The sequence below is a fragment of the Pseudomonas gebzensis genome, assembly GCF_034427815.1.
In the GTDB taxonomy this organism is placed as follows: Bacteria; Pseudomonadota; Gammaproteobacteria; order Pseudomonadales; family Pseudomonadaceae; genus Aquipseudomonas.
The window spans coordinates 170,849-286,191 of the sequence record NZ_JAXQNS010000005.1 but is presented as its reverse complement, the minus strand read 5'-3'; the positions used below and the strand labels follow the sequence as shown (position 1 = coordinate 286,191).

At 64.5% G+C, this 115,343-nt stretch carries 90 protein-coding genes and 2 pseudogenes (1 of these 92 cut by a window edge); 37 read left to right on the top strand and 55 right to left on the bottom strand.

Annotation, left to right across the window (positions count from 1 at the left end; genetic code table 11):
* The 8 genes from SJI00_RS12125 to SJI00_RS12090 all read right to left on the bottom strand — a co-directional run.
* A protein-coding gene (locus tag SJI00_RS12125) for a chemotaxis protein CheW (RefSeq protein ID WP_322461948.1) crosses the window boundary here: on the bottom strand, positions 1–525 show its 5' portion. 141 nt of this gene lie to the left of the window's left edge; only the first 525 of its 666 coding nucleotides appear in the window; it begins with the start codon at positions 523–525; the stop codon falls past the left edge of the window.
* Positions 522–1,817 carry a protein-glutamate O-methyltransferase CheR gene (locus SJI00_RS12120; RefSeq protein ID WP_322461947.1) on the bottom strand — a complete coding sequence of 432 codons (1,296 nt, stop codon included), beginning with the start codon at positions 1,815–1,817 and terminating at the stop codon, positions 522–524. The genes SJI00_RS12125 and SJI00_RS12120 overlap by 4 nt, the downstream gene beginning before the upstream one ends.
* The gene (locus tag SJI00_RS12115) at positions 1,814–2,332 is read right to left on the bottom strand and encodes a chemotaxis protein CheW (protein WP_322461946.1); all 519 of its coding nucleotides are present in this window, start codon (positions 2,330–2,332) and stop codon (positions 1,814–1,816) included. The genes SJI00_RS12120 and SJI00_RS12115 overlap by 4 nt, the downstream gene beginning before the upstream one ends.
* A gap of 6 nt (positions 2,333–2,338) precedes the next feature.
* Complete coding sequence (locus SJI00_RS12110) at positions 2,339–3,961, bottom strand: methyl-accepting chemotaxis protein (RefSeq protein WP_322461945.1); 1,623 nt, start codon at positions 3,959–3,961, stop codon at positions 2,339–2,341.
* A 120-nt stretch (positions 3,962–4,081) separates the two neighbouring features.
* Complete coding sequence (locus SJI00_RS12105) at positions 4,082–4,909, bottom strand: tellurite resistance TerB family protein (RefSeq protein ID WP_322461944.1); 828 nt, start codon at positions 4,907–4,909, stop codon at positions 4,082–4,084.
* A gap of 672 nt (positions 4,910–5,581) precedes the next feature.
* Complete coding sequence (locus SJI00_RS12100) at positions 5,582–6,688, bottom strand: NADH:flavin oxidoreductase/NADH oxidase (RefSeq protein ID WP_322461943.1); 1,107 nt, start codon at positions 6,686–6,688, stop codon at positions 5,582–5,584.
* 702 nt (positions 6,689–7,390) lie between these two features.
* The gene (recJ, locus tag SJI00_RS12095) at positions 7,391–9,100 is read right to left on the bottom strand and encodes a single-stranded-DNA-specific exonuclease RecJ (protein WP_322461942.1); all 1,710 of its coding nucleotides are present in this window, start codon (positions 9,098–9,100) and stop codon (positions 7,391–7,393) included.
* A gap of 30 nt (positions 9,101–9,130) precedes the next feature.
* Complete coding sequence (locus SJI00_RS12090; protein WP_322461941.1) at positions 9,131–9,673, bottom strand: YaeQ family protein; 543 nt, start codon at positions 9,671–9,673, stop codon at positions 9,131–9,133.
* A 139-nt stretch (positions 9,674–9,812) separates the two neighbouring features.
* Here SJI00_RS12090 and SJI00_RS12085 point away from each other — a divergent pair, with 139 nt between their 5' ends.
* Positions 9,813–11,024 (top strand): CaiB/BaiF CoA transferase family protein, encoded by a 1,212-nt coding sequence (locus SJI00_RS12085; RefSeq protein ID WP_416221023.1) that lies wholly within the window; start codon positions 9,813–9,815, stop codon positions 11,022–11,024.
* Positions 11,025–11,187: 163 nt separating this feature from the next.
* On the opposite strand, the gene SJI00_RS12080 is transcribed toward SJI00_RS12085, so the two are convergent.
* The 12 genes from SJI00_RS12080 to ffh all read right to left on the bottom strand — a co-directional run bounded on the left by SJI00_RS12080 (position 11,188) and on the right by ffh (position 21,068).
* The gene (locus SJI00_RS12080; protein WP_322461939.1) at positions 11,188–11,469 is read right to left on the bottom strand and encodes a DUF3509 domain-containing protein; all 282 of its coding nucleotides are present in this window, start codon (positions 11,467–11,469) and stop codon (positions 11,188–11,190) included.
* A 76-nt stretch (positions 11,470–11,545) separates the two neighbouring features.
* On the bottom strand, positions 11,546–11,956 hold the full coding sequence (locus SJI00_RS12075) for a DNA-binding transcriptional response regulator (protein ID WP_322461938.1): 411 nt from the start codon (positions 11,954–11,956) through the stop codon (positions 11,546–11,548).
* Positions 11,957–12,121: 165 nt separating this feature from the next.
* Positions 12,122–13,531, bottom strand: coding sequence for a threonine synthase (gene thrC, locus SJI00_RS12070; protein ID WP_322461937.1), 1,410 nt, complete (start codon positions 13,529–13,531; stop codon positions 12,122–12,124).
* Between the two features lie 168 nt (positions 13,532–13,699).
* Positions 13,700–15,004: a homoserine dehydrogenase gene (locus tag SJI00_RS12065; RefSeq protein WP_322461936.1), complete on the bottom strand. Its 1,305-nt coding sequence runs from the start codon at positions 15,002–15,004 to the stop codon at positions 13,700–13,702.
* An 85-nt stretch (positions 15,005–15,089) separates the two neighbouring features.
* Positions 15,090–15,869 (bottom strand): DsbC family protein, encoded by a 780-nt coding sequence (locus SJI00_RS12060; protein ID WP_322461935.1) that lies wholly within the window; start codon positions 15,867–15,869, stop codon positions 15,090–15,092.
* Between the two features lie 153 nt (positions 15,870–16,022).
* Positions 16,023–16,919: a site-specific tyrosine recombinase XerD gene (xerD, locus tag SJI00_RS12055; RefSeq protein ID WP_322461934.1), complete on the bottom strand. Its 897-nt coding sequence runs from the start codon at positions 16,917–16,919 to the stop codon at positions 16,023–16,025.
* 102 nt (positions 16,920–17,021) lie between these two features.
* Complete coding sequence (locus SJI00_RS12050; RefSeq protein ID WP_312934349.1) at positions 17,022–17,429, bottom strand: acyl-CoA thioesterase; 408 nt, start codon at positions 17,427–17,429, stop codon at positions 17,022–17,024.
* Positions 17,430–17,517: 88 nt separating this feature from the next.
* Entirely contained in the window at positions 17,518–17,868 is a 351-nt protein-coding gene (gene rplS, locus SJI00_RS12045) for a 50S ribosomal protein L19 (protein ID WP_003252148.1), read from the bottom strand.
* 42 nt (positions 17,869–17,910) lie between these two features.
* A complete protein-coding gene (gene trmD, locus SJI00_RS12040; protein ID WP_322461933.1) occupies positions 17,911–18,663 on the bottom strand; it encodes a tRNA (guanosine(37)-N1)-methyltransferase TrmD in 753 nt (250 codons plus the stop codon).
* Between the two features lie 3 nt (positions 18,664–18,666).
* The gene (gene rimM / locus SJI00_RS12035) at positions 18,667–19,203 is read right to left on the bottom strand and encodes a ribosome maturation factor RimM (RefSeq protein WP_322461932.1); all 537 of its coding nucleotides are present in this window, start codon (positions 19,201–19,203) and stop codon (positions 18,667–18,669) included.
* Positions 19,204–19,208: 5 nt separating this feature from the next.
* Positions 19,209–19,460 (bottom strand): 30S ribosomal protein S16, encoded by a 252-nt coding sequence (gene rpsP / locus SJI00_RS12030; protein WP_312934352.1) that lies wholly within the window; start codon positions 19,458–19,460, stop codon positions 19,209–19,211.
* 231 nt (positions 19,461–19,691) lie between these two features.
* Positions 19,692–21,068 carry a signal recognition particle protein gene (ffh, locus tag SJI00_RS12025; RefSeq protein WP_322461931.1) on the bottom strand — a complete coding sequence of 459 codons (1,377 nt, stop codon included), beginning with the start codon at positions 21,066–21,068 and terminating at the stop codon, positions 19,692–19,694.
* A gap of 272 nt (positions 21,069–21,340) precedes the next feature.
* Here ffh and SJI00_RS12020 point away from each other — a divergent pair, with 272 nt between their 5' ends.
* Together SJI00_RS12020 and SJI00_RS12015 are read left to right on the top strand one after the other, a co-directional pair.
* Positions 21,341–22,150, top strand: a complete 810-nt coding sequence (locus tag SJI00_RS12020; RefSeq protein WP_322461930.1) for a cytochrome C assembly family protein — start codon at positions 21,341–21,343, stop codon at positions 22,148–22,150.
* A 9-nt stretch (positions 22,151–22,159) separates the two neighbouring features.
* Positions 22,160–23,356: a transporter associated domain-containing protein gene (locus tag SJI00_RS12015; RefSeq protein ID WP_322461929.1), complete on the top strand. Its 1,197-nt coding sequence runs from the start codon at positions 22,160–22,162 to the stop codon at positions 23,354–23,356.
* A gap of 18 nt (positions 23,357–23,374) precedes the next feature.
* On the opposite strand, the gene SJI00_RS12010 is transcribed toward SJI00_RS12015, so the two are convergent.
* The 6 genes from SJI00_RS12010 to SJI00_RS11985 form a co-directional block, all read right to left on the bottom strand.
* Positions 23,375–23,968, bottom strand: coding sequence for a hypothetical protein (locus tag SJI00_RS12010; RefSeq protein ID WP_322461928.1), 594 nt, complete (start codon positions 23,966–23,968; stop codon positions 23,375–23,377).
* Between the two features lie 124 nt (positions 23,969–24,092).
* Positions 24,093–25,274, bottom strand: a complete 1,182-nt coding sequence (gene purT / locus SJI00_RS12005) for a formate-dependent phosphoribosylglycinamide formyltransferase (protein WP_322461927.1) — start codon at positions 25,272–25,274, stop codon at positions 24,093–24,095.
* Between the two features lie 68 nt (positions 25,275–25,342).
* Entirely contained in the window at positions 25,343–25,810 is a 468-nt protein-coding gene (locus SJI00_RS12000) for a VUT family protein (protein WP_322461926.1), read from the bottom strand.
* Positions 25,811–25,954: 144 nt separating this feature from the next.
* Entirely contained in the window at positions 25,955–26,149 is a 195-nt protein-coding gene (locus SJI00_RS11995; protein WP_322461925.1) for a DUF1289 domain-containing protein, read from the bottom strand.
* Positions 26,142–26,666 (bottom strand): gamma carbonic anhydrase family protein, encoded by a 525-nt coding sequence (locus tag SJI00_RS11990; protein ID WP_322461924.1) that lies wholly within the window; start codon positions 26,664–26,666, stop codon positions 26,142–26,144. The genes SJI00_RS11995 and SJI00_RS11990 overlap by 8 nt, the downstream gene beginning before the upstream one ends.
* Before the next feature lie 278 nt (positions 26,667–26,944).
* Positions 26,945–27,544, bottom strand: coding sequence for a CoA pyrophosphatase (locus tag SJI00_RS11985; protein WP_322461923.1), 600 nt, complete (start codon positions 27,542–27,544; stop codon positions 26,945–26,947).
* 160 nt (positions 27,545–27,704) lie between these two features.
* Here SJI00_RS11985 and SJI00_RS11980 point away from each other — a divergent pair, with 160 nt between their 5' ends.
* From SJI00_RS11980 to SJI00_RS11955, 6 genes are all read left to right on the top strand, one after another.
* The gene (locus tag SJI00_RS11980; RefSeq protein WP_322461922.1) at positions 27,705–28,271 is read left to right on the top strand and encodes an NUDIX hydrolase; all 567 of its coding nucleotides are present in this window, start codon (positions 27,705–27,707) and stop codon (positions 28,269–28,271) included.
* 111 nt (positions 28,272–28,382) lie between these two features.
* Positions 28,383–28,832: a L,D-transpeptidase family protein gene (locus SJI00_RS11975; RefSeq protein WP_416221029.1), complete on the top strand. Its 450-nt coding sequence runs from the start codon at positions 28,383–28,385 to the stop codon at positions 28,830–28,832.
* Between the two features lie 157 nt (positions 28,833–28,989).
* On the top strand, positions 28,990–30,699 hold the full coding sequence (locus tag SJI00_RS11970) for a ShlB/FhaC/HecB family hemolysin secretion/activation protein (RefSeq protein WP_322461920.1): 1,710 nt from the start codon (positions 28,990–28,992) through the stop codon (positions 30,697–30,699).
* A 33-nt stretch (positions 30,700–30,732) separates the two neighbouring features.
* On the top strand, positions 30,733–35,268 hold the full coding sequence (locus tag SJI00_RS11965; RefSeq protein WP_322461919.1) for a hemagglutinin repeat-containing protein: 4,536 nt from the start codon (positions 30,733–30,735) through the stop codon (positions 35,266–35,268).
* 141 nt (positions 35,269–35,409) lie between these two features.
* Positions 35,410–37,482 carry a PhoX family protein gene (locus SJI00_RS11960; protein WP_322461918.1) on the top strand — a complete coding sequence of 691 codons (2,073 nt, stop codon included), beginning with the start codon at positions 35,410–35,412 and terminating at the stop codon, positions 37,480–37,482.
* 170 nt (positions 37,483–37,652) lie between these two features.
* On the top strand, positions 37,653–39,776 hold the full coding sequence (locus SJI00_RS11955; RefSeq protein WP_322461917.1) for an HET-C-related protein: 2,124 nt from the start codon (positions 37,653–37,655) through the stop codon (positions 39,774–39,776).
* A 39-nt stretch (positions 39,777–39,815) separates the two neighbouring features.
* On the opposite strand, the gene SJI00_RS11950 is transcribed toward SJI00_RS11955, so the two are convergent.
* Positions 39,816–40,127: a YqfO family protein gene (locus tag SJI00_RS11950; protein WP_322461916.1), complete on the bottom strand. Its 312-nt coding sequence runs from the start codon at positions 40,125–40,127 to the stop codon at positions 39,816–39,818.
* 3 nt (positions 40,128–40,130) lie between these two features.
* Positions 40,131–44,030, bottom strand: a complete 3,900-nt coding sequence (gene purL, locus SJI00_RS11945; RefSeq protein WP_322461915.1) for a phosphoribosylformylglycinamidine synthase — start codon at positions 44,028–44,030, stop codon at positions 40,131–40,133.
* Between the two features lie 235 nt (positions 44,031–44,265).
* Between purL and mltF the strand changes: the two genes are divergently transcribed.
* The gene (gene mltF, locus SJI00_RS11940; protein ID WP_322461914.1) at positions 44,266–45,723 is read left to right on the top strand and encodes a membrane-bound lytic murein transglycosylase MltF; all 1,458 of its coding nucleotides are present in this window, start codon (positions 44,266–44,268) and stop codon (positions 45,721–45,723) included.
* A gap of 329 nt (positions 45,724–46,052) precedes the next feature.
* Here the strand turns inward: mltF and tadA are convergent, their stop codons facing one another.
* The 3 genes from tadA to SJI00_RS11925 form a co-directional block, all read right to left on the bottom strand.
* Entirely contained in the window at positions 46,053–46,532 is a 480-nt protein-coding gene (tadA, locus tag SJI00_RS11935) for a tRNA adenosine(34) deaminase TadA (protein ID WP_322461913.1), read from the bottom strand.
* Positions 46,532–47,914 carry a multicopper oxidase family protein gene (locus SJI00_RS11930; RefSeq protein WP_322461912.1) on the bottom strand — a complete coding sequence of 461 codons (1,383 nt, stop codon included), beginning with the start codon at positions 47,912–47,914 and terminating at the stop codon, positions 46,532–46,534. The genes tadA and SJI00_RS11930 overlap by 1 nt, the downstream gene beginning before the upstream one ends.
* A gap of 154 nt (positions 47,915–48,068) precedes the next feature.
* Complete coding sequence (locus SJI00_RS11925; protein ID WP_322461911.1) at positions 48,069–48,674, bottom strand: class I SAM-dependent methyltransferase; 606 nt, start codon at positions 48,672–48,674, stop codon at positions 48,069–48,071.
* 394 nt (positions 48,675–49,068) lie between these two features.
* Here SJI00_RS11925 and SJI00_RS11920 point away from each other — a divergent pair, with 394 nt between their 5' ends.
* Both SJI00_RS11920 and SJI00_RS11915 read left to right on the top strand, forming a co-directional pair.
* Entirely contained in the window at positions 49,069–54,780 is a 5,712-nt protein-coding gene (locus SJI00_RS11920; RefSeq protein WP_322461910.1) for a beta strand repeat-containing protein, read from the top strand.
* Positions 54,781–54,858: 78 nt separating this feature from the next.
* The gene (locus SJI00_RS11915) at positions 54,859–56,691 is read left to right on the top strand and encodes an O-linked N-acetylglucosamine transferase, SPINDLY family protein (protein ID WP_322461909.1); all 1,833 of its coding nucleotides are present in this window, start codon (positions 54,859–54,861) and stop codon (positions 56,689–56,691) included.
* 63 nt (positions 56,692–56,754) lie between these two features.
* On the opposite strand, the gene SJI00_RS11910 is transcribed toward SJI00_RS11915, so the two are convergent.
* Positions 56,755–57,624, bottom strand: coding sequence for an isocitrate lyase/PEP mutase family protein (locus SJI00_RS11910; protein ID WP_322461908.1), 870 nt, complete (start codon positions 57,622–57,624; stop codon positions 56,755–56,757).
* A 363-nt stretch (positions 57,625–57,987) separates the two neighbouring features.
* Here SJI00_RS11910 and SJI00_RS11905 point away from each other — a divergent pair, with 363 nt between their 5' ends.
* A complete protein-coding gene (locus SJI00_RS11905) occupies positions 57,988–59,439 on the top strand; it encodes an MDR family MFS transporter (protein WP_322461907.1) in 1,452 nt (483 codons plus the stop codon).
* 65 nt (positions 59,440–59,504) lie between these two features.
* Here the strand turns inward: SJI00_RS11905 and SJI00_RS11900 are convergent, their stop codons facing one another.
* Complete coding sequence (locus SJI00_RS11900) at positions 59,505–60,140, bottom strand: TetR family transcriptional regulator (RefSeq protein WP_322461906.1); 636 nt, start codon at positions 60,138–60,140, stop codon at positions 59,505–59,507.
* A 254-nt stretch (positions 60,141–60,394) separates the two neighbouring features.
* Here SJI00_RS11900 and SJI00_RS11895 point away from each other — a divergent pair, with 254 nt between their 5' ends.
* The 5 genes and pseudogenes from SJI00_RS11895 (at position 60,395) to SJI00_RS11875 (ending at position 68,488) form a co-directional block, all read left to right on the top strand.
* The gene (locus tag SJI00_RS11895) at positions 60,395–61,549 is read left to right on the top strand and encodes an efflux RND transporter periplasmic adaptor subunit (protein WP_322461905.1); all 1,155 of its coding nucleotides are present in this window, start codon (positions 60,395–60,397) and stop codon (positions 61,547–61,549) included.
* 3 nt (positions 61,550–61,552) lie between these two features.
* Positions 61,553–64,717 (top strand): multidrug efflux RND transporter permease subunit TtgB, encoded by a 3,165-nt coding sequence (gene ttgB / locus SJI00_RS11890; RefSeq protein ID WP_322461904.1) that lies wholly within the window; start codon positions 61,553–61,555, stop codon positions 64,715–64,717.
* Positions 64,714–66,153, top strand: coding sequence for an AdeC/AdeK/OprM family multidrug efflux complex outer membrane factor (gene adeC, locus SJI00_RS11885; RefSeq protein WP_322461903.1), 1,440 nt, complete (start codon positions 64,714–64,716; stop codon positions 66,151–66,153). Before ttgB ends, adeC begins: the two co-directional genes overlap by 4 nt.
* Before the next feature lie 395 nt (positions 66,154–66,548).
* Positions 66,549–67,800 (top strand): annotated as a pseudogene (locus SJI00_RS11880) (OprD family porin).
* 184 nt (positions 67,801–67,984) lie between these two features.
* Positions 67,985–68,488 carry an Mpo1 family 2-hydroxy fatty acid dioxygenase gene (locus SJI00_RS11875; RefSeq protein ID WP_322461902.1) on the top strand — a complete coding sequence of 168 codons (504 nt, stop codon included), beginning with the start codon at positions 67,985–67,987 and terminating at the stop codon, positions 68,486–68,488.
* A gap of 300 nt (positions 68,489–68,788) precedes the next feature.
* On the opposite strand, the gene pcaC is transcribed toward SJI00_RS11875, so the two are convergent.
* From pcaC to pcaR, 9 genes are all read right to left on the bottom strand, one after another.
* On the bottom strand, positions 68,789–69,178 hold the full coding sequence (gene pcaC, locus SJI00_RS11870) for a 4-carboxymuconolactone decarboxylase (protein WP_322461901.1): 390 nt from the start codon (positions 69,176–69,178) through the stop codon (positions 68,789–68,791).
* A gap of 10 nt (positions 69,179–69,188) precedes the next feature.
* Entirely contained in the window at positions 69,189–69,980 is a 792-nt protein-coding gene (pcaD, locus tag SJI00_RS11865; protein ID WP_322461900.1) for a 3-oxoadipate enol-lactonase, read from the bottom strand.
* Positions 69,981–69,991: 11 nt separating this feature from the next.
* Positions 69,992–71,356 carry a 3-carboxy-cis,cis-muconate cycloisomerase gene (locus SJI00_RS11860; RefSeq protein ID WP_322461899.1) on the bottom strand — a complete coding sequence of 455 codons (1,365 nt, stop codon included), beginning with the start codon at positions 71,354–71,356 and terminating at the stop codon, positions 69,992–69,994.
* Positions 71,357–71,365: 9 nt separating this feature from the next.
* Positions 71,366–72,655: an MFS family transporter gene (locus SJI00_RS11855; protein ID WP_322461898.1), complete on the bottom strand. Its 1,290-nt coding sequence runs from the start codon at positions 72,653–72,655 to the stop codon at positions 71,366–71,368.
* A gap of 109 nt (positions 72,656–72,764) precedes the next feature.
* On the bottom strand, positions 72,765–73,970 hold the full coding sequence (pcaF, locus tag SJI00_RS11850) for a 3-oxoadipyl-CoA thiolase (RefSeq protein ID WP_322461897.1): 1,206 nt from the start codon (positions 73,968–73,970) through the stop codon (positions 72,765–72,767).
* The gene (locus SJI00_RS11845) at positions 73,967–74,746 is read right to left on the bottom strand and encodes a CoA-transferase subunit beta (protein ID WP_322461896.1); all 780 of its coding nucleotides are present in this window, start codon (positions 74,744–74,746) and stop codon (positions 73,967–73,969) included. Before SJI00_RS11845 ends, pcaF begins: the two co-directional genes overlap by 4 nt.
* The gene (locus SJI00_RS11840; RefSeq protein WP_322461895.1) at positions 74,743–75,603 is read right to left on the bottom strand and encodes a CoA transferase subunit A; all 861 of its coding nucleotides are present in this window, start codon (positions 75,601–75,603) and stop codon (positions 74,743–74,745) included. Before SJI00_RS11840 ends, SJI00_RS11845 begins: the two co-directional genes overlap by 4 nt.
* A 165-nt stretch (positions 75,604–75,768) precedes the next feature.
* A complete protein-coding gene (pcaK, locus tag SJI00_RS11835; protein WP_322461894.1) occupies positions 75,769–77,127 on the bottom strand; it encodes a 4-hydroxybenzoate transporter PcaK in 1,359 nt (452 codons plus the stop codon).
* Positions 77,128–77,430: 303 nt separating this feature from the next.
* The gene (gene pcaR / locus SJI00_RS11830) at positions 77,431–78,300 is read right to left on the bottom strand and encodes a pca regulon transcriptional regulator PcaR (protein ID WP_322461893.1); all 870 of its coding nucleotides are present in this window, start codon (positions 78,298–78,300) and stop codon (positions 77,431–77,433) included.
* Between the two features lie 579 nt (positions 78,301–78,879).
* On the opposite strand from pcaR, the gene SJI00_RS11825 reads away from it, so the two are divergent.
* From SJI00_RS11825 to gpgF, 7 genes and pseudogenes are all read left to right on the top strand, one after another.
* Positions 78,880–79,092 carry a hypothetical protein gene (locus SJI00_RS11825; RefSeq protein ID WP_322462054.1) on the top strand — a complete coding sequence of 71 codons (213 nt, stop codon included), beginning with the start codon at positions 78,880–78,882 and terminating at the stop codon, positions 79,090–79,092.
* 408 nt (positions 79,093–79,500) lie between these two features.
* Entirely contained in the window at positions 79,501–80,973 is a 1,473-nt protein-coding gene (locus SJI00_RS11820; RefSeq protein ID WP_322461892.1) for an inorganic phosphate transporter, read from the top strand.
* Positions 80,974–81,186: 213 nt separating this feature from the next.
* Positions 81,187–82,206: pseudogene (locus SJI00_RS22580) on the top strand (HAMP domain-containing protein); the annotation flags it as partial.
* A 93-nt stretch (positions 82,207–82,299) separates the two neighbouring features.
* Positions 82,300–83,064 (top strand): methyl-accepting chemotaxis protein, encoded by a 765-nt coding sequence (locus SJI00_RS22575; protein WP_416221028.1) that lies wholly within the window; start codon positions 82,300–82,302, stop codon positions 83,062–83,064.
* A 196-nt stretch (positions 83,065–83,260) separates the two neighbouring features.
* On the top strand, positions 83,261–84,382 hold the full coding sequence (gpgS, locus tag SJI00_RS11810) for an N-acetylglucosaminyl phosphatidylglycerol synthase (protein ID WP_322462053.1): 1,122 nt from the start codon (positions 83,261–83,263) through the stop codon (positions 84,380–84,382).
* Positions 84,375–85,139 (top strand): N-acetylglucosaminyl phosphatidylglycerol deacetylase, encoded by a 765-nt coding sequence (gene gpgD, locus SJI00_RS11805; protein WP_322461890.1) that lies wholly within the window; start codon positions 84,375–84,377, stop codon positions 85,137–85,139. Before gpgS ends, gpgD begins: the two co-directional genes overlap by 8 nt.
* Positions 85,136–86,128 (top strand): glucosaminyl phosphatidylglycerol flippase, encoded by a 993-nt coding sequence (gene gpgF, locus SJI00_RS11800; RefSeq protein WP_322461889.1) that lies wholly within the window; start codon positions 85,136–85,138, stop codon positions 86,126–86,128. The genes gpgD and gpgF overlap by 4 nt, the downstream gene beginning before the upstream one ends.
* Before the next feature lie 3 nt (positions 86,129–86,131).
* Here gpgF and purU read toward each other — a convergent pair whose 3' ends face one another.
* Positions 86,132–86,983 carry a formyltetrahydrofolate deformylase gene (gene purU, locus SJI00_RS11795; protein ID WP_322461888.1) on the bottom strand — a complete coding sequence of 284 codons (852 nt, stop codon included), beginning with the start codon at positions 86,981–86,983 and terminating at the stop codon, positions 86,132–86,134.
* Positions 86,984–87,270: 287 nt separating this feature from the next.
* Between purU and mvaT the strand changes: the two genes are divergently transcribed.
* The gene (mvaT, locus tag SJI00_RS11790) at positions 87,271–87,648 is read left to right on the top strand and encodes a histone-like nucleoid-structuring protein MvaT (RefSeq protein WP_322461887.1); all 378 of its coding nucleotides are present in this window, start codon (positions 87,271–87,273) and stop codon (positions 87,646–87,648) included.
* 88 nt (positions 87,649–87,736) lie between these two features.
* Here mvaT and sbcB read toward each other — a convergent pair whose 3' ends face one another.
* From sbcB to SJI00_RS11775, 3 genes are all read right to left on the bottom strand, one after another.
* The gene (sbcB, locus tag SJI00_RS11785; protein WP_322461886.1) at positions 87,737–89,167 is read right to left on the bottom strand and encodes an exodeoxyribonuclease I; all 1,431 of its coding nucleotides are present in this window, start codon (positions 89,165–89,167) and stop codon (positions 87,737–87,739) included.
* Between the two features lie 66 nt (positions 89,168–89,233).
* Complete coding sequence (locus SJI00_RS11780) at positions 89,234–89,593, bottom strand: PilZ domain-containing protein (protein ID WP_322461885.1); 360 nt, start codon at positions 89,591–89,593, stop codon at positions 89,234–89,236.
* Between the two features lie 137 nt (positions 89,594–89,730).
* Positions 89,731–90,117, bottom strand: a complete 387-nt coding sequence (locus SJI00_RS11775; RefSeq protein WP_322461884.1) for a tetratricopeptide repeat protein — start codon at positions 90,115–90,117, stop codon at positions 89,731–89,733.
* Between the two features lie 171 nt (positions 90,118–90,288).
* On the opposite strand from SJI00_RS11775, the gene pyk reads away from it, so the two are divergent.
* Positions 90,289–91,740: a pyruvate kinase gene (gene pyk, locus SJI00_RS11770; RefSeq protein WP_322461883.1), complete on the top strand. Its 1,452-nt coding sequence runs from the start codon at positions 90,289–90,291 to the stop codon at positions 91,738–91,740.
* 162 nt (positions 91,741–91,902) lie between these two features.
* Here pyk and SJI00_RS11765 read toward each other — a convergent pair whose 3' ends face one another.
* Positions 91,903–92,835: an iron-sulfur-binding ferredoxin reductase gene (locus tag SJI00_RS11765; protein WP_322461882.1), complete on the bottom strand. Its 933-nt coding sequence runs from the start codon at positions 92,833–92,835 to the stop codon at positions 91,903–91,905.
* A gap of 231 nt (positions 92,836–93,066) precedes the next feature.
* Between SJI00_RS11765 and SJI00_RS11760 the strand changes: the two genes are divergently transcribed.
* From SJI00_RS11760 to SJI00_RS11740, 5 genes are all read left to right on the top strand, one after another.
* Entirely contained in the window at positions 93,067–94,590 is a 1,524-nt protein-coding gene (locus SJI00_RS11760; RefSeq protein ID WP_322461881.1) for a fumarate hydratase, read from the top strand.
* Positions 94,591–95,368: 778 nt separating this feature from the next.
* Positions 95,369–97,282, top strand: a complete 1,914-nt coding sequence (locus SJI00_RS11755) for a hypothetical protein (protein ID WP_322461880.1) — start codon at positions 95,369–95,371, stop codon at positions 97,280–97,282.
* 38 nt (positions 97,283–97,320) lie between these two features.
* Entirely contained in the window at positions 97,321–98,304 is a 984-nt protein-coding gene (locus SJI00_RS11750) for a hypothetical protein (protein WP_322461879.1), read from the top strand.
* Between the two features lie 68 nt (positions 98,305–98,372).
* Complete coding sequence (locus SJI00_RS11745) at positions 98,373–101,186, top strand: RHS repeat domain-containing protein (protein WP_322461878.1); 2,814 nt, start codon at positions 98,373–98,375, stop codon at positions 101,184–101,186.
* Positions 101,183–103,663 (top strand): RHS repeat domain-containing protein, encoded by a 2,481-nt coding sequence (locus tag SJI00_RS11740; protein ID WP_322461877.1) that lies wholly within the window; start codon positions 101,183–101,185, stop codon positions 103,661–103,663. Before SJI00_RS11745 ends, SJI00_RS11740 begins: the two co-directional genes overlap by 4 nt.
* 2 nt (positions 103,664–103,665) lie before the next feature.
* On the opposite strand, the gene SJI00_RS11735 is transcribed toward SJI00_RS11740, so the two are convergent.
* On the bottom strand, positions 103,666–104,544 hold the full coding sequence (locus SJI00_RS11735; protein ID WP_322461876.1) for a carbon-nitrogen hydrolase family protein: 879 nt from the start codon (positions 104,542–104,544) through the stop codon (positions 103,666–103,668).
* Complete coding sequence (locus SJI00_RS11730; protein WP_322461875.1) at positions 104,541–105,131, bottom strand: GNAT family N-acetyltransferase; 591 nt, start codon at positions 105,129–105,131, stop codon at positions 104,541–104,543. Before SJI00_RS11730 ends, SJI00_RS11735 begins: the two co-directional genes overlap by 4 nt.
* A gap of 115 nt (positions 105,132–105,246) precedes the next feature.
* Here SJI00_RS11730 and SJI00_RS11725 point away from each other — a divergent pair, with 115 nt between their 5' ends.
* On the top strand, positions 105,247–105,645 hold the full coding sequence (locus SJI00_RS11725) for a nuclear transport factor 2 family protein (protein ID WP_322461874.1): 399 nt from the start codon (positions 105,247–105,249) through the stop codon (positions 105,643–105,645).
* A 77-nt stretch (positions 105,646–105,722) separates the two neighbouring features.
* On the opposite strand, the gene SJI00_RS11720 is transcribed toward SJI00_RS11725, so the two are convergent.
* Complete coding sequence (locus SJI00_RS11720) at positions 105,723–106,880, bottom strand: phospholipase D-like domain-containing protein (RefSeq protein WP_322461873.1); 1,158 nt, start codon at positions 106,878–106,880, stop codon at positions 105,723–105,725.
* A 1-nt stretch (position 106,881) separates the two neighbouring features.
* Complete coding sequence (locus SJI00_RS11715; protein ID WP_322461872.1) at positions 106,882–107,463, bottom strand: YceI family protein; 582 nt, start codon at positions 107,461–107,463, stop codon at positions 106,882–106,884.
* A 311-nt stretch (positions 107,464–107,774) separates the two neighbouring features.
* Here SJI00_RS11715 and olsB point away from each other — a divergent pair, with 311 nt between their 5' ends.
* A complete protein-coding gene (gene olsB, locus SJI00_RS11710; RefSeq protein WP_322461871.1) occupies positions 107,775–108,530 on the top strand; it encodes an L-ornithine N(alpha)-acyltransferase in 756 nt (251 codons plus the stop codon).
* On the top strand, positions 108,530–109,318 hold the full coding sequence (locus tag SJI00_RS11705; RefSeq protein WP_322461870.1) for a lysophospholipid acyltransferase family protein: 789 nt from the start codon (positions 108,530–108,532) through the stop codon (positions 109,316–109,318). The genes olsB and SJI00_RS11705 overlap by 1 nt, the downstream gene beginning before the upstream one ends.
* 493 nt (positions 109,319–109,811) lie before the next feature.
* Here the strand turns inward: SJI00_RS11705 and SJI00_RS11700 are convergent, their stop codons facing one another.
* Complete coding sequence (locus SJI00_RS11700) at positions 109,812–110,417, bottom strand: acyl carrier protein phosphodiesterase (RefSeq protein WP_322461869.1); 606 nt, start codon at positions 110,415–110,417, stop codon at positions 109,812–109,814.
* 145 nt (positions 110,418–110,562) lie between these two features.
* Here SJI00_RS11700 and SJI00_RS11695 point away from each other — a divergent pair, with 145 nt between their 5' ends.
* Together SJI00_RS11695 and SJI00_RS11690 are read left to right on the top strand one after the other, a co-directional pair.
* On the top strand, positions 110,563–110,865 hold the full coding sequence (locus SJI00_RS11695; RefSeq protein ID WP_312934993.1) for an ArsR/SmtB family transcription factor: 303 nt from the start codon (positions 110,563–110,565) through the stop codon (positions 110,863–110,865).
* A gap of 45 nt (positions 110,866–110,910) precedes the next feature.
* Entirely contained in the window at positions 110,911–111,963 is a 1,053-nt protein-coding gene (locus SJI00_RS11690) for an alkene reductase (RefSeq protein ID WP_322461868.1), read from the top strand.
* Positions 111,964–112,345: 382 nt separating this feature from the next.
* On the opposite strand, the gene SJI00_RS11685 is transcribed toward SJI00_RS11690, so the two are convergent.
* From SJI00_RS11685 to SJI00_RS11675, 3 genes are all read right to left on the bottom strand, one after another.
* Positions 112,346–113,173: an ATPase gene (locus SJI00_RS11685; protein WP_322461867.1), complete on the bottom strand. Its 828-nt coding sequence runs from the start codon at positions 113,171–113,173 to the stop codon at positions 112,346–112,348.
* A 179-nt stretch (positions 113,174–113,352) separates the two neighbouring features.
* Complete coding sequence (locus SJI00_RS11680) at positions 113,353–114,336, bottom strand: NAD-dependent epimerase/dehydratase family protein (protein WP_322461866.1); 984 nt, start codon at positions 114,334–114,336, stop codon at positions 113,353–113,355.
* A gap of 49 nt (positions 114,337–114,385) precedes the next feature.
* On the bottom strand, positions 114,386–115,276 hold the full coding sequence (locus tag SJI00_RS11675; protein WP_322461865.1) for a LysR family transcriptional regulator ArgP: 891 nt from the start codon (positions 115,274–115,276) through the stop codon (positions 114,386–114,388).
* Positions 115,277–115,343: the final 67 nt, after the last annotated feature.

The following is a 115,343-nucleotide window of genomic DNA, read 5'->3' as shown; positions in this document are numbered from 1 at the left end:
GATACCGTCCACCTCATCGACCGCCAGCACCACCGGGCCGCCGTCGGCGGCAACGATCAGCATGCGCGGCACACTGCGGGTCGCGCGCTCCGGGGCCGGGCCCGGCGTCAGGCCGAGCAGTTGCGCCAGCGACAGACACGGCACCAGCGCGCCGCGCACGTTGACCACCCCTTGCAATGCCCGCGCACGCTGGTGCGGCAAGGCATGCACACGCTGGACCGGGGCGATTTGCGCCAGGCACACCGTGGCCAGCGCCATCCACTCCTCGCCCAGGCGCAGCAGCAACAGCGAGCGGCCGGTGCTGTCTTCGCCGGTCGCCAAGGCCTCGGGCGGGTCGTCGCTCATCAGTGCGTAGCGGTCGAGCAAGCGCGTTGCGGCCGCGGCGTAGACCTCGCAGTTGCGGCAGTGAATGTGCGGAACGAGCAACGGGCATTGCTTGTTGCCGTGCACGCCGATGCGGTTCCAGCAATCGTCGATTGGCGCGTCGGTGTCGCTCAGCACGCTCAGGGAATCGGTGTCGCTCATCGTTCAGCCTCCCGCGTGGCCCGCGCGGCGCGTTGCTGCAGGCGCCGGGCACCCGTCTCATCGCCCTGGGCGGCGAGCAGCGCGGCCAGGTGCATCAGTGCCTCAAGGTGCTGAGGGTCAAGGTACAGCGCCTTGCGGTAGTGGCCCTGGGCCTGCTGGGCCTGGCCTTCGGTGTCGCTGAGCAGGCCCAGCCAGTAATACACCTGGGCCTTGGGGGCGAACTGGCGCAGGTAGCGCTCGCAGCTGGCACGTGCGCTGCGGCTGTCACCGGCATTGGCCTGCTGAGCGATCTGCGCCAGCAGTTGGCCTTCGGTCTCGGGCGCGGCGCCACGTGCCGGCGGGCTCGGCGCAAGCGTCGGGCGCAGGCTGCCCTGCACACGTGGCGCTGTCGCGAACGGGCTCGGGGCGGCGGGCGCAGGTGGCGTTGCCGCAAAAGGGGCCGCAGGCGCAGGTGGCTTGGCCAGCGCCGCGCGCGGTGTGGGCGGCACCCGCGCTGGCGGTTCATGGCGCACGTAGGCGAACGACTGCGCAATGCCCACCGGGCGCATGCCCAGGCGCGCCAGCAGGCTGCCTTCGGCCGGGCCGATGAACAGCACGCCACTGGGTTGCATCAGGCGTTTGAGCACCTCGAACACGCGTTGTTGGGTGGGCAGGTCGAAGTAGATCAGCAGGTTGCGACAGAAAACGAAATCGTACTGCCCGTCACGCGCCTGCAGCGCCGGGTCCAACACGTTACCGACCTGCAACGTGACCTGCGCACGCACGCGCGGATGCAGGTGGTGGCCCTCCTCGCCTTCACTGAAATGCCGCTCGCGAAACGCCACATCGGTACCACGGAACGAGTTACGGCCATACAGCGCCTGCTCGGCCTTGGCGATCGACAACGGGCTGATGTCCATCGCATCGATGCTGAAGCTGCTGGGCGCAAGGCCGCTGTCGAGCAGGGCCATGGCGATCGAATAGGGCTCTTCGCCGGTCGAGCACGGCAGGCTGAGCAGGCGCAGCGGGCGGCTCGGGCCGTGCGCGGCGATGCACTTGCGGGCCAGGGTCACCAGGGCTGCGAACGAGTCCGGGTAGCGGAAGAACCAGGTCTCCGGAACGATCACCGCCTCGATCAGCGCCTGTTGCTCGACCGCCGACTGCTGCAGGTGCAGCCAATAGTCGTCCAGGTCACGCGCCTGTATCGCCAGGCAACGCTGCTGCAATGCGCGCTCGACCATGCCGGCCCCGACCGATTCGACATCGAGCCCGATGCGCACCTGCAAGAAGCGGAAGAAGCGATTGTCGCTCATGCCAGCACCTCGCTGTCGCCCAGCGGGAACAGCAACTGGCGCACGGCCTCGGGCAGCAGGTCAGCGACCTGGATACGCTGCACCAGGCCGCGCTCGTCTTGGCGCACCGGGCCCAGGTAGGCCGCATCGGGGTTGTCCAGGCCATAGGGCTGAAAGTCTTCGGCATGGCAGCGCAAGGTCTCGCTGGCCTGTTCGAGGATCAGCCCCAGTTGCAGGTCACGTCCGTCGCGCGGCCGGTAATGCACCCGCACCAGACGCGTGCTGGTGCGCTGCTGCGAGGGCGCACCGAAGGTCAGTTGCGCCAGGTCGATGACCGGGATCAGCACGCCGCGATGGGCGAACACCCCCGCAACCCAGTCCGGCGCCTGGGCAATGGGCTTGAGCGGGCGATGGTGCAGCACTTCGATCACTTCACGCACATCCAGGGCAAAGCGTTCGGCCTTGAGCCGAAACAGCAGGTACAACGTGCCCTTGCCTGGGCGCTGCGGCGCCACGCGATCACTCGAGTCGCTCATGGCCGGTCAGACTTTGAACCGCGAAACGCCGCCGCGCAGGCCTGCCGCGACCTGGCTCAGTTCGTCGATGGCGAAGCTGGCCTGGCGCAGGGATTCCACGGTCTGGGTGCTGGCATCGCTGAGCTGGGCCAGCGCCTGGTTGATCTGCTCGGCGCCGGTGGCCTGGGCCTGCATGCCCTCATTGACCATCAGCACGCGCGGGGCCAGGGCCTGCACCTGCTGGATGATCTGCGTGAGCTGCTCGCCGACCTGGGTCACCTCGAACATGCCGCGGCGCACTTCTTCGGAAAACTTGTCCATGCCCATGACACCGGCCGACACCGCCGACTGGATTTCACGCACCATCTGCTCGATGTCGTAGGTGGCCACGGCTGTCTGGTCCGCCAGGCGGCGCACTTCGGTGGCGACCACGGCAAAGCCGCGGCCATATTCACCGGCTTTCTCGGCTTCGATGGCGGCGTTGAGCGAGAGCAGGTTGGTCTGGTCGGCCACCTTGACGATGGTCACCACCACCTGATTGATGTTGCCGGCCTTCTCATTGAGGATGCCCAGCTTGGCGTTGACCAGCTCGGCGGCGCCCATCACCTGGTGCATGGTGTCTTCCATGCGCGCCACGCCTTGCTGACCGGCACCGGCCAGGCTCGACGCCTGGTCGGCGGCACTGGTGACTTCGCTCATGGTACGCACCAGATCGCGCGAGGTAGCGGCGATTTCACGCGAGGTGGCGCCGATCTCGGTGGTGGTGGCGGCGGTTTCCGTGGCGGTGGCCTGCTGCTGCTTGGAGGTGGCGGCGATCTCGGTCACCGAGGTGGTCACCTGCACCGATGAACGCTGGGCCTGGGACACCAGGCTGGCGAGCGACTCGGCCATTTCGTTGAAGCCGGTCTCGATGGCGCCGAATTCGTCACGCCGCGCCAGGTCCAGGCGCATGCTCAGATCGCCCGAACGCAGGCGGTCGAGCGCCATGACGATTTTCTGCATGGGGTCGAAGATCGCGCGCATCAGCAGCAAGCCGCAAATGCCCGCAGCGATGATCGCCAGCCCCAGCGACACGATCATGCTGACCTTGGCCGTGGCCACGGCCGCGACGATGTCGCTGGAGGCGTCATTGGCACGGTCACGGTTGCGTTCGATGACATCGTTGAGGTGTTTGCGGCCTTCGGCCCAGGCCGGGGTCAGGACTTCGATGATCAGCCGCTCGGCCTCGGGGTAGTTCTGCTCACGGTAAGCCTGGAGCACCTGCCCGATCAGCTCCACATAGCGCTGCTGCATGACCACGAAGGCGTCGAAACTGGCGCGGTCTTCAGGGGTGCGGATGGTCTGCTGGTAGCTGCTCATCGACTGATGCAGGCGCTCGTCGAAGGCCTTGAACATCTCGCCATCGGCGGTGGTGACCTCACGGTGGCGCGACAGCCCGACCAGCTGCTGGGTGCTGACGTAACTGTCGACCCAGGCGCTGCGGATCATCGAGCTGTAGTACACCCCGGGAATGCTGTCGGAGCCGACCGCCTCTTCGCTGGACTCGATGGCCACCAGCTTGGAATAGGCCGCCACGATCATCAGCAGCATGATGGCGATGATCACGGCGAAACTCGCCAGAATCCGTTGGCGCATGGTCCAGTTCTTCACGTTCAGCCCTCAGGGGTCCACTACAAGCGGGGGAAAATCGCACGAGTATAGCCTAGGCTTCCTACGCAATTGCGGGAGAAGTTCCGGTAGCGAAGGCGTCCTTGCCTACATCAATAGCATTTAGCCAGCTTGCTGAGCGCCCGCGAGCCGTGCCTGAGACTCCAGCTCCTGGCGCAGGCCCGGGTCCAGGCTCAGTTGCCGGGCCAGCTCGTCCAGGTAGGCACGCTCCATGAAGTTCTCCTCATCGACCATCATCAGGCTGGCCAGGAACATTTCGGCGGCCATTTCCGGCGTCTTGGCGGCTTGCGCCACCTCGGTCGGATCCAGCGGTTTGGCCAGTTCGGCTTGCAGCCACTGGCGCAGTTCGGGGTCACTGTCCAGGCGGCTGAGCTCACCCTCGATCAAGGCGCGTTCGCGCTCATCGACATGGCCATCGGCCTTGGCGGCAGCGACCAGCGCCTGCAGCACGGCTTGGCAGTGTTGTTCGGCCTGGTCAGCGGGTACGCGGTCGAGGGTTTGCGGCTCGCGGGACAGGTTGGTGATGGGGTTGGCTGAGTGGGAAGCAAAGGCGGCGTTGGCAGAACTCGTCGAATCGGCTTGAGGGGCCTGGTTGGGGTTGGCCTGATAGGCCTGGTTGGCTTGATTGGCTTGATTGGCGTTGGCCTGATTGGCCTGCCAAGCACCATAAGCCTTGTAGGCCAGCATGCCGAGCGCGGCCAGACCGCCGTAGCTGACGGCCTTGCCGCCCGCCTTGCGGGTTCGCTTGTTGCCCAGAAGCGCGCCCAGCGCCCCCGCGCCCAAGGCTCCGCTGCCCATGCCGGACAACAGGCCACCCAGGCCGGAACCGGAACCGGAACCCGATGAGGCACCCGGTGTTTTGCCGGCGTGCTGCTTAAGCAGGTCTTGGCCGGATTTGAGCAATTGGTCGAGCAAGCCGCGGGTGTTCATGCCGGTGTCTCCGAGAACAGGGAATGGGGTACCCAACGTGAGACTGGCCCGTGCCGACGGCGGTTCAGAGGTGGGCGGCGAGCGGTCGAGGGATTTGAGACGGGATGTTACTCGGCGTTGCGCGTGGTGGCGGTGGCGCGCGCATAGGCAGGGATATCGATGTGGCAGCCTTGGGTCGGCTGCGCCGCCCATCGCGAGCAAGCTCGCGCCTACAAGTGGCCTGACTTCAGCCGCGAGGGGCCGCTTGATGGAGCATGTAGGAGCGAGCTTGCTCGCGGTGGCTGCGCAGCAGCCCGGCGACAGCAACCCGCTCGTTCAGGCGGTACGGCGAGCAGGTCGTGGGCGGCGGTGCCGCCCATTGCGAGCAAACTCGCCCCTACAAGGGTTGCGTGTGTCTGCCAGCGTGAGGGTTTGGCGAGCACAGCGGGGTAGGAGCGGCTGTTGCCGCGATGGCCGGCGCAGCCGGCCCAACGCTGCCACCTGATACACCACCACTGCCGCGGCCCGAGCCAGGCCAGCTGAGCCGCCCATCACGACCCTCCGGGGCGCCCGATCGGCCGCTTCCACGAGTGCGTACCCATTTCAAACGTTACACGCCGCTGTTGGCGCGACCGGCCCGCCAGCCCGCTTCAGCGCGGTGAGCGGTGAAGCCACCCTGCGCTGCGCACCGTCTCAGTCACGCAAATCGGATTCATGAATCGGGCTAGCCCGGCTGGTCGCACGTTGATACTGCGCGGGCCAGGTCGCCTGATGCCCGCCCAGGTCATCATCGGCATGCAGTGGCCAGTACGGGTCGCGCAGCAACTCGCGGGCGAGGAATATCAAGTCCGCCTGGCCGGTACGCAGGATGTGTTCGGCTTGGGCGGGTTCGGTGATCATGCCCACGGTACCGGTGGCCATTTCAGACTCCTTGCGCACGCGCTCGGCGAAACGCGTCTGGTAGCCAGGCCCCGTCGGGATCTCGGCATTGGCCGAGGTGCCGCCCGAAGACACATCGATGAGATCGACACCCATGGCCCGCAGACGTCGCGCCAGCTCCACGGTCTCGTCCGGATTCCAACCGTCTTCCACCCAATCGGTGGCCGACACGCGCACGAACAGTGGCAGCTCGGCAGGCCACACATCGCGCACCGCCTGAGTCACCTCGAGGGTCAAGCGGATGCGGTTCTCAAAGCAGCTGCCGTAACCGTCGCGACGCTGATTGCTCAGGGGCGAGAGGAACTGATGCAGCAGGTAGCCGTGGGCGGCGTGCACCTCTACCACCTTGAAACCTGCCGTCAGCGCACGGCGAGCGGCGTCCGTGAAGGCCTGGATGATGTCGGCGATGTCCTGTTCGGACAGCTCGCGCGGTGCGCTGTGTTCGGGATCGAACGCGATGGGCGAAGGCCCGACCGGCTGCCAGCCGCCCTCCCCTTCGGCCACGCTGCCATGCTTGCCGACCCAGGGTCGGTGGGTGCTGGCCTTGCGACCGGCATGGGCCAGCTGGATACCGGGCACGACGCCCTGGGCGGTGATGAAGCGGGTGATACGCTGCAGCGGCGCAATCTGCTCGTCACACCACAGGCCAAGATCGCCGGCGGTGATGCGGCCATCGGCCGTCACTGCCGTCGCTTCGCTGATGACCAACCCGGCGCCGCCCACCGCGCGGCTGCCCAGGTGCACCAGATGCCAGTCGTTGGCCAGGCCATCGGCCGCAGAGTACTGGCACATGGGGGATACGGCGATGCGATTGGGCAGGGTCAACTGACGCAGGGTGTAGGGCTCTAGCAGCAGGCTCATGGAAAGACCTCCCAGGACTCCAAGGGTAATGCGGCCCGGACACTCATGTGCAGCCTGGATCCGGTACCACTTCTCTGAGACTAGACCAGTTTGCCCAGGGCAATGGTTCCCACTGATTCGCCGGGCGAGCCCTGAGCGGTGCGGTTTTCAGGTCGCAACCGGCCAGCCCTGCAAGCGGACAGTGGCTAGGGAAACGCCCTTGCCTCGATTCGCCCAGCGTCCCGACCGGCCCCGCAGGCCTGACTGCACCTGGCGCTGGGCCGGGCCGAATACCGGCTGGGGCGACGCTTGCTGCCCAGGGTAGTCTCACGTGCTCAACGGCCCAGCAGGCCTGACTGCACCTGGCGCTGGGCCGGGCCGAATACCGGCTGGGGCGACGCCTGCTGCCCGGGGTTAGTTTCACGTGCTCAACGGCCCAGCAGGCCTGACTGCACCTGGCGCTGGGCCGGGCCGAATACCGGCTGGGGCGACGCACGCCGCCGGGATAATTTCACGTGGCATAAGGCCCAGCAGGCCTGACTCCACCTGGCACATGGCGGGGCTGATCACTGCCTGGGGCAACGCCCGCGGCTGGGGTTATTTCACCGGTTCAAAGGTTCGACGGGTTTTAACGCACCTGGCACTGCGCGCGGCTTGAGAGGAGTTGAGACGATGCCCGCCTGACGCCACCCAGCGCGCAGTCCACCCGGCCGCACAGCGCCCTCAGCGAGGCTCGATATGGGCAATCAACAATTGCACGCTTTCATTGCCACGGAACTCGTTGACGTCGAGCTTGTAGGCCAGCTCCACCCATTGCACGGTCGGATTGGGCCAGATGTCGCGATCCACACCGAAGGCGATACCGTCCAGGCGCACGGCGCCACATTCGCTTTTCAGCACCACCTTCAGATGACGCTCACCGACGATGCGCTGCTCCACCAGCTGGAACACGCCGTGGAACAGCGGCTCGGGAAAGTGCTGGCCCCATGGCCCGGCATTGCGCAGGGCGCGGGCCAGTTCCAGGTGAAACTCTTCAACCGCCAGGCTGCCATCGGACAGCAGCCGCCCGGTGAGGTCTTCTTCGACCAGCTGCCGGCGCACTTCGTCGTCAAACGCCTGGGAAAACGCCGAAAAATGCTCGGCAGGCAGGGTTAGACCCGCTGCCATGGCATGCCCGCCGAACTTGCTGATCAGATCAGGGTGGCGGGCCGCAACGGCGTCCAGTGCATCGCGAATGTGAAAGCCCTGGACCGAACGCGCCGAGCCTTTGAGCAACCCGTCACCGGCGTCGGCAAAGGCGATGGTGGGCCGGTGATAGCGCTCTTTCAGGCGCGAGGCGAGGATACCGATGACGCCTTGGTGCCAGTCGGCGTCGAACAGGCACAGGCCGTAGGGCAAGGTCTCGACGGCAATGTCCTTGAGCTGGGCCAGGGCCTCGCGCTGCATGCCTTGCTCGATGCTCTTGCGATCCTGGTTGAGCCCGTCCAGTTGCTGGGCCATGTCGAGCGCCGTGGCTGCGTCTTCGCAGAGCAGGCATTCGATGCCCAGGCTCATGTCGTCCAGACGCCCAGCGGCGTTCAAACGCGGGCCCAGGATAAAGCCCAGGTCGGTGGAGGTCAGCCGGCTGTGGTCACGACGCGCCACGTCCAGGATGGCCTTGAGCCCCGGTCGCGCGCGCCCGGCCCTGATCCGCTCCAGGCCCTGGTGGACAAGGATGCGGTTGTTGGCATCGAGCGGCACCACGTCAGCCACGCTGCCCAGGGCCACCAGATCGAGCAGTTCGCCGATGTTCGGCTGCGGCTGGTGGGCGTAGCGGCCAAGGCTGCGCAGGCGCGCGCGCAAGGCCATGAGCACGTAGAAGATCACGCCGACGCCAGCCAGCGCCTTGCTGGGAAACTCGCAGCCCGGCTGGTTCGGGTTGACGATGGCATCGGCGTCGGGCAACTGCTGGCCTGGCAAGTGATGGTCGGTGACCAGCACCTTGAGCCCCGCGGCCTTGGCCGCCGCCACGCCTTCGACGCTGGAAATGCCGTTATCGACCGTGATCAGCAACTGCGGCTGACGCTGCAGCGCCACTGCAACGATCTCCGGGGTGAGCCCATAGCCATATTCGAAGCGGTTGGGCACCAGGTAATCGACGTGCGCCGCACCCAGCAGGCGCAACCCCAGCACCCCCACGGTGCTGGCCGTGGCGCCGTCGGCGTCGAAGTCACCGACGATGAGCAGGCGCTGGCCCTGGTCGATGGCCTCGACCAGCAGTTCGACCGCAGCGTCGATACCCTTGAGCTGCTGATAGGGCAGCAGCCGTGCCAGGCTCTTGTCCAGTTCGGCTTCACTCTGAACGCCACGGGCGGCATACAAGCGGGTCAGCAAGGGTGGCAGGTTGCCCAGCACAGGCAACGGCGAAGGCAGTGCTCGAGGTTCGATACGCATGGGGTCTTCGGTAATCAGGTGAAAGTCAGGTCAGCCGCGCTCACCGAGCAGCCATTGCAGTTGCACTTCGTGCTGGCCGCGGTCATCGGTGACGAACACCGTGCCCTCGCTGATCATCACGTCCCACTTGATGGTGCGCGGCATGTCCTTGGACAGCACGTCCAGCACCTCTTGCGGCACGGCAGCGATGTTGAGGTTCTTCAGCGACTTCACCGCGCCGACCACCTTGGTCTCCCAGACGCGCAGGCTGCCGTAGGCCAGCAAGCTGGTGCGTTCGGTCCGCCGTGAACACCAGGTGAGACGGTCGGCATCGGGCTGGCCGACTTCGATCCAGTGCAGGATGCGGTCATCCAGGCTCTTTTCCCACAATGCCGCTTCATCCACGTCTGACAGGCCACGGCCAAACGACAACTGCTCGTTGTACCAAAGCGCGTAGGCCAGCAGACGAACGGTCATGCGCTCCTCGGTTTCCGAAGGGTGGCGGGCGATGGTCTGACGCACGCTTTCGTAAACGCTGCGGTCGAGGTCGGTCAGGTTCAGTTCGAATTTGTAGGTGGTGGACGGCTGGGCCATAGGAAGGGCTTCGTGCTCGGTGTCGAAAAAGTCCGCCAGTCTAACCGATCCGAACCCTCAACGGCGGCCCGCTGACCCAGGGGCAGGCGGTATCGGGTCGCTGCCGCCTGTGATAGAACCCCCGCTCTGCCCCGCTGCCATGGAACGTCGCATGTCTACGCCCAGCAAACCGCTCGCCGGCCTCAAAGTCATCGAACTCGGCACCTTGATCGCCGGCCCTTTCGCCTCACGCATCTGCGCCGAGTTCGGCGCCGAGGTGATCAAGGTCGAATCCCCGGATGGCGGTGATCCGCTGCGCAAATGGCGAAAGCTCTATGAAGGCACCTCGCTATGGTGGTTCGTGCAAGCACGCAACAAACAGTCGCTGACCCTCAACCTCAAGCACGAAGCCGGCCGCGACGTGCTCAAGCGCCTGCTCGGCGAGGCCGACATCCTGATCGAGAACTTCCGCCCCGGCGTGCTGGAAAAGCTCGGCCTGGGCTGGGACGTGCTGCATGCGCTCAACCCGCGACTGGTGATGGTGCGCCTGTCGGGCTTTGGCCAGACCGGGCCGATGAAAGATCAGCCGGGATTTGGCGCGGTGGGCGAATCCATGGGCGGGCTGCGCTACATCACCGGCTTCGCCGATCGCCCGCCGGTGCGCACGGGCATCTCCATCGGCGACTCGATTGCCGCATTGTGGGGCGTGATCGGTGCGCTTATGGCCTTGCGCCATCGCGAGGTCAACGGCGGTGGCGGACAAGTGGTCGACGTGGCGCTGTACGAAGCAATCTTCGCCATGATGGAAAGCATGGTCCCGGAATTCGACGTGTTTGGTTTCATCCGCGAGCGCACCGGCAACATCATGCCGGGCATCACCCCCTCATGTATCCACACCAGCGCCGATGGCCGGCACGTGCAGATCGGCGCCAATGGTGATGCCATCTTCAAGCGGCTGATGCACGCGCTGGGCCGCCCCGACCTTGCCGAAGACCCGGCACTGGCCAGCAACGACGGCCGCGATCTGCGCCGCGACGAGCTGTATGGGGTCATCGACCGTTGGGTCAATGGTTTGTCGCTGGACGAGGTGATGCGCGCGCTGACGGCTGCCCAGGTGCCGGCCAGCCGTATCTATTCAGCCGAAGACATGTTCAGCGATCCGCAATTTCTGGCCCGCGACATGCTGTTGCAGGCCACCCTTCCCGACGGCAAGCCGTTCAAGATGCCTGGCATCGTGCCCAAACTGTCGGAAACACCGGGCGGCACGGAGTGGGTGGGGCCGGCGCTGGGCGAACACACCGATGCGGTGCTGGCGGCCTTGGGCTACGACGCGGCGGCGATTGCCCAGTTGCGACGCGCTGGCGCCATCTGAGGGCGGCGAGCAGCCCCTCGGAAATCGCAGGCAAAAGAAACCCCGGTCGCTGGGGTAACCGACCGGGGTTGAAGTCAAAGCCAACCTTGGGCTTTGCGTGGCCGTCCTGTCGGTACCGGAGCAAAGCAACGACCGACGACCATTGACTGATCTGACGGCAACCTCAGGCGAAGGTTCCCTGCGCCACCTTGCACTGTTGCGACGCGGCGATCACGCAGGGCTGCAAACGCCCTTCGGCGATCTGCAGGTCGCGGTGCAAGCCATCGACCAGGTCGACCAGCAGGCGGTGGTCCTGCAATTGATAGTGGCTGACCGCGCGGCTGAGGACTTCACCGCCGTGGCTATCGAGAACGGTGAGCAGGCGCTGGCCACCGGCGTCTTCTTCGTCGAGCCGGGTGTGATAAGGGGTCAAGGCATCGTTGAGCAGTCTGCAGATTCGTTCCATCCGGCGTACTCGCTTGTTCTGTTGGATACAGACGTACTGACCTGCAAGCGAAGCGGAAAGTTCTGTACCCCGCAGCCTAAGCGGGTTGCTGCGCCAACGGACGCGTGATCCCGTTGAGCCGCCGCAGCGCCTGGCTGAGCGCTGGCGCGGACAGCGGCCAAGTCAGCTCATCCAGGACCCATAACCCACGTTCGCGGGCCAGACGGGCAAAATCCGGGCGCTTGGCCTGCGGCTTGCCGACAAACAGCAACGCCGGAGTCGCAGGCGCAAGGCGCAGTCGCTCAAGCAGCACTTTGCCGGAGCGAGCGGGCATGGCCTGATCGAGAATCAGCAGGTCGGCGGGGCTGGGAGCTTGCAGCGACAGCGGTGCAGTGAGCAGGTCGTTGACCAGCCGCACGCGAAAGATGCCCTGCGCATTGCAAGCCTGGTGCAAGGTGATCTGGTGAAACGGGTGCTGCTGATGAATGAGAACGGTGAGCCGGTTCATGAGTCGCTCCGCGACGCCGCACGCGCGGCCGGAAAAGCCCGTCACTTTAAGAAGCGTTCTGCGCTAGATATATAGGAAATTGCTTATTCGGTCGTGAAGCATTTCCTGAGTCCGGCGCACTAAAAAGCCCGTCGGGTGACGGGCTTCTCATTGGACGCTGCAGGCTTACAGCGGCTTGCCGCGATTGCCGTGCTGGCTGACGAAGGCCTGCACCGCCTTGAGGTCATTGGCCAGTACCGTGCAACGCTCTTCACGGCTGAACAGATCGCTCAAGTGCGCGGGCAGTTCCAGCGCTCTGGCCACGCCCGCCTGCTCTACCGCCTCGGGGAATTTCACCGGGTGCGCCGTGCCCAGCACCACCATCGGCGTGCTCAGGCTACGGCGGCAGTCGCGCGCAGCGCGCACGCCGATGGCGGTATGCGGGTCGAGCACCTCGCCGGTGCTGGCAAACACCTCGGCGATGGTCTCGCAGGTCTGCTCGTCGGTCACCGCCAGCGAGTCGAACAGCTTGCGCGCTTCGGTCCAGCGGTCCTCGTCGACGCTGAAGCCGCCGCCTTGCTTGAAGGTGCTCATCAGCTCGGCGATCGCCGCGCCATTTCGACCGTGCAGGTCGAACAGCAAGCGCTCGAAGTTCGACGACACCATGATGTCCATGGACGGCGAGAGCGTGGCGTGCAGGGTGTCCTTCACATATTGATTGCCGCTCATGAAGCGGTGCAGGATGTCGTTGCGGTTGGTGGCGACCACCAGTTGGCTGATCGGCAAGCCCATGTTGCGCGCCAGGTACCCGGCAAAAATGTCACCGAAGTTGCCGGTCGGCACCGAGAACGCCACCGAACGCGCCGGGCCGCCGAGCTGCAAGGCGGCATGGAAGTAGTAGACGATCTGGGCCATGATCCGCGCCCAGTTGATCGAGTTCACGGCCACCAGGCGTGTGCCCTTGAGGAACGACTGATCGGCGAAGCTGGCCTTGACCATCTCCTGGCAGTCGTCGAAGTTGCCCTCGATGGCAATGTTGTGAATGTTTTCGCCAAGGATGGTGGTCATCTGCCGGCGCTGCACTTCCGACACGCGCTGGTGCGGGTGCAGGATGAAGATGTCGACGTTGTCGCAACGGCGGCAGCCTTCGATGGCGGCAGAACCGGTGTCACCACTGGTGGCGCCGACGATCACTACACGCTCGTTGCGCTTGGCCAGCACATGGTCGAGCAGGCGCCCCAGCAATTGCAGGGCGAAGTCCTTGAACGCCAAGGTCGGGCCGTGGAACAGCTCCATCACCCACTCGTTGCCCTCGAGCTGGCGCAGTGGCGCCACGGCCGAGTGCGCAAAGGCGCCGTAGGTTTCTTCCAGGATCTTCTTGAAGTCGGCATCGGCGATGCTGCCCTCGACGAACGGACGCATCACTCGGAAGGCCAGCTCGTGGTACGGCAGACCGGCCCATGAGGCGATTTCTTCCTGGGTGAAGCGTGGCAGGTTTTCCGGCACGTACAGGCCGCCGTCGCTGGCCAGGCCAGTGAGCAGTACGTCTTCGAAATTCAGGGCGGGGGCCTGGCCACGGGTACTGATATAACGCATGGGGGCAAACCTCTGGTGTGAGCGGCAGACCTTGAGCTGCGCGGCGAGAAGACGCGCATTGGCGTCGTTCTTGCGCGCGGCGTCTGGGCACTGGCGCAAATATGTTCTGTTTGAAGCCTCGATAGCGCCTGGCGCCGACCTGGCCGCAGGCGGATCGAGGCATGCCAGTTAATTCAGTTGTTCGACGCGAATGCGCACCACTTTGCCCACCACGTCCTGCAGGTCCTCAAGGGCGACGATGGCGTCGTTGATGCCCTGCTCGATCACCCGGTGGGTGAGCAGGATCATCGGCACCAGGCCGTCTTGCTCCTCGGCTTCCTTCTGCATGATCGATTCGATGTTGATGCCGCGCTCGGACAGAATGCTTGCCACCTGGGCCAGCACGCCTGGATGATCCTTGGCCTGGATGCGCAGGTAATAGGCGCTTTCACAGGCTTCGATCGGCAGGATCGGGTGGGCTGACAGCGAATCGGGCTGGAAGGCCAGGTGCGGCACGCGGTTTTCCGGATCAGAGGTCATCGCGCGGACCACATCGACCAGATCAGCCACCACCGAGGACGCCGTCGGCTCCATGCCGGCGCCCGCGCCGTAGTACAGCGTGGAGCCGGCTGCATCGCCATTGACCATCACTGCGTTCATCACCCCATTGACGTTGGCGATCAGGCGATCGCTGGGGATCAGGGTGGGGTGCACGCGCAATTCGATACCGGCGCAGGTGCTGCGCGCCACGCCCAGGTGCTTGATGCGGTAGCCCAGGGCTTCGGCGTAGTTCACATCAGCGGTGGTCAGCTGGGTGATGCCCTCGGTGTAGGCCTTGTCGAACTGCAGCGGAATGCCGAAGGCAATGGACGCCAGAATCGTCAGCTTGTGCGCAGCGTCGATGCCTTCGACATCGAACGTCGGGTCAGCTTCGGCGTAACCCAGCGCCTGGGCTTCGGCCAGCACGTCGGGGAAGGCACGGCCTTTCTCGCGCATCTCGGTGAGGATGAAGTTGCCAGTGCCGTTGATGATGCCGGCCAGCCAGTTGATGCGGTTGGCCGAGAGACCCTCGCGAATGGCCTTGATCACCGGAATGCCACCGGCCACTGCGGCTTCGAACGCCACGATCACACCTTTCTCACGCGCGCGGGCGAAGATTTCGTTGCCGTGCACGGCAATCAGCGCCTTGTTCGCGGTGACCACATGCTTGCCGTTGTCGATGGCCTTGAGCACCAGGTCGCGGGCCACGGTGTAGCCACCGATCAGCTCGATGACGATGTCGATTTCAGGGTTGCTGGCTACATCGAACACGTCCGCGGTAATGGGGGTACCGGTAATCTGGCAGTTCGGGTTGGGCGAGCGCATGGCAATCTGTGCCACTTCAATACCGCGCCCGGCACGGCGGGCGATCTCCTCGGCGTTACGCTGAAGCACATTGAAGGTTCCGCCACCGACGGTCCCTAACCCACAGATGCCTACTTTGACCGGTTTCACTGTGAACTCCCCATAGAACGGGCGACGCCTTGCGCCGACCGTGAAACGTGCCGTCACCCCATAGCGACGGCGTGCTGAAATTGAATTACTTGGCCAAGGCCAGCTTGGCCAACTGCGGCGCCGGCTGATAGCCCGGTATCACCTGCCCGCTCTCCAGAACGATGGCCGGCGTACCGTTCACCCCAATCGACTGGCCCAGCTCGAACTGCTTGCTGACCGGGTTGGCGCATTTGGCAGCCTTGATGTCCTTGCCCTCGACCATTTTGTCCAAAGACGCACGGCGGTCGCTGGAGCACCACACGGCCTGCAGCTGCTGGTCCCCTTCCGAACCCATGCCCTGACGCGGGAAGGCCAGGTAACGCACCTCGATGCCCTGGCGATTGAGCTCAGGCACTTCGGCGTGCAGTTTGTGGCAGTACGGGCAGGTGGTGTCAGTGAACACCGTGATGTGCGATCTGGTCTCGCCCTTGGCAGGGTAAATCACCATCTCGGCGGTCGGGATGCCATTGATGAGCTTGGCCACGCCCAGACGCTCGGTCTTCTCGGTGAGGTTGACCGGCTTGCCGTCCTTGATCTGGTACAGGTAGCCCTGCATCACGAACTCGCCATCGGGGCTGGCGTAGAGCACGCGGCCACCTTGCAGTTTGACTTCATACAGACCGCCCACCGGGCTGCTGGCCACGCTTTCGATGGGCACATCCAGCTCGAGGGTCTGCAAGGTCTTGCGAATGGCCTGCTCGGCGCCGGTGTTGGCGTCGGCAGCGGCCGCTGTCTTGGCTACGGGTGCAGCAGCCGGGGCCGCAGCGGCGGCAAAGGTGCTGACCAGCGCCAGGGCGGCAGCAGCGAAAATCCGGGTCACGCGCATGGAAACTCCTGAGGACGGACGGGGCACGAGAATGTGGCCTGCGCACATGGCGCGACGACCAGACGGCCCCTGTAACAAAACCGCTCAAGCCTACCACAACAGGCCCGCGCTGGCTGTGGCTGCGCGTACCACCGGGCAGAACATGAATTTCATTCACCCACGTGGATGGTGCTGGGCATGCAGCTGCTGCAGGCGGGCCTTGGCGACGTGGGTGTAGATCTGCGTGGTCGACAGGTCGCTGTGGCCCAGCAGCATCTGCACCACGCGCAAGTCCGCACCGTGGTTGAGCAGGTGCGTGGCGAAGGCGTGGCGCAAGGTGTGCGGCGATAGCGGCTTGTCGATGCAGGCCACACGGGCATGCTGCTTGATGCGGTGCCAGAACGTCTGGCGGGTCATCTGCTCGCCGCGCAGGCTGGGGAACATGACGTCGCTGGGGCGCTCGTTGAGCAACTCGGCGCGAGCACCGCGCAGGTAGCGCTCGACCCAGAGGATGGCCTCTTCACCCATGGGCACCAGTCGCTCCTTGCTGCCCTTGCCCATCACCCGCAGCACACCCTGGCGCAGGTTGACCTGATCCAGGGTCAGGCTGATCAGCTCGGTGACCCGCAGGCCACAGGCGTACAGCACTTCGAGCATGGCACGGTCGCGCTGGCCAATGGCTTCGCCCAGGTCTGGCGCTTGCAGCAGCGCTTCGACATCGGCTTCGGAAAGTGATTTGGGCAGCGGCCGGCCCAGTTGCGGCATGTCCACCTGCAACGTCGGGTCCACGGCGATCAGTTTTTCCCGCAGCAAGTAGCGGAAGAAGCCGCGCAACCCGGAGATGAAGCGCGCCGTGGAGCGCGGCTTGTAGCCCTGATCCACGCGCCAGGCCAGGTGATCGAGAATCAGCTCACGACCGGCGTCCGGCAGGGCAATGTCGCGCTCCTGCAACCAGCCGTTGAACAGGGTCAAGTCGCTGCGGTAGGACGCGCGGGTGTTGTCCGACAGGCCTTTTTCGAGCCACAGGGCGTCGAGGAACTGATCGATCAGAGGATGATCCAGGGTGGGCATGGTCTGGCGCTGGTATGTGAATAGCCGGCAAGTGTTTCACAGCCGGTGGCGGCCTGTCTGCCTCCGCGCTCGGCAGGTCAGCACCAGGCCCTTGGCTGGGCGTCATGCCATCGGCAAGACGGGCACCGGGCGCTTGTTTTCGTCGATGGCGACAAAACTGAACACGCCATGAATGGCGCGCTCGCGGCCGTCGAGGTACATGTTCTCGACGAACACATCGACCTGCACCTGCAGGCTGGTGTTGCCGACCTTGATCACGCTCCCCACCAGCTCGACGATCGTGCCCGCAGGGATGGGGTGCTTGAAGTCGATGCGGTCAGTGGAGACCGTCACCAGCGCCAGGCGACAGAAGCGGGTGGCTGCGATGAACGACACTTCGTCCATCCAGGCCAGCGCAGTGCCGCCAAACAGGGTGTTGTGATGATTGGTCGTATTGGGGAAGACCGCTTTGGTCACACGGGTGACGGACAGCTCGGTGCGGCGCTGGATTTCCTGGTCACGTGGGGTCATGGGTTGCTCCGAATTCAAGACGCAAAAAAGCAGCCCGAAGGCTGCTTTCTCTTTCGCATGGCAGCCTGGGCTACCGGTCAAACTGCACTCAGGACAGTTTTTCCTTGATGCGAGCTGCTTTACCGGACAGGTCACGCAGGTAGTACAGCTTGGCTTTACGCACGTCACCACGACGTTTCACGGCCAGGCTGTCGATCTGCGGGCTGTAGGTCTGGAAGGTACGCTCAACGCCCACGCCGCTGGAGATCTTGCGCACGGTGAAGGCGCTGTTCAGACCGCGGTTACGCTTGGCGATGACAACGCCTTCGAATGCCTGCAGACGGGAACGCTCACCTTCCTTCACTTTAACCTGGACGACAACGGTGTCGCCGGGTGCGAAGGTTGGGATTTCCTTGCTCATCTGCTCGGCTTCGAGCTGCTGGATGATCTTGTTGGTCATGCTGTGCTCCTAAGATGGATAACTTGATCCACCATCGATACGTTAACTATCGTTCCGCTCTCGGAGGTATTCCTCGAGCAGCTTTTTCTCTTCTCCAGAAAGTGAGCGACTTTCCAGAAGATCGGCACGCCGTTCGAAGGTCCTGCCTAAGGACTGCTTCAACCGCCATTGCCGGATGTGTGCATGGTTGCCACTTAGCAACACGTCGGGTACACGCTGATCCGCATACACCTCAGGTCGGGTGTAGTGCGGGCAATCGAGCAGGCCATCGGTGAAGGAGTCTTCCTCCGCCGAGCCTGCATGCCCCAAAGCTCCGGGCAGCAGTCGTGTAACCGCATCGATCAGTACCATGGCCGGCAGCTCGCCACCGGAAAGCACATAGTCACCAATCGACCACTCTTCATCGACATGAGCCTGAATGAACCGCTCGTCGATGCCTTCGTAACGACCGGCGATCAGGATCAACGACTCCTGTTCAGCCAGGTCTTTGACCGCTTGCTGACTCAGCGTACGGCCTTGTGGCGAGAGATAGATCACCTTCGCCCCAGCTCCGGTCGCTTGCTTGGCACAGGCCAAGGCATCTTCCAGAGGCTTGATTTTCATTACCATCCCCGGACCACCGCCAAAAGGCCGATCATCCACTGTGTGGTGGCGATCACTGGTGTAGTCCCGCGGATTCCAGCAGGTGAGTTGCAACAACCCCTGCTTCACCGCGCGGCTGGTAATGCCGTACTCGGTAATGGCCGAAAACATCTCAGGGAACAACGTGACGACTTCTACGCGAAGGTTGCCCATCAGTTAGAAATCCGCATCCCATTCGACCCGCATCACACCGGCTTCGAGGTCGATGGCAAGCACACATTGCCGCGTATAGGGCAACAGACGCTCACGATCATCCAGGCTACCTGCGCAAGGCTTGACCACTACTACATCATTGGCGCCGGTTTCCAACAGGTGATCAACCTTGCCGAACAGCTGTTCGTCTTGATTGATGACACTCAGACCGACCAACTGGTACCAGTAGTACTCGTCGTCGTTCAGGTTGGGCAAAAGGCTGCGCGAGACACAAATCTCGTAACCGCTCAGAAGACGCGCTTCATCACGATCCTCTAGCCCTTTGAGTTTTGCGACCAACTCCTTTTTATTGGAGCGACCACTCACCAGCTCGACCTGTTTGACCGACCCTTCGCGCCGAAGCGTCCAGTGGCGGTAATCCAACAGGTTTTCAATCGGATCGGTAAAGGAATAGACCTTCACCTCGCCGCGAACGCCGTGTACCGAAAAAATCTTGCCAACGACGATGAGGTCGTCAGCCATCTCTGGCGTCGCGTTCATACGGTTCAGGCTGCAGCCTTGGCCGCTTCCTTCAGCAGCTGAGCAACGCGCTCAGACGGCTGTGCACCGACGCTCAGCCAGTGAGCGACACGGTCTTCCTTGATGGACAGGCGGGTTTCCTGACCACGAGCGACAGGGTTGAAGAAGCCAACCTGCTCGATGTGCGAGCCGTCACGCGGGTTACGCGAGTCGGTTACGGTCAGTTGGTAGAATGGGCGCTTTTTGGAGCCGCCACGGGCAAGACGAATGGTTAGCATTGAACATCGTTCCTGTAGTCGGTACTGCAAATCATGATCCCAGCGGGCACACAGGTGCCCGAAAGGCCGCATATTCTCAGGGAATACACGGACTTTTGCAAATGCCTTTTTCATCGGAGAAAGGCTTGCCTGTCGACTTGCACGATAAGCTGCCTGCCAGAGCGGGCAGCGATGACCCCGTTGAAACGGGGGTTCCGGGCCTGGTGGCGAGCCACCAGCGCCCTGAATGGGTTACATCTTCGGCATGCCACCACCTGGCATCATGCCGCCCAGGCCACGCATCATCTTGGCCATGCCACCTTTGGTGGAGAATTTCTTCATCATTTTCTGCATCTGCTTGTGCTGCTTGATCAAGCGGCCGACGTCCTGCACCTGGGTGCCGGAGCCCAGCGCGATGCGACGCTTGCGCGAACCACTGAGCAAATCAGGGTCACGGCGCTCTGCGGGGGTCATGGAGCCGATGATCGCTTCCATCTGCTTGAACTGCTTCTCGGCGGCGCCTTGAACGTTGCCCATCTGCGACAGGTTGACGCCGCCAATGCTCGGCAGCTTGTCCATCAGGCCGCCCAGGCCGCCCATGTTCTTCATTTGTTGCAGCTGGTCGCGGAAGTCTTCCAGATCGAAGCCTTTGCCCTTCTTCAGCTTCTGCGCCAGCTTGTCGGCCTTGGCCTTGTCGATGGTCTGCTCGGCCTGCTCGATCAGGCTGAGCACGTCGCCCATGCCGAGAATGCGCGAGGCGACCCGATCGGGATGGAACGGTTCGAGCGCATCGCTCTTCTCGCCCATGCCGAGGAACTTGATGGGCTTACCGGTGATGGCACGTACCGAGAGCGCGGCACCGCCACGGGCGTCGCCGTCGACCTTGGTCAGGATCACGCCGGTCAGCGGTAGCGCTTCACCGAAGGCCTTGGCGGTGTTGGCGGCGTCCTGGCCGGTCATGGCATCGACCACGAACAGCGTTTCGACCGGCTTGACCGCGGCGTGCAGGGCCTTGATCTCGTCCATCATGTCGGCGTCGATGTGCAAACGGCCGGCGGTATCGACGATGACCACGTCGATGTACTTCAGCTTCGCTTCACGGATGGCCGCTTCGGCAATGGCCAACGGCTTCTGGCTGAGGTCGGAAGGGAAGAAGGTGACGCCCACTTCGTTGGCCAGGGTTTCCAGCTGCTTGATCGCCGCCGGGCGGTACACGTCGGCCGAGACCACCATCACGCTCTTTTTCTTGCGCTCCTTGAGGTGGCGCGCCAGCTTGCCAGCGGTGGTGGTCTTGCCCGCACCCTGCAGGCCGGCCATCAGCACCACGGCCGGCGGCGTGGCATTGAGCGCGAGCTCTTCGTTGGCTGCGCCCATCAGGCTTTCGAGTTCGGCCTGGACGATCTTGACGAAGGCCTGGCCCGGCGTGAGGCTGCGCGAGACTTCGGTGCCGACCGCACGCTCCTTGACGCTGTTGACGAAATCCTTGACCACCGGCAGGGCAACGTCGGCCTCAAGCAGCGCCATGCGCACTTCGCGCAGGGTGTCCTTGATGTTGTCTTCGGTCAGCTTGGCCTTACCGGTAACATGGCGCAGCGTCTGTGACAGGCGGTCGGTCAGGTTTTCGAACATGGTGATCCTTTCAGGCCCAGGTAAAGCCGAGGGTGGTCAGGCGTCCGGGTACCACTACGAGTCCGGGTACCACTACTAATATGGACGCGCCCAAGGCGCAGCAAGCCGGCGATTATAGCGCAGACCTGAGATTGCGCACACCTCGGCACTGACAGACGCGTCCTTTGCTGATCCAGCCCCGCTACAAGGCCCGCCGCACTGGCGCAGACTTCCTTGCCCGCTACCTTCTATGCCACACTCCATTTCTTTTCAGGGCTTGCCTCCCAGGACTTATGCTCTCCTCACCCAGCCTCATTCCCAATCTGCTCGCCGCCGGCCTGTACCTGATCGCTACGTTCTACCAGGCCTCGCGCATTCGCCAGGGCTTACCGGCCGACAAACGCCTGCTGGGCCTGCTTGGCGCCTTGGCGGTGATCGCCCAGGGCGGCGCCCTGTTTTTCCAGTTGATCACGCCGCTCGGCCTGAGCCTGGACTTCTTCAGCGCCGCCAGCCTGATCGCCGTGGCCGTCATCGCGCTGACGCTGCTGGCCTGCCTGAGCATCCCGGTTGAAAACCTGCTGGTGCTGCTGTTCCCGCTCGGCGCCATCACTGCGCTGCTGTCGCAGTTCGCCCCAGCCGGCACGGTGCCGCTGATCAACGAGGAGCCGGGCATTCTCGCCCACATCCTGTTGTCGATCCTGGCCTATGGCCTGTTCACCATCGCGGTGTTCCAGTCGCTGCTGCTGCTGTTGCAGGATCACCAGCTCAAGCACAAGCATCCATCCGGGCTGATCCGCAACTTCCCGCCACTGCAGACCATGGAAAGCCTGCTGTTCGGCTTCCTCTGGGCCGGCTGGGTGTTGCTCAGCGCTTCGCTGGTGTCGGGCTGGCTGTTCCTCGACAACCTGTTCGCCCAACACCTGGTGCACAAAACCTCGCTTGCCTGCGTGGCCTGGGTGGTGTTCAGCGTGCTGCTATGGGGGCGCACCCGCCTGGGCTGGCGCGGTCACAAGGCCATCCGCTGGACCCTGGCCGGTTTCTGCCTGCTGATGCTGGCCTATTTCGGCAGCAAGCTGGTGCGTGAATTCATCCTGCATATCTGAACATCGCCCATGAACGCCCTGCCGCCTGCCACCGTGTTCGGCATGCTCGCCCTGGCGCTGCTCTGGTCAGCGCTGTTCACTGCCGTGGACGCCGCTCGCCAACAGCCCGATGACCGCGAAGCCGGCGACGACCTCGCCCTGCCCTCGCAAGCCCTGGTCCTGGGTGCCACGCTGGGCAAGTGCCTGGTGCTCGGCCTGGCCTGCCTGCTTGGCCAGCGCCAGGCCGGCGAGCCCGGTTTCTGGCTGGCCGGCGCAGGGGCAGCCGTGGCGCTGCTGGTGCTGGCCGAGTTTCTACCCCGGCGCATGGCCCGGCGTCACACTTCAGCTTGCCGCAACCTGGGCGAGCACCTGCTGAAACTGCCGGCGCTGCTCATGCAGCCGCTGGCCTGCCTGTTCGATGGCTGCGCGCGCCTGCTGCTGCGACCGTTTCGCCGCTCACCGCAGGCCACCGACCTGCACGCGCAGGCCGACGATCCGTTCGATGACGAGCCCCTGGCCCAGGCGCCACGCTCACGCCTGCGTGAGGGCTTGCAGGCGCTGGAGCGCGTCACCGTCAACGACATCCTGATCCCGCGCAACGACGTCGACGGCATCAACCTCGATGACCCCATCGCGCTGATCAGCGCACAGCTGCACGCCAGCCAGCACACACGGCTGCCGGTCTTCCATGCCGACATCAACCAGGTCGAGGCCGTGCTCAACATCAAGCTGGTGCAGCATCTGCTCGCCACCGCCGAGCTGACCCACGCCACCCTCCTGGCCGCCTGCCACGATCCGTACTTCATTCCCGAAACCACGCCCCTGCAGTTGCAGTTGCTGAACTTCCACAAGCAGCAGCGGCGCCTGGCGGTCGTGGTCGATGAATACGGCGACGTGCTGGGCATCGTCACCCTCGAAGACATCCTCGAAGAAATCGTCGGCGAGTTCGAGGACGAGCAGAACCTCGACAATCCGCACATCGTGCCGCAGGTCGATGGCAGCTACCTGATCGACGGCGCAGCCTCGCTCAGGGAAATCAACCGCTGCCTGGGCTGGCACCTGCCCTGCGATGACGGGCCGAAAACGCTCAACGGCCTGGTGACCGAAGTGCTGGAAAGCATCCCGGCAACGGCGGTGTGCCTGAAGGTCGGTCGCTACCGACTGGAAATCGTCGACACCGAAGAGAACTGCGTCAGCAAAGTGCTGGTGTGGGGCGTCTCGCGCTAGACGAACGCAGCCTCGAACTCAGCACGAGCGCTGTGCTGAGCTTTCGAGGTCATGGTCTTGCAGGCTGTAGCGATAGCTCACATCGATGTCACCTGGCTGCGGCCGGCTCCAGGTCCTGGTCAGGACGAACTCGAAAGCCGGCTCATACAGCGCCTCACGCAGCACGGCGCCGCCCAGCACCTCGACCTCATACCAACCATTGTCCAGCTCGATGACCGGCCGCTCAGGCGACTGATAGCGCACCAGAAAATCGCCCAACGTCTTGTTGGTGAAATGCTGCAGCACCCGCCAGGTGAACAGCATTACCGCGCGGTGCTCGACCTGCAGCACATAACCGCAGCGGCGATGCAGCAGGCGGCTGTCCGCAGCAAGCAGCGCGGGCGCCTCGCCATCGAGGGTGAAGATGATGCGGTAGGGCAGGTTTTCCACCCCAGCCAGCGGCAGGATCACCCCCTCCAGCACAGCCTGGTCACCGCTGTCGGAATGGGTGAAGGCGTGCGCCAGGTCGTCAGGCAGGTCGTGGTCCTCCTGAAAGCGCTTGAGTAGCTGGATGTCGCCGAGCAGAAAGTAGTCGATCAGCTCATTGAGCACTTCGGCGAATTCGTAGCGCATGGGCTGATCCTTGTGAGGCGAGCGCGAGGGGGCATGAAACAAAATGTAGCGGATACCCCGCCACGTGTCGCGCCGACGCCGTGGGCGGGAGGCATGCGGCAGGCCGCAACGGCCTGCCTGGCGATCAGAACTCGACGCTGACGGCCTGCGCCGCCCGGCTGGCCTTGGCCCGCGCGGCTTCGATCGATTCATCGCGCGCCAGGCACACGCCCATGCGTCGCTGGCCATCGATCTGCGGCTTGCCGAACAGGCGCAGGGCCGTGTCAGGCTCGCTCAACGCTGCGCCGAGGTTGGCGAAGGCGGTTTGCGTGGAGGTGCCTTGGGGCAGGATCACCGCCGAGGCCGAGGGGCCGAACTGGCGCACCACAGGAATCGGCAGGCCCAGAATGGCCCGCGCATGCAAGGCGAACTGCGACAGATCCTGGGAGATCAGCGTCACCAGGCCGGTGTCGTGGGGGCGCGGCGACACTTCGCTGAACCATACCTGATCGCCTTTGACGAACAGCTCAACACCAAACAGCCCACGCCCACCCAGTGCATCGGTGACCGCCTTGGCGACCCGCTGCGATTCGGCCAGGGCCTTGGGGTTCATCGCCTGAGGCTGCCACGATTCCTGATAGTCGCCCTTCTCCTGACGGTGGCCGACCGGCTCCAGGAAGGTGGTGCCGCCGACATGACGCACGGTGAGCAAGGTGATTTCGTAGTCGAAGTCGATGAAGCCCTCGACGATCACCCGCCCGCCCCCGGCGCGGCCGCCTTCCTGGGCGTAGGTCCAGGCGCTCTGCAGGTCGGCATCGCTGCGCAGCAGGCTCTGGCCCTTGCCCGACGAGCTCATCACCGGTTTGACCACACACGGGTAGCCGACGTCGGCAACGCCCTTGGCGTAGTCTTCGTAGGTGTCGGCGAAATGGTAGGGCGAGGTGGGCAGGTCGAGCGCTTCGGCGGCCAGGCGGCGAATGCCTTCACGGTTCATGGTCAGCTGCGTGGCGCGAGCGGTGGGCACCACATTGAAGCCTTCGCTTTCCAGTTCCACCAGCGTGGCGGTGGCGATGGCTTCGATTTCCGGCACGATGTAGTGCGGCTTTTCAGCCTCGATCACGGCGCGCAGCGCGGCGCCGTCGAGCATGTTGACCACATGGCTGCGGTGCGCCACTTGCATGGCGGGTGCGTTGGCATAGCGATCGACGGCGATGACTTCGACGCCCAGGCGTTGCAGTTCGATCACCACTTCCTTGCCTAGCTCGCCACAGCCGCAGAGCAGTACACGGGTCGCCGACGGCGACAATGGGGTTCCGATACGGGTCATCACAGGTCCTCTAGGTGGGTAACGACGATCGCCCCGGGGCGATCAAACGAAGCGAATACAGGCGCGGGTCACGGCGCGGCAGCCTGGCGCCGCGCGCGCCAGCTCATGGCCAGCCAGACCACGGTGACACCCGCAAACTTGGAGGCCATGGCCGTGCCGATCACAACGGGCGTCAAGGCGCCGATCATGCCGAAGAAAATCAGGGTGTCGACTGGAATGCTCAGCGCCGAGCTCAGCCATAACCGGTCACGCAGCGGGCGCCGGGTCACGCTGAACACCAGCCAGTCGATCAGCTCGGAAATGAAGAAGGCAGTGGCGCTGGCCAGGGCAATGGCCGGCTCCGAGGTCACGTAGGACAACACCAACGCCGCCAGCATCGCCAGCAGCGCGCCGTGGCCGTAGCGGGTCTGCACCATGTCGCGCAGGATGAATACCAGCCCGCCCCAGGCCGACCAGATCACGTCCAGGTGCGGGGCGCTGGAAAAAGCGAAATTGATCAGCACGACGCTGCTGATGTAAGCGATGAGAAAGAGCATGCAGAGAGACCTTCGGACAAGCCGCACAGGGTACTAAATTTCCCTGGGTAAGGCAGCCACCGCCTGCGCCAGGTATCTGCAGCGACCCACTGGGCGGTCGATCAAGGCCGATCGCGGCGCCCAACGACGGACTTGCCGCACGCGCTAGAGCATCAGGCCTGCGGCCATGGCGCGCTGATGGCACACCGTCAGCACCGCGCGCCGCTCATCGTCGTCCATCTGCGACCAGCGGCTGATCTCTTCCACGCTGCGCTGGCAACCGGTGCAGATGTCCTGTTCGTCCAGTGCGCAGATGCTCACGCAGGGCGACGCCACCGGGCGCGGTTTTGCCTCACTCATCGTCAGCCACCAGATCCGTTGCATAACGCTGGGCATTGCTCACGTAATGGGCAGCGCTGGCTTCGAGCAGCTGCTTCTGCGCCTCGCTGAGTTCACGCACCACCTTGCCGGGCGAGCCTACCACCAGGGAGCCGTCGGGAATGTCCCGACCCTCGGGGATCAGCGCGTTGGCGCCGATGATGCAGTGCTTGCCGATGCGTGCCCCGTTGAGCACCACGGCATTGATGCCCACCAGGCTGTAATCGCCCACGCTGCAACCATGCAGCATGGCGTTGTGGCCGATGGTCACGCCCTTGCCCAGGGTCAGCGGCGAGCCCATGTCGGTGTGCATCACCGCACCATCCTGCACGTTGCTGTCTTCGCCGATGTCGATCAGCTCATTGTCGCCGCGCAGCACCGCGCCGAACCAGACGCTGGCGCGGGCCTGCAGGCGGACTTTGCCGATCAGCGTGGCGGTAGGCGCGGTCCAGCTGGTGGGGTGAGCATCGACGCGCAGGTTGCCCAGGCGATAGTTCATGGTGGAGTCCTCACGGTGAAACAGCTGCCGGGCCCGTCTCTTGATGGAAAGCCCAGGGGCTGCAGGGAACGTCTTGAACGACGGTCAGGCTGTTTTCAACGCAGCACAACCGAGTGTCGAGCTTGGCAGGCAGCGACTAGGTTGTGTACGAAAAACCTCGATACTCGCCCATGCTGCGTTGAAAACGCCCTCGGAATGCTCATGTACTCCAGTACACTCCGCTTCCTCGGCCGTTTTCGCCTTGCCTGGCCTTCGTCTCAAGGCTTTTCGTACAGAACCTAGGGCTCGATGAACCGCTCAGGCGGCTCATGCAAGCTGATGCCGGCGTCAAACAACAGGTTGACCAACTCGACGATCATGATCGCCGACAGCCCCCAGATCTTGTAGTCGCCATAGCGGTAGCTGGGCACGTACCAGCTACGGCCCTGGTAGTCGATGCGGTGGGTGTGTTCGCGCGGGTCCTGACGAAAGAATGCCAGCGGTACGCTGAACACCGCAGCGATTTCGGCGTCGTTGGGGCGGTATTCGACATAGTCGGGGATCAGCCCGACAAACGGCGTGACCTTCAAGCCATGCAGGGAAATCAGCGGGCTGAGCGGGCCGAGCACTTCCACCAGCCCCGGCGGCAGGCCGATCTCCTCTTCGGTTTCGCGCAGGGCGGTGAACACCAGGTCGGGGTCTTCGGGGTCGCGCCGACCACCGGGAAACGCCACTTCGCCGCCGTGGGTCGAGAGACCCTGGGCGCGCAGGGTCAGGACCAGCTCGGGCGAATCGCCACGGGTAATGGGCAGCAGCACCGCGGCTTCCGGGAAGCGGCGGTCCGCCCTTACCGATACAGGGGTGTGACTGCCCATCCGGCGAACAAGCTCGTCCAGCATTTACGCATTCTCGATTCCGTGGCCTACCGAACATGATGCACCAAAAGCCACTACCGGCTAAAGCCCTGGGCAGCGCCGACGCGCGTCCCGACGAGGCCCGCTTGCCGAGCCGGCCAGGCGCACGCCAAGATGGCTGCACATTCAAGCAACGGCCATCAGCATGAAATTCTGCAGCGCCTGCGGTAACCCGGTCATCCAGCGCATCCCCGAAGGCGATAGCCGCCTGCGTTTCGTCTGCCCCGCGTGCCAGACCATTCATTACCAGAACCCCAACATGGTGGCCGGCGTGCTGGCGACCTGGGGCAGCCAGGTGCTGCTATGCCGGCGCGCCATCGAACCGCGCCGGGATTTCTGGACCCTGCCGGCCGGTTTCATGGAGAACGGCGAAACCCTGGAGCAGGCCGCGCGGCGCGAGACCGACGAGGAAGCCTGCGCGCGGGTTGGAGAGGCCAGCCTGTACCAGTTGTTCGACCTGCCGCACATCAATCAGGTGCATGTGTTCTTTCGCGCCGAGCTGAGCGATCTGGAGTTCGCCATTGGCACCGAAAGCCTTGAGGTGCGGCTGTTCGAGGAGCATGAAATTCCGTGGGACCGCCTGGCGTTCCGCACCGTGGCGAAGACATTGGAATGCTACTATCGCGATCGCATCGAGCAGCGCTATCCCATTGGTCATGAATATGTGCCCCCGATGAACCTCGCCTCCTCCACCCCTCTTCCTCGGGAATAGCGTTTCATGCGTTGTTTGCTTGCTGTGTTCTGCCTGTGCCTGGCGTCGATGGCCCAAGCGGCCTTCACCGAAACCATCATCCGCAAACCCGTGCCTGCGGTGGGCCCGGCGATGCCCGCCAAAGCCCTGCCGGTCGCGCCAGTGGACAAGATTCTGGTGCTCAAGTCCGAACGCCGGCTGCAGTTGATCAGCCGCGGCGAGCCGCTCAAGACCTACCGGATTTCCCTGGGCAAGCAGCCCAAGGGCGCCAAGGTGCGCGAGGGCGACAAGCGCACCCCCGAAGGCTTCTACTGGATCGACTGGCGCAAGAACAGCAGCCGCTACAACCTGGCCATGCACATCTCCTACCCCAACGTTACCGATGCCGCCCGTGCTCGGCGTGAAGGGGTTGCCGCCGGCAGCATGATCATGATCCACGGCACCCCGCTCGATGAGCAGTACCCGGAGTGGTACTTCCATACGCTGGACTGGACCGAGGGCTGCATTGCCATGCGCAACGCCGACATGCGCGAGGTCTGGAGCCTGGTCAAAGATGGCACGATGATCGAAATCCGGCCGTGACCGCCCGGTCCCGATCTGATCACTGCGAAAACGCCTACAGACTTTCCACTTCCGCCTGACGTCCATGTAAGTACGGTACGGCATCCAGACGCACACGCACGTTCTTAGAATTTCCGCAAAAAAAGTACGAATACGTACGCATCTGCGGAAATGACCGATGTTCAATGTGTGCACGCTTCGAATCGGCTACTGGCATAGCCTACTGCTACTCAGCCTGATCCTCACCTCACCGGCCGTGGCCGACGACCTCGCCACGCGCCAGCTGCGCGAGCAGCAACAACGCTTCGAGGCCGAGCAGGACCGCCAGCGTCTGCAACGCTGGCAAGGTCGCCATCAGCCCGCGCCGGATGACGCAGCGCCCCCACCGGCCGTGCAGAAAGAACCGCATTGCTGGGCCATCAGCGGGGTGCGCCTGCGCGGCAACCAACGGCTCGGCGACCAGGCCCTGCGTGACACCTTGCAGCCGCTGCTCAAACCCTGCCTGGGCACTGATGGCATCAACCGACTGTTGCGCGCGATCACCCAGCGCTATGTGGCAGCCGGCTATCCGGCCAGCCGCCCGCTGCTGGTCAACCAGCCGCAAGCCGGCCAGGCGCTGGACATCCTGATCATCGAGGGGTTTGTCGAGCGCATCGAGCTGGACCCGCCCGACCCGGCCGTGTCGCTGGGCGGAGCCTTTCCCGGCCTGCTCGGCGAGCCGCTGTACTTGCCGGACCTGGAACAGGGGCTGGACCAGCTCAACCGGTTGCGCGCGTTCGAGTTCGCCGTGCAGGTGTTGCCAGGCCAGCTGCAGGGCGGTTCACGGGTCAGGCTGCACAACGAAAAGCCGGGCAAGCGCTGGCACCTGGACCCCACCGTCGACAATCGCGGGCTGAGCGAACATGGCCGCCATCGCCTGATGCTCAACCTGGGTCTCGATAGCCCGCTGGGCCTCAATGATGAGCTGCGCCTGTCCGTGCAGAGGCTGGCATTGGGTGCCCGCGATGAGTTCAGAGGGCTCAGCGCTTCTTACACCGTGCCCTACGGCCCCTGGACCTTTTCCGGCACCGCCGCCAAGGCCGAATGCACCACCGAGTTACCCGGCCCGCGCTGGCTGCGCGTCGTCAGTACCTGCAACACGCGGTTTCTGGGCGCCGGCATCGAGCGGGTGCTGTGGCGCGAACAACGCGGTATGCTCAGCCTCTCGACGCAGTTGAACCACACCCGCATCGACAGCGCCATCAATGGCTGGCGCATCGGCCTGCAGAGCCCGGAGCTGCTCACCCTCGACACCGGCCTGCACGGTCTGTGGCTGCACCAGGGGCTGTGGACCGCTTCGGCCGGGATCGCCTTGGGCCGCAGCGTCAGCGACGACCCCCTGCGCAGAACCCTGGCGCCGCGCTTCACCCGCTACCGCGCCAGCCTGGCGCACCGCCGCGCGTTGGCCGAGCGCCCGGCGCTGAGCCTGAACAGCCAGCTCAGCGCCCAGTACAGCCCGGACAACTTGCCGGCCGCTGAGCACTTTGGTCTCACCGGCGACAACGCGGTACGCGGCTTTCGCACCCGCAGCGTGTCTGCCGCCAGCGGCCTGACCTGGCGCAACACCCTCAGCCATACCCTTTCGTCGCCCACCTGGCATGGCCTGCAGATAAGCCCGCGCCTGAGCCTGGACCTCGGCTGGGCCCGTCACTACCGCACCCGCGGCAGCTCACGCGACCGAGACGTCGATGCACACCGCCTGATCGGCGCCAGCGCAGGCCTGCAACTCACCCTCCCCAGCAGCCAGCACGTGCGCCTGGACTACCAGCGCGCCCTGTACGCCAGCGATCTCCCCCGCCATGCCCTGGAACCCGGCTTCTGGATCATGGCGTGGCAACTGAACCTGTAGCTCGCGACCCTTCCCCCACAAGAGAGCATCACCATGAATGAAGCCCGTGAACCCTCCGCCCGGCGCCCCGACATCCTGCGCTGGACGATCTTCCTGTGCCTGGCCAGCCCAGGCGCCAGTGTCGCCAACGACGCGCTGCACGCGGCCACCGGCCTGGCCGGCACCCCGCTGATCGACCTCAGCCATGGCGTACCGGTGATCGATATCGTGGCGCCCAATGGCCACGGCCTGTCGCACAATCAGTTCCTCGACTACAACGTCGGCCAGCCCGGGGTGGTGCTGAACAACGCCCTCAGCGCCGGCCAGTCGCAACTGGCCGGCGCGCTGGCGGGCAATGCGCAGTTCCAGGGCCAGGCGGCCTCGACCATCCTCAATGAAGTGATCAGTCGCAACGCCTCCCTGGTCAACGGCCCGCAGGAAATCTTCGGTCGCCCGGCCGACTACATCCTGGCCAACCCCAATGGCATCACGGTCAACGGCGGCCGTTTCATCAACACCACCCGCGCAGGCTTTCTGGTCGGCACACCGATCGTCGAGGAGCAACAGCTCAAGCGCCTGGACACGTTCGCGGCCAGCGGCCAGCTGCAGGTGCTCGAAGGGGGCCTGCGCAGTGAAACCGGGCTGGACCTGATCGCGCCGAAGGTCATCAGCAACGGCCCCCTGGAAACCCCCGGCGAGCTCAATGTGCTGGTCGGGCGCAACCGCCTGGACCGCCAGTCGCTGGAGGTGCTCGAACACCGGCCCGGCGAGCCGGGCAGCATCGATGCCAGCCTGTTCGGCGCGATGCACGCCGGGCGCATCCGCATCATCTCCACTGCCGAAGGCGCGGGCGTGCGCATGGGGCCCTCGCGCCTGGTGGCCGGCGAAGAACTGACCGTGCGCTCAGCCGGCGGGCTGACCGTCGAAGGCACCGAGCAGCGCAAGAGCCACCTGCAGGTCGAGCGCGGCGACATGACCCTGCAGGCCGCCCACGACCTGCGCCTGAGCGCCGTCACCGGCAGTGCCCGGAGCATCGACCTGAACGCAGGCCAGGCGCTCACCCTGGACGGCAAGACCCGGGAAAAAATCACCCAGCACACCGACAGTTGGGACAAGAAACTGCTGTTCGTCACCCATGAGACCTACGGCAAAGACACCACCACCACCCAGCGCACGCACCACGGCGTGATGCTGAGCGCCAGCGATGACATCACCTTGCGTGCAGCCGGCGACATGACCCTCACGGGCGCCAAGGTGGAGGCGACAGACCAGTTGCGCGTTGAAGCCGGCGGCAACCTGCAGCTCAGCGCCGCCGTGGATAGCCATCGGGTGGAAAGCCGGGTACGCCACCGCAAGCACCTCTGGCGCGGTGACAAGGACAGCGACTCCTACGTCGAAACCGCCGATCCGAGCAGCCTCAAAGGCGGCGATGTGCAGCTCGCCGCCACCGGTGACATGCGCATCAGCGCCAGCCAGGTGGACAGCCAGCGCTCCTTGCAGATCGACGCTCGCCACCTCGAGATCGACGCGCAGCACCTCAACGGCCATGACACCCTGAGCAACTACCGTGGCGACCTGGTCTCGGGCAGGTTTTTCGCCAACCGCAACGGCCATGAAAACCGCGGTGGCGAGGTGATCGGCAGCTCGGTGAAGGCCGGCGGGCTGATGAAGGTCACCGCGCAGCGTGCGACCATTCGCGGCAGCGAAGTGCTGAGCGGAGATGACGCGGTGCTCTACAGCCAGTCGGGCCTGCTGCAGATCGGTGCAGCGGTAGGTGACAAGACGCGCAAGAGTACGCGCTCCGACAGCCAGGTATTCGGCCTGCTGGGTGACAGCAGCGAGCAGACCCGCGGCGAGCAACAGGTGCTGTCCAGCGATGTGCATTCGCGCACCAACCTGCGCCTGGCCAGCGCCGGGGAAATGGCCATCGAGGGCGCGCGCATCAGTGCCGCGCAAAAGCTCGACGTCGAGGCTGCCGGCAACCTCAGCATCAGCAGCGCTGCCAGCCACCACACCCTCGACAGTATTGAGCAGCAACGCGGCCTGACCGCGCATGCCGAACAGACCCGCGAGGCCGAGGGCGATACGCCCGGCTCACGGCAGTTCGATGCCGGGGTGGGCTATGACGTGGCAACGGTTGAGCGGCACCGCCAGGACACCCGTCAGACCGCCAGCGAACTCAAGGGCGGCAGCGTCGACCTGCGCAGCGGAGAGGCGCTGAAGGTCATGGGCTCGAAGGTGACCGCCGAGCAAGGCGACCTGACCCTCACCGCCAAGACCGTCGAGGTGGGCGTGACCCGCAACGACACACAAGACACCACCACGCGCACCGAAAGCGGGGGCGGCTTGCACGTCACCGGGGGTATCGACCGGGTCGGCAGCGCCTTCAACGGCAAGCGCAACCAGACCACCACCGAGCACACGCAGAGCAAGGTGCAGCGCAGTGAGCTGCAGGCGGCAGGCGACGTCAAGGTCCAGGCCGAGACGCTGGTCAACGAAGCCGCCGTGATCGAGCCCGGCAAGACCTTCAAGGTGGTTGCCGAACACGTCGACAACCGCGCCGCAGACGACACCGAAACGACCGACACCACCACCCGGAACTGGAGCGGTAGCCTGGGCGCAAGCGTCGAGTACCGCGACCTCACGCGCCCGATCGAACGCCTGGTGCAAGGCGAGGAAGCCGCACGCTTCCAACAGGCCTCGACCGAAGACGCCATGGCGCCGCCGAGCGTCGGTGCCGATGCCACGTTCGCGCATCAGAACAGCCACAAGGTCCAGACGCAGAGCACCGCCCAGGTGACTGCGATCAACAGCGGCGACATTCAGATCAAGGCCCAGACCGTCAGCGACGTCGGCACCACCTACGGCGCCGGCGCCGGCAAGGTGACCCTCGACGCCGAGCAGCACCAGATGCACGCGGCGCACGATCGCCACACGGTCACCGAGGACGCACTGAAGATCGACGCCAGCCTGCGCCTCGACACCAGCACCGGCCAGGACATCAACGCGCGCATCACCGGGGCCGTCGCCAAGGACAGCAGCGCCGGCAGCAGTGCCGTCGCCCAGGTCGGCAGCCTGCAAGGGCAGACCGGCATCCAGGTGCAACTGGGCAGCGATGGCCGGTACGAAGGCACGCGCATGGACGGTGGCAGCGGCCCGATCCTGATCGACAGCAAAGGCTCGCTGACCGTCAACGCCGCGGCCGACACCCAGGAACAGACCCGCAGCGAGCTCGATGCCAGCCTCTGGGCCAAGGGCGGCAACCGGCCTGGCAAGACCGGCCTGGATGTCCGCGGCTATGGCGACTACAGCAGCGCGCAGTCCAGCGACAGCACCGCCAAGGTCGCCCAGCTCGATGCGCAAGGCCCGGTGACCTTGCGCAGCGGCGGCGACCTGTTGCTCGAAGGGGTGCGCATCGGCCGCCGCGAGGCGCCGGTGAGCGAGGCCCACCTGGAAAGCGCGGGCGTGCTCAAGGATGTGGCCGCCTACGACACCCACCAGGCCCAGGGCAGCACACTGGGCGGCGGCATGGAAGTGGCCGGCTCGCAAGGTGCCAGCAGCGGTGGCGGGCTTGGCGGCCACCTGACCTCGGCCAAGGTCGATGAAGACACGCGCACCGCCCAGGCCCCGAGCGTACACACCGCCGGCACCCTCGGCATCGCCAGCCAGGCGCGCGAAGACCAGGCGATTCACTTGCAGGGCCTGCAGGTCAGTGCGCACACGCTGAAGCTCGACGCCCGTAAAGGCGGCCTGCTGGTGGAGGCCTCGGAAAACCGTGAACAGCGCGACAACCTGGCCGTGACCGGCGGCGCCGGCTTCAACCTGAGCAAGGCCGAAAAACCTGCCGATGACGTGCGCGGCCTGCACGGACGGGTCACCGTCGATCTGGACAAACGCAACAACCAGACCTGGAACGACGGCGCGCTGCGCGCCGATCAGGTCAGCGTGAACAGCGCCGGCAACGCGCGCTTCGAGGGCGTGCGCGTCGAAGCCGAGCAGATCCGCGGCGCCATCGACGGCGACCTGCAGGTGGCCAGCCGCCTGGACCACATCGATACCACGCAAGTGAAGGTCGATGCACGCCTGAGCCACGAGAAGAACCCGCAAGGCTACATCAATGCCGCCACGGCAGTGGCGGGCCCGGCGGGTGGCAAGGTCGAAGAGAAAGCGGGTTCGGCGCTGGGCAAGCTCGACCCGGGTCTGTCGCCGACCTTGCGCATCGACGCCTCGCACATCGCCAGCGACACCGTGGCGCAGCAGAGCGGGCTCAAGGGCAGCCAGGGCATTGCCGTGGCGGTGGCCGGCGACACGCAACTGATCGGCGCGCGCTTGCAGGCGCCGCGCGGTAGCGTCGAGCTGGGCAGCGGCAGCATCCGGCAGCAGACCCTGCACGGGCAGGACTACCGCCGCGACGTGAGCATCGATGCGTCCAACTCGCTGGTGGACATGGGCACGGCGGTGGCTGAGATCAGCAAGAGCAAGGGCGCGGCCGATGGCGAGAACGCCCTCGACCTGGGCCTGATGCGCACCAGTGGGCACAGCCGCGACAACGAGTGGAAAGCGGCGATCCAGCAAAAAAGCAAGCTCTGACAGCCTGATCTGCCGGCGATCCCGTCTCGGGGCCGCCGGTTTTTCGTCACCGTCCGGTGACCTGTTTCGGCGTCACAAAACCTTCATCACCGCGGCCTACAGTCGCGGTTTTCCGTCACGTCAAACCAGAAAGGACACCTGATGAGTCGAGCAAGCGGCGACAGCCTGGATCGCAACCTCAGCGGCAACCTGCCGATGGCCCAGGTCATGGAGGCTCGCCTGAGCCGACGCACGATGTTGCGTGGCAGCCTGGGCGCGGCCATCGCCATGATCGCAGGCGTCGGCCTCGGCGGCGCCCTACCGGCCCTAGCCAGCGTACCGTCATCGGCCGGCCCAAGCCCGGCGCCCGGCGGCTCGCCGTCGAACGCTCGCTCGCCCTCGGTCAGCCTTGGCTTTGAGTCCATCCCCGGCTCGCGCACCGACGGCTGTACCGTGGCCGCGGGTTACAGCGCCTACGTGCTGGCCCCCTGGGGCACCCCGCTCAACGGCACGGCCAAGCCCTGGCAAGCCGACGGCAGCAACAGCGCCAGCGATCAAGCCAATGCCATGGGCATGCACCATGATGGCATGCACTTCTTCCCCCTCGACGGCAGCGCCGAGGACGGCCTGCTGGCGATCAACTTCGAGTACATCGACCCGGCCGCCCTGCACCCTGCCGGACCGACCGTGGATGCCAACGGCAAGCGCCCGGTGGACGAGATCCGCAAGGAGATCAACGCCCACGGCGCCGGCGTGGTGCGCCTGAGCAAACGCCAGGGCCGCTGGCAGGTGGTCGACAACGACCCTCTCAACCGCCGCTTCACCACCGCCTCACGCATGGCCATCGCCGGCCCGCTGCGCGGCAGCGCGCACCTCTCGACCCGCTACTCGCCAGAGGCCAGTCACTGCCGCGGCACCAACAACAACTGCGGCAACGGCTACACGCCGTGGGGCACCTACCTGACCTGTGAAGAAAACTGGCCGGCCATTTTCGTCAACAAGGCCCCCTTACCGGCTGACCAGGCGCGCCTCGGCGTGTCCACCACGACCGGCCAGTACCGCTGGGAAAGTGCGGCGGGCGATGCCGGCGAAACGAACGACGAGTTTGCCCGCTTCGACATCACCCCTCGCGCAGGCCAGGCCAGCGAGGACTACCGCAACGAGGCCAGCACCTACGGCTACATCGTCGAGATCGACCCCTACGACGCCCGCACCCTGGCGACCAAGCGCACCGCGCTCGGGCGTTTCCGGCATGAAGGCTGCTGCCCCGGCATTGCCCAGCCGGGCAAGCCGCTGGTCTGGTACATGGGCGATGATTCCAACAACGAGTACTTGTACAAGTTCGTTTCCGACGCACTGTGGGACCCAGCCGATGCCACCCCGCGCGACCGCCTGGCCACCGGCGCCAAGTACCTCGACCACGGCAAGCTCTATGTGGCGCGTTTCGACGCCGACGGCCAGGGCGTGTGGCTGCTGCTCGATACGCCCAGCGCGACCACCGACGGCAGCACCCTGGGCAAGCGGTTCGGTGACCTGCCGGGGATCCTCCTCAATACCCGCGGCGCCGCCGATGCCCTGGGCGCCACGCCCATGGACCGCCCGGAATGGACCGCCGTCAACCCGCTCAATGGCGACGGCTACGTCACCCTGACCAACAACAGCGTGCGCACTGCCGACACGGTCAATGCCGCCAACCCACGGGGGCCGAACCGCCACGGCCATATCGTGCGCTGGCACGACAGCGACGATCAGCGCAGCTTCACCTGGGACATCTTCGTGTTCGGCGCCAACGCTGCTGGAAGCGCCGAGCTCAACCGCAGCGGCCTGACCGAGCACAACCAGTTCGCCAGCCCTGACGGCATGCGCTTCGATAGCCGCGGCGTGCTGTGGTTCGAAACGGACAACAGCGAGAGCAGCCTGACCGACTACACCAACGACCAGCTGCTGGCCGTGGTGCCGCAGCGCTTGCTGGATGCAGCCGGCAAGCCCGCGCCGATCAACGTCAGTAACCAGGCCGAGCTGCGGCGCTTTTTCGTCGGGCCCAACGGTTGCGAGGTCACCGGGCTCGCGTTCACACCTGACAACAAGACGCTGTTCGTCAACATCCAGCACCCGGCCAACTGGCCCTACAACGACAAGGCCACTGACGCGACACCGGCCGGCCAATCCGTACGACCGCGTTCGGCCACGGTGGTGATCCAGCGCGATGACGGCGGGGAAATAGGCACGGCCTGAGCGCTCGGCAGGCCTCGCGGCACACACTGCGGCAACCCGATCGCAACGGTGTCGCGCAGGCCTGGGCAGGCGGGCGACGCGGAACGCATTCCTCTTGAGGCAACATCCCCCGATTCATTCCGGTGCGGCAAGTTTCCATCCTGTTCGCCCGGAACGATCGAGGACGCCCCATGGCCCCCCTAAACGACAATGAGCAAAACCCCCTACCCACGCTGCACAGCACGTTCGCGCTCGAGCAGTTCAAAAGCAGTGCCCAGGGCCTGACGGCACAGCTGTTCACCCATCGATGGCGACCGCTGTTTGGCGCAGGCATCGAGCCCAAGCACTTCGTGCGACTGCACAAGTCGCTCCGAGACGATTCGCTCGGCAATGTAGCCTGCACGGTCAGCACCGCCATTGACTCGAGCACGGTCTATGACACTGAGCAAGGTGTCATCCAGGTCAGCCAAAGCGCAATCGAACAAGCACTGAGCGAACCGCAAGCCACCCCCTCACTGCTGCTCAGCCTGACCGATGGTTTCGCCTACTACATCAAAGCGGTGCTCGAGGATTACCAGCACACAGACGGCGATGCGCCAACGCCCACGCAAGTAGCACCCGATGGTTTTTCCACGCTATTTGTGCAGACCTTGCTGTTCTACAACACCCCCGTGCAATCGGGCACCGTGTTCGCCACCTACGTGCAAGGCAGCGAGGAACAGCCGCTGACGCTGTCGCTGGCGTCCGAGCCGCCCTACATCTTGGAATTCGGGTCAGGAACGGGCGATACGCACGGCCAGACCTCGTTCGGCCATGAGTCGATCGAGTACGTCCTCAACACCGTTGGTTTCGACAAAGCGCAGTGCAAGGCGATCTACTTCGGCAACTGGCTGCGCGATTACTCTCAAGTCATTGACCCCAAGCTCATCACGCCGCATGGGCAGGCTGCTGCCGATGCTACGGAAATTATTGCAGCGATCGCCAACGGCGAGCTCCCGCGAATCTCGCGCAAGAAACTCACCGCCATCGTCGATCTGTTCGCCCTGAAGGAATTCAACGACCTGCAAACCACGCCGCAGGGCCGTGAAGCGTACACGGTCACGCCAGAGCGCCTTGGGGTATACCTGGCCCATGAACACATCGACAACCCCACCACGCTCGATCCCAACGCCGAGGATCCCCGCACCATCGACCCAGCGTTCGGCCCGTTGATACTGCCTGGCGACATCCGCAACAAGGTCCTGCCCAAACGCTCCTTGAAACGCTACATCCGTCGGCCCATCGCCTACATGTCGAAGAAGATCAAAGCTGTAGAGCAGGCAGGCATGACCCCTGACGGCCTGCGCTATTTCGGCGAAGCGCTGCATGTACTGGAAGACTATTTCGCGCACTCCAACTACGTCGAACTGCTGCTCAGAAAGCTCGGACACGAGGATGTCCTGGTGTGGACCACTCGCATCGAGGACCGCAAGGAGTCCAGACATGAGTACCCGGTGATCACCGGCCTGTTCGGCACCCTGGATATCCTCAGCAGCGCACTCGACCCCCTGGCGGACCTGCTTTACCCCGCCGATACGCTTGCCCCGCAGAACCTCCCTGCCGGAGAACGCAGCGATTTTGACAAGGCCATGCTGATTCTGCTGGAAGATGAAGCGCAGCCGCTGTTGTCCCAGGCCTATCAGGCTTATCTGAGCGCGCGTGATGCATTGCAGGAGAACTCGCTCTTCAAGTTCATCAACCAGGCCAAGACCTTGATCGAACTGCCGAGCAAGACCATCGCGTACGCCACTGGCCTGATCAAGCGACCGCTCCTCAAATGGGCAGGGGATCATGTGGCCACGTTGCAGGTCCATCTGGACCGCGATCCGAACACCGATGCGTCCGCGTGGGCCACACATTCGCAGTTGGCCAAAGACCACGGAACCCATCCCTTCCACACGTTGGCGGTGCTGCTGGCCCGCGAGGCGGTCAGGGAGATGGGCCAGGCGATGTTCGATCACTGGAGCGGTGACGTTGCCCCGTCAGGCAGCCTGGTCGCGCTGGCAGAGAGCTTCATCGTTCACCCGAACGACTCCGAACGTTTCACAGACCTCGTGAACGAGTGGGCGCAGGGTAACGCGGACAAGATCGAGCAAGGCAAGTCGTTGGAAACGCTCAGGACGCTGCAAACCGATGAACTTGATCAGGTACTCAAGGACATCAACGGTGCACTGCAAGCGGCCGAGGAGCATGTCAACGAAATCGAGGAGTTGACCAACACCTCGTTCTGGACGTTTACCAACGTGCCAGACTTGGGGCCGGGATACAGCACTTGAGAGACCATTGCTCAGCATCTGACGATGCTGGGCAATGTTTCACAGGTCGAGCAAGCGCCATACTTCGTAGGCGGGCGTTTCGTAAGGATGGTGGGCTTTGAGCGCAGCCACCACCTGCGTGATCGCGTCACTGGCAACGACCAGCTCGACTTTCCATTCTTCAAGCCGCTCAACCTCGCCGACCCGCCCGGTGAACGGCTGGCTGCCATCCAACGAACGAAACTGGCCATGGCCAAGGGTCTGCCAGGCGCAGTGGTCGTAATTGCCGATGTGTCCGCCGCCGGCGGCGAACACAGCGGCCTTGACCGCCTCCACATGGCTGTCCGGCACGAAGAAGGCGAGCTTGTACACGCCTTAGTTCACCCACACCCGCGCATTGCGGAACATGCGCATCAGGGCCGCATCTTCCTGCCACTCGTCCGGGCGCCAGGAGTTCTGCACCGCGCGGAACACGCGCTCGGGGTGCGGCATCATGATGGTCACGCGGCCGTCGCGGCTGGTCAGGCCAGTAATGCCCCGTGGCGAACCATTGGGGTTGGCCGGGTAGGTTTCGGTGACCTTGCCGTGGTTGTCGACGAAGCGCAGGGCCACGCAGCCAGAGGCATCGGCTTGGAGCATGGCGCTTTCATTGCTGAACTCGGCATGCCCTTCACCGTGGGCGATGGCAATTGGCATGCGCGAACCGGCCATGCCGTCGAGGAAGATCGAGTTGGACTTCTGCACCTCGACCATCGCCACACGTGCCTCGAACTGCTCGGAGCGGTTGCGCACAAAGTGCGGCCAGTAGTCGGTGCCCGGAATCAGCTCGTGCAGGTTGGACATCATCTGGCAACCGTTGCACACGCCCAGGGCGAAGCTGTCGCCGCGCTCGAAGAAGGCCTGGAAGGCATCGCGGGCGCGGCTGTTGAACAACGCCGATTTGGCCCAGCCTTCACCGGCGCCCAGTACGTCGCCATAGGAGAAGCCGCCGCAGGCGACCAGGCCCTTGAACGCTTCGAAGTCGACGCGGCCGGCGAGAATGTCGCTCATGTGCACATCGACTGCCGCGAAACCTGCGCGGTCGAAGGCCGCTGCCATCTCGACCTGACCGTTGACGCCCTGCTCGCGCAGGATCGCCACTTGCGGCCGTACACCTTTCTTGATGTAGGGCGCCGCGATGTTGTCGTTGACGTCAAAGCCGAGCTTGACCGACAGGCCCGGGTTGTCTTCCACCAGCAGGGCGTCGAATTCCTGGTCGGCGCAGTCGGCGTTGTCGCGCAGGCGCTGGATCTGGTAGCTGGTCTCGGCCCACTGGCGTTGCAAGGTGGAGCGCTTGCCGCTGTAGAGCACGTCATCGCCCAGGCGAACGTAGATATCGTTGTTATTGATCGGCTGACCGATGACCGAGGCACAGTTCTCACCCAGGCCTGCTGCGCTGAACTGGCTCAGCACCACGGGGGTGGAATCGCGACGGACCTGAACGACCGCACCCAGCTCTTCGTTGAAGAGCACGGCGCAGGCCTTATCCTGGCTGCCGGTAAGGGTCTTGAGGTCGAGGTTCACACCGCAGTGGCCGGCGAAGGCCATTTCCAGCACGGTGGTCATCAGGCCACCGTCGGAGCGGTCGTGGTAGGCCAGCAGGTGGCCATCGGCATTGAGCCCCTGAATGACCGCGAAGAAGGCCTTGAGGTCTTCGGCGTTGTCGACGTCGGGGGCCTTGTCGGCCAGTTGACCATAGGTCTGCGCCAGGATCGAGGCGCCCATGCGGTTCTGCCCACGGCCCAGATCGATCAGGATCAGGTCGGTCTCGCCCTTGTCCATGCGCAACTGCGGGGTGAGGGTCTTGCGCACGTCGGTGACCGGGGCGAAGCCGGTGATGATCAGCGACATCGGCGAGGTCACGCTCTTGTCGACGCCCGCCTCGTTCCACTGGGTCTTCATCGACATCGAGTCTTTGCCGACCGGAATGGTGATGCCCAGCTCCGGGCACAGCTCCATGCCCACCGCCTTGACCGTGTCGTACAAGCGCGCGTCTTCGCCCGGGTGGCCGGCGGCAGACATCCAGTTGGCCGACAGTTTGATGTCCGACAGCTTGCCGATCTGCGCGGCAGCCATGTTGGTGATGGTTTCACCGATGGCCATGCGGCCCGAGGCCGGGGCATCGAGCAGGGCCAGCGGGGTACGCTCGCCCATGGCCATGGCTTCGCCGGTGTAGACATCGAAACTGGTGGCGGTGACTGCACAGTCGGCCACCGGCACCTGCCACGGGCCGACCATCTGGTCACGGGCCACAAGGCCGGTGATGGTGCGGTCGCCGATGGTGATCAGGAAGCTCTTGCTGGCGACGGCCGGGTGATTCAACACACGCTGCAGCGAGTCGTCCAGCTTCAGCGTGGCGGGATCGAAAGCGTCGCCAAGCTCGGCTTCACGGGTCGCCGAACGGTGCATGCGTGGCGGTTTGCCGAGCAATACGTCGAGGGGCATGTCCACCGGGGTGTTGTCGAAGTGGCGGTCGGTGACGGTGAGGTGCGGCTCTGCGGTGGCCTCGCCGACCACGGCGAACGGGCAGCGTTCACGTTCGCAGATCGCCTGGAAGCGCTCGAAATCGACGGCGCTCACGGCCAGCACGTAACGTTCCTGGGATTCGTTGCTCCAGATCTCGTGCGGGGCCATGCCCGGCTCGTCGTTGGGCACGTCACGCAGCTCGAAGCGGCCACCACGGCCGCCGTCGTTGACCAGTTCGGGCAGGGCATTGGAGATGCCGCCAGCGCCGACGTCGTGGATGAAGGCGATCGGGTTGCGCTCGCCCAGCTGCCAGCAGCGGTCGATGACCTCCTGGCAGCGGCGTTCCATTTCCGGGTTTTCCCGCTGCACCGAGGCGAAGTCCAGGTCTGCCGAGCTGGCGCCGGTTGCCACCGACGACGCGGCGCCGCCGCCCAGGCCGATGAGCATGGCCGGGCCGCCAAGCACGATCAGCTTGGCGCCGACGGTGATCTCGGCCTTCTGCACGTGGTCTTCACGGATGTTGCCCATGCCGCCGGCGAGCATGATCGGCTTGTGGTAGCCGCGCACTTCACTGCCGTGGGGGGTGTTGATCGACTGCTCGAAGGTACGGAAATAGCCGGTCAGGGCCGGACGGCCGAATTCGTTGTTGAACGCAGCGCCGCCCAGCGGGCCGTGGATCATGATGTCGAGGGCATCGACGATGCGCTCCGGCTTGCCATAGGCCTGTTCCCACGGCTGGGCGAAGCCCGGGATGCGCAGGTTGGACACGGTGAAGCCGGTCAGGCCGGCCTTGGGCTTGGCGCCACGGCCAGTGGCACCTTCGTCGCGAATTTCCCCGCCGGAGCCGGTGGAGGCGCCGGAGAACGGGGCGATGGCGGTCGGGTGGTTGTGCGTCTCGACCTTCATCAGGATGTGCACAGGTTCCTGCACCGCGCCGTATTCGCGGCTATCGGGGTTCGGGAAGAAACGCCCGGCCACGCTGCCGACGATGACCGAGGCGTTGTCTTTATAAGCCGAGAGCACGCCTTCGCTGTGCATCTGGTAGGTGTTCTTGATCATGCCGAACAGGCTTTTTTCCTGGGCCTGGCCGTCGATGTCCCAGGTGGCATTGAAGATCTTGTGTCGGCAATGCTCGGAGTTGGCCTGGGCGAACATCATCAGTTCGATGTCGTTGGGGTTGCGCTTGAGGCCCTGGAAGGCCTCGACCAGGTAGTCGACTTCGTCGTCGGCGAGCGCCAGGCCCAGGTCAATGTTGGCCTGGGCCAGGGCCGCGCGGCCACCGCCGAGCACATCGACCGAGGTCATCGGCCTGGGCTGGGCGTGGCTGAACAGGTCGGCGGCGTCTTCCAGGCGCGGCAGTACGCGCTGGGTCATGCGGTCGTGCAGCACCGCGGCGACCTCAGCAGCCTGGGCGTCGCTCAGCTCACCGGCCACGTAGTAGGCAATGCCCCGCTCCAGGCGCTCGATGCTCTGCAGCCCGCAGTTGTGGGCAATGTCGCTGGCCTTGCTGGCCCACGGCGAAATGGTGCCAAGCCGCGGCACGACCAGGAACAGGCGGCCCTGGGGCTCCTGCACGGCCACGCTTGGCCCGTACTTGAGCAGGCGCCCGAGCACCTGCTGCTGGTCGGCACTCAACTCGCCGTCAACGTCGGCAAAATGGGCGAATTCGGCATACAGGCCGGAAACAGCGGGGACTTTCTGGCTCAGTTGCTCGAGTAACTTACCGTGGCGAAAGGCAGAAAGGGCAGGAGCGCCGCGCAGGATCAACATCGTCGGGACAGCCTCAAGAAGGGGTGTGCTTGGAGGCCGGGCATTCTAGCCTAAGTCCGGCGAATTCGGCACCCGCCGCAGGGCAGAAAGCGCTGTCCGGATGCGGTAAAGGGCAACCGCAAGCGCTTCGCTGCCTGTACGGGTGGGTTGCGGCCGAGCGCTGGGCATTCGCTATCAGACAAGATCATCGTTGTCGAGATATGGCGAAACGGGCCCTTTGCGTATACTGCACCCCATGTTCGCCCACACTGCTTTGCGCCAGCGCTGCGCCAGATGGCTCATCGCAACCGGACTCTTCCTGATGCTCGGTGCCTGTGTTGAAAAACCCAGCACACTCGAACGCGTCAAGGAAGACGGCGTGCTGCGCGTCATCACCCGCAACAGCCCCGCCACGTACTTCCAGGACCGCAACGGTGAAACCGGCTTTGAATACGAGCTGGTCAAGCGCTTCGCCGACGAACTGGGCGTGGAACTGAAGATCGAAACCGCCGACAACCTCGATGACCTGTTCAGCCAACTGGGCCAACCCTCTGGCCCGGTGCTGGCCGCTGCCGGCCTGGTCAGCAGCGAGCAGCGCAAGGCCCAGGCGCAGTTCTCCCACGCCTACCTCGACGTCACGCCACAGGTCATCTACCGCAACGGTCGCCCGCGCCCCACCCAGCCCAGTGGCCTGGTCGGCAAGAAGATCATGGTGCTCAAGGGCAGCAGCCACGCCGAACAGCTGGCCGCACTGAAGAAACAGTACCCGGCATTGCAATACGAAGAATCCGACGCGGTCGAGGTGGTTGACCTGCTGCGCATGGTCGACGAAGGCCAGATCGACCTGACCTTGGTCGATTCCAACGAACTGGCCATGAACCAGGTGTATTTCTCCAATGTGCGCGTGGCGTTCGACCTGGGCGATGCCCGCGACCAGCGCTGGGCCTTGGCGGCCGGTGAAGACGTCAGCCTGCTCAACAAGATCAATGCCTTCCTCGATGAAGCGCAGAAGAACGGCACCCTGCAGCGCTTGAAAGACCGCTACTACGGGCACGTGGATGTGCTCGGCTACGTGGGCGCCTACACCTTTGCCCAGCACCTGCAGCAGCGCCTGCCCAAGTACGAAAAACAGTTCAAGGCCACTGCCAAGACCGAGCAGGTCGACTGGCGCCTGCTGGCCGCCATCGGCTATCAGGAATCGATGTGGCAGCCCGAAGTCACCTCCAAGACCGGCGTGCGCGGCCTGATGATGCTGACCCAGCGCACCGCTCAGGCCATGGGCGTGTCCAACCGCCTCGACCCGCGCCAGAGCATCATGGGCGGCGCCAAGTACTTCATGCTGGTCAAGGACCAGCTCGACGACAGCATCAAGGAACCGGACCGCACCTGGTTCGCCCTGGCGGGCTACAACGTCGGCAGTGGCCACCTGGAAGACGCCCGCACCCTGGCCAAGCGCGAAGGCCTGAACCCGAACAAATGGCTGGACGTGAAAAAGATGCTGCCGCGCCTGGCGCAGAAGCAGTGGTACAGCAAGACCCGCTACGGCTATGCCCGCGGTGGCGAGCCGGTGCACTTCGTGGCCAACATCCGCCGCTACTACGACATCCTCACCTGGGTGACCCAGCCGCAGCTCGAAGGCCAGCCGGCCGACGGCAACCTGCACCAACCCGGGGTGAGCAAGGACAAGCCGGCCGAGCAACCGGCCCAGCGTTGAGCGTGCAGTCGTCCGGTCTATCTACAGCGCTGGCGTAGAAGGCCTTGCTCCGACCCGGCATGCCCCCGGGTCAACGGGTCACTCCCAACGTCCGCACGGCGCACCGGACACCCTTAAGCCATTGACTCAAGGGGCCGGGCCGGCTGCGCCGGCCATCGCGGCTAAAGCTCCAGCACCGAGCGCGTTTCTTTCCAGGACAAGGCGCAGAGGGCAAACCGCATGGCCCTGCCCACCACGGTCTGTAGCCGCGGCTATTGCCGCGATGGGCGGCGCCGCCGCCCCAGTGCCTGCAACTCGATCTAAACGCGGCCCGGATTGCACCCGGCGCGCTACCCTTTGGCCCGACGCGCCTTGAAAAACGCACTCAACACCTGCCCGCACGCCTCGCCCAGTACCCCGCCTTCGACCATCACCCGATGGTTGAGGAACATCTGGTCGAAGAACTGCCCCTGGCTCTGCACCACACCCGCCTTCGGCTCGCTCGCCCCGAACACCACCCGCGCCACCCGCGCATGCACGATCAGCCCGGCGCACATGCTGCACGGCTCCAGGGTGACGTAAAGGGTGCTGCCCGGCAGCCGGTAGTTGCGCGCCGATTGCGCGGCGGCGCGGATGGCGACCATCTCGGCATGGGCGCTGGGGTCGCTGTCGAGGATCGGTCGGTTGAAGCCCTGGCCGATCACCTCGCCCTGCTGCACCAGCACCGCGCCCACCGGCACCTCGCCCAGCTCGGCGCCTTGTGCGGCAAGGGTCAGGGCCAAACGCATGAAGTCTTGATCGCGGCTGCGATCGATGATGAGCGGGCGCATCAGACCACCGCAATCGCAGCCATCAGGCCGGTTTCCATGTGGTCGATGACATGGCAGTGGAACATCCAGGTGCCGGGGTTATCGGCCACCAACGCCACCTGTGCGCGTTCGTTCTTGCCAAGCAGGTAGGTGTCGGTGAACCACGGCTCGCGGATCTCGTGGCGGTTGGAATTGATGACTTTGAAGCTCATGCCATGCAGGTGGATCGGGTGCTGGTACTGGGTCATGTTCTTCAGTTCGAAAATGTAACTCTTGCCCTTGTGCAGCGTGGCGATGGGGCGGTCGGCGCAGGTTTTATCGGTGATGTCCCAGGCTTGCCCGTTGATCTGCCAGAGGCTCGGTGGCCGGCCACTGTCGGTGGCTACCGAGACCTTGCCCGCCCACTCGAAATTGAAGTTGAGCTTCTCGGCGTTGGCCAGATCGGGCTCGGCGATGGGGTTGGCCGGCAGCGCCTTGGGCCAGTCGCTCGGGGCGTCGCTGCTGGCGACCGAGCGCAATGTGCCCAGGCGCACGAAGCCGTCGCGCAAGGAGATGTCTTCGCCTGCCTGGGGGATGCGAATGGCGAGGCAGATGCGCATGCCCGGGCCAAGCCAGTAGTCGTCCTCCAGGGGCCGTGGGGTGATGGGGTTGCCATCGAGGGCATAGATGCGCGCCTCGCAGTGGCCTTTGAGGTTGATACGGTAAGTCCAGGTGTTGTCCAGGTTGAGCAGGCGCACCCGCACCACCTGGCCGGCCGGTAGCTCGGTGACCGCATCGGCGTGGCCATTGATGGTGATCAGCCGGCCAGCGGTGCCGTTGCGCGCGGCCTCGCGAGGCACGCTGAAGGGCATGAAGGCGCCCTGCTCATCGACGTGCCAGGTTTTCAGGCTGAGCGTGCGTTCGTGAACAAAGCCGGTGGGCTCGCGCTCCTCGACGATCAACGGCCCGACCAAGCCGCGGCCCAGCTCCTCCGAGCTGCTGACGTGGGGGTGGTACCAGTAGCTGCCGGCGTCTGGCACGCGGAATTTGTAGTCGAAATACTCGCCTGGCTTGACCGGCAGCTGCGACACATAGGGCACGCCGTCCATCTCCAGGGGCAAGCGGATGCCGTGCCAATGGATGGTGGTCTCGACCGGCAGGTGGTTGATGAAGCGCACCCGTAGCCAGGTGCCTTGGCGCACGCGCAACTCGGTGCCTGGCGCGGAAGGGCCAAAGGCCCAGGCCTCGGTCTGATAGCCCGGCACCAGTTCGACGCTCAGGGGCGCGGCGATCAGCACGTAGTCATGCCCGGCGTTCTCGTCCTCGACCTTGCCTAGCCAGTACCGCGCTGTGCCCCCGGCGCCCAGGCCTACGACGGCCAGGCCACTCAGGCCGATGAGAATCTGTCGACGGGTAAAAGACATTGCGGCGGGCACCTCGTAGCGCGAAATCATTCTGCCAGCATGGCTGGCGATCGAAGGCGAATACGATACACCTGCATTTGCAAAACCTTAAATGAAGTCTGCCGTACAGCGCGGCCCAGAGCACGGTTGCATGATCGAGCCGGCTACGCCGCCCTCACCCCTCCGGGAAATGCTGCTTGGCAATCGCCACCACTTCTTCCTGGGTGATCGGCGCCACTGCCGCCACTGCCCACAGGTCGAAGGCCGGATAGGCCCGTTGTATCGGCAGCACCATGTCGAACCCCGCAGCCTGCAGCGAGCCGGTCAGCACGCGCTTGGTGAAGCCGCAGCGGTGGGCCATGTACAGGTTGCCGTTGGCCATGGCCGGGCGATGGCCGTAGAGGATGTCGATCGGCGCGATGGGGCCGGCCGGCGAACGGTAGGCCTCGTCGGTGAGCTTGTCTTCGGCGACCAGCGCGCACACCGACTGCAAGTCCGGACAGGTGATGATCACGAAACCGCCCGGCTTCAGGACCCGGCGAAACTCGGCCAAGGCCACCGGCACTTCGTGCGGGTAGAGGTGTTCGATGTTGTGGCTGGAGAACAGCGCATCCACCGAGGCATCGGCTACCCGGGACATGTCGGTCATGGTGCCGACGATGTCCGGGTTGACGCTCTGGTCGATGTCGAAACGCAGTTCCTGCCAATCCGCCGTGGCAAAGCCCTGGGTCGTGCCGCTCTTGTTCTTGGGACCGCAACCTACATGCAGAAAGGTTTTCACAAATCGGGTACTCGCAGCGCAAAGACAGGGAAGAAGACACAGACGCACGCCGCAAGACACGCGCTGCGTTCCGCGCACACTAGTGATGTGCCCAAGAGCGGTCAAGCCAGCCGATGACGCGGCTTGAAACCGCTCGACCACTCGTCGGACAGCCTCTTAACCCGTCTGCGACGGGCCTTGCGCGGCACGCCGCCAGGCCATGCCGTTAAAAGCTCAGCCTATAGATAGCTTGCTTTTTATAACCAAAAGACTGGAAACGGCAAAACGCCATCAACAAATATTCTTAATGTTTCGAAGGGCCGTGTCGCTAAACGATTGGGGGGCTACCGATTGACCCACCCAAGGCTACGGCGACAACGCTGGCAGCGCACTAAAACCTAGACAGGATGCGTTCATGAGCTACATCTCTTCGTTGACTCCAGCGCAAGTCGCTGCCTTGAGTACGACCACGATCGCCGGGCTGGCAACCCAGGACGTCGCGGCTCTGAGCACCGCTCAGATCGCCCAGATGACCACCGCGCAGATCGCCGTCATCAGCAAAACCAACATCGCCGTGCTGTCCACGACACAGTTGCCGGCACTGACCACTGCACAGATCGTTGCGCTGACCACTGCCCAGGTCACCGCGCTGAAAACCACCCAGGTTGCCGCCCTGACCACCACGCAAGTGGCGGCCATCGAAACGGTCGACATCGCTGCCCTGCCCGCCACCCTGGTGTCGAGCCTGACCACCGCGCAGACCGCCGCCCTCACCACGGCCCAGGTCGCGGCCCTGACCACCGCGCAAGTGGCCGCCTTGAAGACCACCCAGGTCGCCGCGCTGACCACCACCCAAGTGGCCGCCCTGGAAACCGCCGATGTGGCTGCGCTGAGTACGGCCAGCATCGTCGCCCTGACCACCGGCCAAGTGGCTGCGCTGACCAACGCGCAAATCGCCGCGCTGAAGGTCACGCAGGTCGCTGCCCTGGAAAACGCCGACCTGGCGGCACTGACCACCGCGCAAGTCGTGGCCCTGACCACCGCGCAGGTCGCGGCCCTCAAGGCCACCCAGGTGGCCGCTCTGACCACCGCTCAGGTTGCCGCCCTGGAAGTGGCCGACATCGCTGCCCTGCCAGCCACCAGCGTTGCCGCCCTGACCACCGCACAAACCGCGGCGCTCACCACAGCCCAGGTCGTGGCCTTGACCACTGCCCAGGTCGCCGCGCTCAAGCCTGCCCAGGTCGCCGCCCTGACCACCACGCAAGTGGTCGCTCTGGAGCCCAGTGACCTGGCCGCGCTCACCACCGCCGGCGTCGTCGCCCTGACCACAGCCCAGGTGGCCGCCCTCACCAGCGCCCAGGTGGCCGCGCTCAAGCCCGCACAGGTGGCGGCCATGACGACCGCTGACGTCGCGGCACTGACCACCGCGCAAGTGGTGGCGCTGACCACCGCCCAAGTGGCTACCCTGACCACCGCGCAAGTCGCCGCCCTCACCACCACACAAGTGGCGGCCCTGGAAACCGCCGACATCGCTGCCTTGACCAACCCGAGTGTGGTGGCGCTGACCACCGCTCAGGTCGCCGCCCTCACCACCGCCCAGGTAGCCGCGCTGAAACCGGCGCAGATCGCCGCCATGCAGACGGCCGATGTGGCTTCGCTGACCACCGCGCAGGTGGTGGCACTGACCACCGCCCAGGTCGCAGCCCTGACCACCGCCCAGGTGGCCGCCCTGACCACCACGCAGGTGGCGGCCATGGAGACGGCCGATATCGCTGCCCTGCCGATCACCAGCGTGGCAGCGCTGACCACCGCGCAAGCCGCCGCCTTGACCACCGCGCAAGTGGTGGCCCTGACCACGGCCCAGGCCGCAGCACTCAAACCGGCCCAGGTGGCCGCACTGACCACCGCCCAAGTGGCCGCCCTGCAGGCTGCTGACCTGGCCTCGCTGTCCACCGCCAGTGTCGTTGCACTGACCACGGCGCAAGTCGCGGCGCTGACCACCGCGCAAGTCGCGGCGCTCAAGAGCACCCAGGTTGCGGCCATGGAAACCGCGGATGTCGCCGCCCTGACCACTGCCCAGGTCGCGGTGCTGACCACCGCCCAGGTGGCGGCCCTGACCACCGCGCAAGTAGCAGCCCTGACCACTGACCAAGTGGCCGCCCTGACCGTCGCCGACATCGCCGCCCTGCCGATCAATAGCGTGGCCGCGCTGACCACCGCCCAGGCGGCGGCCCTGACCACCGCGCAAGTGGTGGCCTTGACCACCGCTCAAGTGGCCGCCCTGAAACCCACGCAAGTGGCTGCACTGACCACCACCCAGATCGCTGCCATGCAGCCGGTGGACGTGGCCATGCTCAGCAACGCCAGTGTCGTGGCCCTGACCACCGCGCAAGTGGCTGCCCTCACCACCGCCCAGGTCGCGGCCCTGAAGCCGACCCAGGTGGCGGCCATGGAAACCGCTGATGTGGCGGCATTGACCACTGCACAGGTGGTGGCGCTGACCACTGCCCAGGTCGCAGCCCTCACCACCGCGCAAGTCGCTGCCTTGACCACCACCCAGGTGGCGGCCATTGAAACCGCCGACATCGCGGCGCTGACCACTGCAGGTGTCGTGGCCTTGACCACGGCGCAGGTCGCCGCCTTGACCACCGCGCAGGTGGCCGCACTGAAGCCGGCGCAAGTCGCTGCCATGCAGACCGTCGATGTCGCCGCGCTGACCACCGCACAAGTGGTGGCCCTGACCACCGCCCAGGTGGCCGCCCTGACCACGGCGCAAGTGGCGGCGCTCACCACCACACAAGTGGCGGCCATGGAAACGGCCGACATCGCCGCGCTGACCGTCAATAGCATCGCTGCCCTGACCACCGCGCAAACCGCAGCGCTGACCACCGCCCAGGTCGTGGCCCTGACCACCGCCCAGGTGGCAGCCCTGAAACCAGCCCAGGTCGCGGCCCTGACCACCACCCAAGTGGCGGCCCTGCAGACCGTTGACGTCGCGGCCCTGACCAGCGCCGGGATCGTCGCGCTGACCACCGCGCAAGTCGCGGCGCTCACCACCGCTCAAGTCGCCGCGCTCAAGCCGACCCAGGTCGAAGCCCTGGAAACGGCCGATGTGGCGGCGCTGACCACCGCGCAAGTGGTGGCCTTGACCACGGCCCAGGTCGCTGCACTCAAGCCCACCCAGATCGCCGCCCTCACCACCACACAAGTGGCGGCGCTCGAAGCGGTCGATGTGGCCGCGCTGACCACCGCCCAGGTCGTCGCCCTGAGCACCGCTCAAGTGGCCGCGCTGACCGTGGCCCAGGTCGCGGCGCTTAAACCCACGCAGATCGTGGCCATGGAAAACGCTGACCTCGCGGCGCTCACCACCGCCCAGGTCGTCGCCTTGACCACCGCTCAGGTCGCAGCGCTCAAACCGACCCAGGTCGCAGCCCTGACCACCACGCAAGTGGCGGCCTTGGAAACCGCTGACGTGGCGGCGCTGAGCATCACCAGCATCGCTGCCCTGACCACGGCGCAGACCGCCGCACTGACCACCGACCAGATCGTGGCCCTGACCACCGCCCAGGTGGCGGCGCTCAAGGCCGCCCAGGTCGGCGCACTGACCACCACGCAAGTGGCGGCCATGCAGCCGGTCGACCTGGCCTCGTTGAGCACGGCGGGCATCACCGCCCTGACCACGGCGCAGGTTGCCGCGCTGACCACCGCCCAGGTGGCCGCGCTCAAACCCACGCAGTTGGCCGTGATGACCACCGCCGATGTCGCGGCCCTGACCACCGCGCAAGTGGTGGCCCTGGGCACCGCACAAGTGGCGGCCTTGACCACCGGCCAAGTGGCCGCATTGACCACCACGCAGGTCGCGGCCCTGGAGACCGCCGACCTCGGCGCGCTCACCACCGCCGGCATCGTTGCCCTGACGACGGCCCAGGTCGCGGCGCTCACCACCGCGCAGGTCGCGGCGCTCAAACCCGCGCAACTGACGGCCATGCAGACTGTCGATGTCGCCGCTCTGACCACCGCCCAGATCGTGGCCCTGACCACCGCGCAGATGAGCGCCTTCACCACCGCGCAGATCGCGGCCTTGACCACCGCGCAAGTGGCGGCGCTGGAAACCGCAGACCTTGCCGCGCTACCGGCCAACAGCATCGGCGCACTGACCACCGCGCAAACCGCGGCCCTGACCACTGATCAGGTGGTGGCCTTGACCACGGCGCAAGTGGCCGCGCTCAAGCCTGCGCAAGTGGCTGCCCTGACTACCACGCAAGTGGCGGCCATGCAGACCGTCGATGTTGCCGCGCTGAGCAGCGCCAGTATCGTCGCGCTCACCACCGCGCAAGTGGCGGCCCTGACCACGGCGCAAGTGGCCGCGCTCAAACCCACGCAGATCACCGCAATGGAAAACGCCGACCTCGCCGCCCTGACCACCGCACAGGTGGTGGCGCTGAGCACCGCGCAGATCGCCGCGCTCAAACCCGCGCAGATCGCAGCCCTGACCACCACGCAAGTGGCGGCACTGGAAAACGCCGACCTTGCGGTGCTGAGCAACGCACAAGTGGTGGCCCTGACCACCGCCCAGGTGGCGGCGCTGACCACGGCGCAGATCGGTGCCCTCAAGGCCACGCAGATCAGCGCCATGGAAACCGCTGACATCGCCGCCTTGACCACCGCGCAAGTGGTGGCCCTGAGCACCGCCCAGGTCTCGGCCCTGACCACCGCCCAGGCCGCAGCCCTCACCACCACGCAGATCGCGGCACTGGAAACCACCGACGTCGCGGCCCTGTCGCTGGCCAGCGTGGCCAGCCTGACCACCGCGCAGACCGCCGCGTTGACCACTGCCCAGGTGGTAGCCCTGAGCACCGCCCAGGTGGCCGCGCTCAAGGTCACGCAGATCGCGGCCCTGACCACCACGCAAGTGGCGGCCTTGGAAACGGCCGACATCGCCGCGCTCACTGCCCCGCAACTGGTGGCGTTGAGCACTGCGCAGGTGGCGGCCCTGACCACCGCCCAGATCGTCGCCCTCAAGCCGACTCAGTTCGCTGCCCTGGAAACGGCCGACGTCGCGGCACTGACCACCACGCAGATCGTGGCCATCGAAACGGCTGACATGGCCGCACTGACCACCGCCCAGGTGGCGGCACTGACCACGGCCCAGGCTGCTGCACTGACCACCGCGCAGTTGTCGCACCTGTCGATGAACCAGGTCGACGCCTTCACCAGCGCGCAGTTGCAAGCCATGAGCGCCACGCAGATCGACGCCCTGGCGTTGTCCACACCGCTGGTGCTCGACCTCAACGGTGACGGCGTGCAAACCCAGCATCTGCGCAGCGGGGTGCAGTTCGACCTCAACGCCGACGGCCACAAGGAAACCACCGGCTGGGCCAGCGGCGGTGACGGCCTGCTGGTGCTCGACCGCAACGGCGACGGCCAGGTCAATGACGGCAGCGAGCTGTTCGGCTCGTCGTTCCGCCTGCCCGACGGTTCCCTGGCCAAGGACGGCTTCGAAGCACTGGCCAGCCTGGACAGCAACCATGATGGCGTGGTCAACGTCTCCGATGCGCTGTTCTCGTCGCTGCAAGTGTGGGTCGATAGCAACAACGACGGCGTCACCGATGCTGGCGAGCTGCACAGCCTGCACGACCTGGGCATCACTCAGTTCAACCTGGATGCGCACAAGACCGCCGAGCTCAACCACGGCAACCTGATCGGCCTGAACGGCAGCTTCGAGACCAGCGACGGCCAGAGCCACACCATCGCCGATGTGTGGTTCCGCACCGATGGCAATGGCGCGCAGTCGATCGACCTGACCCAGGTGGATGTCAAAGCGCTCGGCGGCCAGGTGCTCAACCACCTGGACCTGGCGGCGGACAACGGCCAGGCCACCAGCCTGACGGTGGACGCTGCCGCGGTAGCAGCCCTGGGCCACGCCACCGAAGCCGGCAACGGCGCGGCGGCACCGGTGCAACTGATCGTCGACGGCAACAGCAATGACAGCGTGAACATCACCGGCGATGCCGGCCAGTGGCAGGCGGCGGGCACCACGCAGGTGGACGGCGCCAGCTACAACGTGTTCAACGACGGCGACGTGCAATTGTTGGTGGCTACCGATGTGCAGACTTGGATTCACTGATCGTCAGTGTTAAACCTTGACTGACCTGATACCGGGCTCGAAAGAGCTCGGTATTTTTTTATGGAGACCCTGGCACCCATGCCAATCGATCCCCTGCAAAGCCCCGACCTCGACAGCGTGCGGGCCACCGCCTTGCAACGCATAGAACGCCTGGCGCTCGAGCCGATGCAGCTGCTGGACGTGGCCGAACGGCTCAACGCCGCGCAGCGCCCGCATGATGTCGCGGCGCTGTACCAGCACTGGCTGCGCCATTGCCAGTCGTCGGTCAACTACATCATCCAGTTCAACCTCGGCGCGACCCTGACCCAACTGGGCCAGTGGCTCGAGGCCGAACAGGCCTACCGCGCGGCCATCGCGCAGAATCCACAGTTTGCCCAGGCCTGGTTCAACCTCGGCACCCTGCAGGAACGCCAACAGCAGCCGCAGTTGGCCCTGGCCACCTGGCAGGCGGTGCTCGATCAACGCCTGGTGGATACGCCGCAAAGCCGTGAGCTGTATCTGATGACCTGCAACGCCATCGGCCGCCTGAGCGAAGAAACCCGCCAGCTGCAGGCTGCCGAAGCGGCGCTGGCCGCCAGCCTGGCCGCCGCGCCGGCGCAGCCCAAAGTGATCCAGCATTGGGTGCACCTGCGCCAGAAGCAGTGCGTGTGGCCGGTCTATGCGCCGCCCGCCGGGCTGACCCGGGGCGACTTGCTCAAGGCTTCGTCACCCCTGGCGCTGCTGGCCGCCAGTGATGATCCAGGCCTGCAACTGGCCGCAGCCATGCGTTTCGTGCGCGAACGGGTCAAGGTGCCGGCCGCCACCCTGGCGCCCAGCCAAGGCTACGGCCACGGCAAGCTGCGCATCGGTTTCCTGTCGTCGGACTTCTGCCTGCATGCGGTGTCGTTGCTGACCGTGGAGCTGTTCGAGCTGATCGACCGCGAGCAGTTCGAGGTGTACGGCTTCTGCTGGAGCCGCGAGGACGGCTCGCCGCTGCGCGAGCGGGTCAAGCAGGCCATGGACCACTTCGTGCGCATCGCAGACCTCGATGACCTGGCCGCTGCGCAGTGCATCCGCCGCCATGAAATCGACATTCTCATCGACCTGCATGGCCTCACCGCCGGCGCCCGCCCGAACATCCCCGCGCTGCGCCCGGCACCGGTGCAGATGACCTACCTGGGCTTTCCCGGCAGCACCGGCCTGCCGGGTATCGACTACGTGATTGCCGACCGCTACCTGATCCCCGACAGCGAGCAGCCCTTCTACAGCGAAACGCCGCTGTACCTGGCGCAGATCTACCAGTGCAGCGACCGCCAGCGCCCGGTGGCTGCGCTGCCGAGCCGCGCCGAGTGCGGGCTGCCGGATGATCGCTTCGTGTTCTGCTCGTTCAACAACAACTACAAGTTCAACGAGCCGGTGTTCGACTGCTGGATGCGCATCCTTCAGCGCACCCCCAACAGCGTGCTCTGGCTTCTGGCCGACAACCCCTGGGCGCAAGCCAACCTGTGCGCGCGCGCAGCCGAACAGGGCGTCGACCCGCAGCGCCTGCTGTTCGCCCCACGCGTGCCGCCCTCGCAGTACCTGGCGCGCTACAGCGCCGCCGACCTGTTCCTCGACACCTACCCGTTCAACGCCGGCACCACCGCCAACGATGCGCTGTGGATGGGTTTGCCGGTGTTGACCCGCTCCGGGCGCACCTTTGCCTCGCGCATGGCTGGCAGCCTGCTGACGTCATTGGGGTTACCGGAGCTGATCTGCCACTCGCTAGAGGCCTATGAAGACCGCGCGGTCGAGCTGGCCAGCCATGGAGCGCGCCTGAAGGTGCTGCGCGAGCGGTTGAAATCGGGGCGTGAAACGTCGGTGCTGTTCGACTCGCCGCGTTTCGTGCGCGATTTCGAAGACGCGCTCAAGCGCGTGGCGCCGGGTGTCTGAGGCGCGAGGGTGCGCCGGTCGCACGCCAGACCACGCGCGACCAGCAGGGGCATGAAGACGGGATCACTCCTCGACGTTCATGTATTCCTTGGCCCAGCGGATATAGTCCTCAGGCTGGGTGTAGGTGTGCGACAGCTCGGTAGCACTGAGGTTTTCCGAGCGGTTCTGCTGGCCGCGTTGCAGGCGCAGGCAGTCATAGGTGGCCTTGATCGCGGCGAAGTAGGCCGCGTGGCCATCGACCACGATGCGCACGCCCAGCTCGGCCAGGCGCTGGTCGTCGCGCAGGTTCGGGTTGCCATAGCTGACCAGCATCAACGGCACGCTGAGGTGGCGGGAAATCTGTTCGAGGTGGTCGAAGTCCTTGATGCCGACCATGCAGATGCCATCGGCGCCAGCCTTCTGGTAGCTCTGCGTGCGGTGGATGACTTCTTCGGTACTCAAGACCCCGGCATTGGTGCGGGCGATGATCGCCATGGCCGAGTCGACCCGGGCCTCGATGGCCGCGCGGACCTTGCCCACACCCTCATCGACCGAGATCAGGTCGGTCGACTTGCGGCCGAATTGCGCCGGCAGCAACGTGTCTTCGATGGTCAGGGCGCTGACACCTGCGCGCTCCAGCTCGATCACCGTGCGCATCACGTTCAGCGCGTTGCCGTAGCCATGGTCGGCATCGGCGAGGAACGGCAACTGCGCGACGCGGCCGATGCGAGTGGCCTGCTCGACGAACTCGCTCAGGGTGATCAGGGCGAAATCGGGGGCGGCCAGCACCTGCAAGGAGGCGACCGAGCCGCCAAGAATACCGACCTCAAAGCCCAGGTCAGCGGCGATACGCGCCGACATGGGGTCGAACACCGAGGCGGTGTGGTAGCAGGAATCCGATTCGAGCAACTGGCGGAACGCAAAACGCAGATCGTGGTGGGAAGCCTTGGGCATGGTCACTCCGCTGTAACGTCAAATTTGAACTGGCTCCCAGAGCCGGCCTTGCCGACCTGTTCCAATCATTGCCATGGGATGCACTCCATGCACAGCATGCAGGCAGGGAATAGAAAATGTGGGATACAGCAGTGGGAAATCGCGTGACAAATCGCTGCACCAAGGTGGTGCAAAGCCAGTGATTCCGCTTGTTTGGCGCTGCCAAGATAGCACGCAGCCATGTTTCAAAAGATGAAAGGGGTTATGCCGATCGTGCATAGGGGATGCACATTTTACATAGATAGCTTCCTAACTCGGGATACACTTCAGGGATTAGCGACGGGGTGCATGCCCCTCCATAGTTCGATAGCGCTCAGGTAATCCGTGACCACTGCCCTGACCGAGCCCGCCCTGCGCGCGGTGCTCACCGCCCTGATGCTGGCCATTCTGCTTGGCGCCCTCGACCAGACCATCGTTGCCGTCTCGCTGCCCGCCATTTCTGCCGACTTCAACGACATCGGCCTGCTCGCCTGGGTGATCTCGGGTTACCTGGTGGCAATGACCGTGGCTGTGCCGATCTACGGCAAGCTCGGCGACTTGTATGGCCGTCGGCGGATGATCCTCACCGGCACGGCGCTGTTCACGCTGGCCTCGGTGGCCTGCGCGCTGGCGCAGAACATGGAACAGCTGGTGCTGGCGCGGGTGCTGCAAGGGATTGGCGCGGGGGGCATGGTGTCGGTCAGCCAGGCGATCATCGGTGACTACGTGCCGCCGCGTGAGCGCGGCCGCTACCAAGGCTATTTCAGCAGTATGTACGCCTTGGCCAGCGTGGCCGGGCCGGTGCTCGGCGGCTGGCTGACGGCGTACCTGTCGTGGCACTGGGTGTTCTGGATCAACCTGCCATTGGGCCTGGTGGCACTGTGGGCGATTCATCGGGCGCTGGCCGGGCTGCCGGTAGCCCGGCGCCAGGCGCGGGTCGACTACGTGGGCGCGGTGTGGATGATCCTTGGGCTGGGCAGCCTGCTGATGGGCGTGAGCCTGATCGGTCATGGAGAGGATTGGCACTCGCCGGTGGTGCTGGCGCTGTTTGCCGGCGCGCTGGTCGGCGGGCTGCTGCTGTGGCTGCAGGAACGGCGCTTCCCCGAACCGCTGTTGCCGTTGGGCCTGTTTCGCAACCGGGTGGCGGTGCTGTGCTGGTGCGTCATCTTCTTCGCCAGCTTCCAGTCGATCTCGCTGACCATGCTGATGCCGCTGCGCTATCAGGCGATCACCGGTGGCAGTGCCGACGCTGCGGCGCTGCATCTGTTGCCGCTGGCGATGGGCCTGCCGCTGGGCGCCTTTACCGGCGGACGCCTGACCAGCCGCACGGGGCGTTACAAGCCGCAAATCCTCGCCGGTGCCCTGCTGATGCCGGTGGCGATCCTCGGCATGGCCCTCAGCGCGCCACAGTCGACGGCCTTGAGCGCAGTGTTCATGTTGCTCACCGGGATTGCCGGTGGTCTGCAGTTCCCCACCTCACTGGTGGGCACGCAAAGCGCCGTGGCCAAGCAGGACATCGGTGTGGCCACCAGCACCACCAACCTGTTCCGCTCGTTGGGTGGGGCGATGGGGGTGGCGATCATGTCCAGCCTGTTGCTTGGCTTGTTGCAGCACGGCAGCCTGACGCTGTTGGGCGATCCGCTGCTGGGCGGCGCCGCCAGCAGCCCAGCCGATAGCCAGGCGCAGCAGGCGTTGCTGGCGGTGTTTCGTCAGGTCTTGCTGGGCAGCGCCGGTATTGCGGCACTGGCGTTGCTCGCTGCGCTGGCGCTGCCGGACCGCCAACTGCGCGGGCATTGAAGGCTGCGGCGTGCGCTGGCCGAACCGTGCGCTCAAGGCACCGCAGCTCTACAATCGTTCACAAATCACTGTTTGCGCAGGGCGGGGCTCAAGCGCAGCATGTCCAGCCCGGCATCGACCCATTTCTCGGCATCGCCCAGCAGGTCGAAGCTGTCGGGCAGCAGCAACCAGCGGCCAAACAAGCCATCGAAGTAAGCGAACAGCACCAAGGCGGCGCGTTCAGGGTCAAGGTCTGCAGGCAGCTGGCCACGGCGCACTGCATTGGTCATGGCGATGACGATGCCCTGATGGCAGTCGAGCACCGAATGCTGGCGCTGCTGGCGGATTTCACACATGTCGTCGGTGAACTCGCACTTGTAGTGCAGGATCTCATTGATACGCCGCGTGCGCGGATCCAGTACCAGCTCCTTGCAGATGTGCAGCAACAATTTGCGGGTACAGCCCAGCGGATCGACTTCGTCTTCACTCTCACTGGCACGCGCCAGGTGATCGTGGGTTTCGTGCAGAACATCGAGCAGCGCCTGGACCAGTTCCACCTTGTCGCTGAAGTGCCAGTAGATGGCGCCGCGAGTGACGCCCGCCAATTGCGCGATATCGGTCAGGGTCGTCCGCGCGACGCCACGACGATAGAAGGCTTGTTCCGCCGCTTCGATGATCTGGGCGCGGGTTTCCTGGGCTTCTTCTTTGGTACGACGAACCATGGCAGCAAAAACCTCACATCAGGCCCGGGCCGAAAAACCAGCACGGGAATCCACTGGGACGCCTCTGGCGTGCGCCTCTCGGACCGTATTCGACAGGTTGCAGGTAGTCACCGAGTACCACCTTGCGGTATTTACAAACAACCGTGAATGTAAGTATATTGCTTAGCAAGCTATTTATCCACCCGATAGCATCATTCGCAATCACACATCTATTACCCTTGAGCTCCCCCTGCTCCCGCGTTCCGAGGATCCTCATGCACTTCAAGCCAGCTGTTACCGCTCTGGTTTCCGCCGTCGCCCTGGCCACACTGCTCAGCGGCTGTAAGAAAGAAGAGGCGCCGCCAGCTGCGCAGGCACCTCAAGTCGGCGTTGTCACCCTGCAAGCGCAAGCCTTCACCCTGACCTCGGAGCTGCCGGGCCGTACCACGGCCTTCCGCATGGCCGAAGTGCGCCCGCAGGTCAACGGCATCATTCTCAAGCGTCTGTTCAAGGAAGGCAGCGACGTCAAGCAGGGGCAGCAGCTGTACCAGATCGACCCCGCGGTCTACGAGACCACCCTGGCCACGGCTCAGGCCAACCTGCAAGCCACGCGCTCGCTGGCCGGTCGCTACAAGCAGCTGATCGACGAACAAGCCGTCAGCCGCCAGGAATACGACGACGCCAACGCCAAGCGCCTGCAGGCCGAAGCCACCTTGAAGAGCGCCCAGATCGACCTGCGCTACACCAAGGTCCTGGCGCCGATCAGTGGCCGTATCGGCCGTTCGGCGGTCACCGAAGGTGCGCTGGTCAACAGCGGTCAGGCCAACGCCATGGCCACTATCCAGCAGCTCGATCCGATCTACGTCGACGTCACCCAGTCCACCGCCGAGCTGCTCAAGCTGCGCCGTGACCTGGCCAGCGGCAACTTGCAGAAGGCCGGCGACAACGCTGCGCAAGTGCAGTTGGTGCTCGAAGACGGCAGCCTGTTCCAGCAGCAGGGCCGCCTGGAGTTCTCCGAAGTCGCAGTCGACGAAACCACCGGTTCCGTGACCCTGCGCGCGATCTTCCCCAACCCCGACCACGCCCTGCTACCTGGCATGTTCGTGCATGCGCGGCTCAAGTCCGGGGTTCGCTCCAACGCCATTCTGGCGCCGCAGCAAGGCGTGACCCGCGACCTCAAGGGCACCCCGACCGCGCTGGTGGTGAACAAGGACAACAAGGTCGAGTTGCGTGAGCTCAAGGCCAACCGTACGCAAGGCAGCGACTGGCTGATCGAGGAAGGCCTGAACCCAGGCGATCGCCTGATCACCGAGGGCCTGCAGTACGTACGCCCGGGCGTCGAGGTGAAGGTCAGCGAGGCCACCAACCTGAAGAAGCCGAACAACCCTGACCCGGCCAAGGCCAGCGACGCAGACGCCAAAGCGGAGTAAACCATGTCGAAGTTCTTTATCGATCGCCCGATCTTCGCGTGGGTCATCGCCCTGGTCATCATGCTGGTCGGCGCCCTGTCGATCCTCAAGTTGCCGATCAACCAGTACCCGAGTATCGCGCCGCCGGCCATCGCCATCGCCGTGAGCTACCCAGGTGCGTCCGCACAGACCGTGCAAGACACCGTGGTGCAGGTCATCGAGCAGCAGCTCAACGGCATCGACAACCTGCGCTATGTGTCGTCGGAAAGTAACTCCGACGGCAGCATGACCATCACCGCTACCTTCGAACAGGGCACCAACCCTGACACGGCGCAGGTGCAGGTGCAGAACAAGCTCAACCTGGCTACCCCGCTGCTGCCGCAAGAAGTGCAGCAGCAGGGTATCCGCGTGACCAAGGCGGTGAAGAACTTCCTGATGGTCATCGGCCTGGTGTCCGAAGACGGCAGCATGACCAAGGATGACCTGGCCAACTACATCGTCTCGACCATGCAGGACCCGATCTCGCGTACCGCAGGTGTGGGTGACTTCCAGGTGTTCGGCGCGCAGTACGCCATGCGCATCTGGCTCGACCCGGCCAAGCTGAACAAATTCCAGCTGACCCCGGTCGATGTCCGCACCGCCATTACCGCGCAGAACGTGCAGGTGTCGTCCGGCCAGCTTGGCGGCCTGCCGGCCGTGCCCGGTACCCAGCTCAACGCCACGATCATCGGCAAGACCCGCCTGCAGACCGCCGAGCAGTTCGAGAAGATCCTGCTCAAGGTCAACAGCGACGGCTCGCAGGTGCGGGTGAGTGATGTCGCCAAGGTCGGCCTGGGGGGTGAAAACTACTCGGTCAGCGCCCAGTTCAACGGCAAGCCCGCCTCGGGCCTGGCGATCAAGCTGGCAACCGGCGCCAACGCGCTGGACACCGCCAAAGCCCTGCGCCAGACCATCAGCGACCTGGAACCGTTCTTCCCGCCGGGGATGAAAGCGGTGTTCCCGTATGACACCACGCCGGTGGTCACCGAATCGATCAGCGGGGTGATCCACACCCTGATCGAGGCGGTGGTGCTGGTGTTCCTGGTGATGTACCTGTTCCTGCAGAACTTCCGCGCCACCATCATCACCACGATGACCGTGCCGGTGGTGTTGCTGGGTACGTTCGGCATCCTGGCGGCGTTCGGTTTCAGCATCAACACCCTGACCATGTTCGCCATGGTGCTGGCCATCGGCCTGCTGGTGGACGACGCCATCGTTGTGGTGGAAAACGTCGAGCGGGTGATGTCCGAGGAGGGGCTGCCGCCTAAAGAGGCGACCAAGAAGTCCATGGCGCAGATCCAGGGCGCGCTGGTCGGTATCGCTCTGGTGCTCTCGGCGGTCCTGCTGCCGATGGCCTTCTTCGGCGGCTCCACGGGCGTGATCTACCGGCAGTTCTCGATCACCATCGTCTCGGCCATGGCCCTGTCGGTGATCGTGGCGCTGGTGTTCACCCCGGCGCTGTGCGCGACCATGCTCAAGCCGCTGAAAAAGGGCGAGCACCACTCCGGCAAGAGCGGCTTCTTCCGCTGGTTCAACCGCAACTTCGACCGCAGCGTGCAGGGCTACGAGCGCAGCGTGGGCTTCATCCTGCGCCGCAAACTGCCCTTCCTGCTGGCTTATGCGCTGATCGTGGTCGGCATGATCTGGCTGTTCATGCGCATTCCTGCCGCGTTCCTGCCCGAAGAAGACCAGGGCGTGCTGTTCGCCCAGGTGCAGACCCCGGCCGGTTCCAGTGCCGAGCGCACCCAGGATGTGGTCGACCAGATGCGTGCCTACTTGCTTAAAGACGAAGCCGACACCGTGTCGTCGGTCTTCACCGTCACCGGCTTCAACTTCGCCGGCCGTGGGCAAAGCTCGGGCATGGCCTTCATCATGCTCAAACCGTGGGGCGAGCGTTCTGCAGAGAACAGCGTGTTCGGCCTGGCCCAGCGCGCGCAGCAGCACTTCTTCACTTTCCGCGACGCCATGGTGTTCGCCTTCGCCCCGCCCGCAGTGCTGGAGCTGGGTAACGCCAGCGGCTTCGACGTGTTCCTCCAGGACCGCGCCGGTGTTGGCCACGAGAAACTGATGGAAGCGCGTAACCAGTTCCTCGGCAAGGCCTCGCAGAGCAAGATCCTGGCCGGTGTACGCCCGAACGGCCTGAACGATGAGCCGCAGTACCAGTTGATCGTCGATGACGAGCGCGCCAGTGCCTTGGGCGTGACCATCGCCGACATCAACAACACGTTGTCGATCGCCTTGGGCGGCAGCTACGTCAACGACTTCATCGACCGTGGCCGGGTCAAGAAGGTCTACATCCAGGGCGAATCCAGCGCCCGTATGAGCCCGGAAGACCTGAAGAAATGGTACGTGCGCAACGGTAAAGGCGAGATGGTGCCGTTCTCCTCCTTCGCCAGTGGCGAGTGGACCTACGGTTCGCCGAAGCTGTCGCGCTACAACGGTGTGGAAGCGGTCGAAGTGCTCGGTACTCCGGCGCCCGGCTACAGCACCGGTGAAGCCATGGCCGAAGTCGAACGCATCGCCGGCGAGTTGCCCGATGGCATCGGCTATGCCTGGACCGGCATGTCGTACGAGGAAAAACTCTCAGGCTCGCAGATGCCGGCGCTGTTTGCGCTGTCGATCCTGTTCGTCTTCCTCTGCCTGGCGGCACTGTATGAAAGCTGGTCGATCCCGATCGCAGTCGTGCTGGTCGTACCGCTGGGGATCATCGGTGCACTGATCGCCACCAGCTTGCGCGGGCTGTCCAACGATGTGTACTTCCTGGTGGGGCTGCTGACCACCATTGGTCTGGCAGCGAAGAACGCGATCCTGATCGTCGAGTTCGCCAAAGAGCTGCACGAGCAAGGCAAGAGCCTGTACGACGCCACCATCGAAGCCTGCCGGATGCGTTTGCGCCCGATCATCATGACCTCGCTGGCGTTCATTCTCGGCGTGGTACCGTTGACCATCGCCAGCGGCGCAGGCTCGGGCAGCCAGCACGCCATTGGTACCGGCGTCATCGGCGGCATGATCAGTGCAACCGTACTGGCCATCTTCTGGGTGCCGCTGTTCTTCGTGGCCGTGTCGTCGGTCTTCGGCGGCAAGAAAAAGCCGGAAGACGATCACACCCCTGACACTCCTGAAACCCCACGTTATGAGGCTGGGCAATGACCAAGTCCTTGCTGTCCCTGGCAGTAACCGCCCTGATTCTGAGCGGCTGCTCGCTGATCCCTGACTACCAGACGCCTGAGGCGCCGGTACCGGCGCAGTTCCCGCAAGGCCCGGCGTACTCGCCGGCCGAGTCGGCCAACGTGGCGGCGGCCGAACAGGGCTGGCGCCAGTTCTTCACCGACCGTGCGCTGCAACAACTGATCCAGACCTCGCTGGAAAACAACCGCGACCTGCGTGTTGCCGCGTTGAACATCGACGCCTACCGCGCGCAGTACCGCATCCAGCGTGCCGATCTGTTCCCGGCGGTGACCGCCAACGCCAGCGGCAGCCGCCAGCGCGTGCCCTCCGACCTGTCGCAGACTGGTCGCTCCGGCATCACCAGCCAGTACTCGGCCACCGTGGGCGTGAGTGCCTATGAGCTGGACCTGTTCGGCCGTGTGCGCAGCCTCAGCCAGCAGGCCCTGGAAACGTATCTGTCCAGTGAAGAGGCGCGCCGCTCCACGCAGATCGCCCTGGTGGCCAGCGTGGCCAACGCCTACTACACCTGGCAGGCCGACCAGGCTCAGTTGCGGGTGACGCAAGACACCCTCAAGGCCTACCAACAGAGCTTGAACCTGACCCAGCGCAGCACCGAGGTGGGCGTGTCGTCGGCGCTCGATCTGAGCCAGGCACGCACCGCTGTGGAAGGCGCGCGGGTCAAGCTGGCGCAGTACCAACGCCTGGTGGCGCAAGACGCCAACAGCCTGACCGTGCTGCTGGGTACCGGCATTCCGAGCAACCTGCCGGAGCCGCTGGCGCTCGACGCCGACCAGTTGGCCGAAGTGCCTGCCGGGTTGCCGTCCGACCTGCTGCAGCGCCGCCCGGACATCCAGGAAGCCGAGCACCTGCTCAAGGCTGCCAACGCCAACATCGGCGCGGCGCGCGCGGCGTTCTTCCCAAGCATCAGCCTGACCGCCAACGCCGGCACCTTGAGCCCGGACATGAGCGGTCTGTTCAGCGGCGGCTCGGGCACCTGGCTGTTCCAACCGCAGATCAACCTGCCGATCTTCAATGCCGGGGCACTCAAGGCCAGCCTCGAATACTCGAAGATCCAGAAGGACATCAACGTTGCCAAGTACGAGAAGACCATCCAGACCGCCTTCCAGGAAGTCGCCGATGGCCTGACCGCACGCAAGACCTACGAAGAACAGCTGCAAGCCCAGCGCGACCTGGTGGCCGCCAACCAGGATTACTACCGCCTGGCCGAACGCCGCTACCGCATCGGCATCGACAGCAACCTGACCTTCCTCGACGCCCAGCGCTCGCTGTTCAGCGTGCAACAGGCGCTGATCACCGATCGGTTGTCACAGCTGGTCAGCGAAGTGAACCTGTACAAGGCCTTGGGTGGCGGCTGGTATGAGCGCACTGGCGAGGCCAATCAGCAGGCGGCACGGTAACCGCAACGGCACGAGGGCGTTGATGGACCAACGCCCCCGTCCATTGCCAGCAAAACGCGGCGCCTGCAGGGGGTCGGCTTCGCCGCTCCAATCCAGGCGTAGCGCAATTGCTGAACAGACGGCGCACGCTCGGTTCCTGTCCCCCATGTCACCCCTCCCTCGCCCTGATTCCTACCGCACCCCGTGCACTTTCTCCCCCGCGCTGGCAAAATGAACCAACTAGAACATTTCGTTCGGTAATCGCCCTGTTCCGTCTGCGGCGAATTGCCCCGCCCTGCCCTTCGCAGCACCATCGGCCTCGCAATGTACCAAACGTTCCCTTTTCTACAGGGCTCTGTCTGCAGGGTGTCCTGCAGCGTACTGCCGCACCGATAACAACAAGAGATCTTCGACAGATGAACCCTTCGCACCCCGCACGCCACCTGCTCCCTGGCCTGTTGGCCGTGTCTTGCAGCCTGCCTGCCCTGGCCGCCGACAGCGGCTTTGTGGAAGACGCCAAAGCCACGCTGAACCTGCGAAACTTCTACATCGACCGCAATTTCGTCGACCCTGACAATCGCCAGAGCAAAGCCGAGGAATGGACGCAGAGTTTCATCCTCGACGCTCGCTCAGGCTTCACCCAGGGCACGGTTGGCTTCGGTGTGGATTTTCTCGCTGTACGCGGTCAAGCTCGACGGCGGTCGCGGCACGGGCGGCACGCAGTTGCTGCCGATCCATGACGATGGCCGCCCAGCCGATGACTTTGGCCGGCTGGGCGTCGCCTTCAAGGCGAAAATCTCCCAGACCGAGCTGAAGGTGGGCGAGTGGATGCCCGTGCTGCCGATCCTGCGTGCCGACGACGGCCGCTCGTTGCCGCAGACCTTGCGCGGTGCCCAGGTGGTGTCGCGCGAAATCGACGGCTTGAGCCTGTACGGCGGCCAGTTCCGTGGCAATAGCCCGCGCAACGACGCCAGCATGGACGACCTGTCCTTCAACGGCCGCCCCGCCGCCACCTCCGACCGTTTCAACTTTGCTGGCGGTGAGTACACCTTCAACGACAAGCGCACCCTGGTCGGCCTGTGGAACGCCCAGCTCAAGGACGTTTACCAGCAGCAGTACCTGAACCTGCAGCACAGCCAGCCGGTGGGCGACTGGACCCTGGCCGCCAACCTCGGCTACTTCATCGGCAAGGAAGACGGCAGCCAGCGCGCCGGCGACCTCGACAACCGCACCGCTTCAGCACTGCTCTCGGCCAGATACCAGGGCCATACGTTCTATGTCGGCCTGCAGAAAGTCAGCGGCGATGACGCCTGGTTCCGAGTCAATGGCACCAGCGGCGGCACCTTGGCCAACGACAGCTACAACGCCAGCTTCGACAACGCCAAGGAACGCTCCTGGCAGGTGCGCCACGATTTCAACTTCGCCAGCATCGGTGTGCCCGGGCTGACCCTGATGAACCGCTACATCAAGGGCGATGACGTCCACACCGCATTGGTCGATGACGGCAAGGAATGGGCGCGCGAGAGCGAGCTGGCCTACGCGGTGCAGTCGGGCGCCTTCAAGGACCTCACCGTGAAGTGGCGCAACTCGACCATGCGCCGGGACTACAGCACCAATGCGTTCGATGAGAACCGACTGATTGTGAGTTATCCGTTTAGCTTGCTCTGAGGGCTGCGCGGCTGACGAGCGACGGTCGGTTTGACGCGAAGCGGCTGATCGTGGCGGTTCAACCCGCTTAACGGCCGTCTAGGCCACCCGACCGGCACACGCAATGCAGGCCGAGTGGACCGACGGGCGCTGCAAGAGCGCTGTGTGACTCTATGCTCAGGGTTTTGCTTACAGAGAGTCGCAGATGAAAACCTTGGTCGATCATCTCAGCCAGTACGCCGGGTACCACCGTGACCGGCGCAATCTGCTGACGCATTTTCTGGGTATTCCATTGATCGTGCTGGCGGTGGCGACGCTGCTGTCGAGGCCGGGTGCCTGGGTGGCGGGGGTGTGGCTGTCGCCGGCGGTGCTGGCGGTGCTGGCGGCGGCGGTGTTTTACCTGCGGCTGGATCGGCGGTTTGGCGTGGTGATGGCGGGGTTGCTGGTCGTGTGCCTGTGGTTCGGGCAGGCGATTGCGCAGTTGGGCGCGGGTGTCTGGCTGGGCACAGGGCTGGGGCTGTTTGTGCTGGGGTGGGTGATTCAGTTCGTTGGGCATTACTTTGAAGGGCGCAAACCGGCGTTCGTCGATGATCTGACCGGGTTGATCATCGGGCCGTTGTTTGTGGTGGCTGAGTTGGGGTTCATGCTTGGCTGGCGGCGAGAGGTGGAGCAGGCCGTTGAGGCGGTGGCCGGGGGTGTTCGCGGCTAGGCTTCAGGGCTTGCCTGGACTCGAGAGCGAACCGCAGATGCCCTGCGTTACGGCGCGCTTCGGGGCTTCGCTCCTGCGCAAACCGTAGGCCGCGCAGCCCTGAAGCGCGCCCCAACGCAGGGGACCCGTCACGCCGCGCAGCGCAGTGAAGGGCCGGCTGGTGGAGCATGGGGGTTTTACCTACTTTTGCCCGGCAGAAGCAGGTCGCCGTAAAGGCGAAAAGCTGCCTCCCAGGCACGACCACACCGCATGTAATGCAACCGCTAGCCCTCGCCGTACCCGCAAAACGGCAGCCAGCGCTCAACGCGACTCCACCCCCAACTCATCCCACACCGACTCCGCCAAGTGAAACGTCGCATTGGCCGCCGGAATCCCGCAATAGATCGCACTCTGCATCAACACCTCCTTGATCTCCTCGCGCGTCACGCCGTTGTTCGCAGCCGCACGCAAGTGCAGTTTCAGCTCATCGTTGCGATTCATGCCGATCAGCATGGCGATCGTGATCAGGCTGCGCGTGTGCCGCGGCAACCCAGGCCGCGTCCAGATATCGCCCCAGGCATGCCGGGTGATCATGTGCTGGAACTCGCTGTTGAAGTCCGTCAGCTTGTCCAGGCTGCGGTCCACATGCGCATCGCCCAGCACTTCGCGGCGCACGTGCATACCGGCTTCGTAACGTTGTTGCTCGTCCATCGAACAGTCCTCAGCGAGCGTGCAGGAAATCGAGCACACGGCGCGTGAACCGCGCACCGATCTCCACGTTCGACAGGTGCGCCGCAGGGAACTCGACGAACTGTGCACCCACAATCTGCGCCTGCAGGAAGCGACCGTGCTCGGGTGTGGTCACCACGTCACGGGTGCCGGCCACGATCAGCGTTGGCACCTGAATGTGCTGCACCTGCTCGCGGTAGTCGGCATCGCGCACGGCGGCGCAGTTGGCGGCATAGCCTTCGGGCGAAGTGCCGGCGAGCATCTGCGTGATGCGCTGGGCCTCAGCGGGCTCAGCCTCGACGAAGCCTGGGGTGAACCAGCGCGCCAGGGAGCCGTCGCGCAGGTCGAGCATCGCCGCTTGGCCGCCTGCCAGTACGGTATCGATGCGCTCATTCCACACCTGCGCACTGCCGATCAACGCGGCGGTATTGCACAGGGTCAGGCTCAGCAAGCGGTCAGCGGCATGGATGCCCAGCCATTGGCCGATCAGACCGCCCATCGACAACCCGACGAAATGCGCCTGAGCGATGTCCAGCGCATCGAGCAGCGCCAGCACATCGCCCCCCAGTTGCGCGATGCTGTACGGCCCTTCGGTCACCAGCGACTGGCCATGCCCGCGAGTGTCATAGCGCAGCACGCGAAAATGCTCGCGCCACAGCGCCGCTTGCGCGTCCCACATGCCCAGGTCGGTGCCCAGGGAGTTGGACAACACCAGCACCGGCGCATCGACCGGCCCCTGCAGTTCGTAGTTCAGTACGCCATCAGCCAGTTGCAGATGTGCCACAGCGGTCTCCTTCAGGCAGAAAAATGTTGATGTTCGGCCACCGCCCGCGCCACCCAGACGCGGGCCTGGCCGAGGTAGTGGGCAGGGTCGAGCAAGCGATCAAGCTCATCACTCGACAGGTGTTCGACCACCTGCGGCTCGTCGCCGAGCACACTGCGCAGGTGGCGGTGTTCGGCAACGGCGCGCTGGCAGCACTGTTCGAGCAGGTGATGGGCGCGGTCGCGGCCCAGGCGTTGCGCCAGCACGATGCTCACGGCTTCTGCCAGGACCAGGCCCTGGGTCAGGTCGAGGTTCTGGCGCATGCGCTCGGTGTCGACCTGCAAGCCGTCGGCGATGACCTGCGCATGGTGCAAGGCGCCCGACACCACGCAGCAGATCTCCGGCAGGGTGTCCCATTCGGCATGCCACAGGCCGAGGCTGCGCTCGTGCTCCTGGGGCATGGCCGAGAACAGCGTCGAGACCAGCCCCGGCACGCGCGTGGCAGCAGCGATGAGCACCGCGGCCCCGACCGGGTTGCGCTTGTGCGGCATGGTCGATGAGCCGCCCTTGCCGGGGGCCGAGGGCTCGAACACCTCCCCCGCCTCGGTCTGCATCAACAGGCTGACGTCTCGCCCGAACTTGCCCAGGCTGCCGGCGATCAGGCCCAGCGCCGCGCCCAGTTCCACCAGGCGGTCGCGCTGGGTATGCCAGGGTTGCTCGGGCAGGCTCAGGTGCAGTTGCTCGGCCAAGGCCTCGGCCACTGGCAATGCTTTGACGCCCAGCGCGGCCAGGCTGCCGGAAGCACCCCCGAACTGCAGCACCAGCAGGCGCGGTTTGAGTGCTTTCAAGCGTTGCCGATGGCGGGTCAAGGCGCCCAGTGCACCGGCGAGCTTCATGCCCAGGGTCACCGGCGTGGCGTGCTGCAGCCAGGTGCGCCCCACCATGACCGTATCGGCATGCTGCAGCGCCTGACGGGCCAGGGTATTGGCCAGCCTACCCAGATCGGCTTCGATCAGTTCCAGCGCAGCGCGCAGTTGCAGTACCAGCCCGGTGTCCATGGCGTCCTGGCTGGTGGCCCCCAGGTGCACGTAACGCTCAGCCTCGGACACGCCACTGGCGACCACCTTGCCCAACGCCTTGACCAGCGGAATCGCCGAGTTGCCGGCGCTGCAGATCGCTTGCGCCAGGGCCTGGACGTCATAGCGTTCGGCCTTGCAGGCCGCCTCGATCGCCGGCACCGCGCTGGGCGGCACCAGCCCTGCCGAGGCCTCGGCGCGGGCCAGGGCGGCTTCGAAATCGAGCATGCCTTGCAGGCGGCCACGGTCGGAAAACACCTCACGCATGGGCGCTGCGGTGAAGTAGGCGTCGAACAGCTGGTTACCCGTGTGCGGGGTCATGCGCACTCCTTAGTGATCATCGTGCAGGTAGCTCGCCTTTTTCGGCAGCCGCAGGCTGAACAGGAAGGCCACGGCCATCATGGCGGTGACGTACCAGTAGAAGGTATTTTCAATGCCCATCGACTTCAGGTTCAGCGCCACGTACTCCGCCGAACCGCCGAACATCGCATTGGCCACCGCATAGGCCAGGCCCACGCCCAGTGCGCGCACCTGCGCCGGGAACATCTCGGCCTTCACCAGGCCACTGATCGAGGTGTACAGGCTGACGATGGCCAAAGCCACGGTCACCAGCAAGAAGGCCATGATCGGGCTGGTGACGGTCTTGAGCGCCATCAGCAGCGGCACGGTGAACAGCGTGCCCAGCGCGCCGAACAGCAACATCGAATTACGTCGCCCGATGCGGTCGGAGAGCATGCCGAACAGCGGCTGCATCAACATGAACAGGAACAGCGCACCGGTCATCACATAGCTGGCGTTCTTGGCCGGCATGCCGGCGGTGTTGACCAGGAATTTCTGCATGTAGGTGGTGAAGGTGTAAAAGATCAGCGAACCGCCGGCGGTGTAGCCGAGCACGGTGATGAAGGCCGCACCGTGGTTGCGGAACAGGCCGCTGATCGAGCCTGCATCCTTGTCCTGGCGGGTTTCGGCGCTGCTGGTCTCTTCCAGCGAGCGACGCAGCATCAGCGAGATCACCGCCGCCACCGCACCGACCACGAACGGGATGCGCCAGCCCCAGGCACGCAGTTCTTCTTCGCTCAGCAACTGCTGCAGGATCACCACCACCAACACCGCCAGCAGTTGCCCACCGATCAGCGTCACGTACTGGAACGAGGCGAAGAAGCCGCGCTGGCCGCGCAGGGCCACTTCACTCATGTACGTGGCCGTGGTGCCATACTCGCCACCCACCGACAGGCCCTGGATCAGCCGCGCGATCAACAACAGCGCAGGCGCCCAGGTGCCGATGCTGGCGTAGGTCGGCAGGCAGGCGATCATCAGCGAGCCTGCGCACATCATCAGCACCGAGATCATCAGCGAGTTCTTGCGCCCGTGGCGGTCGGCCAGGCGGCCGAAGATCCAGCCACCGATGGGCCGCATGAGAAAACCTGCGGCGAACACACCGGCAGTGTTGAGCAACTGCACCGTGGGGTCGTCGGAGGGGAAGAAGGCCGGCGCGAAGTAGATGGCGCAGAAGGCATAGACATAGAAGTCGAACCACTCCACGAGGTTGCCCGAGGAAGCGCCGACAATGGCGAAGACGCGTTTTTTGCGTTCTTCGGCGGTGTAGTGAGGGGTAGTCATGGGCAGGTTGCTCCTGAAGGGTCACAGGTAAGTCTAGACATACCCAGTTACATGCTCGTTCAACAGTGCGCAAGGGCGCCAAGCCCCCGCGCGCTGGGCACGCGCCTGGTCAGACCCGCTCGATCGCCAGCGCCAACCCCTGCCCTACCCCCACGCACAGGGTAGCCAGGCCCTTGCGCCCACCGCTTTTTTCCAATTGATGCAGCGCCGTGAGCACCAACCGCGCGCCGCTCATGCCTAACGGATGGCCGAGGGCAATCGCACCGCCATTGGGATTGACCTGCGGCGCATCATCGGCCACACCCAGCTCGCGCAGCACGGCCAGGCCCTGGCTGGCAAAGGCCTCGTTCAGCTCGATGACATCGAAATCGCTCATCGCCAGGCCCAGGCGTTCGGTCAGCTTGCGCACCGCCGGCACCGGGCCGATGCCCATCACCCGCGGCGCCACGCCGCCGCTGGCCATGCCCAGTACCCGCGCACGCGCGGTCAGGCCGTGTTTCTTCACCGCCTCGGCCGAGGCCAGAATCAGCGCGGCCGCGCCATCGTTGACGCCCGAAGCGTTGCCGGCGGTGACGGTCTTGTCCGGGCCGTTGACCGGCTTGAGCCGGGCCAGGGCCTCCAACGTTGTGTCAGGGCGCAGGTGCTCGTCTTGTTCGACCAGGACTTCGCCTTTTTTGTGGACGATGCGCACCGGCACAATCTCTTCAGCGAAGAAACCAACTGCCTGAGCCCCCGCAGCCTTCTGCTGGCTGCGCAGAGCAAAGGCATCCTGGTCGGCGCGCGAGACGGCGTAGTCATCGGCCACGTTGTCGGCCGTTTCGGGCATCGCGTCGACGCCGTACCGCTGCTTCATCAGCGGGTTGACGAAGCGCCAGCCGATGGTCGTGTCTTCCAGTTTCATGGTGCGTGAATAACCGCTCTCGGCCTTGCCCATCACGAATGGCGCGCGCGACATCGACTCCACGCCCCCGGCAATCGCCAGCTCCATCTCGCCGCAGGCAATGGCGCGGAAGGCGGTGCCGATGGCGTCCATGCCCGAGGCGCACAGGCGATTGAGGGTCACGCCCGGAATGCACTCGGGCAGGCCCGCGAGCAGCAGCGCCATACGCGCCACATTGCGGTTGTCTTCACCGGCCTGGTTGGCGCAGCCGAGAAACACTTCGTCGACCTGCGCCCATTGCACGCCGGGGTTGCGCTCGATCAGCGCCTTGAGCGGCACGGCGGCCAGGTCATCGGCCCGCACACTGGCCAGGGCGCCGCCGAAACGGCCAATGGGGGTGCGGATGGCATCGCAGATAAATACATCACGCATCACGCTTCTCCTGGCGCCTGGCCGTGGGCCGCAGCAGTTCGGGCTTCGAGGTCGCGCAGTGCAGACAACTCGGTGTCGGTTGGCGCAGCGGTGGCCTGCACATCGTCGGCAAAGCGCAGGCTCCAGCCCGTGGCCGCGGTGATCTGCTCACGGGTCACGCCCGGGTGCATCGAGGTGACCACGAACTCGTGGGTGTCGGCTTCGGGCTCCATGATGCACAGGTCGGTGATGATGCCCACCGGCCCCTCGCCGGGCAGGCCCAGGCGTTGGCGTGAGTCGCCACCCTCGCCATGGCCTACCGACGTGATGAAATCGAGCTTCTCGACAAAGGCGCGGGTGGACTGCTTGAGGATGATCAGCACTTGCTTGGCGGAACCGGCGATCTCCGGCGCACCGCCGGCGCCCGGAAGGCGGGTACGCGGGGCGTGGTAGTCACCGACCACGGTGGTGTTGATGTTGCCGAAGCGATCCACCTGAGCGGCACCGAGAAAGCCCACATCGATGCGCCCCCCTTGCAGCCAGTAGCGGAAGATTTCGCCGGTCGGCACCACGGTGTCGGCGGTTTCGGCCAGCTCGCCGTCACCGATCGACAGCGGCAGCACACTGGGCTTGGCGCCAATCGGGCCGGACTCATAGATCAGCACCACCTCCGGCGAGGAGGTGAGGCGCGCCAGGTTGGCGGCCTTGGACGGCAGGCCGATGCCGACGAAGCACACCGCACCATTGCGCAGGCGACGCGCGGCGGCGACGGTCATCATTTCAGCGGTGGAGTAGTTCATTGTGCGGCCTCCGAGGTGCTGGCCAGGCGGGCCTTGAATTCAGTGAAGTCGGCAGTGCCGCGGATGTAGGTGTCGATCCAGGCAGTGAAGGTCTCGCGGTTGCGCGCGATCGGGTCCCAGGCCTGGTAGAAGCGGTTGTCACGCTCGTAGTAGCCGTGGGCATAGGACGGATGCGCCCCGCCCGGCACCAGGCACACGGCGCTCAAGGCCCAGGTCGGTAGCACGCAGGCGTTCATCGGTGCGTGCAGGTCATCGACGATTTCTTCGACGGTGACGATGCAGCGCTTGGCCGCCAGGGCCGCTTCCTTCTGCACGCCGAGAATGCCCCAGAGCAGCACGTTGCCTTTGCGGTCGGCTTTCTGCGCGTGGATCACGGTCACGTCCGGGCGCACCGAGGGCACTGCCGCCAGGACTTCCCCGGTGAACGGGCAGGTCACGCTCTTGATCAGCGGGTTGACCTTGGGCAGGTCGGAGCCGGCGTAGGCGCGCAGCACCGCAAACGGCAGGCCGGAGGCGCCGGCAACGTAGGCATTGGCAAGGTCGGCATGGCTGTGTTCTTCAAGCTCGATAGCGTGCGGCCATTGCTTCTCGACAGCATCGCGCAGGCGGTGCAACGAACCGACACCCGGGTTGCCGCCCCAGGAGAAGATCAGGCGTTTGGCACACCCGGCACCGATCAACTGGTCGTAGATCAGGTCAGGTGTCATGCGTACCAGGGTCAGGTCGCGCTTGTTCTGGCGAATGATCTCGTGACCTGCGGCGGTCGGAATCAAGTGCGTGAAGCCTTCCAGGGCGACGGTGTCGCCATCCTGGATGAACTGCTTCACAGCGTCGTGAAGCGAAACGATTGCTGCCATTGGAGACTCCTGGTCAGGACACGTCGATGCGGTGGGCGGCGCGTCGAATGCTGCGCTGCGATGCACTCAGAGTAAGGAGCCGCGCGATGGCTTTACAATCCGATAATCGTCTATTAGGGCGATTATCGAACGATATGTCATGCCGTTCGTGCGGTTGCGTACCCTTCAGGTGGCATCGGCGTGGCTGACAACCCCTTTGATCACCACCGCCACCGCCGCCACTGCCGCCGGCACCAGCAGAGCCGTCAGCACCTGGGCAAAGCTCCAGCCGAGCCCGAGCAAGGTCGCCCCGCTCCAGGCGCCAAGGATCGCGCCGAAGCGGCCGATCCCCAGCATCCAAGACACTCCGGTCGCCCGCGCCTGGGTCGGGTAGAAGCGCGCCGCCAGCGAGGGCATGGCCGACTGCGCACCGTTCACGCACATCCCGGACACCAGCACCAGGGTCGCCAGCAGCGCCATGTTGCCCAGGCTCTGCCCGACCGCATAGGCGAAGCCGCCGGCCAGCGCGTAACACACGCCGATGACCGTGTGCGGGTTGAAGCGGTCCATCGCCCACCCTACCGCCACCGCGCTGAGCACCCCGCCAAACTGGAACAGTGCGCCGATGAAAGCGGCGTGCTCCAGGCTCGCACCGCTGTCGCGCATCAGGGTCGGCAGCCAGCTGGTGAGCAGGTAGACGATCACCAACCCCATGAAATAGGTCAGCCACAGCAGCAACGTGCCTAGTCCATAGGTGCCGGAGAAGATCACCGCGAACACGTTGCGCGTGGCCACCGCCTGCTGCTCGGGCACACTGAAGCCACTGGCCTGAGCCACGACCGCCGGCGCAATCGGCGCCAGGGTCTTGCGCACGCGCTCCGTGCCGCGGTGACGTACCACCAGAAAACGCGCCGACTCCGGCAGCCAGACCGCCAGCACCACCACCAACAGCAGCGGCAAGACCCCACCCAGGACCAGCAGGCTGTGCCAACCGTAGGCCGGAATCAGCTTGGCGGAGACGAAGCCGCCCCCGGCCATGCCCAAGTTGAAGCCACAGAACATGCTGGTCACCAGCAGCGACTTGAGCCGTTCCGGGGTGTATTCGGAGAGCAGCGTGGTGGCGTTGGGCATGCCTGCACCCAGGCCCAGGCCAGTCAGAAACCGCAGGATCAGCAACTGATCGACCGAGGTGGCATACGCCGACGCCAGGCTGAAACCGCCGAACACCGCGACCGCGCCGATCAGCACGCCACGCCGGCCAAAACGGTCGGCCAAGGGGCCCGAGCCCAGCGCGCCGAAGACCATGCCGATCAGCGCCGCGCTCATCACCGGGCCAAGGCTGGCGCGGTCGATGCCCCATTCCTGGGACAGCGCCGGCGCGATGAAGCCCATGGCCGCAGTGTCCAGGCCATCGAGGAAGACGATCAGGAAACACAGGATCACCACCCGCCACTGAAAACGCGAGAGCGGTTGGTCATTGATGAAGCGTTGAACGTCGAGCACCTGGCCGGCAGGGGCTGCGGATTTATCAAGTCGTGAAGTCATGGGCGTCGTCCAGACAAGGCGCACAAGCGGACGTCTGCACAGTCGATGTGCAGCCGTAATGGGTCTCGGGCAGGGCAAGTGTGTGGCTAGACGGGGTGTGGCGGTACCGCGTGCGGGTGCGGCCGCAGCAGTGGGGATGCAGTGTTCATGGACAGTTCTCGTCTGTTGTTCTTGTGCGGTCGGTCTGAGCCGACTCGTGCGAGAAACAGTAATCAGCGCGGGCCGCGGGCGCAATTGATGCGCCCTGACTGTGTGCGCTTATCGAACGCTAAACCTGCACCGCGCGGGTTTTATCGAGTGGGCTTAACCGAACAGCTGGGTACACAGGTCCTGGCTGGTGGCCAGCAGGATGGGCAGGAAGCGCTGTTCCAGCTCGTTACGCGTCACCCGGCCCACGTGGGTGCTGACATTGAGCGCGGCCAGCACCTGCCCCGAGGCGTCATAGATGGGCACGGCGATCGAGCGCAGGCCCTGCTCCAGCTCCTGATCGACCACGCAGAAACCCTGCGCGCGTACCTGCTGGATGCAGGCGAACAGCGAGTCGGCGTCGTGCAGGGTGCGGCTGGTGCGCGCCTTGAGGTCGGCCCGCTCCAGGTACTCGCGCAGGCTGGCGTCGTCCAGCGCCGCGAGCATGATGCGGCCCATCGAGGTGCAGTAGGCCGGCAGCCGGCCACCGACCGAAAGGTCGACCGAGATCAGGCGCTCCACCGTGGCCGAGCGCGCGATGTAGAGAATGTCGTCGCCTTCAAGGGTGGCCATGTTGGCCGCTTCATGCAGCGTGTCGCTGATGCGGTCCAGGTACGGCTGGGCCGACACTGCCAGCGGCGTCGAAGACAGGTACGCATGGCCCAGGGTGAGCACCTTGGGCAACAGCGAATAGGTGCGACCGTCCGTCGTGGCGTAGCCCAGTTTGATCAGCGTGTGCAGGCAGCGCCGCACTGCCGCCCGAGGGATCTCGGTGCGGTGGCTGATCTGGGCGATGGTCAAGTGGCGCTTGCGCTCCTGAAAGGCCTGAATCACCGCAAGGCCCCGGGCCAGCGAGGTCATGAAGTCAGGATCGCCGGTGAAGGCCTGGATACGCTTGGCCGCCGACGCGACGATCGGTGGCGCCAGGGCGGCGGTGGCGGCGCGAATCGGGCCGGTCGCTGCAACGTCTGGGATTTCTTCGCTCATGGGCTAGGTCTCAATGAACCGGTGCTTTGTGCGATTATCGAACAAGCGGCCGATAATCGCAATTGACCGCCGACACGTTTGCTTATACCTTTCTACCTGCCCGATGTGGCTTCTTTGGAGAGACTGGTCAGGTACCCACCGTGGAAGCTTAAAGGCAACGGCCTCGCCCTTTCGCGAGGCCGTTTTCATTTGTGTGGCGCAATCGAACTTGCGCCGCAGTGTGACATCGAAGTTAATGTTCGCCATTGCCTTGGCCAACGCGATATAACTGCAACTTCGCGCACGCTCATGCCACTCAAGGGCCTGACTGCCAAAGCGCCGAAGGCGCGTTACACTCGCCATACGTATTCTTCACTGATCAACCCCGCGCTGTCGGCCTCACCGCCGCATCGCCAGGCACGTTGCGTGTACGTGCGCGTACGTCCAGAGGCGCGGCCCTGCAAGGCTGACGGGCGGGTGATCGAACACTGACAACAGGAACACTGGCGTTACGACAGCGCACTCTTCCCTGGCTCGTAACCGACCCACGCCTGCGTGATGGTCGCCCCGGGATACAACTTCAAACTGACAGGTATCGTTGTGACAAAAGATGAACTGCGCGCAGAACTTGAGCGCCAGGCTGAACGTTTTACCGGCGTATATGGCGGCGAAGTCACGACCTATGCGGCGCAACCTGACCCAGAACGCAAACCTTGGCGCAAACGCGCGACCATTCATGACCAGGCCTTTGCCGAAGAGCTGGACAAGATGGAAAAGGAATTGCGCACCGACAGCGGCTCGACCGGTCTGTGACCCGTTGACCCACGCCGGCGCTGGATCCATTGCGCCCACCCCGGCAACTGCCCCGAGGGCGCGGCCGCGTTCCAGGTTGAGGCTGTCTTGCCTGACGCCTGGCAAGGCCTGAGCGATGGGTGAGCAGGCCTTTACGCCTTCGGGTCAACAGGCATGCCTACGGCGCTGGTAACGGATTCACACAAATTTCATAGCGAAATCCGTGACTGCCTGGCCGGTCTGCGTACTGCGGCTTGTGGGTTTTCGTCGCCGATTTCGCAGCGCTTCGCCGAACTTGGCCCCGCCCGCTGTTCAGGGAAGCACACACCTCGCTGATCTGGCGCAAGATTTTAGAGCCTCAGCGGATGCTTCGATCAGCGCATTTTTCTGGCATAATCCGGCCCCCTTTCGACCGCCAGAAAACTTTTCATGATCGATTTATTCAGCGGACTGGACGCCTGGGTCGCCGTAAGCCTGGTGCTTGCCTTGACCTTCGTGCTCGCTTTCGAGTTCATCAATGGCTTTCATGACACCGCCAACGCGGTAGCGACAGTCATCTATACCAAAGCCATGCCGCCGCACCTGGCGGTGTTCTTCTCAGGGGTATTCAACTTCCTTGGCGTGTTGCTCGGCGGTGTCGGCGTGGCTTACGCCATCGTCCACCTGCTGCCGGTGGAACTGCTGATCAACGTGAACACCGGCCACGGCCTGGCCATGGTCTTCTCGCTGCTGGCTGCGGCCATCGCCTGGAACCTGGGCACCTGGTACTTCGGCATCCCGGCCTCCAGCTCGCACACCCTGATCGGCTCGATCCTCGGCGTCGGCCTGGCCAATGCCCTGATCAACCACATTCCACTGGGTGATGGCGTCAACTGGCAGAAAGCGATCGATATCGGCCTGTCGCTGGTGTTCTCGCCCCTGGCCGGTTTCATCGTCGCCGCCCTGGTACTGCTGCTGCTCAAGCGCTGGCGCCCGCTGTCGAAGATGCATAAAACGCCGGACCAGCGCCGCAAGCTCGACGACAAGAAGCATCCGCCGTTCTGGAATCGCCTGGTGCTGGTGATTTCCGCCATGGGCGTGAGCTTTGTGCACGGCTCCAACGATGGTCAGAAAGGCATCGGCCTGATCATGCTGGTGTTGATTGGCATCGTGCCAGCGCAGTTCGTGCTCGACCTGGGCAGCAGCACCTACCAGATCGAACGTACCCGCGACGCCACCTTGCACCTGAGCCAGTTCTACCAGCGCAACGCCGATACCCTGGGCGATTACCTGGCCCTGGGCAAGGCACAGGCTGGCGACCTGCCGGGCCAGTTCAGCTGCGACCCCAAGCAGACCGAGCCGACCATCAATGCCTTGCAGAGCTCGCTGGCTGGGGTGACCGACTACCACGACCTGAGCCCTGAAAAACGCGTTGAAGTGCGCCGCTACCTGCTGTGCCTGGACGACACCGCGAAAAAGGTCGGCAAGCTGCCAGGCCTGCAGGCGCGTGAACGTGCAGACCTCGACAAGCTGCGCAAAGACGTCACCGCCACCACCGAATATGCACCCTTCTGGGTCATCGTCGCGGTGGCCCTGGCCCTGGGCCTGGGCACCATGGTCGGCTGGAAGCGCGTGGTCCTGACCGTTGGCGAGAAGATCGGCAAGCAAGGCATGACCTACGCCCAGGGCATGTCGGCGCAGATCACCGCGGCCTGCGCCATCGGCATGGCCAACGTGTTCAGCCTGCCGGTGTCCACCACCCATGTGCTGTCCTCGGGCGTGGCCGGCACCATGGTCGCCAACAAGAGCGGCCTGCAAGGCGGCACGATCAAGACCATCCTGATGGCCTGGATCCTGACCCTGCCGGCCACGGTGGCCTTGTCTGCCGGGCTGTTCTGGCTGGCCACCCGCTTCCTCGGTTAAGGCAGTCGCAGCACAGCAAAGGCGCCCTGTGGGCGCCTTTTTCATGCCGGCGAAAAAAAACCCCTTCCCCCTGCTTTTCTCGATAAACCGCTCAAGCTTGGGGCTTGCCTGGCCGATACCTGTGTGCCCGTCACTGCACGGTGCAGACCTGGCCCTGGCCGTGGCTGTGCCCGCCGACGACCCGACTTACAGCCCCGCGGACCCGAGGACGCCATGCGCAAAAGCCTTCGTTTCAGCCACAAGATCCTGATCGCCGCGTCACTGATCGTGATCGTGGCGTTTACCCTGTTCACGCTGTTCAACGACTCCCTGCAACGCAATGCCATCCGCGACGACCTCGAAAGCTATTTGAGCGAGATGGGCCAGTCCACTGCCACCAACGTGCAGGGCCTGTTCGACGGGCGCATCCGCATGGTCGACAACCTGGCGCAGAACATCGCCCAGAGCCCTGCCGAGGCCTCCGCCCTGCTTGGCCAGCCGGCGCTGACCTCAAGTTTCCTGACAGTCTATCTGGGCCAGGTCGACGGCCGTTTCACCGTGCGCCCAGACGCCAAGATGCCCGATGGCTATGACCCGCGCATACGGCCCTGGTACAAGGACGGCATGAGCGCCAGCGGCGCCATCCTCACCGAACCCTACATCGACCTGACCACACAGAAGATGGTCATCAGCATCATCAGCAAGTCGGCGAGCGATGTCGGTGTGGTGGGCGGCGACCTGGCCCTCGACGGCCTGGCCAAGATCATCAACTCGCTGAACTTCGGCGGCATGGGCTACGCCTTCCTGGTGAACGATCAGGGCAAGATCCTGGTTCACCCCCAGCAAGATCTGGTGATGAAATCGCTGTCGGACCTGTTCCCCGGGCAGACCACCCAGCTGACCCAGGCCCTGAGCGAAGTGCAGGAGGCCGACGGCCAGACGCGCCTGCTCAGTTTCACCTCGATCAAGGGCCTGCCCAACGCCAACTGGTACGTGGGCCTGTCGATCGACAAAGACAAAGCCTTCTCGATGCTCAGCACCTTCCGCACCTCGGCGGTGATCGCCACCCTGGTGGCGGTGGTGATCATCATCGCGTTGCTCGGCTTGCTGATCCGCGTGCTGATGCAGCCGCTGCACGTGATGACCCGCGCCATGGAAAACATCGCCGAGGGTGAAGGCGACCTGACGCGCCGCCTGGATATCCAGCACCACGACGAGTTCGGTGTTCTGGGCAACGCCTTCAACCGGTTTGTCGAACGCATCCACGGCTCGATCCGTGAAGTGTCCTCGGCCACCGAGCAGGTCAACGAAGTGGCGCTGCGGGTGATCAGCGCCTCCAACTCCTCGATGAGCAACTCCGACGAGCAGAGCAACCGCACCAACAGCGTGGCGGCAGCCATCAACCAACTGGGCGCCGCCGCGCAAGAGATCGCCGGCAACGCCGCCCTGGCGTCGCAACACGCCAGTTCGGCGCGGGTGCTGGCCGAGGAAGGCCAGCAGGTGGTCGAGCGCAATATCCAGGCGATGACGCGGCTGTCTGACCTGATCGTCACTTCCAGCGCCCACATCGAGACGCTCAACGGCAAAACCGTGAACATCGGTCAGATCCTCGAAGTGATCACCAGTATCTCCCAACAGACCAACCTGCTGGCGCTCAACGCCGCCATCGAGGCCGCACGCGCCGGCGAAGCCGGCCGCGGTTTCGCCGTGGTGGCCGATGAAGTCCGCAACCTGGCACACCGCACCCAGGAGTCGGCGCAGCAGGTGCAAGGCATGATCGAGGAGCTGCAGGTCGGCGCTCGCGCCTCGGTCGAGACCATGGACCAGAGCCAGCGCCACAGCCAGGACAGCGTGGCGATCGCCAACCAGGCCGGTGAGCGCCTGGGCAGCGTGACCGGGCGCATTGGCGAGATCGACGGCATGAACCAGTCGGTGGCCACCGCCACCGAAGAGCAGACTGCGGTGGTGGAGGCGATCAACGTCGACATCAGCGAGATCAACATGCTCAACCAGGAGGGCGTGGAAAACCTGCAGGCCACGTTGCGCGCCTGTGCCGATCTGGAGCAGCAGGCCGGGCGCCTGAAGCATCTGGTCGGGACCTTCCGCATCTGACCCCGGCACCGAGGCGGGCCTGCGCGGCCCCCTCGCTGTGCCAGCCGACTCGCTGCGTTGCGCTGCGCAAGGTCACGCCAAGCCCTTGATCGGCCACGCCGATCGAACAAATCCCTTCTGCGAACGGTCAACCTTCAGGCGCGCCCTGTAACGGTCTGTTACAGCTGATCGACAGGCCGAAGATGATCCCGGAGGGATACCGACCGTGCACATTGCTGACATCACCATGTTCTACGCCCCGGCAAGTGGAGGCGTACGAACCTACCTTGATGCCAAACACCGACGCCTCGATGCCATGTCGGGCGTGCGTCACAGCTTGCTCATCCCGGGGGCCACGGCCGCCGAGGACAATGGGATCTACCACGTTCCCGCCATGCCCCTGCCGTTCGGCAAGGGCTATCGTTTTCCGGTCCGGCTGGCGCCATGGTGCAATGTGTTGCGCACGCTACAGCCTGACCTGATCGAAGTCGGCGACCCTTACCTCACCGCCTGGGCGGCGCTCGAAGCGCGGCGCCAGCTGGATGTGCCAGTGATCGGCTTCTACCACTCCGACCTGCCGCTGCTGGTCAGCAATCGCATGGGCAACTGGTTCACGCCCAATGTTGAAGCCTATGTGAGCAAGCTCTACGGCAACTTCGACCGCGTGCTGGCGCCCAGCCAGGTGATGGCTGACAAGCTCACCCGTCTGGGCGTCAAGAACGTCCATGTGCAGCGCCTGGGGGTAGACCTCCATATGTTCAACCCGACCCACCGCGACCCGCAGTTGCGAGCGCGCCTGAACATTGCCGACACCACGCGCCTGCTGATTTTCGCCGGTCGCGGTTCGCGGGAAAAGAACCTGCCGGTGCTGCTCGACTGCATGCGCCAGCTGGGCAGCCGCTACCATTTGCTGCTGGTCGGTTCGAGCATGCCGGCCAACGTGCCGGACAACGTCAGTGTGATCAACCGGTTCTGCCCACCGCAGGAAGTGGCCAGCCTGCTCGCCAGCGCCGACCTGCTGGTGCATGCCGGCGACCAGGAAACCTTCGGCCTGGTGATTCTCGAAGCCATGGCCAGCGGCACGCCGGTGGTGGCGGTCAACGCCGGTGCCTTCGGTGAGATCGTTCGCGACGATTGCGGGCGCCTGTGCACCCCCAACAATGGCAAGTCCATGGCCGGTGCTGTACAGGACATCTTCGAAGACGGCGTGCGCAAGCTCGGCGCTCAAGCACGCAGCCACGTCGAACAGCAGTATTCCTGGGACAGTGTGGTGAGCGGCCTGATCGAGCAGTACCACGCCGTGCTGGGCCATCAACCACAGGTGCGCGCCCATGGCTGAGTCGCTCCAGGCGCCCCCCAGCGTGATGCTGGTCCTGCACGATGTGGCGCCAGAAACCTGGCCCGACTACCAGCCGTTCGTCGAAGCGGTAGACGCCTTGGGCGAGGTGCCAATGACCTGGCTGGTGGTGCCGGACTTTCACCACCGCAACGCCCTGCAACATGCCCCGGCTTTTTGCCGGCTGATGCACCGGCGCCTGGCCAAGGGCGACGAGCTGGCGCTGCATGGCTTCTATCATGCCGACGACGGGCCTGCGCCACGCACCCCGCGTGAGCTGTTCATGCGCCGGGTGTACACCCATGAAGGCGAGTTCTACGGCCTGGACCAGGCGCAAGCGCTGGAGCGTTTGCGCGAAGGGTTGAAGCTGTTCGATGCCCAGGGTTGGCCGGTGGCCGGTTTCGTCGCCCCGGCCTGGCTGATGAGCGAGGGCACCCGCGAGGCGCTGCGGCAATTGCCGTTGCGCTACACGAGCACGCCGCAGCACCTGTATCGCTTGCCGGATTTTGCCGCCATCGATGCCCCGGGGCTGGTGTGGAGCGCGCGCAGCGCCTGGCGACGCGGGCTGTCGAAGGTCGTCAGTGACTGGCAGTGCCGGCGCCTGGCGTCGGCCAATACCCTGCGCTTGGGCCTGCACCCGGTCGACATGCGCCACCGCTCGTCACGCGAATACTGGATGAACACCTTGCGTGAGCTGATGGCGCAAGGGCGTCAGCCGTTGACCAAATCCGCCTGGCTCGACCGCCAGCTCAGCCGATGACCCGCTGGATCTGGCTTGGGCTGGCCGTGCTGCTGGCCCTGGCCGTGCCTGCGTTTCTCGGTGGCAGCGAGCTGCTGCCGCGCCTGCAGCGGTTCCCCCCGAGCCTGCTGGCCGGGCTGCTGGGGATGATCCTGCTGTGCTGGCTGATCAACGCGTGGCGCTTGCGCCTGCTCCTTGGCCAGCAAGGCGCGCGGCTCGGCGTGGTGCGCAGCGTCGGCGTACTGATGGCGACCGAATTTGCGATCTGCACCACCCCAGGCGGCAGCGGCGGCCCATTGACGCTGATCGCCCTGCTCAACCGCGAAGGCATCAGCGCCGCGCGCAGTGGCGCGGCCTTCGCCATGGACCAGCTCAATGACCTGCTGTTCTTCTTCTGCGCCATGCTCGCCATCGCCGGCTATGCGGTGTTCAACCGGTTGGGCAACAGCCAGCAGAGCATGCTTCTGGGCAGCGCGCTGCTGCTGTGCGCCGCCCTGGTCATGCTGCTGGCGCTCCTGCGCTGGCGCCGCCAGGTCATGCGCGGCAACGGCCGTGTGCTGAGGCGCCTGGGGATGTCGGCGCCACGCCAACGGCGCTGGGCGCGCAAGCTACTGCGGTTCATGCACGCCCTGGCCGACATGTGGCGCCTGCCCAAGCGCACCCTGGCGCTGGTATTCGCCCTCACCTGCGCGCATTGGAGCCTGCGCTACAGCGTGCTGTACTTCGTGCTGCAGGGGTTGGGTGTGGAGCTGTCGTGGATTCCCAGCTTCCTGGTGCAGATGCTGGCGCTCAGCGCGGGGCAGTTCAGCCTGTTGCCAGGTGGCGCAGGCGCTGCCGAGCTGACCTCGGCAACCCTGCTGGCACCCTTGGTGGGTGCCTCGACGGCCGCAGCGGCCATCGTCATCTGGCGGGCCATTACCTACTACTTCTACTTGCTGGCCGGCGGGCCGGTGTTCGTCTGCCTGCTGGCCAAGCCGCTGCTGGCGCGCTGGCGGCGCCAAGCGGGCTAGCGGTCAGTCGAACACCACGGTCTTGTTGCCGTGCACCAGCACGCGGTCTTCGAGGTGGTAGCGCAGGCCGCGGGCCAGCACCATCTTCTCCACATCGCGACCGAAGCGAACCATGTCTTCGATGCTGTCAGCGTGGTTCACGCGCACAACGTCCTGCTCGATGATCGGGCCGGCATCCAGTTCCTCGGTAACGTAGTGGCACGTCGCGCCGATCAGTTTCACACCGCGCAGGGATGCCTGGTGGTACGGCTTGGCACCGACGAACGAAGGCAGGAAGCTGTGGTGGATGTTGATCACCCGCTCGGCGTAGTCCTGGCACAACTGTGGCGGCAGGATCTGCATGTAGCGCGCCAGCACCACGACATCGGCACCGTGTTCGGCCACCAGGCGCGACACTTCGGCAAAAGCCGGTTGCTTGTTCTGCGGGTCGACCGGCACATGGAAGAACGGAATGCCGTGCCACTCGACCATGCTACGCAGGTCGTTGTGGTTGGAGATGACGCACGGAATGTCGCAATCGAGCTCATCGGTATGGAAGCGGTGCAGCAGGTCGGCCAGGCAGTGCGACTCGCGGCTGGCCATCAGCACCACGCGCTTCTTGTGCGCCGAATCGGTGATCCGCCAGGTCATGGAGAACTCTTCGGCGATCGGTGCAAAGGCTTCACGCAGGGCTTCGATACCGAACGGCAGCGTCTCGGCACGAATCTCGTGACGCATGAAGAACCAGCCGCTCTGTTCATCGGAGTGATGACTGGCTTCATTGATCCAGCCGTTGTAGAGCGCCAGGAAATTACTGACTTTGGCCACGATGCCGACACGGTCGGGGCACGCGATCACCAGACGATAGGTGCGCATCAAACAGACTCCAGAACTTCGCAAAGGCGGCGATTGTAGCGGCACGCCGGGAAAAACGCAGTAGCCATCTCTTCGATGGGGCCGCTTGCGCGCGCCGCGTTGGCAGATACCGGTATAGATGGACAATGCGAAACGTCTGACACATAAGTAAAAAAAATTTTACCAAATACATCATCAACCGTTCGCCATTAAACATGCGAGCATCCGAGTTAGTTGTTTACTTGGCTGTGGCGTCTGATTACTATTGCGTCACTGTATCCCCGAAACTATTTTCCAAGGAACGTCCTATGTCCCTGATCAACGAATACCGCGGCATCGAAGAATCCATCAAGGAACTTCAGGCGCGCCTGGCCAACCTGTCGCAAGATGACAAGCTGAAAAAAGAGCTGGAGTTTGAAGGCAAACTGCGCGCACTGATGGGTGAATACTCCAAGTCGCTGCGCGATGTCATCGCCCTGCTCGACCCAGAATCCAAAACCAGCAAAGCCCCACGTGGCGCTGCCAAACCTGCAATCACCAAACGTGCACGCAAGGTCAAGCAATACAAAAACCCACACAATGGTGAAGTGATTGAAACCAAAGGTGGCAATCACAAAACCCTGAAAGAGTGGAAAGCCAAATGGGGTGGTGATGAGGTGGAAGGCTGGGCAACCCTGCTGGGTTGATTGCCCGGGCTTTCCCCGCACACACTTGCCACATAAAAAGCGCCAGCACTTGCTGGCGTTTTTTTATGCGCGTCGAATACCCATCAGATCAGATGCCGTACTGCTGATGAAGGCGTTCGGCGTGCTGCTGCCAGGCTTGCAACACCCGCCGCCCAGCCTCGTCGGCGCTCGCCAGGCTGGTCGATAGCGCCTGCTGGAAATCGCCCAAGGTATTGGGCGCACCGGCCTGGGGCAGGCTCAGTCGCTGCTGGCAGAACGCAACCCAACGCTGGCGCTCGTGCTCATCGAGGGTGTCAGGAAAGTTGCGGGCGCGGTAGCGGAACAACAGTTCCGGCAAGCGCGCATCATCGAACATCCACTGCCCGCTGGCCAATTGCTGCGGGTCCAGTAGTCGTACCTGCTCGCACAATCTTCTATCGCGCTCACCCATGAAGCCGTCATACAACTGTTGCTCCGGATCTTCGCTGAGGGCGAAATCTTGCGCGCTATAAAGGGGCGCGAGTTTGTCGTGCCATACCGCCTGTTGGCTTATCAACGCTTCGGCCCGCGCCAGATAAACCGCCCTATCAAGTCCCAGGCGCTGCTCGTCACTTGTTCTGAGCACAGACAGCGGTGCCAGCACCGGACAGCGATTGATCTGAACCAATTTAAGCGGCACGGGTAGAACATCGGCACCCAGTTCTTCACGCCGCGTGTATAAACGCCGGCGCAGCTCGTCAGGGCTTTCCTGCAACAAGGGCAGAATATCCTGATGTAAATCGCAGACTATCAGTGCATTGCGGTTGCTCGGATGCCAGGCTAATGGCAATACCACACCCAGGTAATTGCGCTGCGCGGAAAAGCGCCCGGATATATGTACCAGCGGTTGCAATAGCTGAATCTGCTCAAGCACCTTGTGCTTGCTGCGCAGCTGGAACAGCCAGTGGTACAGCTTGGGTTGACGTTCACGGATCAGTCGGGCCAGGCCCAGGGTAGCGCGTACATCCGACAGCGCCTCGTGCGCGTCGCCATGCTCGATGCCATTGGCGCGGCTGAGCAGTTCCAGGCGCAGGCTGATGCGACCGTCCTGCTGCGGCCAGTTCAGCCCTTCAGGACGCAAGGCGCAGGCGGTGCGCACCAGGTCGATGAGGTCCCAGCGGCTGTTGCCGCCCTGCCACTCGCGGGCATACGGGTCGAAGAAGTTGCGGTACAGGCTGTAGCGGGTCACTTCGTCGTCGAAACGCAAGCTGTTGTAACCCGCGCCACAGGTGCCGGGGCGCGACAGTTGCGCGTGCACGCGGGTCATGAACTCGGCCTCGCCCAGGCCGTGTTCGGCCAGGCGCTGCGGGGTGATACCGGTCACCAGGCACGCCATGGGGTGCGGCAGGATATCGTCGCTGGGCCGGCAATACAGGCTCACGGGCGCTTCGACCTCATTGAGGTCGAGGTCGGTGCGCACGCCGGCCATCTGCAAAGGGCGGTCGCAGCGCGGATTGATGCCGGTGGTTTCGTAGTCGTGCCAGAAAATGCTGGAGCTCACGGGGTCGTCCTGTCTGTAGGTCGACCCGAGTCTAGCGGGGCGCAGGTGCCTGGGGCCAGGACGGCGTCAGGCCGACGCGCTGACTTGCCTGAACGTGAAGAACTCCTGCAGCGCGTGGACGAAGGCGTCGTAGTCGCGCGGCGCCTGCAACAGCATGAAGCCGGAATTGTAGTGGCCAGGGGTTTCGTCTTCCTGGCACCACACACAGCTGGCCGTCAGGTTGATGAACTGATGGCCACCGCCCTTGAGCGGGACGCGAATCTGCAGCTCGAAATCCGGCCCGACCATCACGGGCAACTCGCTGAGCAGCATCAGGCCGCTTTCCGAGACATTGCCCAGGTAGCCGAGCGAATGGCCGGTGATGCGGTTGAACACTTGCAACACGCAGCGCAATTGATGGCGTTCTATTTGACGGGCAGTAAACATGATGCTTTTGGCTTTCCTATGTGAGGCCAGGAAAACGTGCTGCTGGCAGTGGGTGGTACGTCTTGATCGGTGGCCCTGGTGGAGTCGAACCGATCAGAGCGGTATAGCAGATATCACCCGTTGTCGCCCGTGATGCCTCAACGCCAGGGCGTTGACTGCACGGGCGTGGTCACCGCTGCCTCGGTTGCGCGGTAATGGCCCAGACGCTCCAGGGTCTGCAACCGCGCAGCTGCCCGGTAGGCGTATTCATTGCCTGGGAAACGCTGGATCAGGTACTGATAGGTCTGCGCTGCATCGACGTACAGCTTCTGCCTTTCCAGGCACTGACCGCGCAACAGCGACACCTCCGGGTGGATGAACGGCCGCGCACGGCTGGTGCGATCGACTTGCGACAGCTCCAGCATCACGCGCGCGCAGTCACCGCGGTCATAGGCGCGGTAGGCATTGTCCAGGTGATGGTCCATCGACCAGCGCGTACAGCCGCCAAGGCTGGCCACCAGCGCCAGGAAGATCAGGGTTCGCATGGGGATTCTCCTTTGATAGGCAGTGTATCGGCGGCCACCGGCAAATCTTCACAGGGGCTTGCGAGCATGGACGCAGGTACCACCCCACCGGGGCAGGTAGTGCAACCGAACAATGACTACAGCCAGATTGAGGAGTAGCCTCTCGCTGCGCTTCACTATAGGAGTCTATGCATGACCATCCGCCGTACCAAAATCGTCGCCACCCTGGGCCCTGCCAGCAACTCGCCGGAAGTGATCGAAAGCCTGATCCTGGCCGGCCTTGATGTGGCACGCCTGAACTTCTCCCACGGCACGCCCGACGAGCACAAGGCTCGTGCACGGCTGATCCGCGAAATCGCCGCCCGCAACGGCCGCCACGTCGCTTTGCTGGGCGACCTGCAGGGTCCCAAGATCCGCATCGCCAAGTTCAGCAACAAGCGCATCGAGCTCAAGCTGGGTGATCGCTTCACCTTCTCCACCGCGCACCCGCTGACAGACGGCAACCAGGAAATCGTCGGCATCGACTACCCGGACCTGGTCAAGGACTGCGGCGTTGGCGACGAACTGCTGCTCGACGATGGCCGCGTGGTCATGCGCGTCGAAACCGCCACGGCTGATGCCCTGCACTGCGTGGTGCTGATCGGCGGCCCGTTGTCCGACCACAAAGGCATCAACCGCCGTGGCGGTGGCCTGACTGCGCCAGCCTTGACCGAGAAAGACAAAGCCGACATCAAGCTGGCGGCGGAAATGGACCTCGACTACCTGGCCGTGTCCTTCCCGCGCGATGCCAAGGACATGGAATACGCCCGCAAGCTGCGTGACGAGTCCGGCGGCAGCGCCTGGCTGGTGGCCAAGATCGAGCGTGCCGAAGCCGTCGCCGACGACGAGACCCTCGACGGCCTGATCGCAGCATCCGACGCCGTGATGGTCGCCCGTGGCGACCTGGGTGTGGAAATCGGTGATGCCGAGCTGATCGCGATCCAGAAGAAGATCATCCAGCACGCCCGCCGCAACAACAAAGCGGTGATCGTCGCCACGCAGATGATGGAGTCGATGATCCAGAACCCGATGCCGACCCGTGCGGAAGTGTCGGACGTGGCCAACGCCGTACTGGACAACACCGATGCGGTGATGCTGTCGGCCGAAAGCGCCGCGGGTGCCTACCCGATCGAAGCCGTTCAGGCCATGGCGCGCATCTGCCTGGGCGCGGAGAAACACCCGACCAGCCAGAAGTCCAGCCACCGCCTGCACACCACCTTCGAGCGCTGCGACGAAAGCATCGCCCTGGCGGCGATGTACACGGCCAACCACTTCCCCGGTGTGAAGGCGATCATCGCACTGACCGAAAGCGGCTATACCCCGCTGATCATGTCGCGCCTGCGCTCCAATGTGCCGATCTACGCACTTTCCCCGCACCGCGCCACCCAGGCGCGCGCCTCGATGTTCCGTGGCGTGTACCCGATCGCCTTCGACCCGGCGGCGCTGCCGGCCGAACAGGTCAGCCAAGCGGCGGTGGACGAGCTGCTGCAACGTGGCCTGGTCCAGCAAGGTGACTGGGTCATCCTGACCAAAGGTGACAGCTACCACACCATTGGCGGCACCAACGGCATGAAGATCCTGCACGTCGGCGATCCGTTGATCTGATCTGTGATGATTCACCGTTGACCGAAAGGGCCGCATTGCGGCCCTTTTCTATTGAGCTCGAGCACGCTCGCGCTTGGCGGCAAGCCGTGCCAGCTCACGGGCCCCTCTTCACCTATCGCGCCACCCCCCTTCGCGGGCACATCGCGGTGGCGGACCCGTGTCCTACCCTGAAGGGGTAAACATGTCGGCGAACAACTGGCTCCTGGGCAGGCCGGCCATGAACAACGCGCGGGCGAACTGTTCGACCGTGTCGGGGGCGCCACAAGCCAGGACCAGTGCCTGCCGCGGCAGGCCACGCAGCCCCGCCAACGCCTCTGGCAACTGCTCAGGCAGCCCGTACTGCACACTGATTCCACCCACTTCAGCGGCCAGCGCGTCGAGCGCTTGGGCCAGGTAATGCCCCTGCGTGGAGTGCGCCAGGTGCAGCACCCGGATTGGTCCTGCATGCTCCTGGCGCACGGCCTCACGCAGAATGCCCCACAGCGGCGCCAGGCCGGTGCCCGCCGCCAGCAGCCATAGCGGGCGATCCTGCCAGTCGCGATCATAGTGCAGCGCGCCACTGCGCAGCTCGCCAAGGCCCAGCTCATCGCCGACCCGCAACTGCCGAGCCAGGTCACAGAAGGCGCCGGGGCGACGGCAATCGATGTGAAACGCCAGGCCGCGATCTTCACCCGGCACACTCGCCAGGGAGTAAGGTCGTGCAATCCCATGGCGCCACAGCACCACATGCTGCCCGGCCTGATAACGCAACGCCCGGTCCGGAAGCAGTTGCAGGCGCAGCACATCGCCGAGCCAGTCGATCTGCTCCACCCGCGCGGGCACTGCGTCGCTATGCGGGTCGAAGGGCGCCACCTGCAGATCACCCACTACCCGGCACTGGCACGCCAGGCGCCAGCCCTCGGCGCGCTGCTGGGCAGACAGCGCCTCAGGCCGGGCATCCTGCGGCTCGCCGTTGAGGCAACGCACCAGGCAGGCATGGCAGCGCCCGGCGCGGCAGCTGTAGGGCACGTTCAGGCCGGCCTGATTGAGCGCGTCGAGCAGGTTGCTGGCGTCGGGCACCGACCAGCGCCGCAGGCCCACGCAGAGTTCGGGCATGGTGAACACTCTCCAGGGGTATGGCGTACAGCATGGCATGGACAGGCGCAAAAGACTGCTGCCCGCGCGCGCCAGCGCAGGTGTTACAAAGGGTAAGGCGCGGTATAATGCCGCGCCTTTTTTCCGTGGCGGCCTGACCCGCCGACACCTCTTGCAAGGCACTTCGGCCCGCAGCGTGCGAGCGTCGAAGGCCTTTATGAATGTTCCCGTCTTTACAGAGGAGCGCGCTGCATGACCGTGATCAAGCAAGACGACCTGATTCAGAGCGTCGCCGATGCCCTGCAATTCATCTCGTACTACCACCCCGTCGACTTCATCCAGGCGATGCACGAAGCGTACCTGCGTGAAGAGTCGCCCGCCGCGCGCGACTCCATCGCCCAGATCCTGATCAACTCGCGCATGTGCGCCACCGGCCACCGTCCGATCTGCCAGGACACCGGCATCGTCACCGTGTTCGTGCGCGTGGGCATGGACGTGCGCTGGGACGGCGCCACCCTGAGCGTCGACGACATGATCAACGAGGGCGTGCGCCGCGCCTACAACCTGCCCGAGAACGTCCTGCGCGCCTCGATCCTGGCCGACCCGGCCGGTGCGCGCAAGAACACCAAGGACAACACCCCGGCCGTCATCCACTACTCCATCGTCCCTGGCAACACCGTGGAAGTGGACGTCGCCGCCAAGGGCGGCGGCTCGGAAAACAAGTCGAAGATGGCCATGCTCAACCCCTCCGACTCGATCGTCGACTGGGTCCTGAAAACCGTCCCGACCATGGGCGCCGGCTGGTGCCCGCCGGGGATGCTCGGCATCGGCATTGGCGGCACCGCCGAGAAAGCCGCGGTGATGGCCAAGGAAGTGTTGATGGAATCCATCGACATCCATGAGCTCAAGGCCCGCGGCCCACAGAACCGCATCGAAGAGATCCGCCTGGAACTGTTCGACAAGGTCAACCAGCTGGGCATCGGCGCCCAGGGCCTGGGCGGCCTGACCACGGTGCTCGACGTCAAGATCATGGACTACCCGACCCACGCCGCGTCCCTGCCGGTGTGCATGATCCCCAACTGCGCCGCCACGCGTCACGCCCACTTCGTGCTCGACGGCACAGGCCCTGCCGAGCTGCAAGCGCCGTCGCTGGACGCCTACCCGGAAATCGTCTGGGAAGCCGGCCCGAGCGCGCGTCGCGTCAACCTCGATGCCATCACCCCGGAAGAAGTGGCGAGCTGGAAGCCGGGCGAGACCATCCTGCTCAACGGCAAGATGCTCACCGGCCGCGATGCCGCGCACAAGCGCATGGTCGAGATGCTCAACCGTGGCGAGCAACTGCCGGTCGACCTCAAGGGCCGCTTCATCTACTACGTCGGCCCGGTGGACCCGGTCGGTGACGAAGTGGTCGGCCCCGCCGGCCCCACCACCGCCACGCGGATGGACAAGTTCACCCGCCAGATCCTCGAACAGACCGGCCTGCTGGGCATGATCGGCAAGTCCGAGCGCGGCCCGACCGCCATCGAAGCGATCAAGGACAACAAGGCCGTGTACCTGATGGCCGTTGGCGGCGCTGCGTACCTGGTGGCCCAGGCGATTCGCAAGTCCCAGGTGCTGGCCTTCGCCGAGCTGGGCATGGAAGCGATCTACGAGTTCGAGGTCAAGGACATGCCGGTCACGGTGGCGGTCGACAGCAACGGTGAATCGGTGCACATCACCGGCCCGGCACTGTGGCAGAACAAGATCGCTCAGAGCCTGGCGGTGGAAGTGAAGTAAGCGCTCCATGTGAAGCTGAAAACGCCCGACATTGGCGTGACGCTGTTCACTGAAGATCAAACGCCGCGCCTCCTGAAAGGGAGCGCGGCGTTTTGGCGTATGCCCGGAAGAATGACCCTGCGTGCGTCTATTGAAGCCATTGGACACTGCACGCGCCGAACTCGGGAGGCTTTGTACGAAAAGTCTTGAGACGAAGGTCAGGCGAGGCCGATGGCGACCCCGCAAAAACCGGCGAGCAAGTGCAGTGTAGTGGAGTACATGAGCATTACGTCGGGGACGCCTAGTCGGGGGCGCCTAGCCGGGGACGCCCAGTCGGGAACGCCCAGGCGGGACCAGCCCTCCGGCCGCTTTCCAACGCAGCATGAACGAGTATCAAAGTTTTTCGTACAGAGCCTAAACGGTGCCTGGGCCAAGCGTCGTTTATGCACATGCTGAGCTTCCCCATATTATCCGCCCTCCTCACAGACTCCCCGCAAGCCTTGGCACCTGCGCCCAGCGCCTAGGTTCTGTACGAAAAGCCTTGAGACGAAGGCCAGGCAAGGCGAAAACGGCCGAGGACGCGGAGTGTACTGGAGTACATGAGCATTCCGAGGGCGTTTTCAACGCAGCATGGGCGAGTATCGAGGTTTTTCGTACAGAACCTAGGTCCAGTACCTCGATACAGCATCTTACTACCGGCATGTTCTGCGGCACTTAGCCACCTGGCATCAATGCCAGTTTCGCCGGTCAAACGTTGCCCATTACGCTCTTCTCCACTATTCACATGGAGTACAAGAGCATGACTTCCACACCGCCTCTAGAGAACGGGCCTCTGCCTGTTCTTGAACAACTCACAATGTGTCTGAGCTCTCGCAGCGATCGCGTCTACAACAATGGCCGTCAGCAAATCGAGCTGAGCGTTCTACTCGCTCCGGGTGACGATTCGACAGTCACTACCCTGCAATGCGACTCGATCGGATTGGCCTATCAAACTGCGCAGGGCGATTGGGTACCACTGAGCACTCAGTCCGAACAGCATGGGTGGTTCTATACCGCAGAGCACGATGATCGTTATGATTATTACCCTGCGATCGCCAACTTGGCAGTTCCCATCGAAGTGCCGAGCAAGGCCCATCTAAAACGCCTTTATGTACACAGCCTGGCCGCACCTGGCCAATCCCTTACACTGCGTGCGTACCTTTCTCTGGCGTCTGGCGAGTGTATTTATTCCAACAGCGAGTTCGCTGTCACGCTTTATACTGAAGCCTCGCCCACTTATGTATTCCCGCAAGATTATCGGTGGCAACCCCACAACCGCGTCCACGATCGACTGTTCGAACAGGATATCGAACGAAGTGACAGGTTCGTCTGCGAATATTCGCTGCGCCCACTGCATGTCGAGTTTTCCTCCGCTCGACTTTCATCAGCCCCGCCAGCGTTCGAGCATTTGCTTCGCTGGGATACCGCGCCGGAAAACAACGGTGCGACCCTTGTCAGTGTCGTGCCGCCGAATTCGACGACCGTTGCCTACGCGCCTGAACTGAACGCGCTTACTGAGCTGAATTCGCGCCTGGTGGAAGAGGTGCTGTCGTCTACCGAAGGCCAGCTCATCGTATTGATGCAAGGCGCCCCCCAGGTACCGCGCGCGGTGATCGAATCGGTAGCGCAGCCACCGTTGGAACTCGAAGCCATTGATCGCTACGGCGCGCTGCATCGTTTGGCGGTGGACTTTGCGACCGCCGAAGATCGCTTTGCGATGACCGCCTTCACCCGCCCAGCGCCTGTCCAGCACGATATCGCCAACATCACGTATTTCAGAGTCGCCGGCCGCGGCATGAGCCATGATGCGGCAAGCTGCAAGCTCTACAACAACGGTTACCAGCAGACCTACGTCACCGTCACGCTCGAGGCCGAGGACAGCGTAGGGCAAATTGTCGACGTTCCGGAAAGTGTGCTCGACAGCATTACGCTGGTGAATTACGAAGATGGTCGACCACTGCCAGGCTCGTACACGTTCAGTCGCGTACAAAGTGAGACCGACAGACGTTTTGATTATTACCCGAATCAATTCAAAGACGCTCAGCCTTCTGCTGATTTGCCGCGCAGCCAGTCCTTCCGTTTATTCATCAAGACGTCGAACCCTCTGAATATCCGCGTGGCCGCTCGACTGGCAATAGGCATGAAGACCTACCATACCCACGACAAAACATTACCTGCAGGTGAGGGCAAGACCTCGTCTGGACGTTCGAATACGTCGGCAATTATCGAACCCAAGGCTCAGGACTATCATTTCGATAGACAGGAAGACTATGAGCTTAAAAGATTCGACAGCTCAGACCCGCTGGATTTTTTCGTCAGAGACCTGGACCGATGGGAACTTAAGTTTGGGCCTAATACCAATCATCGCATTGCCTATTTTGCAACCAACGGCCTCGCGCTCTGGGATTATATAGGCGAGGGCACGACCAACTGGATACAGCTATTCCCTATCACCCGTTCACGCAACGTGACTGCAAACAGGCTTCATGTCTCACAGACCATGAGCAAAAATCCTGACAGCTACTGCTTAGCCAGAATCAAAGCCAGGGCCTACTGGAGAGAGGGTGAATATAACGGAAACATGAAGTACTGGGCGACCGTTTACGATGAAATGGGCAACTCACACAAGGTCACCGTCCGCACGATGGACAACATGAATCTGCTGAGATTGTAAAAATCCCATCCATCATTTTCTCTTTTCAGGACTCGGATATGCAAACTCACGATATACCCCAATTCTGGCTAAACACGTTCACCGTTGAACTGTCATCTGCAAGCCCGCATTTGTACGGCAACAGCCGCCAGCAGGCGGAACTTAGGTTGACGGTTGAGGTAAATGCCGGTCAGCTCCCACTCACGCCAGCGCAGCTCGCCAGCTTGACCCTGGTACTCGAGCGCCCCGACGGCACTTACGATCAATTGCCGCACAGCGGGGGTAGTGGGCTGGCCTGGTGGCAAACAACCGAACGAGACCCGGATTTCGACCTGATGCCTGGCGCAAATCGGACCGGGGCATTATCACCACCGCCGGCAACCGCCGTGAGCAAGATGATGTATGTCTCCACATCTCAACCTGGAGGCAGCAACGTCAAACTCCGGGCACGTATTCAGAAAGACGAAAACACCGTTTATTACACCGACGACGCCAATGGCTTCGACAGCTACGTCACGATTACCACGGTACGTCCGCCTTATTTTGGTGAAAGCGACTACGAATGGCAGAAGACCTATGACAGGGGCAGTGTCAATAACGTGTTCCTGCATGAGTATTCGTTACGCCTGAAACATGTCGGCCTTTCTCCCCGATCCACGTTAGTCACCCCAGGCATGATTCGCTGGCACATCAATCACAGCACAGAAACCTACGCCACGTTCGTCGGCATGGCACGCCCCGGCGACAGCACCATTATTTACGACACCCTCATCGACACCGGTCCAGTGTTCGAACCCGCCACACGCGCCCAGACGCAAGGCAGGGACTCACTGATTCTGGTCCTCAACGGCGCCGACAACATTCCGTTCAATCGAGAGGGCTTGGCTCAAGGCGGGCCTTGCGAAGTCGTTCTGGTCGATCGACACGGCAATGACCATACGGTGCGGCTCAGCTTTGCTGAATCCGAGTCGGCGCTGGAGCGACGTACCAAGGTGCAGGTGAGCTACCCCTCGCACCGTTCGCTCGATGCGCTCAACCCTTAGCTAATGTGGACCTCTGCCTGGCGTATGCACCTGCGCCAGGCAGCCCCGCGGACCCGGAAGAACCCCGCATGCCCCACTCGATCAACACTGCATCCCCCCACAGCGCATCGACGCTCAACGCCAACAGCATCCACACTCAGGCCCATAATTTCCTGCACAGCGTGCAGACCAGTGCAGACCCGCGCACAGGCCAGTTCAACCTGGCCATCAGTGTGCCGCTGGGCCACGCCAATGACATGGCAGGGCCATCGTGGGCATTCACCCTCGCCTATAGCGCCCTTGCCTCTGAACAAGACAACGGCTTCGGGCTGGGCTGGGCACTGCAATACAGCCAGCTGACCCTGCGGCAGAACATTTGGAACCTGCAATTGTCTTCCGGCGAGACATTCGCCGTGGACCTGGACAAATCCGATCTGCAACCAGGCGGTCAGTTGGCCTTCCACGACTACAAGCTGCGTGCCATGCAGGTAGGCATCGATGCCGTGCAACCGCCTGGCGCAGACCCGACGTTCCGTATCGTGCACAAGTCAGGCGTGCAGGAACTGCTGCGCCGCCCCGACGGACGCGGTGACGCTTACGTGCTGCACGAACTGCGCAGCCCGGAGGGTCGCCGTTTGCAGTTCGACTGGTTGCCCGCCAATAACGTGATGCACCTGTACCAGGTTCGCGATGAACAGCGCGTGCTGGCTCGTTACGACCGCGTGCAACGCCGCCTGATTCTGGAACCGGACTCTGCCGACGAAGCCGCCGTCCAGTTCCTGCTCGCAAACAGCCAGTTGTCGCGGCTGCTTCTGCCTGAGATCGAAGCACCGTTTACCTTCACCTACCGCAACCAGACCGTGGGCAACCAGCGGCTGTGCCTGCCGACCCATCTGAGCGGCCCACTGGGGGCCACCGATGTCATCAACTGGAGCCAGACGCTCGAAGCTTCTCATCGTCTGCCGGCCAAGGCACCCATCGATTTCATGCCACGCGTGGTCAGTTGGCTGCACAGCGATGGTCTGATGGCCCCGGCCCTGCTACGCCGCTACAGCTGGGTGGGCTCGCGCAACTACCTGGGGGGTGGCAGCGCTCAGGATTTCGATTGGCAGACGGGTCGCGATTCGTTGTATCGGCTAACGATCCCCTACGAGTACAACAACGTCGAAACCCAGTTCAGCGGCGATACCCAGGTGCTTCGAAGCTTCTTGGCGCTTGAAGCGCAAGCGAGCAGCGATCCTCGGATCGATAGCCAGGCAAGCCTGGACAGCCTGATCGAAACAGGCGCAGTCACGCCGCTGACCACCATCACTCGTACCTGGGATCGACACCACCTGCAGCTCAAAGAAATGACGCTGACAGGCGACTGCCAAACCCTGCAAGAAACGGTCTACGGCATCGACTATGACAAGCACTGGCTGGACCAATCGCCGCAATGCCAATTGCCGCACCTGACGCGCACGACCTACACGGACCTGCGTACCCAGGCCTCTTACACCGAAGAAACGACCCACGAGTACGACGTTTTCGGCAACACCTTGACCACCCGCCTGCCAACCGGCGTGGTCGAAGTGAGCGAATACTACCCGGCCTGCGGCGCAGTGCCCGGCTGCCCGTACGACGCCTCGGGCATGGTTCGCTATCTGCGGCAAAAGACTGTCTATCCGCCGCTCGACAGCCCAGGGCAGGCGCCGGTGCTGTGCAGTCGCTATCAGTACCAAGCCCTGCCTTCACTGATCGCGACTGACCCCGATCATGCCGTGGTCTGTCTGGAGGAGCTGGTAGACGCCACCACAGGTGAAGTACTGGAAAGCACGCGCCAGACCTACGAGCGCGATGACCTCGCCCACTATGGCCGAGAGACGTCGGCAGTGACCACGCTCAATGGCAAAGCGACGACAACGCGGTTTGACTACGCCGTCATCGAGTACCCCGACACGGCGCGGGTGCTGCGCACAGAGACCTGCATCCAAGGCTTCGAGGGCTCGGAGGTGGCCGAATCCGTCACTTGTTCCGAACGCGCCCTGAAGACCGGGCTCACCCGTTGCGACACCAGTGCGGCCGGCGCCCGAACCGACTATTACTACGACACGCTGGGCCGCATCGTGCGTACGGTCGTCGCTGCGGGCAGCCCTTACGAGGCTGAACGTCGCTGTCGCTATCACTTTGCTGATGATTTTGTGACGCAATACGCGCCGCGTCTGAATGACGGCTCCTTGGCGGTGCACATGGCCATCGAGGAAGCGGATGCCACAGGCCAGCGCACACGGACCTGGATGGATGGCAGCGGTCGAGCGATCCTGGTGCAGCTGGAACACCTCGACCACAGCCCTGGACTGTTCGCCGACACGCTGCAGCTGCGCTACGACGCCTGGGGCCGCGAAGTAGAGCGTATCACTCAGGACTGGGACGACAACGGCAAACCCTTGTTCACCCTGACCTCCAGCACTGCCTATGACGATTGGGGAAACCCGCGGGAGCAGACCAGCCCTACCGGCATCGTCTTGCACACTGTCAGCGACCCGATCCAGCGCACACTCGAGCGCTGGCTGCAAAGCCCATCGGGCGCCGTCACCGGCCGCCAGGTAACCACTCTGAATGGTGCGGGTAGCCCGCTGCTGACCCAGGTGTTCGACGACCAGGGTCAGGTGGTGCGCACTGTCGATTACCTGCGCGACGGTCTGGACCGCGTGATCCAGGAACGCACCACACCCTGTGATGGGCCGCCTCGGTTGACCCAGTTCGAATACGACCACTACGGGCGAGTCACAGCCCATTCGCAGCATTTCAAACACGTGGAACAACCCCAGGTACGCACCGTCCGCCGGCAATACGCCAGCCACAGTGACGGCGACCACCCTGAGTCGATTTCCGTCGACCTGCGCCATGGAGGTGAACGATGAAGCCTGTAACCCCCCCACGCTTTGCCGACATCGGTCTGCAGCGTTTCGACGGCCTGGGCCGCCAATCGAGCGTGACGGTCGGCGGTCGCACCACCGGCTATCACTACGTGGCAGGACAGCTACCGCCCAGCGCCAATACCTTGGCCAATGGCCAGCGCGTCGAATTTTCTTATATTGCGGCGCTAGACAACCCCGTAGAGCACATCCAGCCCAGCGGTGAACAGGACAATCGGTTCACCTACGAGCGCTCACTGGCGATGATCCGCACCTGCGAAGGTCCGTTGGGCCTGCAGACCATGACCTACAGCGCTGCGGGCAGACCCAAGACCGACACGTGGCGGGTGGACGGCACCGAGTACATGACCACCTGGCAACACAGCCTGGGAGGCCAACTGCTGGGCTACGAGGACGCCGACAAGGTGCTCCATCAGCGCACCTTCGACCCGTTCGGGCGTCTGTGCAAAATCGAAGTCGGCGATATCCGCTGCACCCTCACCTACGACGAGTTCTCGCGACCCAGCACCTACACCACGCTGGACACCGCCAGCGGCCGCCAGCTGGTGCAAACCCTCAGCTACGACGCGATGGGCCGTGAACGCACGCGCGATTTCGTCGCCATCGTCAATGGCCAGACCCGGACCCACGTTCAGACCCTGACCTACACGGCACTGGATCAGGTGCACACCCGCCACTGGCAAGACGACACCCGCCAAGGCCAGGAATGCTTCACCTACGACCTGTTAGGGCGGCTGCTGACCTGCACTGCCGATCCGGCCATTGCACCGCTCGACCCGTTTGGCAACGCCGTCATCGCGCAGCACTTCAGCTTCAATGCCCTCGACGGCCAAGAAACAGTGCTGAGCACCTATGCCGATGGCAGCCAGGATCTGGCGACCTACCGCTACGACAACCCCGACGATCCTTGTCAGGTGAGCCGTATCGAGCACACGCATGCGAGCTGGCCTGCGCTGATCAGCCTGGAATACGACGACTGCGGGCGCCTGGTGCGCGACAGCCTGGGCCGTCAGCTGAGTTGGGACGGCCAGGACCGGGTGACCCGCGTCGAGTACCGCGGACAGGTCTGCGACTATGGTTACGACCCCAGCGGCAACTTGTGCGACAGAACGGTCGACAACCAACGTACGCGCAGCTTTTTCAGCGCCGGACAACTGACCCATGAACAGTGTGGGGTGGCGACTCTGCGCCCGATCGGCGCTGGCGGACAGTTACTGGCCCTCGAGCGATTGACCGCAGGTGTGCGCCAGGGCAATGCGACCTTGCTCGGCTGTGACGCTCAAGGCAGCGTGCGCCTTGAGGTCGAACAGGCGGCCAGGACCCGCCGCTACACTGCCCATGGTGCAGCGTTCGATACGTCTTCGGACGACAACCCGTTCGGCTTTGCCGGCGAGCGCCGAGAACCGTTGACGGGGTGGTACATCCCTGCCGGTTACCGTCCGTATGACCCCCTGCTGATGATGTTCCTGGCACCGGACAGCCAAAGTCCGTTCGGCCGTGGCGGGATCAATCCCTACGCCTATTGCGCAGGTGATCCGATCAACCGCATCGATCCGGACGGCCATAGCTGGCTGACCTGGGTCGTGGCCGGGGTCGGTCTGGCATTGGGCGCGGTGGCCACGGTTGCGACCTTCGGCGCAGCCGCGCCAGCCTTCGCGGCGGTGATGGCCGGAGGCATATCCGCGGTGACGGCCAGTGGCGCGATGGCCATGGGGGCTGCGACGTTGGGCGCCATTTCGCTGGGCACCGGGGTTGCGTCAACCGTGCTCGAAGCGCTCGACAAGGATTCGAAGGCGGCCAGTATTCTGGGGTGGGTGTCGTTAGGCACAGGCTTGTTGGGCACTGGACTGGAGATGGCGCCCAAAGCCGCGAGCGCTACCGCCAAGCTCACGCGCAAGGCAGGCAAGGCACTGCGCAGTACCCGCGCCCGCGGCAAGCCTACCCAACTGGCAGGCGGCGGGGGAGGCAGTGTGGATCTCCCCCCACCAACCTCATCCCAACCGCCACAGAGTGTTGTTGGGTTCTATGGCAATTTCGACGGGCAAAAAAGCGGAGCGTTCATCACGCATGGCGATAGCTTCGGATATCTGATGGACACTAGAGGCATGATGGGGCCGCCAGAGATCATCGCCCAACAACTGATCGCCCCTTCGATCGCCGCGTTTGCCCAAGCGGGTAAGCTCGACGTGAACAGGCCTTTGGTGCTCATAGCCTGCAATGCAGCGGACTCTGGGGCAGCTCAGCGAGTCAGCAACTTCCTTGGCATGAAAGTCAAGAGCCCGTTAGGTGAAGTGCGGGTTCCTCGATTCAAAGACATGCAGACCAAAATGCTGACGGGGGAGGGTCTGGACACGATCCTATCTAAACGCTCGACGCTGCCTGCGAATCTGCGCAGAGACCTGCCCGACCAGGAGTACGTGCCTGTGCTATGGCGCATGTTTTCACCGCAGCACCCGGCCTGATCTCAGGTTTGCCATGAAAGGGCAAACTGCTGCGGCCAATCCTCACGGATGAGCACCTGGCCAAACCGACGAACGCGGCGCACGGCATCCAGGTCCACCGCGCAGAACAGCCACTGGCCGGTGCCGGGGGCTGTTCTGTCACTTTGAGCGACAACCCCATCGGCCGGCATGCCATGATCGGGCGGCACGAACAGCCCCGCCCGCCCGATGTTCTCATCCAGCGCCGGTGACCACGGCGCCAGCCCCACAGTCGGGCTTTGCAGCACGGCGATCTGGTTCTCCAACGCCCGCGCCTGAGCGCCGATGCGCACGCGGTGGTAGCCGGCTTCGGTGTCGGTACAGCTGGGGGCGAGGATCAGGTCGGCGCCGCCTTCGGCCAAGCGGCGGGCGAGCATGGGGAATTCGTTGTCGTAGCAGATCAGGATACCCAGCCGACCCATCTCGGTGTCGAAGACCGTCAGCCCCTGCCCGGCGCTGATGTGCCACTGCTCCTTTTCGAAGCGGGTCATCATCAGTTTGTCCTGATAGCCCAACACGCCCTGTGGGCCGAACAGCCAGGCGCGGTTGCGGTAGCGGCCATCCGCGTCGAGCACCGGCATGGTGCCTGGTTGCAGGTACACGCCGTGCGCTCGGGCGATGCCTTGGCAGAGCTCGAACCAGCGCGCAATCAGCGGCTGGATGCCGGCGATCGAGCCCTGCAGATCGCTGCGCTGCTCGGCCGGCAACTGCCCACTGAGCACCAACCCCGCATATTCAGGCAGCAACAGCAGTTGCGCGCCGTGCTGGGCCGCGTCGGCGCACAACCCTTGCAGGTGCGCCGCATACGCGTCCCAGGTCTCCAGTAGCTCGATGGCGTACTGGCAGGCCGCCAGGCGAATCATGCCGGCAGTGCCTTGAGCCAGAACGACATGATCTTGTCCGAGGCCTGGCTCTCGTCCAGGTCGCGCCAGGCATAGCGGGTGCGCAAGGACGGCTCATGCAGGAATCCACGGTTGCGCCAGAAACCCTGCAGCGGCTTGTAGTCGCTGGGGCGCAGCGGATGCCCGGAGGGGCGCTCGACGGCGCAGAACGCGCAGTAGTCGAATTCGGCCAGCTTGTGCGCATAAGACTCGCGCTCAATGAAGAAGCGCACTCCCAGGCCCTGGTTACGGTACTCGGGCAGCACCAGCGACTCGCCGAAGTAATACACCGAGTTGGGGTCGCGGCCTTGTTCGAGAAAGGGTTGCTGGAACTCGGCAGCCTGGTCCACCAGCGGCAGGCCGGTAGAGGCTCCGACCACCCGGCCGTCCTCCAGCGCCAGCACCAGCAGGCTGCGACCGGAACGTGCGTAGTGGGCCAGGTAGTCGGTTTCGTACTCCAGCGTGCCGTCATAGAGGTAGGGGAACTCACGAAACACCGTCAGGCGCAGGCGAGCGAGGTCATCGATGTAGGGCGCTATCGCAGCGCCATGCAGCAGGCGGATTTCCATGCGAAGTGGTCGTTTTGTCGATGTGGATGACGCGCTCGGCTAAGCCGGGCCTGAGGACAAACCCTATCATCGGCCCCCTGCCCCTTCCTTTCCCGTACACGACAGGAACATTGCCATGACCGCTACGGAACTCGTCCACGCCTACTACGCCGCGTTCAATGCCGGCGACATGCCAGCCTTGCTTGCCCTGCTCAACGAACAGGTGATCCACGACATCAATCAGGGCGAACGGCAGATGGGCAAGCAGGCGTTCGCCGCGTTCATGGAGAAGATGAACCGCTGCTACCGCGAGCGCCTGGACGACCTCGTGGTGATGCAGAACGCCGAGGGCAATCGCGCTGCCGCCGAGTTCACGGTACACGGCCAGTACCTGGCCGATGACGAAGGCTTACCCGCTGCCGATGGCCAGACATATGTGCTGCCGGCCGGCGCGTTCTTCTATATCCATTGCGGCAAGATCGCCCGCGTGACCAACTACTACAACCTCAATGACTGGGTCGAGCAAGTGGCGTAAGGGCTGCAACCTTCACTCACCTGCAGTGCACGGCAGATGACTCAGGCCGGCGGGGTACAGGCCCCACTTGCACCGCGCTAGTTACGCCGGTCGAACAGGTTCGCCACGCACCTGTCCATCCAGCCCCACAGCCGCTGCTTGACCCGCCGCCACAGGGGCCTGGCGCGCCAGCCGGCCAGATCGACTTCCTGACTGAGGGTGAAATCCCGCTCGAAGCTCGCCGCTACCTGGGCCGTGAGCACTGGGTCCAGGCTTTCGATGTTGGCTTCCAGGTTGAAGCGCAGGTTCCAGTGGTCGAAGTTGCACGAACCCACACTGACCCAGTCGTCCACCAGCACCATCTTCAGGTGCAGGAAGCACGGCTGGTATTCGAAGATCTTCACCCCCGCACGCAGCAGCTTGGGGTAGTAACGATGGCCGGCATAGCGCACCGCCGGATGGTCGGTACGTGGCCCGGTCAGTAGCAGGCGCACATCCACACCACGCTGGGCTGCACGGCGCAGGGAACGGCGCACGCCCCAGGTCGGCAGGAAATACGGCGTGGCCAGCCAGATGCGCCGCTCGCCGGTGTTCAGCGCGCGTACCAGCGAGCGCAGGATGTCGCGGTGCTGGCGCGAATCGGCATAGGCCACGCGGCCCAGGCCATGGCCTATGGGCGGTGTCTTGGGCATGCGCGGGAGACCGAAGCCCTTGGGCGGGCGCCAGGCCGTGCGCAGCGGGTTGGCCAGCCACTGACGGTCGAACAGCGACTGCCAGTCACTGACGATGGGGCCCTGCATCGTTACCATCACCTCGTGCCACTCGCTGGCGTCCTCGCTCGGCACCCAGAATTCATCGGTCACGCCCGTGCCACCGACCACCGCCCAGCGCTGATCGACCAGCAGCAACTTGCGGTGGTCGCGGTACAGGTTGCGCACGCCGCGGCGCCAGTGAATCGGGTTGTACAAGCGAAGCTCGACCCCTGCCGCCTGCAAGCGCTCCCGCAGTGGCCGGCCAAACGCCTGAGTGCCGTAGTCATCGAACAGGCAGCGGACCTGCACGCCGCGCCGGGCGGCCTGTTCCAGGGCATCGACCACGGCTTCGGCACAGTCGCCGGCTTCCACCAGGTACAGTTCCAGGTCGACCTGGAACTGCGCCCGCACGATCGCCAGGAGCATCGGCGGAAAGAAGCTTGGGCCGTCGATCAGCAGCTCGAACTGATTGCCTTCACGCCAGGGAAACACCGGCCCGGGCATGTCAGCGCGCCGTGAAGATCAGCACCGCATTGACCGGCACCGACGGGTTGATGGTGTCGAGCTTGGCAGCGCGGCGCAGGTTCTCCAGGGCAGGTACCAGACCATAGTCGGCGGCGCGCAGCACGATCGGCTCCAAGGTCACCACCTGGAAGCGTCGTTCGTCGAGCCGGGTGGCCAGCAGCAGGGCGTTGTAGGTCTGTGATTTGCCGTGCAGGGTCACCGTGACCGGCAGGCGCAGCTCGATCTGCGCGCCGTTGGCCAGGTCGTTGAGCGGGGCAAGGTCGAGCTGAGTCTTGACCGTGGCATCCGCAAAGGTGCCCACCTCGAACAGGCTGTCGCGCATGCGCTCATCGAGCAGCGGCGTGCCGCTGCTGACCGAATCCATCTCGATGCTCAGCCCCGCGACGCCCTGACGGTCGACCGAGCCGTGCAGCACCAGGAAACGGTGCACATCGACATCGGCGCCGTTCTTGCCGGTGACGAACGACAGCCGCGAGGACTCGCCATCGAGGTGCCAGTTGGCATGGGCGGGCAGGCACAGTAGCAGGATCAAGGCGGGCAACAGACGGCGCAGGCTGGACATGTGAGATCTCTGGAAAAGATCGCAACATTACCCGCCCACCTTCAGGGCAGCAAGCGACAGCCCTCGCCAGCGGCGCGCGCAGCCACCGCATCAGCTACCACCCCTCACGGCCTGCAGGCCTGGCGCCCGCATCGCCCGATGCTGCCGTCAGCCTGCCCGGCCCTGATGACCCTCGGCGCAGCGACGCACCTCTGCCGGGTGTCACGCAAGCATCACCAAAGCTTCATGGGCATGACACCCCGCCTGCCTAGCCTGAGCTTGACCACACACAGCCGCCCGACCGGCTTTCGAGCTGGCCATGGAGACGCGTAATGAACCGGATCGCTCGCCCCGTTCACACCAACACCGAACGCCGCTTGCAGGCCGAGCGCCTGATCGGCGCGGCCGCCCTCGAAGAAGCCCAGGCGCTGCGTTTCAGTGTCTTCAGCCAGGCCTTCAAGGCCACCTTCAAGGACGCAGAGCAGGGCCTGGACACCGACGCCTACGACGTCCATTGCCAGCACATCGGCGTGCGTGACCTGAACACCGGCAAGCTGGTCGCCACCACCCGGCTGCTCGATCACCAGGCCGCCAGCAGCCTGGGGCGTTTCTACAGCGAAGAGGAATTCAGCCTGCAGGGGTTGCGCCAGTTGCAGGGGCCGATCCTTGAGCTGGGGCGCACCTGCGTCGACCCGTGCTATCGCAACGGCGGCACCATTGCCGTGCTCTGGAGTGAACTGGCCGAAGTGCTCAACGAGGGGGGCTATCGTTACCTGATGGGCTGCGCCAGCATCTGCATGGAAGACGGCGGCATTCAGGCCCACGCAGTGATGCAACGGCTGCGCGAGCGCTACCTGTGCACCGAACACCTGCGCGCCGAACCGAAGAATCCACTGCCGAGCCTGGCGGTGCCGAGCAACGTCATCGCCGAGCTGCCGCCGCTGCTCAAGGCCTATATGCGCCTGGGCGCGAAGATCTGCGGCGAGCCGTGCTGGGACCCCGACTTCCAGGTGGCCGACGTGTTCATCCTGCTCAAGCGCGATGACCTCTGCCCGCGCTACGCGCGCCATTTCAAGGCCGCCGTGTGATGGGCCGCCTGCGCCGCGCCGCGCGGCTAACGCGGCTGCTCGGTGTGGTCGCACTGGGCCTGACGATGGCCAGCACTTTCGCAGTCGCCAAGCGCCTGGGCCTGCAGCCTTCGGAAAACCGCCGACAACGCTGGACCCGCGCCTTCATGCAGCGCCTGGCGGCCGCCCTGCCCTTCGACGTACGAATCACCGGCAGCGTGCCGCAACGGCCGATGCTGTGGCTGAGCAACCATGTGTCGTGGACCGACATTCCGCTGCTAGGCATGCTCACGCCGCTGTCGTTCCTGTCAAAGGCCGAAGTGCGCCATTGGCCGTTGGCCGGCTGGCTGGCTGCACAGGCCGGCACCCTGTTCCTACGCCGCGGCGCCGGTGATGCGCAGCGGCTGCGCACGCACATCGGTCTGCAACTGGCCGCTGACCGACCGCTGCTGATCTTCCCCGAGGGCACCACCAGCAATGGTCATGCGCTGCGCACTTTTCACGGCCGCTTACTGGCCGGGGCCATCGACACCGGCACGCCGATCCAGCCGGTGGCCATCGAATACCGGCGTGACGGCGAGCTCGATCCGCGAGCGCCATTCGTCGGTGACGACGACCTGCTCTCGCACCTGCTGCGGCTACTCGCCTTGCCCAAAGGCCAGGTGCACATCCACCTGCTCGAACCCATTGCCAGTGCCGGCATGGAACGCGCGGTGCTGGCCTTCCAGACCCAGCAGGCCGTGCAGCAGGCCTTGTTCGGCGGCCCCGACTGGATCGCCGTGCCGGTGCCGCAGGCGCACGCAGCCTGAGCTGGCGTAGTGCCAGGCGCTGGCTGACAAGTCCTGGATCAGGCGAGGTGAAGATAGCGGGGGGCGCCTAGCCGGGGGCGCCTAGCCGGAGGGCGCCTGGTTGCAGCACCTTGGCCGGGAGCGCCTGCCGGGGGGGTACCGACTTGCAGCACCTGGCCGGGGTCGCCCAGCCGGGGTACCGACTCGCAGCGCTTGGCCGGGGCGCACAGCCGAGGTACCGACTCGCAGCGCCTGGCCGGGTTCGCCCAGCCGGGGTACCGACTCGCAGCGCCTGGCCGGGGCGCACAGCCGGGGTACCGACTCGCAGCGCCTGGCCGGGGCGCCCAGCCGGGGTACCGACTCGCAGCGCCTGGCCGGGACCGCCTAGCCGGCAGTACCTGTTTGCAGCGCCTGGCCGGGGCTCGCCTTGCTGTCGGCACGTGGCCGGGCATGCCTAGCTGTCGGCGCCTGGCCGAGAACGCCCTGCTCTGTTTCCAACGCCGCGTACCGGTCCTCAAGGCGCTTCAGGCAGCGTCTGACCAGCCTCAGCCTGAACCTGCGCGGCAAACGCCTGCAACTGCGGATAGAACGCCCGAAAATCCCCCATCAGCGGCGTATACAGGGCTTGCAGCTCAGCGCTCACCCCCAGCAACCCTTCAGGTTTGGACAGCCGTCGGGCAATGCCGTTGAACACCGCCTCCAGCACCGCAAAATCCTCATAACTGCCCAGCCAGTCATCCGCCGCCATGAAGGGCGCCATGCGCGCCAAGCGCGGCGGCAACGCAGGTTCGGCCAACAGCACGCGGTACACCTCGCCTGTGAACACGGCCAGCGGCCGGTCGGCATAGTCGGCCCAATGGCGGGCCAGGCAGTGGTCGAAGAACACGTCCAGTGCGATACCCGCAAAGCGCCGTCGCTCGCGAGGGAAACGCGCCAGTGCGCCCAGTACCAACGGATGGCTGTCGGTGAAGGAGTCGATACGCCGGTGCAGGCGAATGGCCTGTTCCAGCGCGCGCGGGAAGCGACCGTCGAGCGAGCCTTTGACGAAATCCCCGTAGAGACTTCCCAGCAATTGCTCGGGCGCGCTGCCGCCAAGGTGAAGATGGGCGAGGTAGTTCATGGGGCAGCAGCTTAGCATGCGTATCGTTATAACCCGATATAGCGATTCAGTTGGAACTTGGAGCGTTTGGTTCTTTCCATATCGGAATGCAACGATTTATATTTCGTCCATTCCCGATATTCAGCACAGCGAAGCGACCGATCCCGTGCCCCTCGACCTCGACGAAATCATCAAGGCCCTGTCCCACCCTGTGCGCCGCGACATCCTCGCCTGGCTCAAGGACCCTGCCACGCAGTTTCCCGAGCAGTACCACAGCACTGAACACGGTGTGTGCGCCGGGCAGATCGACCAGCGCTGCGGGCTGTCGCAGTCGACCGTGTCGGCGCACCTGGCGACCTTGCAGCGCGCGGGCCTGGTCAGCAGCCAGAAGATCGGCCAGTGGCACTTCTTCAAACGCAACGAAGCGACCATACAAGCCTTTCTCAGCACCTTGGGCGAGCAGCTCTGAACGGCGCGCCTCACGAATTTCACTCCATCACTTGAAGGTAACCCCATGACTACCCTGTTCGATCCCATCACCCTGGGCGACCTCGAGTTGCCAAACCGCATCATCATGGCCCCGCTGACCCGCTGCCGCGCTGATGAAGACGGCCGCGTACCCAATGCCCTGATGGCCGAGTACTACGTGCAGCGCGCCAGCGCCGGGCTGATCCTCAGCGAGGCCACATCGGTCACGCCAATGGGCGTCGGGTATCCGCAGACGCCGGGTATCTGGAGCGATGAGCAAGTGCGTGGCTGGACCAACGTGACCAGCGCCATCCACGCCGCAGGCGGGCGCATCTTCCTGCAGCTGTGGCACGTTGGGCGCATTTCCCACCCGCTCTACCTGAACGGCGAACTGCCGGTCGCACCGAGTGCCATTCAGCCTGCAGGGCATGTGAGCCTCGTGCGTCCGTATGCCGACTACCCCACGCCGCGCGCCCTGGAAACCGAAGAAATCGCCGATGTCGTCGAGGCCTACCGCGTTGGCGCCGAGAACGCCAAGGCTGCAGGGTTCGACGGTGTCGAGATCCATGGCGCCAACGGCTACCTGCTCGATCAGTTCCTGCAGAGCAGCACCAACCAGCGCACTGATGCCTACGGTGGCTCGATCGAAAACCGCGCACGGCTGCTGCTGGAAGTGACCGACGCAGTGGTCCAGGTATGGGGCGCTGGCCGCGTCGGCATGCACCTGTCGCCGCGCGCTGACCTGCATGACATGGGCGATGACACTCGCGCCGAAACCTTCACCTACGTGGCCCGCGAGCTGGGCAAACGGGGGCTGGCATTCATCTGCTCGCGTGAGCAGCAGGCTGCCGACAGCCTCGGCCCGCAACTCAAAGCTGCGTTCGGTGGCCCGTACATCGTCAACGAGAGCTTCGACAAGGCCAGCGCCAATGCCATCCTCGCCAGCGGCACGGCCGACGCGGTGGCCTTCGGTGTGCCGTACATCGCCAACCCGGACCTGCCCGAGCGCATGGCCAGCGACGCCCCGCTCAACGAGGCGCACGGTGACACCTTCTACAGCCACGGGCCGGTCGGTTACATCGACTACCCGCGTCTGTAACAGCGGTCACGCCGCGCGGGCAGCAGGTCTGCGCGGCGATCGCGACGGGTTTCTGCGCAGCGCGTGATACGGCGCTCCGGCCTGTAGCAAGCGCCACTGCTGGCAAACAAGCGCGGTCCGCGTAAGGGCGGCCGGGCCGGCACTCCGGATTGCCGCGACGGGCGGTGCAGCCGGTCCACGGCTGCAACCTCTAATTCCCTGCTGTTTCGCGGCGCCTGAATCGGGTCCGCTTTGCCGACCATCGCGGCAGTAGCCGCTCTTACAGGGCCGCAGTGACCAGGTTGTTGCGGTCTCCCGTCTGCCACCGCGGGGGAAGGACGCGGTCGAGGTAGCCGACCTAAGTCGCGATGCGCGGCGCAGCCGGCCTGATACGCCTGTTCCTTCAGGGCCGTGCGTTGATCTGCTGCTGCAGGTTCTGCACCTGGCTCTGCAAGGTGTTGAGGGTCCGCGTGGTCTGGCCACGGAAAGCATCGAATTCCTGCACCGAAGCGCCGCTGGCGCTCGGGGTGGCAGGACGGTTGTCGGCCTGGCTCTTGAGCACCAGCACATCCTGTTCCAGGCTCTCGAGCGCAGCCTTCTGGTTGCCCTGCTGCTTGAGCGTGGCCACCTCGGCGCTGAGGCTCTTGACCTGCCCTTCGAGCTTGCCGCCGTCCTGTTGCCCGGATTTCAGCGCGGCCAGTTCGCCATTGACCGCTTTGAGCTGGGCCTGCAACTGGCTTTGCAGTTCGCTCACCGCCTGTTGCTGCTGACGGGTATCGGCAAGCACCTGTTCCAGGCGCTTGCCCAGGTCCCCGGCCTGGCCTGCCACGCCTTCCTGCTGCTTGCCCTGCTCGGCCAGACTGGCTTGCAACTGCTGCAACTGCGCTTTGAGCGCCTCACTGCCGTTGCTGACATTCGACTCGCTGGCTGCCACCTTGCCGCTGATCGCCTGCAGGCGCCCAGCGGCGTCCTCACTGATGCGAGCGAAGGACTCTTGGGTGGCGACCAGCTGCTGTTCGAGCAGCGAGATCTGCTGCACGCTCCACCAGCCCAGCCCTGCCAGAGCAATGCAGGCGGCGCCCAGCAGCGCCCACAGCGGCCCGGTGCTGGCCGGGCGCACAGCCCGTTGACGGCTGCGGGCGACGTTGGTGGGCAGTCGTTCATCATCGTCACGGGTGCCGGCGCGCAGGCTTGGGACGTTGTCGAAATCGTCGGGTTCGTTGTTGCGCATGGGGAAGTTCAACCACGGTAAGAGCTTGGAGGCCGAAGTATAAGCTCAGATGCCCGCTGCCAGCTGCACAGTCAGGCGCATCGCGCACTGGCATCGACACTGCACCACGGCGCACCGTCGAGGGCTGCGCACAGCGGGGCCGACCTGCGCGACGCGCCGCGGCAAGGCTCCAGCCCGGTTCAGGCGCCGCGCCACCAGGTACAGAACTCGTCCAGCCCGCTCCACAGGCTGACCTTCGGCCGGTAGTCCAGGTGCTGCCGGGCGCGACTGATATCCAGGGTGAAGTCGCGGCTGGCGTACTTCACCGCTGCGCGGGTCGCGCGCGGGGTCGGCCGCCCAGGCCAGGCCAGGCACCCGGCTTCGTTCAACGCTGCCAGCGCATAGGCCGCACGCGCTGAGCGATAACGCGTGGCCTGGGGCAGTTGCAGCTGACGCATCACGTAATTGATCGCATCCCACAGCGGCACCGGCTGACCATTGCTGATGTTGTAGGCCTGGCCCAGCGCCGGCGTGTCGACGAACAGGGCTGCCAGCAGCGCCTCGTTGAGGTTGCTCATGCTGGTGAAGTCGACACTGTTCAGGCCATTGCCGATGATCGCCAGGCGGCCCTTGTTCTGTTGCTCGATCCAGGCCGGAAACAGCCGCATGTCGCCCGCGCCGACCACCGGGCTGGGGCGCAGCGCCACGACCTCCAGGCCGAACTCACCAGCGCCGAACACCTTTTGCTCGGCCACGTGTCGGGTGGCGGCACAGGCGTTGTGAAAGTGCCGGGGTAGTTGCGCTTCGCTGACCTCCAGCAGGCCCTTGCCATCGCCATAGAGGGCCGGGGAAGACAGGTACACCAGGCGCCGCACGTGCTCCTTCAGGCAGCCTTCGACGATGTTTTCGGTGAGCACCACGTTGCCTTGGTAGAACGCCTGGTAGCGCCCCCAGGTACCGGCAGCGCCGGCGCAGTGCACCACGATGTCGACGCCCTGACACAGGCGCCTGGCAACCTCGGCGTTGCTCAGATCGCCCGGAATGAACTGCGCACCGCGCTTGACCAGATGCGCCACGGCCTCGGCCCGGCGGCCGTTGATCCGCACATCGAGGCCTTGCTCCAGGGCAAAACGGGCGAAGCGTCCGCCGATGAAACCGCTCGCGCCCGTGACCAGAATTCGCATGTAAGACTCCGCCTTGCCAGATTTCAGATGCAACTGACGCTGCCCGCGCCTACAAGGGCACCAGCCCCACTGACGCCGTGCGGCGCAGGTGTTCGGTCAGTTGGCTCAGCAGTTGCCCGCCATTGCGCCAATGATGCCAGTACAACGGCACATCGACCGGCGTGCCGGCACAGATTTCCACCAGTTCGCCGCACGCCAGTTGCCCACGGGCCTGCAACTCGGGCACCAGCCCCCAGCCCATGCCGGCTTCGAGCATGCGCACGAAGCCTTCGGACGACGGACACAGGTGATGCATGAAGCCGCCGTCGATGCCCAGCGAGGCCAGGTAGCGATGCTGCAGGTAGTCGTCCGGACCGAAGACGATGCCTGGCGTGCGCGCCAGGCGGGCCGCGTCGAAACCTTGCGCAAAGTGCTGGGCCATGAAACCGGGGCTGGCCAGCGCGAGGTAGCGCATGGCGCCCAGTGCCAGGCTGCGCGCCCCGGCCACTGGTCGCTCGCTGCTGCACAGGCAGGCCGCCACTTCACCCGCGCGCATGCGCTTGAGGCCGACGTTCTGGTCTTCCACCACCAGGTCGAAGAGCACCTGCTGCTCGGCACTGAACGCGCCCACGGCATCGGCCCACCAGGTCGCCAGGCTGTCGGCGTTGAGGGCGATGCGCAAGCGTTCGGGCACCCCGTGCTCATCCAGCGCCGGCACCTGGCGCTGCAGGTCGCGTTCGAGCAGGCGCACCTGCTGCACATGGTTGAGCAACTGCCGGCCCACCGCGGTGGGCTCGGGGGGCGTGGCGCGAACCAGTACGGGCTGACCCACCCGCGCTTCGAGCAGTTTGATTCGCTGCGACACCGCCGACTGCGACAGGCCCAGGGCCTGCGCCGCGCGCTCGAACCCAGCCTGCTCGATCACCGCCGCGAGGGCTGACAACAGCTTGTAGTCGAACATCGATTTCTCTAATGCCTGATCAGCTTTATTGGTTTTTCTTATAACGCGTCCAGCCCCACACTGACCA

Coding starts and splice junctions, on each gene's coding strand:
- SJI00_RS12120 (WP_322461947.1), bottom strand. CDS start 1,817: ATGAGCGACAATCGCTTCTTCCGCTTCTTGCAGGTGCGCATCGGGCTC.
- SJI00_RS12115 (WP_322461946.1), bottom strand. CDS start 2,332: ATGAGCGACTCGAGTGATCGCGTGGCGCCGCAGCGCCCAGGCAAGGGC.
- SJI00_RS12105 (WP_322461944.1), bottom strand. CDS start 4,909: ATGAACACCCGCGGCTTGCTCGACCAATTGCTCAAATCCGGCCAAGAC.
- SJI00_RS12100 (WP_322461943.1), bottom strand. CDS start 6,688: ATGAGCCTGCTGCTAGAGCCCTACACCCTGCGTCAGTTGACCCTGCCC.
- recJ (WP_322461942.1), bottom strand. CDS start 9,100: ATGCGTATCGAACCTCGAGCACTGCCTTCGCCGTTGCCTGTGCTGGGC.
- SJI00_RS12090 (WP_322461941.1), bottom strand. CDS start 9,673: ATGGCCCAGCCGTCCACCACCTACAAATTCGAACTGAACCTGACCGAC.
- SJI00_RS12085 (WP_416221023.1), top strand. CDS start 9,813: ATGGAACGTCGCATGTCTACGCCCAGCAAACCGCTCGCCGGCCTCAAA.
- SJI00_RS12080 (WP_322461939.1), bottom strand. CDS start 11,469: ATGGAACGAATCTGCAGACTGCTCAACGATGCCTTGACCCCTTATCAC.
- SJI00_RS12075 (WP_322461938.1), bottom strand. CDS start 11,956: ATGAACCGGCTCACCGTTCTCATTCATCAGCAGCACCCGTTTCACCAG.
- thrC (WP_322461937.1), bottom strand. CDS start 13,531: ATGCGTTATATCAGTACCCGTGGCCAGGCCCCCGCCCTGAATTTCGAA.
- SJI00_RS12060 (WP_322461935.1), bottom strand. CDS start 15,869: ATGCGCGTGACCCGGATTTTCGCTGCTGCCGCCCTGGCGCTGGTCAGC.
- xerD (WP_322461934.1), bottom strand. CDS start 16,919: ATGCCCACCCTGGATCATCCTCTGATCGATCAGTTCCTCGACGCCCTG.
- SJI00_RS12050 (WP_312934349.1), bottom strand. CDS start 17,429: ATGACCCCACGTGACCAGGAAATCCAGCGCCGCACCGAGCTGTCCGTC.
- rplS (WP_003252148.1), bottom strand. CDS start 17,868: ATGACCAACAAGATCATCCAGCAGCTCGAAGCCGAGCAGATGAGCAAG.
- trmD (WP_322461933.1), bottom strand. CDS start 18,663: ATGGGCAACCTTCGCGTAGAAGTCGTCACGTTGTTCCCTGAGATGTTT.
- rimM (WP_322461932.1), bottom strand. CDS start 19,203: ATGAACGCGACGCCAGAGATGGCTGACGACCTCATCGTCGTTGGCAAG.
- rpsP (WP_312934352.1), bottom strand. CDS start 19,460: ATGCTAACCATTCGTCTTGCCCGTGGCGGCTCCAAAAAGCGCCCATTC.
- ffh (WP_322461931.1), bottom strand. CDS start 21,068: ATGTTCGAAAACCTGACCGACCGCCTGTCACAGACGCTGCGCCATGTT.
- SJI00_RS12020 (WP_322461930.1), top strand. CDS start 21,341: ATGCTCTCCTCACCCAGCCTCATTCCCAATCTGCTCGCCGCCGGCCTG.
- SJI00_RS12015 (WP_322461929.1), top strand. CDS start 22,160: ATGAACGCCCTGCCGCCTGCCACCGTGTTCGGCATGCTCGCCCTGGCG.
- SJI00_RS12010 (WP_322461928.1), bottom strand. CDS start 23,968: ATGCGCTACGAATTCGCCGAAGTGCTCAATGAGCTGATCGACTACTTT.
- purT (WP_322461927.1), bottom strand. CDS start 25,274: ATGACCCGTATCGGAACCCCATTGTCGCCGTCGGCGACCCGTGTACTG.
- SJI00_RS12000 (WP_322461926.1), bottom strand. CDS start 25,810: ATGCTCTTTCTCATCGCTTACATCAGCAGCGTCGTGCTGATCAATTTC.
- SJI00_RS11995 (WP_322461925.1), bottom strand. CDS start 26,149: ATGAGTGAGGCAAAACCGCGCCCGGTGGCGTCGCCCTGCGTGAGCATC.
- SJI00_RS11990 (WP_322461924.1), bottom strand. CDS start 26,666: ATGAACTATCGCCTGGGCAACCTGCGCGTCGATGCTCACCCCACCAGC.
- SJI00_RS11985 (WP_322461923.1), bottom strand. CDS start 27,544: ATGCTGGACGAGCTTGTTCGCCGGATGGGCAGTCACACCCCTGTATCG.
- SJI00_RS11980 (WP_322461922.1), top strand. CDS start 27,705: ATGAAATTCTGCAGCGCCTGCGGTAACCCGGTCATCCAGCGCATCCCC.
- SJI00_RS11975 (WP_416221029.1), top strand. CDS start 28,383: ATGCCCGCCAAAGCCCTGCCGGTCGCGCCAGTGGACAAGATTCTGGTG.
- SJI00_RS11970 (WP_322461920.1), top strand. CDS start 28,990: ATGTTCAATGTGTGCACGCTTCGAATCGGCTACTGGCATAGCCTACTG.
- SJI00_RS11965 (WP_322461919.1), top strand. CDS start 30,733: ATGAATGAAGCCCGTGAACCCTCCGCCCGGCGCCCCGACATCCTGCGC.
- SJI00_RS11960 (WP_322461918.1), top strand. CDS start 35,410: ATGAGTCGAGCAAGCGGCGACAGCCTGGATCGCAACCTCAGCGGCAAC.
- SJI00_RS11955 (WP_322461917.1), top strand. CDS start 37,653: ATGGCCCCCCTAAACGACAATGAGCAAAACCCCCTACCCACGCTGCAC.
- purL (WP_322461915.1), bottom strand. CDS start 44,030: ATGTTGATCCTGCGCGGCGCTCCTGCCCTTTCTGCCTTTCGCCACGGT.
- mltF (WP_322461914.1), top strand. CDS start 44,266: ATGTTCGCCCACACTGCTTTGCGCCAGCGCTGCGCCAGATGGCTCATC.
- tadA (WP_322461913.1), bottom strand. CDS start 46,532: ATGCGCCCGCTCATCATCGATCGCAGCCGCGATCAAGACTTCATGCGT.
- SJI00_RS11930 (WP_322461912.1), bottom strand. CDS start 47,914: ATGTCTTTTACCCGTCGACAGATTCTCATCGGCCTGAGTGGCCTGGCC.
- SJI00_RS11920 (WP_322461910.1), top strand. CDS start 49,069: ATGAGCTACATCTCTTCGTTGACTCCAGCGCAAGTCGCTGCCTTGAGT.
- SJI00_RS11915 (WP_322461909.1), top strand. CDS start 54,859: ATGCCAATCGATCCCCTGCAAAGCCCCGACCTCGACAGCGTGCGGGCC.
- SJI00_RS11910 (WP_322461908.1), bottom strand. CDS start 57,624: ATGCCCAAGGCTTCCCACCACGATCTGCGTTTTGCGTTCCGCCAGTTG.
- SJI00_RS11900 (WP_322461906.1), bottom strand. CDS start 60,140: ATGGTTCGTCGTACCAAAGAAGAAGCCCAGGAAACCCGCGCCCAGATC.
- SJI00_RS11895 (WP_322461905.1), top strand. CDS start 60,395: ATGCACTTCAAGCCAGCTGTTACCGCTCTGGTTTCCGCCGTCGCCCTG.
- ttgB (WP_322461904.1), top strand. CDS start 61,553: ATGTCGAAGTTCTTTATCGATCGCCCGATCTTCGCGTGGGTCATCGCC.
- adeC (WP_322461903.1), top strand. CDS start 64,714: ATGACCAAGTCCTTGCTGTCCCTGGCAGTAACCGCCCTGATTCTGAGC.
- SJI00_RS11875 (WP_322461902.1), top strand. CDS start 67,985: ATGAAAACCTTGGTCGATCATCTCAGCCAGTACGCCGGGTACCACCGT.
- pcaC (WP_322461901.1), bottom strand. CDS start 69,178: ATGGACGAGCAACAACGTTACGAAGCCGGTATGCACGTGCGCCGCGAA.
- SJI00_RS11860 (WP_322461899.1), bottom strand. CDS start 71,356: ATGACCCCGCACACGGGTAACCAGCTGTTCGACGCCTACTTCACCGCA.
- SJI00_RS11855 (WP_322461898.1), bottom strand. CDS start 72,655: ATGACTACCCCTCACTACACCGCCGAAGAACGCAAAAAACGCGTCTTC.
- SJI00_RS11845 (WP_322461896.1), bottom strand. CDS start 74,746: ATGAACTACTCCACCGCTGAAATGATGACCGTCGCCGCCGCGCGTCGC.
- SJI00_RS11840 (WP_322461895.1), bottom strand. CDS start 75,603: ATGGCAGCAATCGTTTCGCTTCACGACGCTGTGAAGCAGTTCATCCAG.
- pcaK (WP_322461894.1), bottom strand. CDS start 77,127: ATGACTTCACGACTTGATAAATCCGCAGCCCCTGCCGGCCAGGTGCTC.
- pcaR (WP_322461893.1), bottom strand. CDS start 78,300: ATGAGCGAAGAAATCCCAGACGTTGCAGCGACCGGCCCGATTCGCGCC.
- SJI00_RS11820 (WP_322461892.1), top strand. CDS start 79,501: ATGATCGATTTATTCAGCGGACTGGACGCCTGGGTCGCCGTAAGCCTG.
- SJI00_RS22575 (WP_416221028.1), top strand. CDS start 82,300: ATGAGCAACTCCGACGAGCAGAGCAACCGCACCAACAGCGTGGCGGCA.
- gpgD (WP_322461890.1), top strand. CDS start 84,375: ATGGCTGAGTCGCTCCAGGCGCCCCCCAGCGTGATGCTGGTCCTGCAC.
- gpgF (WP_322461889.1), top strand. CDS start 85,136: ATGACCCGCTGGATCTGGCTTGGGCTGGCCGTGCTGCTGGCCCTGGCC.
- purU (WP_322461888.1), bottom strand. CDS start 86,983: ATGCGCACCTATCGTCTGGTGATCGCGTGCCCCGACCGTGTCGGCATC.
- mvaT (WP_322461887.1), top strand. CDS start 87,271: ATGTCCCTGATCAACGAATACCGCGGCATCGAAGAATCCATCAAGGAA.
- SJI00_RS11780 (WP_322461885.1), bottom strand. CDS start 89,593: ATGTTTACTGCCCGTCAAATAGAACGCCATCAATTGCGCTGCGTGTTG.
- SJI00_RS11775 (WP_322461884.1), bottom strand. CDS start 90,117: ATGCGAACCCTGATCTTCCTGGCGCTGGTGGCCAGCCTTGGCGGCTGT.
- pyk (WP_322461883.1), top strand. CDS start 90,289: ATGACCATCCGCCGTACCAAAATCGTCGCCACCCTGGGCCCTGCCAGC.
- SJI00_RS11765 (WP_322461882.1), bottom strand. CDS start 92,835: ATGCCCGAACTCTGCGTGGGCCTGCGGCGCTGGTCGGTGCCCGACGCC.
- SJI00_RS11760 (WP_322461881.1), top strand. CDS start 93,067: ATGACCGTGATCAAGCAAGACGACCTGATTCAGAGCGTCGCCGATGCC.
- SJI00_RS11755 (WP_322461880.1), top strand. CDS start 95,369: ATGACTTCCACACCGCCTCTAGAGAACGGGCCTCTGCCTGTTCTTGAA.
- SJI00_RS11750 (WP_322461879.1), top strand. CDS start 97,321: ATGCAAACTCACGATATACCCCAATTCTGGCTAAACACGTTCACCGTT.
- SJI00_RS11745 (WP_322461878.1), top strand. CDS start 98,373: ATGCCCCACTCGATCAACACTGCATCCCCCCACAGCGCATCGACGCTC.
- SJI00_RS11740 (WP_322461877.1), top strand. CDS start 101,183: ATGAAGCCTGTAACCCCCCCACGCTTTGCCGACATCGGTCTGCAGCGT.
- SJI00_RS11735 (WP_322461876.1), bottom strand. CDS start 104,544: ATGATTCGCCTGGCGGCCTGCCAGTACGCCATCGAGCTACTGGAGACC.
- SJI00_RS11730 (WP_322461875.1), bottom strand. CDS start 105,131: ATGGAAATCCGCCTGCTGCATGGCGCTGCGATAGCGCCCTACATCGAT.
- SJI00_RS11725 (WP_322461874.1), top strand. CDS start 105,247: ATGACCGCTACGGAACTCGTCCACGCCTACTACGCCGCGTTCAATGCC.
- SJI00_RS11720 (WP_322461873.1), bottom strand. CDS start 106,880: ATGCCCGGGCCGGTGTTTCCCTGGCGTGAAGGCAATCAGTTCGAGCTG.
- SJI00_RS11715 (WP_322461872.1), bottom strand. CDS start 107,463: ATGTCCAGCCTGCGCCGTCTGTTGCCCGCCTTGATCCTGCTACTGTGC.
- olsB (WP_322461871.1), top strand. CDS start 107,775: ATGAACCGGATCGCTCGCCCCGTTCACACCAACACCGAACGCCGCTTG.
- SJI00_RS11705 (WP_322461870.1), top strand. CDS start 108,530: ATGGGCCGCCTGCGCCGCGCCGCGCGGCTAACGCGGCTGCTCGGTGTG.
- SJI00_RS11700 (WP_322461869.1), bottom strand. CDS start 110,417: ATGAACTACCTCGCCCATCTTCACCTTGGCGGCAGCGCGCCCGAGCAA.
- SJI00_RS11690 (WP_322461868.1), top strand. CDS start 110,911: ATGACTACCCTGTTCGATCCCATCACCCTGGGCGACCTCGAGTTGCCA.
- SJI00_RS11685 (WP_322461867.1), bottom strand. CDS start 113,173: ATGCGCAACAACGAACCCGACGATTTCGACAACGTCCCAAGCCTGCGC.
- SJI00_RS11680 (WP_322461866.1), bottom strand. CDS start 114,336: ATGCGAATTCTGGTCACGGGCGCGAGCGGTTTCATCGGCGGACGCTTC.
- SJI00_RS11675 (WP_322461865.1), bottom strand. CDS start 115,276: ATGTTCGACTACAAGCTGTTGTCAGCCCTCGCGGCGGTGATCGAGCAG.